The sequence below is a fragment of the Paraburkholderia sp. J94 genome (assembly GCF_905220285.1).
Taxonomy (GTDB): Bacteria; Pseudomonadota; Gammaproteobacteria; order Burkholderiales; family Burkholderiaceae; genus Paraburkholderia; species Paraburkholderia tropica_A.
In genome coordinates this window covers 57,672-173,014 of the sequence record NZ_CAJMZH010000012.1, presented here as the reverse complement: position 1 = coordinate 173,014, position 115,343 = coordinate 57,672, and the positions used below count along the sequence as shown (strand labels likewise).

99 protein-coding genes, 1 tRNA gene and 1 riboswitch (2 of these 101 cut by a window edge) are annotated in these 115,343 nt (G+C 64.7%); of the genes, 44 read left to right on the top strand and 56 right to left on the bottom strand.

Annotation, left to right across the window (positions count from 1 at the left end; genetic code table 11):
• The 4 genes from U4Y88_RS25355 to U4Y88_RS25340 all read left to right on the top strand — a co-directional run.
• Positions 1 to 122 carry the 3' portion of a response regulator transcription factor gene (locus tag U4Y88_RS25355; RefSeq protein WP_321787197.1) on the top strand. 649 nt of this gene lie to the left of the window's left edge, so 122 of the gene's 771 nt are visible here — the last part of the coding sequence; the start codon falls outside the window, past its left edge; its stop codon occupies positions 120 to 122.
• A gap of 12 nt (positions 123 to 134) precedes the next feature.
• Entirely contained in the window at positions 135 to 1,766 is a 1,632-nt protein-coding gene (locus U4Y88_RS25350) for a sensor histidine kinase (protein WP_321787195.1), read from the top strand.
• A 335-nt stretch (positions 1,767 to 2,101) separates the two neighbouring features.
• A complete protein-coding gene (locus U4Y88_RS25345; RefSeq protein WP_224016498.1) occupies positions 2,102 to 3,760 on the top strand; it encodes an MFS transporter in 1,659 nt (552 codons plus the stop codon).
• A gap of 115 nt (positions 3,761 to 3,875) precedes the next feature.
• Positions 3,876 to 3,952 (top strand) — tRNA-Met (locus tag U4Y88_RS25340).
• Positions 3,953 to 4,090: 138 nt separating this feature from the next.
• On the opposite strand, the gene U4Y88_RS25335 is transcribed toward U4Y88_RS25340, so the two are convergent.
• Entirely contained in the window at positions 4,091 to 5,101 is a 1,011-nt protein-coding gene (locus tag U4Y88_RS25335) for a sensor domain-containing diguanylate cyclase (RefSeq protein WP_224016501.1), read from the bottom strand.
• A 137-nt stretch (positions 5,102 to 5,238) separates the two neighbouring features.
• Positions 5,239 to 5,964, bottom strand: coding sequence for a FadR/GntR family transcriptional regulator (locus U4Y88_RS25330; protein WP_415774499.1), 726 nt, complete (start codon positions 5,962 to 5,964; stop codon positions 5,239 to 5,241).
• 131 nt (positions 5,965 to 6,095) lie between these two features.
• Between U4Y88_RS25330 and dgoD the strand changes: the two genes are divergently transcribed.
• Complete coding sequence (gene dgoD / locus U4Y88_RS25325; RefSeq protein ID WP_310629862.1) at positions 6,096 to 7,244, top strand: galactonate dehydratase; 1,149 nt, start codon at positions 6,096 to 6,098, stop codon at positions 7,242 to 7,244.
• A gap of 395 nt (positions 7,245 to 7,639) precedes the next feature.
• Positions 7,640 to 7,939 carry a hypothetical protein gene (locus U4Y88_RS25320; protein WP_224016655.1) on the top strand — a complete coding sequence of 100 codons (300 nt, stop codon included), beginning with the start codon at positions 7,640 to 7,642 and terminating at the stop codon, positions 7,937 to 7,939.
• 40 nt (positions 7,940 to 7,979) lie between these two features.
• Here the strand turns inward: U4Y88_RS25320 and U4Y88_RS25315 are convergent, their stop codons facing one another.
• Positions 7,980 to 8,906: a CopD family protein gene (locus U4Y88_RS25315; protein WP_224016503.1), complete on the bottom strand. Its 927-nt coding sequence runs from the start codon at positions 8,904 to 8,906 to the stop codon at positions 7,980 to 7,982.
• 243 nt (positions 8,907 to 9,149) lie between these two features.
• On the opposite strand from U4Y88_RS25315, the gene U4Y88_RS25310 reads away from it, so the two are divergent.
• From U4Y88_RS25310 to U4Y88_RS25290, 5 genes are all read left to right on the top strand, one after another.
• Positions 9,150 to 9,497: a hypothetical protein gene (locus U4Y88_RS25310; protein WP_310629861.1), complete on the top strand. Its 348-nt coding sequence runs from the start codon at positions 9,150 to 9,152 to the stop codon at positions 9,495 to 9,497.
• 145 nt (positions 9,498 to 9,642) lie between these two features.
• Complete coding sequence (locus tag U4Y88_RS25305; RefSeq protein WP_224016507.1) at positions 9,643 to 10,398, top strand: c-type cytochrome; 756 nt, start codon at positions 9,643 to 9,645, stop codon at positions 10,396 to 10,398.
• A 21-nt stretch (positions 10,399 to 10,419) separates the two neighbouring features.
• Complete coding sequence (locus U4Y88_RS25300) at positions 10,420 to 11,715, top strand: cytochrome c (RefSeq protein WP_321787193.1); 1,296 nt, start codon at positions 10,420 to 10,422, stop codon at positions 11,713 to 11,715.
• 203 nt (positions 11,716 to 11,918) lie between these two features.
• Complete coding sequence (gene trhA / locus U4Y88_RS25295; protein WP_224016510.1) at positions 11,919 to 12,539, top strand: PAQR family membrane homeostasis protein TrhA; 621 nt, start codon at positions 11,919 to 11,921, stop codon at positions 12,537 to 12,539.
• A 227-nt stretch (positions 12,540 to 12,766) separates the two neighbouring features.
• The gene (locus U4Y88_RS25290; RefSeq protein WP_321787191.1) at positions 12,767 to 14,386 is read left to right on the top strand and encodes a DEAD/DEAH box helicase; all 1,620 of its coding nucleotides are present in this window, start codon (positions 12,767 to 12,769) and stop codon (positions 14,384 to 14,386) included.
• Between the two features lie 113 nt (positions 14,387 to 14,499).
• Here the strand turns inward: U4Y88_RS25290 and U4Y88_RS25285 are convergent, their stop codons facing one another.
• Positions 14,500 to 15,333 carry a ferritin-like domain-containing protein gene (locus U4Y88_RS25285; protein WP_310629857.1) on the bottom strand — a complete coding sequence of 278 codons (834 nt, stop codon included), beginning with the start codon at positions 15,331 to 15,333 and terminating at the stop codon, positions 14,500 to 14,502.
• An 877-nt stretch (positions 15,334 to 16,210) separates the two neighbouring features.
• Here U4Y88_RS25285 and U4Y88_RS25280 point away from each other — a divergent pair.
• Entirely contained in the window at positions 16,211 to 16,408 is a 198-nt protein-coding gene (locus U4Y88_RS25280) for a hypothetical protein (protein WP_224016515.1), read from the top strand.
• Positions 16,409 to 16,726: 318 nt separating this feature from the next.
• Here the strand turns inward: U4Y88_RS25280 and U4Y88_RS25275 are convergent, their stop codons facing one another.
• A complete protein-coding gene (locus U4Y88_RS25275; RefSeq protein ID WP_224016517.1) occupies positions 16,727 to 17,104 on the bottom strand; it encodes a hypothetical protein in 378 nt (125 codons plus the stop codon).
• 287 nt (positions 17,105 to 17,391) lie between these two features.
• Between U4Y88_RS25275 and U4Y88_RS25270 the strand changes: the two genes are divergently transcribed.
• Entirely contained in the window at positions 17,392 to 18,078 is a 687-nt protein-coding gene (locus tag U4Y88_RS25270) for an HAD family hydrolase (protein ID WP_321787189.1), read from the top strand.
• Between the two features lie 142 nt (positions 18,079 to 18,220).
• Here the strand turns inward: U4Y88_RS25270 and ribB are convergent, their stop codons facing one another.
• From ribB to U4Y88_RS25250, 4 genes are all read right to left on the bottom strand, one after another.
• A complete protein-coding gene (ribB, locus tag U4Y88_RS25265; protein ID WP_224016521.1) occupies positions 18,221 to 18,946 on the bottom strand; it encodes a 3,4-dihydroxy-2-butanone-4-phosphate synthase in 726 nt (241 codons plus the stop codon).
• 174 nt (positions 18,947 to 19,120) lie between these two features.
• Positions 19,121 to 19,291: riboswitch (FMN riboswitch) on the bottom strand.
• Between the two features lie 148 nt (positions 19,292 to 19,439).
• Positions 19,440 to 20,264 (bottom strand): XRE family transcriptional regulator, encoded by an 825-nt coding sequence (locus tag U4Y88_RS25260; RefSeq protein WP_321787187.1) that lies wholly within the window; start codon positions 20,262 to 20,264, stop codon positions 19,440 to 19,442.
• Positions 20,265 to 20,496: 232 nt separating this feature from the next.
• A complete protein-coding gene (locus tag U4Y88_RS25255; protein ID WP_321787186.1) occupies positions 20,497 to 21,687 on the bottom strand; it encodes an MFS transporter in 1,191 nt (396 codons plus the stop codon).
• Between the two features lie 96 nt (positions 21,688 to 21,783).
• Positions 21,784 to 22,179, bottom strand: coding sequence for a VOC family protein (locus U4Y88_RS25250; RefSeq protein WP_321787184.1), 396 nt, complete (start codon positions 22,177 to 22,179; stop codon positions 21,784 to 21,786).
• A gap of 181 nt (positions 22,180 to 22,360) precedes the next feature.
• Between U4Y88_RS25250 and U4Y88_RS25245 the strand changes: the two genes are divergently transcribed.
• The 12 genes from U4Y88_RS25245 (at position 22,361) to U4Y88_RS25190 (ending at position 36,544) form a co-directional block, all read left to right on the top strand.
• Entirely contained in the window at positions 22,361 to 23,398 is a 1,038-nt protein-coding gene (locus U4Y88_RS25245; RefSeq protein ID WP_321787182.1) for a LysR family transcriptional regulator, read from the top strand.
• Between the two features lie 249 nt (positions 23,399 to 23,647).
• Positions 23,648 to 25,021 (top strand): tRNA (N6-isopentenyl adenosine(37)-C2)-methylthiotransferase MiaB, encoded by a 1,374-nt coding sequence (gene miaB, locus U4Y88_RS25240; RefSeq protein WP_310629850.1) that lies wholly within the window; start codon positions 23,648 to 23,650, stop codon positions 25,019 to 25,021.
• A gap of 80 nt (positions 25,022 to 25,101) precedes the next feature.
• Positions 25,102 to 26,193, top strand: a complete 1,092-nt coding sequence (locus U4Y88_RS25235) for a PhoH family protein (RefSeq protein WP_224016536.1) — start codon at positions 25,102 to 25,104, stop codon at positions 26,191 to 26,193.
• A 29-nt stretch (positions 26,194 to 26,222) separates the two neighbouring features.
• Positions 26,223 to 26,684 carry an rRNA maturation RNase YbeY gene (gene ybeY / locus U4Y88_RS25230; protein ID WP_224016545.1) on the top strand — a complete coding sequence of 154 codons (462 nt, stop codon included), beginning with the start codon at positions 26,223 to 26,225 and terminating at the stop codon, positions 26,682 to 26,684.
• A 36-nt stretch (positions 26,685 to 26,720) separates the two neighbouring features.
• On the top strand, positions 26,721 to 27,443 hold the full coding sequence (locus tag U4Y88_RS25225) for a gamma-glutamylcyclotransferase (RefSeq protein ID WP_321787180.1): 723 nt from the start codon (positions 26,721 to 26,723) through the stop codon (positions 27,441 to 27,443).
• 178 nt (positions 27,444 to 27,621) lie between these two features.
• On the top strand, positions 27,622 to 28,512 hold the full coding sequence (locus tag U4Y88_RS25220; protein WP_224016566.1) for an HlyC/CorC family transporter: 891 nt from the start codon (positions 27,622 to 27,624) through the stop codon (positions 28,510 to 28,512).
• 267 nt (positions 28,513 to 28,779) lie between these two features.
• Positions 28,780 to 30,486, top strand: coding sequence for an apolipoprotein N-acyltransferase (gene lnt, locus U4Y88_RS25215; RefSeq protein ID WP_321787178.1), 1,707 nt, complete (start codon positions 28,780 to 28,782; stop codon positions 30,484 to 30,486).
• Positions 30,487 to 30,799: 313 nt separating this feature from the next.
• A complete protein-coding gene (gene glyQ, locus U4Y88_RS25210) occupies positions 30,800 to 31,807 on the top strand; it encodes a glycine--tRNA ligase subunit alpha (RefSeq protein ID WP_224016570.1) in 1,008 nt (335 codons plus the stop codon).
• Positions 31,808 to 31,823: 16 nt separating this feature from the next.
• Entirely contained in the window at positions 31,824 to 33,923 is a 2,100-nt protein-coding gene (gene glyS / locus U4Y88_RS25205; RefSeq protein WP_321787176.1) for a glycine--tRNA ligase subunit beta, read from the top strand.
• 43 nt (positions 33,924 to 33,966) lie between these two features.
• A complete protein-coding gene (gmhB, locus tag U4Y88_RS25200; protein WP_310631014.1) occupies positions 33,967 to 34,530 on the top strand; it encodes a D-glycero-beta-D-manno-heptose 1,7-bisphosphate 7-phosphatase in 564 nt (187 codons plus the stop codon).
• A gap of 147 nt (positions 34,531 to 34,677) precedes the next feature.
• Positions 34,678 to 35,439, top strand: a complete 762-nt coding sequence (locus U4Y88_RS25195; RefSeq protein WP_224016575.1) for a lysophospholipid acyltransferase family protein — start codon at positions 34,678 to 34,680, stop codon at positions 35,437 to 35,439.
• Positions 35,440 to 35,647: 208 nt separating this feature from the next.
• Complete coding sequence (locus U4Y88_RS25190) at positions 35,648 to 36,544, top strand: SprT family zinc-dependent metalloprotease (protein ID WP_321787174.1); 897 nt, start codon at positions 35,648 to 35,650, stop codon at positions 36,542 to 36,544.
• Between the two features lie 3 nt (positions 36,545 to 36,547).
• Here U4Y88_RS25190 and U4Y88_RS25185 read toward each other — a convergent pair whose 3' ends face one another.
• The 13 genes from U4Y88_RS25185 to gloA all read right to left on the bottom strand — a co-directional run bounded on the left by U4Y88_RS25185 (position 36,548) and on the right by gloA (position 51,975).
• Positions 36,548 to 37,303: a heparin lyase I family protein gene (locus U4Y88_RS25185; protein WP_321787172.1), complete on the bottom strand. Its 756-nt coding sequence runs from the start codon at positions 37,301 to 37,303 to the stop codon at positions 36,548 to 36,550.
• A 43-nt stretch (positions 37,304 to 37,346) separates the two neighbouring features.
• A complete protein-coding gene (locus U4Y88_RS25180) occupies positions 37,347 to 38,108 on the bottom strand; it encodes a WecB/TagA/CpsF family glycosyltransferase (RefSeq protein WP_321787170.1) in 762 nt (253 codons plus the stop codon).
• 40 nt (positions 38,109 to 38,148) lie between these two features.
• The gene (locus U4Y88_RS25175) at positions 38,149 to 39,171 is read right to left on the bottom strand and encodes a glycosyltransferase (protein WP_321787168.1); all 1,023 of its coding nucleotides are present in this window, start codon (positions 39,169 to 39,171) and stop codon (positions 38,149 to 38,151) included.
• Between the two features lie 94 nt (positions 39,172 to 39,265).
• Positions 39,266 to 40,492, bottom strand: a complete 1,227-nt coding sequence (locus U4Y88_RS25170) for a VpsF family polysaccharide biosynthesis protein (RefSeq protein WP_321787166.1) — start codon at positions 40,490 to 40,492, stop codon at positions 39,266 to 39,268.
• Positions 40,489 to 41,610 (bottom strand): glycosyltransferase, encoded by a 1,122-nt coding sequence (locus tag U4Y88_RS25165; RefSeq protein ID WP_321787164.1) that lies wholly within the window; start codon positions 41,608 to 41,610, stop codon positions 40,489 to 40,491. The genes U4Y88_RS25170 and U4Y88_RS25165 overlap by 4 nt, the downstream gene beginning before the upstream one ends.
• On the bottom strand, positions 41,607 to 43,031 hold the full coding sequence (locus tag U4Y88_RS25160) for a hypothetical protein (protein WP_321787162.1): 1,425 nt from the start codon (positions 43,029 to 43,031) through the stop codon (positions 41,607 to 41,609). Before U4Y88_RS25160 ends, U4Y88_RS25165 begins: the two co-directional genes overlap by 4 nt.
• Positions 43,024 to 44,268 carry a UDP-N-acetyl-D-mannosamine dehydrogenase gene (gene wecC / locus U4Y88_RS25155; RefSeq protein ID WP_321787160.1) on the bottom strand — a complete coding sequence of 415 codons (1,245 nt, stop codon included), beginning with the start codon at positions 44,266 to 44,268 and terminating at the stop codon, positions 43,024 to 43,026. The genes U4Y88_RS25160 and wecC overlap by 8 nt, the downstream gene beginning before the upstream one ends.
• A 29-nt stretch (positions 44,269 to 44,297) precedes the next feature.
• Positions 44,298 to 45,446 carry a non-hydrolyzing UDP-N-acetylglucosamine 2-epimerase gene (wecB, locus tag U4Y88_RS25150; protein ID WP_321787158.1) on the bottom strand — a complete coding sequence of 383 codons (1,149 nt, stop codon included), beginning with the start codon at positions 45,444 to 45,446 and terminating at the stop codon, positions 44,298 to 44,300.
• Positions 45,447 to 45,491: 45 nt separating this feature from the next.
• The gene (locus U4Y88_RS25145; protein ID WP_321787156.1) at positions 45,492 to 47,708 is read right to left on the bottom strand and encodes a polysaccharide biosynthesis tyrosine autokinase; all 2,217 of its coding nucleotides are present in this window, start codon (positions 47,706 to 47,708) and stop codon (positions 45,492 to 45,494) included.
• 3 nt (positions 47,709 to 47,711) lie between these two features.
• A complete protein-coding gene (locus U4Y88_RS25140) occupies positions 47,712 to 48,152 on the bottom strand; it encodes a low molecular weight protein-tyrosine-phosphatase (protein ID WP_321787154.1) in 441 nt (146 codons plus the stop codon).
• Positions 48,149 to 49,429, bottom strand: coding sequence for a polysaccharide biosynthesis/export family protein (locus U4Y88_RS25135; RefSeq protein ID WP_415774497.1), 1,281 nt, complete (start codon positions 49,427 to 49,429; stop codon positions 48,149 to 48,151). The genes U4Y88_RS25140 and U4Y88_RS25135 overlap by 4 nt, the downstream gene beginning before the upstream one ends.
• Positions 49,430 to 49,458: 29 nt before the next feature.
• The gene (locus U4Y88_RS25130) at positions 49,459 to 50,868 is read right to left on the bottom strand and encodes an undecaprenyl-phosphate glucose phosphotransferase (RefSeq protein ID WP_321787152.1); all 1,410 of its coding nucleotides are present in this window, start codon (positions 50,866 to 50,868) and stop codon (positions 49,459 to 49,461) included.
• 723 nt (positions 50,869 to 51,591) lie between these two features.
• Complete coding sequence (gene gloA, locus U4Y88_RS25125) at positions 51,592 to 51,975, bottom strand: lactoylglutathione lyase (RefSeq protein ID WP_027817916.1); 384 nt, start codon at positions 51,973 to 51,975, stop codon at positions 51,592 to 51,594.
• Between the two features lie 220 nt (positions 51,976 to 52,195).
• Between gloA and panE the strand changes: the two genes are divergently transcribed.
• Positions 52,196 to 53,146, top strand: a complete 951-nt coding sequence (gene panE, locus U4Y88_RS25120) for a 2-dehydropantoate 2-reductase (RefSeq protein ID WP_224016582.1) — start codon at positions 52,196 to 52,198, stop codon at positions 53,144 to 53,146.
• Positions 53,147 to 53,295: 149 nt separating this feature from the next.
• Here panE and rsmA read toward each other — a convergent pair whose 3' ends face one another.
• The 4 genes from rsmA to U4Y88_RS25100 form a co-directional block, all read right to left on the bottom strand.
• Positions 53,296 to 54,120 (bottom strand): 16S rRNA (adenine(1518)-N(6)/adenine(1519)-N(6))-dimethyltransferase RsmA, encoded by an 825-nt coding sequence (rsmA, locus tag U4Y88_RS25115; protein WP_310631017.1) that lies wholly within the window; start codon positions 54,118 to 54,120, stop codon positions 53,296 to 53,298.
• A gap of 23 nt (positions 54,121 to 54,143) precedes the next feature.
• Positions 54,144 to 55,166, bottom strand: a complete 1,023-nt coding sequence (pdxA, locus tag U4Y88_RS25110) for a 4-hydroxythreonine-4-phosphate dehydrogenase PdxA (RefSeq protein ID WP_321787150.1) — start codon at positions 55,164 to 55,166, stop codon at positions 54,144 to 54,146.
• Between the two features lie 22 nt (positions 55,167 to 55,188).
• Positions 55,189 to 56,559 carry a peptidylprolyl isomerase gene (locus tag U4Y88_RS25105; protein ID WP_310631019.1) on the bottom strand — a complete coding sequence of 457 codons (1,371 nt, stop codon included), beginning with the start codon at positions 56,557 to 56,559 and terminating at the stop codon, positions 55,189 to 55,191.
• Between the two features lie 85 nt (positions 56,560 to 56,644).
• Complete coding sequence (locus U4Y88_RS25100) at positions 56,645 to 59,032, bottom strand: LPS-assembly protein LptD (RefSeq protein WP_321787148.1); 2,388 nt, start codon at positions 59,030 to 59,032, stop codon at positions 56,645 to 56,647.
• 273 nt (positions 59,033 to 59,305) lie between these two features.
• Here U4Y88_RS25100 and U4Y88_RS25095 point away from each other — a divergent pair, with 273 nt between their 5' ends.
• Complete coding sequence (locus U4Y88_RS25095; RefSeq protein ID WP_224016592.1) at positions 59,306 to 60,367, top strand: aminoglycoside phosphotransferase family protein; 1,062 nt, start codon at positions 59,306 to 59,308, stop codon at positions 60,365 to 60,367.
• Positions 60,368 to 60,448: 81 nt separating this feature from the next.
• On the top strand, positions 60,449 to 61,150 hold the full coding sequence (gene murU / locus U4Y88_RS25090) for an N-acetylmuramate alpha-1-phosphate uridylyltransferase MurU (protein ID WP_224016659.1): 702 nt from the start codon (positions 60,449 to 60,451) through the stop codon (positions 61,148 to 61,150).
• 116 nt (positions 61,151 to 61,266) lie between these two features.
• Here murU and U4Y88_RS25085 read toward each other — a convergent pair whose 3' ends face one another.
• Entirely contained in the window at positions 61,267 to 63,192 is a 1,926-nt protein-coding gene (locus tag U4Y88_RS25085) for an ABC transporter ATP-binding protein/permease (RefSeq protein ID WP_321787146.1), read from the bottom strand.
• Positions 63,193 to 63,522: 330 nt separating this feature from the next.
• On the opposite strand from U4Y88_RS25085, the gene U4Y88_RS25080 reads away from it, so the two are divergent.
• A complete protein-coding gene (locus U4Y88_RS25080) occupies positions 63,523 to 63,927 on the top strand; it encodes an acyl-CoA thioesterase (protein WP_224016595.1) in 405 nt (134 codons plus the stop codon).
• Between the two features lie 81 nt (positions 63,928 to 64,008).
• Here U4Y88_RS25080 and U4Y88_RS25075 read toward each other — a convergent pair whose 3' ends face one another.
• Both U4Y88_RS25075 and U4Y88_RS25070 read right to left on the bottom strand, forming a co-directional pair.
• Positions 64,009 to 67,890: an EAL domain-containing protein gene (locus U4Y88_RS25075; RefSeq protein WP_321787144.1), complete on the bottom strand. Its 3,882-nt coding sequence runs from the start codon at positions 67,888 to 67,890 to the stop codon at positions 64,009 to 64,011.
• Positions 67,891 to 68,177: 287 nt separating this feature from the next.
• A complete protein-coding gene (locus tag U4Y88_RS25070) occupies positions 68,178 to 68,672 on the bottom strand; it encodes a nitrate reductase associated protein (protein WP_224016661.1) in 495 nt (164 codons plus the stop codon).
• A 244-nt stretch (positions 68,673 to 68,916) separates the two neighbouring features.
• On the opposite strand from U4Y88_RS25070, the gene fdhD reads away from it, so the two are divergent.
• A complete protein-coding gene (gene fdhD, locus U4Y88_RS25065; protein WP_415774496.1) occupies positions 68,917 to 69,807 on the top strand; it encodes a formate dehydrogenase accessory sulfurtransferase FdhD in 891 nt (296 codons plus the stop codon).
• Between the two features lie 21 nt (positions 69,808 to 69,828).
• On the opposite strand, the gene U4Y88_RS25060 is transcribed toward fdhD, so the two are convergent.
• The 18 genes from U4Y88_RS25060 to U4Y88_RS24975 all read right to left on the bottom strand — a co-directional run bounded on the left by U4Y88_RS25060 (position 69,829) and on the right by U4Y88_RS24975 (position 92,660).
• The gene (locus tag U4Y88_RS25060; protein ID WP_321787143.1) at positions 69,829 to 70,599 is read right to left on the bottom strand and encodes an enoyl-CoA hydratase; all 771 of its coding nucleotides are present in this window, start codon (positions 70,597 to 70,599) and stop codon (positions 69,829 to 69,831) included.
• Between the two features lie 95 nt (positions 70,600 to 70,694).
• Positions 70,695 to 71,894, bottom strand: coding sequence for an acetyl-CoA C-acyltransferase (locus tag U4Y88_RS25055; protein ID WP_321787141.1), 1,200 nt, complete (start codon positions 71,892 to 71,894; stop codon positions 70,695 to 70,697).
• A gap of 38 nt (positions 71,895 to 71,932) precedes the next feature.
• A complete protein-coding gene (locus U4Y88_RS25050; protein WP_224016606.1) occupies positions 71,933 to 74,374 on the bottom strand; it encodes a 3-hydroxyacyl-CoA dehydrogenase/enoyl-CoA hydratase family protein in 2,442 nt (813 codons plus the stop codon).
• Positions 74,375 to 74,571: 197 nt separating this feature from the next.
• Entirely contained in the window at positions 74,572 to 76,359 is a 1,788-nt protein-coding gene (locus tag U4Y88_RS25045; RefSeq protein ID WP_224016608.1) for an acyl-CoA dehydrogenase C-terminal domain-containing protein, read from the bottom strand.
• 72 nt (positions 76,360 to 76,431) lie between these two features.
• Complete coding sequence (locus U4Y88_RS25040) at positions 76,432 to 77,031, bottom strand: TetR/AcrR family transcriptional regulator (RefSeq protein ID WP_205996971.1); 600 nt, start codon at positions 77,029 to 77,031, stop codon at positions 76,432 to 76,434.
• Between the two features lie 271 nt (positions 77,032 to 77,302).
• On the bottom strand, positions 77,303 to 78,670 hold the full coding sequence (locus tag U4Y88_RS25035; protein ID WP_224016664.1) for a phospholipase D-like domain-containing protein: 1,368 nt from the start codon (positions 78,668 to 78,670) through the stop codon (positions 77,303 to 77,305).
• An 89-nt stretch (positions 78,671 to 78,759) separates the two neighbouring features.
• Positions 78,760 to 79,236 (bottom strand): dihydroneopterin triphosphate diphosphatase, encoded by a 477-nt coding sequence (nudB, locus tag U4Y88_RS25030; RefSeq protein ID WP_224016610.1) that lies wholly within the window; start codon positions 79,234 to 79,236, stop codon positions 78,760 to 78,762.
• Between the two features lie 198 nt (positions 79,237 to 79,434).
• On the bottom strand, positions 79,435 to 81,240 hold the full coding sequence (gene aspS, locus U4Y88_RS25025) for an aspartate--tRNA ligase (RefSeq protein ID WP_224016612.1): 1,806 nt from the start codon (positions 81,238 to 81,240) through the stop codon (positions 79,435 to 79,437).
• Positions 81,241 to 81,306: 66 nt separating this feature from the next.
• Positions 81,307 to 81,948 carry a DUF502 domain-containing protein gene (locus U4Y88_RS25020; protein ID WP_224016614.1) on the bottom strand — a complete coding sequence of 214 codons (642 nt, stop codon included), beginning with the start codon at positions 81,946 to 81,948 and terminating at the stop codon, positions 81,307 to 81,309.
• An 82-nt stretch (positions 81,949 to 82,030) separates the two neighbouring features.
• Positions 82,031 to 82,393, bottom strand: a complete 363-nt coding sequence (locus U4Y88_RS25015) for an FmdB family zinc ribbon protein (RefSeq protein ID WP_321787139.1) — start codon at positions 82,391 to 82,393, stop codon at positions 82,031 to 82,033.
• Positions 82,394 to 82,591: 198 nt separating this feature from the next.
• On the bottom strand, positions 82,592 to 83,296 hold the full coding sequence (locus U4Y88_RS25010) for a methyltransferase domain-containing protein (protein ID WP_224016618.1): 705 nt from the start codon (positions 83,294 to 83,296) through the stop codon (positions 82,592 to 82,594).
• A gap of 52 nt (positions 83,297 to 83,348) precedes the next feature.
• Positions 83,349 to 84,926, bottom strand: a complete 1,578-nt coding sequence (ubiB, locus tag U4Y88_RS25005) for a ubiquinone biosynthesis regulatory protein kinase UbiB (protein ID WP_321787137.1) — start codon at positions 84,924 to 84,926, stop codon at positions 83,349 to 83,351.
• 3 nt (positions 84,927 to 84,929) lie between these two features.
• Entirely contained in the window at positions 84,930 to 85,601 is a 672-nt protein-coding gene (locus U4Y88_RS25000) for an SCP2 domain-containing protein (protein ID WP_310634168.1), read from the bottom strand.
• 158 nt (positions 85,602 to 85,759) lie between these two features.
• The gene (locus U4Y88_RS24995) at positions 85,760 to 86,722 is read right to left on the bottom strand and encodes a Tim44 domain-containing protein (protein ID WP_415774495.1); all 963 of its coding nucleotides are present in this window, start codon (positions 86,720 to 86,722) and stop codon (positions 85,760 to 85,762) included.
• Positions 86,723 to 86,797: 75 nt separating this feature from the next.
• Positions 86,798 to 87,529: a bifunctional demethylmenaquinone methyltransferase/2-methoxy-6-polyprenyl-1,4-benzoquinol methylase UbiE gene (ubiE, locus tag U4Y88_RS24990; RefSeq protein ID WP_065059370.1), complete on the bottom strand. Its 732-nt coding sequence runs from the start codon at positions 87,527 to 87,529 to the stop codon at positions 86,798 to 86,800.
• A 98-nt stretch (positions 87,530 to 87,627) separates the two neighbouring features.
• Positions 87,628 to 88,041, bottom strand: a complete 414-nt coding sequence (locus U4Y88_RS24985) for a gamma-butyrobetaine hydroxylase-like domain-containing protein (RefSeq protein ID WP_065059371.1) — start codon at positions 88,039 to 88,041, stop codon at positions 87,628 to 87,630.
• Between the two features lie 99 nt (positions 88,042 to 88,140).
• Positions 88,141 to 88,572 (bottom strand): HIT family protein, encoded by a 432-nt coding sequence (locus U4Y88_RS24980; RefSeq protein WP_224016627.1) that lies wholly within the window; start codon positions 88,570 to 88,572, stop codon positions 88,141 to 88,143.
• 41 nt (positions 88,573 to 88,613) lie between these two features.
• Positions 88,614 to 92,660: an FAD/FMN-binding oxidoreductase gene (locus U4Y88_RS24975; protein ID WP_321787133.1), complete on the bottom strand. Its 4,047-nt coding sequence runs from the start codon at positions 92,658 to 92,660 to the stop codon at positions 88,614 to 88,616.
• A 575-nt stretch (positions 92,661 to 93,235) separates the two neighbouring features.
• Between U4Y88_RS24975 and ilvA the strand changes: the two genes are divergently transcribed.
• The 3 genes from ilvA to queF are packed head-to-tail and all read left to right on the top strand — an operon-like array spanning position 93,236 to position 96,564.
• Positions 93,236 to 94,762 carry a threonine ammonia-lyase, biosynthetic gene (gene ilvA, locus U4Y88_RS24970; RefSeq protein WP_321787131.1) on the top strand — a complete coding sequence of 509 codons (1,527 nt, stop codon included), beginning with the start codon at positions 93,236 to 93,238 and terminating at the stop codon, positions 94,760 to 94,762.
• 12 nt (positions 94,763 to 94,774) lie between these two features.
• Positions 94,775 to 95,743, top strand: a complete 969-nt coding sequence (locus U4Y88_RS24965) for a 5'-nucleotidase (protein WP_224018227.1) — start codon at positions 94,775 to 94,777, stop codon at positions 95,741 to 95,743.
• On the top strand, positions 95,740 to 96,564 hold the full coding sequence (queF, locus tag U4Y88_RS24960) for an NADPH-dependent 7-cyano-7-deazaguanine reductase QueF (RefSeq protein WP_321787129.1): 825 nt from the start codon (positions 95,740 to 95,742) through the stop codon (positions 96,562 to 96,564). Before U4Y88_RS24965 ends, queF begins: the two co-directional genes overlap by 4 nt.
• 139 nt (positions 96,565 to 96,703) lie before the next feature.
• On the opposite strand, the gene mtgA is transcribed toward queF, so the two are convergent.
• From mtgA to mpl, 5 genes are all read right to left on the bottom strand, one after another.
• On the bottom strand, positions 96,704 to 97,465 hold the full coding sequence (gene mtgA, locus U4Y88_RS24955; protein WP_224018223.1) for a monofunctional biosynthetic peptidoglycan transglycosylase: 762 nt from the start codon (positions 97,463 to 97,465) through the stop codon (positions 96,704 to 96,706).
• A 30-nt stretch (positions 97,466 to 97,495) separates the two neighbouring features.
• Complete coding sequence (gene aroE / locus U4Y88_RS24950; protein ID WP_321787127.1) at positions 97,496 to 98,380, bottom strand: shikimate dehydrogenase; 885 nt, start codon at positions 98,378 to 98,380, stop codon at positions 97,496 to 97,498.
• Positions 98,377 to 100,512 (bottom strand): ribonuclease catalytic domain-containing protein, encoded by a 2,136-nt coding sequence (locus U4Y88_RS24945; RefSeq protein WP_310631954.1) that lies wholly within the window; start codon positions 100,510 to 100,512, stop codon positions 98,377 to 98,379. The genes aroE and U4Y88_RS24945 overlap by 4 nt, the downstream gene beginning before the upstream one ends.
• 103 nt (positions 100,513 to 100,615) lie before the next feature.
• Positions 100,616 to 101,191: a YqiA/YcfP family alpha/beta fold hydrolase gene (locus U4Y88_RS24940; RefSeq protein ID WP_224018217.1), complete on the bottom strand. Its 576-nt coding sequence runs from the start codon at positions 101,189 to 101,191 to the stop codon at positions 100,616 to 100,618.
• On the bottom strand, positions 101,188 to 102,588 hold the full coding sequence (gene mpl, locus U4Y88_RS24935) for a UDP-N-acetylmuramate:L-alanyl-gamma-D-glutamyl-meso-diaminopimelate ligase (protein WP_224018214.1): 1,401 nt from the start codon (positions 102,586 to 102,588) through the stop codon (positions 101,188 to 101,190). Before mpl ends, U4Y88_RS24940 begins: the two co-directional genes overlap by 4 nt.
• Before the next feature lie 272 nt (positions 102,589 to 102,860).
• On the opposite strand from mpl, the gene U4Y88_RS24930 reads away from it, so the two are divergent.
• The 10 genes from U4Y88_RS24930 (at position 102,861) to U4Y88_RS24885 (ending at position 111,530) form a co-directional block, all read left to right on the top strand.
• Entirely contained in the window at positions 102,861 to 103,502 is a 642-nt protein-coding gene (locus U4Y88_RS24930) for a UDP-N-acetylmuramate--alanine ligase (protein ID WP_224018212.1), read from the top strand.
• A gap of 24 nt (positions 103,503 to 103,526) precedes the next feature.
• Positions 103,527 to 104,078, top strand: a complete 552-nt coding sequence (locus U4Y88_RS24925; RefSeq protein ID WP_224018210.1) for a TlpA family protein disulfide reductase — start codon at positions 103,527 to 103,529, stop codon at positions 104,076 to 104,078.
• 194 nt (positions 104,079 to 104,272) lie between these two features.
• Complete coding sequence (aroQ, locus tag U4Y88_RS24920) at positions 104,273 to 104,725, top strand: type II 3-dehydroquinate dehydratase (protein WP_224018208.1); 453 nt, start codon at positions 104,273 to 104,275, stop codon at positions 104,723 to 104,725.
• A gap of 103 nt (positions 104,726 to 104,828) precedes the next feature.
• The gene (gene accB, locus U4Y88_RS24915; protein ID WP_224018206.1) at positions 104,829 to 105,293 is read left to right on the top strand and encodes an acetyl-CoA carboxylase biotin carboxyl carrier protein; all 465 of its coding nucleotides are present in this window, start codon (positions 104,829 to 104,831) and stop codon (positions 105,291 to 105,293) included.
• A gap of 227 nt (positions 105,294 to 105,520) precedes the next feature.
• A complete protein-coding gene (gene accC, locus U4Y88_RS24910; RefSeq protein WP_224018204.1) occupies positions 105,521 to 106,888 on the top strand; it encodes an acetyl-CoA carboxylase biotin carboxylase subunit in 1,368 nt (455 codons plus the stop codon).
• Between the two features lie 3 nt (positions 106,889 to 106,891).
• Positions 106,892 to 107,788, top strand: coding sequence for a 50S ribosomal protein L11 methyltransferase (gene prmA / locus U4Y88_RS24905; RefSeq protein WP_224018202.1), 897 nt, complete (start codon positions 106,892 to 106,894; stop codon positions 107,786 to 107,788).
• Between the two features lie 151 nt (positions 107,789 to 107,939).
• Positions 107,940 to 109,310 (top strand): zinc-ribbon and DUF3426 domain-containing protein, encoded by a 1,371-nt coding sequence (locus U4Y88_RS24900; RefSeq protein ID WP_321787125.1) that lies wholly within the window; start codon positions 107,940 to 107,942, stop codon positions 109,308 to 109,310.
• A gap of 102 nt (positions 109,311 to 109,412) precedes the next feature.
• Positions 109,413 to 109,913, top strand: coding sequence for a thiol peroxidase (gene tpx / locus U4Y88_RS24895; protein WP_224010245.1), 501 nt, complete (start codon positions 109,413 to 109,415; stop codon positions 109,911 to 109,913).
• A 157-nt stretch (positions 109,914 to 110,070) separates the two neighbouring features.
• Positions 110,071 to 111,012 carry a carbohydrate kinase family protein gene (locus U4Y88_RS24890; RefSeq protein ID WP_224010243.1) on the top strand — a complete coding sequence of 314 codons (942 nt, stop codon included), beginning with the start codon at positions 110,071 to 110,073 and terminating at the stop codon, positions 111,010 to 111,012.
• Positions 111,013 to 111,053: 41 nt separating this feature from the next.
• Positions 111,054 to 111,530, top strand: a complete 477-nt coding sequence (locus U4Y88_RS24885; protein WP_224010241.1) for a glycine zipper 2TM domain-containing protein — start codon at positions 111,054 to 111,056, stop codon at positions 111,528 to 111,530.
• A gap of 427 nt (positions 111,531 to 111,957) precedes the next feature.
• Here U4Y88_RS24885 and U4Y88_RS24880 read toward each other — a convergent pair whose 3' ends face one another.
• From U4Y88_RS24880 to U4Y88_RS24870, 3 genes are all read right to left on the bottom strand, one after another.
• The gene (locus U4Y88_RS24880) at positions 111,958 to 112,521 is read right to left on the bottom strand and encodes a histone H1-like DNA-binding protein (RefSeq protein ID WP_321787124.1); all 564 of its coding nucleotides are present in this window, start codon (positions 112,519 to 112,521) and stop codon (positions 111,958 to 111,960) included.
• Between the two features lie 28 nt (positions 112,522 to 112,549).
• A complete protein-coding gene (locus U4Y88_RS24875; RefSeq protein WP_224010230.1) occupies positions 112,550 to 112,867 on the bottom strand; it encodes a hypothetical protein in 318 nt (105 codons plus the stop codon).
• 92 nt (positions 112,868 to 112,959) lie between these two features.
• Positions 112,960 to 114,183 carry a ribonucleotide-diphosphate reductase subunit beta gene (locus U4Y88_RS24870; protein WP_224010228.1) on the bottom strand — a complete coding sequence of 408 codons (1,224 nt, stop codon included), beginning with the start codon at positions 114,181 to 114,183 and terminating at the stop codon, positions 112,960 to 112,962.
• Between the two features lie 228 nt (positions 114,184 to 114,411).
• Here U4Y88_RS24870 and U4Y88_RS24865 point away from each other — a divergent pair, with 228 nt between their 5' ends.
• Positions 114,412 to 114,675, top strand: coding sequence for a hypothetical protein (locus U4Y88_RS24865; protein WP_224010226.1), 264 nt, complete (start codon positions 114,412 to 114,414; stop codon positions 114,673 to 114,675).
• Positions 114,676 to 114,860: 185 nt separating this feature from the next.
• Here U4Y88_RS24865 and U4Y88_RS24860 read toward each other — a convergent pair whose 3' ends face one another.
• Positions 114,861 to 115,343, bottom strand: partial view of a ribonucleoside-diphosphate reductase subunit alpha gene (locus tag U4Y88_RS24860; RefSeq protein WP_321787123.1) — the end only. The gene runs 2,511 nt beyond the window's last position; the window shows 483 of its 2,994 coding nt (coding positions 2,512–2,994); its start codon lies off the right edge, out of view; its stop codon occupies positions 114,861 to 114,863.

The window sequence follows — 115,343 nt, the reverse complement described above, 5'->3', positions numbered from 1 at the left end:
GCCTCGAAAAGGAAGCGAACGGCGCGAAGGACGCCGGGACCGCCAGCACGACGGGCCAGAGCGGCGCAACGGGCACAGGCAGCGCCGCGCCCGCGATGCCCGCCAGCCACTACTACAAGTAAGCGGGCACGATCATGGCCGGGCCCGCGCGCTCCGCGTCCGCCGACGGCACGCCGCCGGGCGTCCCGCCACGCGCCGCGGCCGCCGCCAACGACGACACACTCGACGACGACGACGCGCGCGACGCCCGCTACGCCAATCCGTTCGCCCCGCCCGACGAGGCCGAAGCCGCCGACAAGCGCCCGCGCTCGCTGTTCGGCGAGATACTCGACTGGATGCTCGCGCCGCTGCTGCTGCTCTGGCCGATGAGCATCGCGGTGACCTATCTGGTCGCGAAGTCGATCGCCAACGGGCCGTTCGACCGCGCGCTCGAAACCGACGCCTACGTGCTCGCGCGCCAGATCCATCCGGTCAACGGCGTGGCCGAACTCTCGCTGCCCGACTCCACGCGCGACTTCCTGCGCGCCGATAACGTCGACAGCGTCTATTACCAGGTACTCGGCACGCGCGGCGAACTGGTGGGCGGCGACCGCGACATGCCGCTGCCGCACGACGACGACCGCCCGCCGCCCGGCGTGGTCGAATTCCGCGACGACACGCTGCACGGCATCGACATCCGCGTGGCCTATACGACGGTCGAGCCCGCGCATCTGGGCGGCGCGCAGCCCGTGCTCGTGCAGGTGGCCGAAACGCTCGACAAGCGCCGCGCGCTCGCCAACGACATCATCAAGGGCGTGATCCTGCCGCAGTTCGTGATCCTGCCGCTCGCGATCCTGCTGGTCTGGTTCGGGCTCTCGCGCGGCCTCGCGCCGCTGCACGCGCTGCAGTCGAACATGCGCATGCGCCGCCCCGACGATCTCTCGCCGCTCGAAGCGCGCCGCGCGCCGCCCGAGATCGAGCCGCTCGTGACCTCGTTCAACGACCTGCTCACGCGCCTCGAACAGAACATGCAGCTGCAAAAGCGCTTTATCGCCGACGCCGCGCATCAGATGAAAACGCCGCTCGCGGGCCTGCGCACGCAAGCCGAACTCGCGCTGCGCCACGACGCGCCCGCCGAGGTGCACCGCTCGCTCGAACAGATCGCGACGAGTTCGGAGCACGCCGCGCGGCTCGTCACGCAATTGCTCGCGCTCGCGCGCGCCGAAAACCGCATGACGGGGCAGATCTTCCAGCCCGTCGATATCGCCGAGGTGGCGCGGCTCGCGGTGCGCGACTGGGTGCAGCCGGCGCTCGCCAAGCGCATGGATCTGGGCTACGAAGGCCCCGACAATCCCGGCGCGGACGACGGCGAAACCGACGTCGCGCCGAATCTCGTGCCGGATAACACGCCCGTGCTCGTCGACGGCAATCCGGTGATGCTGCGCGAAATGCTCTCGAACCTGATCGACAACGCGATCCGCTACACGCCCGCGGGCGGGCGCATCACCGTGCGCGTGCGGCCCGAGCCCACGGCGCGCGCCGTGCATCTGGAGGTGGAGGACACGGGCATCGGCATTCCGGCGGCCGAGCGCGAGCGCGTGCTCGAACGCTTCTACCGCATCCTCGGGCGCGACGGCGACGGTAGCGGCCTCGGCCTCGCGATCGTGCGCGAGATCGTGACGATGCACGGCGGCGCGCTCGCCATCGACGACAACGTCTATCAGGACGCGCCTCGCCTCGCGGGGACGCTGGTGCGCGTGACGCTCGCGATGCGCGGCGCGGGTTGAGCGACGGGTTTTAGCGGCAACTTCACGGCGATTACGTCGCTGAAACTGACGGCATCAGGTGAAATCCTGGGCGTCAGGCGGGATGGGACTTTCCCTTATCGGCACGTCGCCAGCCAACTCAAGCTAAACCGAATTAACAAACTTAAACCGACGTTGCGCGTAAATTAATCAATTTTACGAGACGTTAATGCACCGACACCCGCACATCGCCACGCTGCGACAGCCCGCCTACTCGTCAGAACCCCGTAAGTTTCCGTTCGAATAATGCATCGCAGGACTGCCGCAACCGGTTTGCCGGAGCGGCCCCCACACGCATATCAAAACTGGAGACATCTATGGCAACCGTTGGCGGACAAGTCTCGCACGCGCCGATGACCAAGGACGAAAAACGCGTGATCTTCGCGTCGTCCCTCGGCACCGTGTTCGAGTGGTACGACTTCTATCTGGCCGGCTCGCTCGCGGCCTTCATCAGCAAGAGCTTTTTCTCCGGCGTGAATCCCACGGCGGGCTTCATCTTCACGCTACTCGGCTTCGCGGCAGGCTTCGCGGTGCGGCCGTTCGGCGCGATCGTGTTCGGCCGTCTGGGCGACCTCGTCGGCCGCAAGCACACGTTCCTCGTCACCATCGTCATCATGGGTCTGTCGACCTTCGTGGTCGGCTTCCTGCCCGGCTATGCGTCGATCGGCATTGCGGCACCGGTGATCTTCATCCTCATGCGTCTGCTGCAGGGCCTCGCGCTCGGCGGCGAATACGGCGGCGCGGCGACCTACGTCGCCGAACACGCACCGCCCGGACGCCGCGGCTTCTACACCGCATGGATCCAGACGACCGCCACGCTCGGCCTGTTCCTCTCGCTGCTCGTGATCCTCGGCGTGCGCACGACCGTCGGCGAAGAAGCATTCGGCGCCTGGGCCTGGCGCGTGCCGTTCGTCGCGTCGATCCTGCTGCTCGCGGTCTCGGTCTGGATCCGTCTGCAACTCGACGAATCGCCGGCGTTCAAGCGCATCAAGGCCGAAGGCAAGATCTCGAAGGCGCCGCTCTCGGAAGCGTTCGGCCAGTGGAAGAACCTCAAGGTCGTGATCCTCGCGCTGATCGGCGTGACGGCGGGCCAGGCCGTGGTCTGGTACACGGGCCAGTTCTACGCGCTGTTCTTCCTCACGCAGACGCTCAAGGTCGACGGCGCGAGCGCCAACATCCTGATCGCGCTGGCGCTGCTGATCGGCACGCCGTTCTTCCTGTTCTTCGGCTCGCTGTCGGACAAGATCGGCCGCAAGCCGATCATCATGGCCGGCTGCCTGATCGCCGCGCTGACCTACTTCCCGCTGTTCAAGGCGCTCACGCACTACGCGAACCCGGCGCTCGAAGCGGCCACGGCGCGCGCGCCGATCGTCGTGATCGCGAACCCGGACGAGTGCTCGTTCCAGTTCAATCCGGTGGGCACCTCGAAGTTCACGAGCTCGTGTGACATCGCCAAGAGCGCGCTCTCGAAGGCCGGCCTGAACTACTCGAACGTGGCCGCCCCGGCGGGTACGCTCGCGCAGATCAAGGTGGGCGACACGACCATCGACACCTTCGACGGCAAGGCGGCAGGCGCGAAGGAGGCAGGCGCGGCGTTCGACAAGACGCTCTCGGGCGCGCTCAAGAGCGCGGGCTACCCGCTCAAGGCCGATCCAGCGCAGCTGAACTGGCCAATGACCGTGGTGATCCTGACCATCCTCGTGATCTTCGTGACGATGGTGTACGGGCCGATCGCGGCGATGCTGGTGGAGATGTTCCCGACGCGGATCCGCTATACGTCGATGTCGCTGCCCTATCACATCGGCAACGGCTGGTTCGGCGGCTTCCTGCCCGCGACAGCGTTCGCGATCGTGGCGGCGCGCGGCGATATCTACTCGGGGCTCTGGTATCCGATCATCATCGCGCTGGCGACCTTCGTGATCGGCATGCTGTTCGTGAAGGAGACGAAGGACTCGGATATCTACGCGCAGGATTGAGTGACTGGCCGGGCGGTTCAAGCCCGGCCGATCCCCCCCCGGCCCGGCGGTCTCGAAAAAAGTTGGAGATAGTGCTTGACAGACCCCGGGACTATCCGCATAATCTTTCTTCTGCGGCGAATTAGCTCAGCCGGTTAGAGCGACGGAATCATAATCCGCAGGTCCGGGGTTCGAATCCCTGATTCGCCACCAAATGCGAAAGCCGCTGTCCCACAAGGACAGCGGCTTTTTCTATTGTGCTTCCGGTTTCGGTGCACTTCAGCGCAGCACATTCTGCACAGTGTGGCGCGGGCAACGCAAAGCATCGCCCGCCGCCCGTTCATCAAAGACTCACCCCGCGCCCTTCCCCCGCTTCGCCACATACATCGCCTGATCCGCGAGATCGAGCAGCCGCGTCATTTCCACGCCGTCTTCGGGCAGCACCGCCACACCCACGCTCACGCCCAGTTCGATCGACTGGCCTTCGAACTCGAACGGCTCGCCGACCTTCTCGCGAATCCTGCGCGAATACACCTCCGCGTCGCCGCGCCCATCGATGCCGGGCAGGATCATCGCGAACTCGTCGCCGCCCACGCGCGCGGCCGTATCCACGCGACGGCTGTTGCTCGCGATGCGCGCCGCCGTTTCGCGGATCGCCGCGTCGCCCGCACGGTGGCCGTAGCGGTCGTTGATCGGCTTCAGGCCATCCATGTCGAGATTGAGCACGCCCAGCCCGCCCGCCGAGCGCACCGCCAGATCGACCGACTGACGCAGGCGGTCGTAGAACAGCGCGCGGTTCGGCAGGCCGGTGAGCGCGTCGTGCGTCGCGCGCAGATAAAGCTCGCTCGTTTCGTGGCGCGCCGCGTGGAACATCGCGGCGGCGATCAGGCCGGACATCAGCGAGAGCGTTTCGATGTCGTCGTCGTCGAAGGCGCCGACTTCGGGGGCCACCACCTTCAGCACGCCCACGGTCGCGTCCAGATGCTTGAGCGGCGTGACGATCATCGAGCGCAGGCCGACGCGGCGGCACGCTTCGCGGTCCACGCGCGGATCGGCTTCGGAGTCGTCGCAACGCAGGATTTCGCCCGTGCTCACGCATAAACCGGAAAGGCTCGATTCGCGCGCGAGGCGCAGGCCGAGCATGCCGGCCACGCTGCCCGAGGCCGCGCGATAGACCATCTCACCGCCTTCGGCGAGTTCGACGGCGGCGCCCTGCGCGCCGGTCAGATGTTCGGTGCGTTCCGCGACGAAGGCCATCACGCCGCCGAGATCGAGGCCGAGTCTCGCGATGTCGGATTGCGCGCGGATGATTTCGAGGAGCGTGGCGTTGTCGAGCCGAGGGCCGCCGAGGTCGTTTTTCATGGCGTCAAACGTTTGCGTAAAGGCCCTTTCGGCGCAGCAAGGCGCACCACGGGCGGGACGCGCAAGCATAACAAACTCGTGTCCCTGCTTTCAGCGTTGTCTTTTTACGCGGCGTTTCGCGCTGGACTCAACCTGCCTCAGCCCTCGATACGCTCGCGCGTCAGGCGCAGCAGCGCAGCCATCGCCTCGCGCGCCGTGAGCGCGTCGCGCCGCGCGATCGCGTCGAACACCTTCGTGTGGTCCGGCAGCGCCGCATTGAACACATCGGCGCGCTTGGCGTTCACGCGCAACTGCCCTTCGAGCGTGCGCTCGATCAGCGTGCCGAGCGGCACCAGCAGTTCGTTGCGGCAGGCGGCGAGCACCGCGAGGTGAAAGCGCAGATCGGCGCGCACCCATTCGTCGACGTTGCGCGCATCGGTCATCGCCGTGTGGGCCTCGGCGAGGTCGGCGAACGACGCTTCGTCGTGCGCGCCGGCCGCAAGCTGCGCGGCGTACGGCTCGATCATCTCGCGCATTTCCTGCAACTTGAGCGCGAACGCGAGCGGCGGCGCGACGCGCGCGTACCAGTCGAGCACGTCGGCGTCGAGCAGGTTCCACGCATCGCGCGAGCGCACACGCGTGCCGACTTTCGGCCGCGATTCCACGAGCCCTTTCGAGGTGAGCGTGCGCAGCGCCTCGCGCAGCACCGTGCGGCTCACGTCGAAGCGCTCCATCAGGTCCGCTTCGCGCGGCAGCGTCGCGCCGGGCGCGTAGTCGCCGCGCAGGATCGCGCTGCCGAGTTCGAAGGCGACGGTGCCGTGCAGATCGCGCTGAATGACGTTCTCCTTGTGTGCGAGGTGCGGGTACGTGGTGCGATCGCCCAGATAATGGGAATCGATGCAAAATAATACTATTAATAGCACTTAAACGCGAGTTTTGCAGTAGCATGTGCTCCGAGACGCGCCGGGCACGCCGCTCGCGCCGAGCGCCCATCGAACCGTTCTGGAGACACCGCATGAAAATCACCAAGCTCGAAACCTTCGTCGTGCCGCCCCGCTGGCTCTTTCTCAAGATCGAAACGGACGAAGGCATCATCGGCTGGGGCGAGCCCGTCGTCGAAGGCCGCGCGCACACGGTCGCCGCCGCCGTCGAAGAACTCGCCGACTACCTGATCGGCAAGGATCCGCTGCTGATCGAGGATCACTGGCAGGTGATGTATCGCGCGGGCTTCTATCGCGGCGGCCCGATCACGATGAGCGCGATCGCGGGCGTCGATCAGGCGCTCTGGGACATCAAGGGCAAGCATCACGGCGTGCCGGTGCACGCGCTGCTCGGCGGTCAGGTGCGCGACAAGATCAAGGTCTATTCGTGGATCGGCGGCGACCGTCCGAGCGACGTCGCGAACAACGCGCGCGCCGTGGTCGATCGCGGCTTCAAGGCCGTGAAGATGAACGGCTCGGAAGAACTGCAGATCATCGACACCTTCGACAAGGTGCAGGGCGTGATCAACAACGTCGCGGCCGTGCGCGAGGCCGTGGGCCCGAACGTCGGCATCGGCGTGGACTTCCATGGCCGCGTGCACAAGCCGATGGCGAAGGTGCTCGCGAAGGAACTTGATCCGTTCAAGCTGATGTTCATCGAGGAGCCGGTGCTCTCGGAGAACGTCGAGGCGCTGCGCGACATCGTCAATCAGACGAGCACGCCGATCGCGCTCGGCGAGCGTCTCTATTCGCGCTGGGATTTCAAGCACATTCTCGCGGGCGGTTACGTCGACATCATTCAGCCCGATGCCTCGCACGCGGGCGGTATCACCGAGTGCCGCAAGATCGCGTCGATGGCCGAGGCCTACGACGTCGCGCTCGCGCTGCACTGCCCGCTCGGCCCGATCGCGCTCGCGACCTGTCTGCAGATCGACGCGGTGAGCTACAACGCGTTCATCCAGGAACAGAGCCTCGGCATTCACTACAACCAGGGCAACGACCTGCTCGACTACATCAAGAACCCGGAAGTCTTCAAGTACGAAGACGGCTTCGTGTCGATTCCGCAAGGTCCGGGTCTGGGCATCGAGGTGAACGAGGAGAAGGTGCGCGAGATGGCGAAGGTCGGTCATCGCTGGCGCAATCCGGTCTGGCGTCACGAGGATGGCAGCGTCGCCGAATGGTGATGTGTGCTAGCGCACAGATCGGCGCGTGATGGTGTGTATGCACGCTTGAGCGCACTTGATCTCACGTTTCGCGAAAGCTTCATCCGCGAACCACGCAGCGCGTCTCGCACGCGTTACGTGACGCGTTGCGTGCGCCACGTTTCAGCGCCGTAACGTTTCAGGCCGGTTTGAGACCACAACGCCGCGTCTCGCCTTCGGGCGGGCGCGGCGTTCGTCGTTTTCGCACATAGCGAGCGTGTTCGCGCGTGACGCTAAAGCCTTGCCGCGCAAGGCGAAATGCTGCGGCATCGCCATCACGCACGCGTCGCGCGGCGCGTGCGCTTCAGCGGCGCGCTGCTTTGGCCTGCTCCTTGCTGAATCCCCTGTACGACAAATCGAACGATACGGGGATTCACATGGACGCGATGCTGCCCGACTACCTGATCCGCGAACAGGCTACCGTGGGTGCGCTCGTCACCTTCGGCCTGATGCGCGTGATCGCCGCCGCCGTCGCCTGTACGCGCGGCTGGCGCATTCTCGCCGTCGAACAGAGTTTCATCGGGCTCGCGGTGCTCTGGTGTGCGCCGCAACTCGTCGAGCTGATCGCGCATCCGTCGTCGGTGCTCGCGCTCGCCGAACTCGAAGGCAAGGCGATCGGTTGCGCGATCGCCCTGTTCTTCTCGCCGATACTCAGTCACAAGCTCGGTTACGAATAAGCGCGAGTCGGCGCAAGTCAGCGCGCGAGGGGCGCGTGTTTCAGCCCTGCAACACGTAGCCCGGCACGCTATGGCCGAGCACGGCCGCGATCACGAGCACGGCCATCATCACCAGCGCTTCGAGATGCAGCACGTTGACGAAGCGGCGCGCCGCGCCCGTCGAGGCCGAGCGACGCAATTCCGGCATCGCCATCATGCGGTTGAAGCCGCCCAGCGCGAGCGCGAGCGCGACCAGCGCGAGCTTGGCGAGCAGCACGCGGCCCCACTCGCTGCCCGTGAGCGCGTCGAGCGAGCCGCCCGTGCCGCGCAGCGTGTTGAACACGCCGGTCGCGAGCACGAGTCCGACCGCGAACAATGCGACGTTCGAGAGCTGGCCCGCCGTGCGGATCAGCACGCCGCGCGCCGTCGACGCGCCCAGCGCCGGCAACACCGCCAGCCCGCCCGCCATCACGATGCCGCTCCATGCGCTCGCGCTCAGCACGTGCAGCGTGTTCAGGCCGAGCGCGGCCGAGGCGAAGCCGGCGTCGGCGGCATGGCCGAGTCCCGCGCGGCCCGCGGCCACGGCGATCAGCGCGAGCCACAGCACGCCGTCGCGCAGCGGGCTCGCGCCCGCGAACGCGGCGAACAGCACGACGAGCGCGCCGCCGAACGCCACCGACCAGGCGTGGCCCACGTGCGTCTGCGAGAGCACCGTCGGCACCACGCCGAACGACGCGGGCAAGCTCTGGCCGCTGATCGACGCGCTCTCGTAGAGCAGCCACATGACGAGCGCGATCACGAGCACGAGCGAGGCCGTGCGCAGCGAGCGTTGCGCGCGCAGCCAGGCGGGCCGCGCGGGCGCGACGGCGCTGCGAGCGTCCTTTTCGAGCCACGCGCCGTAGAGCGTCGAGCCGAGCGCGAAGGCGTAGGCGAGATTCACGAGGGCGGCCATCGCGACCTGCCCGATCCAGAGCCAGTCAGCTTTCATCGGCGCGCGCCCTCCCGGCATTCGGGGGTTCCGGCGAAGGTTCCGGCAAGTTGAGACGGGGACGGCAGCTGCATCGGCGGGGAAAGTGCAATGGGAGTCATCGATACGAGTGGCAAGGAAACAACAAGAAAGCAAACGAGGATCGCAGCGAGAACCGGGCGAGGCCAGAGGCGATCGTGACGCGGCGCAGGGCACATAGCCCCGCAACGACCCGTGCAACGACCCAGGCGACGGTGCGTAACGATGCGCGACTTTCCGGCAAGCGCCTGCTTCGATAGCCGCCGCGCCGTTCGGTTCCGCCGTTCGGCTCAATACGGGATCGAATCATGCGACGAGGCGAAACGTCAGCGCAACGCCGAAGACGCGCGGCAAAAGCGAAACGCCTTCGCCGCCATCCCGTCGCGCGCGCTTTCACTGCGCTTCATCAACCGCCATGCGGATGGCATCGAAGCGAGGTCAAGCAGGGTCAATCCCGAGTCACGAATCGGCCAACGGGTGCAGAATCATAACCGGCGACGTCGCGACCCTTGGCCGCAATCCTGGAGATCGGATCCGGGCCGGGTCACCGCGCGTTCGGGCAAGCCCGCGTAGGCGGCCCGGAGCGCATGTGGCAAATAGTCACTATGAGGCGATGCTAGAATCGGCTGCGTCGCCGCAGCGCGCACGGGTCGTCTGCTTTTATCGCGCGCAACCTGGAAGCCGGGTCGCTCGAAGCCTGGCAGGTCCACGATAAAGAATGGAGTCACGCGTGTCCCCAAGACGTCTCGTCCGACCGCTCATTCCGCTCGCCGCGCCGCTCCTGGCCGCCTTGCTGTTCGGCACGTGTGGAATCTTCAGCGCTGCTTGCGCCCAGACCCCGCAACCCAAAGCCCCCGACACGATCGAATCGCGCGTGCAGGGCTGCACGGCGTGCCACGGCACGCACGGTCAGGGCACCGACAACGACTACTTCCCGCGTCTGGCCGGCAAACCGGCCGAGTATCTCTACAACCAGCTGATGAATTTCCGCGAGGGTCGCCGCAAGTACCCTCCGATGAATTATCTGGTCACCTATCTCTCCGACGATTACCTGCACGAGATCGCCACGTACTTCTCGCAGCAGCGGCCGCCCTACCCGCCGCCCGCGAAAGCCACGGTGAGCGAGAGCACGCTCGCGCGCGGCCAGGCCATCGTCCTGCGCGGCGACGCGGCGCGCCAGGTGCCCGCCTGCGCGGCCTGCCACGGCGCGAAGCTGACCGGCATGGAGCCGGCCATTCCGGGCCTCGTCGGGCTGCACGCGGACTACATCAGCGCACAGATCGGCGCCTGGCGTTCGGGCTCACGTCACGCCAAGGCGCCCGACTGCATGCATGAGATCGCCACGCGTCTCACCGACGACGACGTGAACGCCGTCGCGGCCTGGCTCGCCACGCAGAACGCGCCGCAAAATCCCGTGCCGGCCCCGGCTGGCTCGTTGAAGACGCCGCTCGCATGCGGCAGCGAACCGCAATAAGGCGCCGGGGGAGACAGCCATATGAACCGCAAGTCCCTGTTCGCTCTGTCCGCAGTCGTGCTCGCCGCCGCGGCGGCGCTCGTGCCCGTGCTGTGGACCGGCAACACTTATCTGCACAGCGCCTCGGCGCAGGCGGCCACGCCCGCCGACCAGGCCGAGCTCATCAAGAAGGGCGAATATCTGGCCCGCGCCGGCGACTGCGTCGCCTGCCACACCGTGCGAGGCGGCAAGACCTTCGCGGGCGGCCTGCCGATGGCGACGCCCTTCGGCACGCTCTACACGCCGAACATCACGCCCGACGACCAGTTCGGCATCGGCAAATGGAGCAGCGACGACTTCTACCGCGCCATGCACACGGGCCGCTCGAAGGACGGCAGCCTGCTCTACCCGGCCTTCCCGTTCACGAGCTACACGAAGGTCACGCGCGCCGATTCAGACGCGATCTACGCCTATCTGCGCTCGGTGCCGCCGGTGCACGTGGCGAGCCGCCCGCACGAGCTCAAGTTCCCGTTCAACAACCGCAACCTGCTGATCGGCTGGCGCACGCTGTTCTTCCGCGAGGGCGAGTACAAGCCCGATCCGACCAAATCGGTCGAGTGGAACCGCGGCGCCTATCTGGTCGAAGGGCTCGGCCACTGCGGCATGTGCCATACGTCGATCAACATGATGGGCGCGCCGGTCAACTCGTCGGCGTTCGCGGGCGGGCTGATTCCGCTGCAGAACTGGTACGCGCCCTCGCTCACGTCGAGCGAAGGCGGCCTCGGCGACTGGGATATCAAGGACATCTCCAATCTGCTGAAAACCGGCGTTTCGGAGCGCGGCGCCGTGTTCGGGCCGATGGCGGACGTGATCCACAACAGTCTGCAATACGTCTCCGACGACGACATCGAGGCGATGGCGACCTATCTGAAGACCATCCCGCAGCGCAAGGAAGCGCCCGAGACGATGCAGATGGAAACCTCCGAAGCGTTCGGCGGCGAACTCTTACAGCAAGGTCAGAAGATCTACCATGACCAGTGTGCAAAGTGCCACGCGGAGAACGGCCTCGGCATGCCGCCGAATTTCCCGCCGCTCGCGAACAACCAGTCGATCCAGATGAAATCGGCGGTGAATCCGATCCGTATGGTGCTCAACGGCGGCTATCCGCCCAGCACGCAGGGCAATCCGCGCCCGTACGGCATGCCGCCGTTCGCGCAGTCGTTGTCCAATCAGGAAGTGGCAGCGGTCGTGACCTTTATCCGCATGTCGTGGGGGAACAAGGGCACGCCGGTCTCGCCGCAACAGGTGTCAGATCTGCGTTCCGCGCCGCTCGACTGAGCCACGTTTGTTATAGTGGCGTCTGCCTGACAAGGGCGCAGCCGGCAAAACGCCGCCGGCTGCGCCCTTCGCTATTTGGCCGCGCGCCGCGCGTTGATTGCGGCACGAGGCCGCGCGGCGCGAGCCGCACGCTGTCGAATTCGCTCTCGAACTGATGGTTTTGAAGCAGAAACGCAGGGCAAGAAGAACAAGGAGTGGTCGTCATGCACGCTGGTGAGCGTCTGAACAGCATTACTCACCTGGTGGGCGCGATGTTGTCGGTTGCGGGGCTGGTTTCGCTCGTGACGCTCGGGGCGCTCGATCACGACGCATACAAGGTCGTGAGTTTCGCTGTGTACGGCGCGATGTTGTGCGCGCTCTACACGATCTCCACGCTGTATCACGGCGTGCGCGGACCGCGCCTGAAAGCCGTGCTGCAGAAGTGCGACCATGCCGCGATCTATCTGCTGATCGCGGGCAGCTATACTCCGTTCACGCTTGTCACGCTGCGCGGGCCTTGGGGCTGGTCGCTCTTTGGCGTGAGCTGGGGGCTCGCCGCGTTCGGCATCGTGCAGGAGCTCACACTCGGGCGCCGCACGCGCATGCTGTCGATGGTGCTGTACGTGGTGATGGGCTGGCTCGCGCTGGTCGCGGTCAAGCCGCTCATCGGCGCGCTGCCCGCAGCGGGCACCGCGTGGCTGCTGGCCGGCGGCATCATTTACAGCGTCGGCATCTATTTTTTCATCAACGACGAGCGCATCCGGCACGGACATGGAATCTGGCATCTGTTCGTGCTCGCCGGGAGCGTCTGTCAATTCGTGAGCGTCGCGGGCTACGTCGCCTGACGCATCCCACCGGGAATCTCCACGAAGATTGTCGCGCGGCGGCCGCAGTGTCCGCGGCCGCGCGATGCAACTTTATGCCAGCCGACGGGTCTGCATGAACCGTCGACAAGCGGCGCGCGCACTGGCGCGCCGTCCGAATACACGCGAGCGCCCGCGTTCAGCTTTACGCGGCGCGCCGTCACCGGCAGCGCCCAGCCGCTCGCGATACTGCAATACAACAGGTCTTTATGTCTTTCGATTCTCTCGGCTTGTCCGAACCGCTGGTCCGCGCTGTCAACGAACTCGGCTACACCACGCCCACGCCCATCCAGTTGCAAGCCATCCCCGCCGTGCTCGGCGGCGGCGACCTGCTCGCGGGCGCGCAGACGGGCACCGGCAAGACCGCCGGCTTCACGCTGCCGATCCTGCAACGCCTGACCGACATGCCGGCCGCCGCGGGCGGCAAGCGCGTCGTGCGCGCGCTGATCCTCACGCCCACGCGCGAACTCGCGGCGCAGGTCGAGGAAAGCGTGCGCGCCTACGGCAAGTATCTGAAGCTCAAGTCGACCGTGATGTTCGGCGGCGTCGGCATCAATCCGCAGATCGACGCGCTCAAGCGCGGCGTCGACATCGTGGTCGCCACGCCGGGCCGTCTGCTCGATCACATGCAGCAGAAGACCATCGACCTCTCGCAGCTCGAAATTCTCGTGCTCGACGAAGCCGACCGCATGCTCGACATGGGCTTCATCCACGACATCAAGCGCGTGCTCGCGAAGCTGCCGCCGAAGCGCCAGAACCTGCTGTTCTCGGCCACCTTCGCCGACGAAATCAAGGCGCTCGCCGACAGCCTGCTCGATTCGCCCGCGCTGATCGAAGTCGCGCGCCGCAACACCACCGCGGAAACGGTCGCGCAGAAGGTTTATCCGGTCGACCGCGATCGCAAACGCGACCTGCTCACGCACCTGATCCGCCAGCACAACTGGTTCCAGGTGCTCGTGTTCACGCGCACCAAGCACGGCGCGAACCGCCTCGCGGAACAACTGACGAAGGACGACATCAGCGCGCTCGCGATCCACGGCAACAAGAGCCAGTCGGCACGCACGCGCGCGCTCTCCGAGTTCAAGGACGGCACGCTGCAGGTGCTCGTGGCCACCGACATCGCGGCGCGCGGCATCGACATCGACCAACTGCCGCACGTGGTCAACTACGACCTGCCGAACGTGCCCGAGGATTACGTGCACCGTATCGGCCGCACGGGCCGCGCGGGCGCGACGGGCGAAGCGGTGTCGCTTGTCTGTGTCGACGAACACCAGTTGCTCAAGGACATCGAGAAGCTCATCAAGCGCGCGGTGCCGCAGGAAGTCATTCCGGGCTTCGAGCCGGACCCGAACGCCAAGCCCGAGCCGATCCAGCGCCGTGGCCAGCAGCAAGGCCGTGGTCAGCGTCAGGGGCAAGGTCAGAGCCAGCAAGGCCAGGGACGCGGTGCGTCGAACGGCGGCGCGCCGCGCGGCGGCCAGCGTGAAGGCGGCCAGCGGGGCGAAAGCCGTGGCGAAGGCCGCGGTGAAGGCCGCGCCAACGCCGGTGGCAACAACGGTGGTAACCGCGATGCAAACCGCGGCGAACAACGCCAGGCCAAGCCCGCGCAGAACGGCATCCGCACGGCCAAGCCGGTGAAGCAGCAAACGGCGTCGAATCACGGCGCGCAAGGCGCGCGCGGCGAACATACGCGCCGCGAAAGCCAGCGCGGCGTCTCGCACGAAAGCGCGCTCGGCCGTCAGCAGCGCAAGCCGCAATCGAATCCGGGCGCCCTGCTCGGCGGCCGTCCGGGCGGCAACTCGCGCCGCGACGGTCAGCGCGGCGATCGCTAAGCCAACGCGCGGCCCCACGCCGCGCGGCAAGCAGCCATGAAAAAGGCCCGCTTCCCAGCGGGCCCTTTTGCATCCTGCGCGAACGTGTACGAACCGCCGCGCTCAGCGGAAGTTCAGCGGAAAAACACGTGCTGCGTGATCTTCGCGAGCGGATACAACACGCTCGGCTGGATCTTCGCGGGAATATCGAGCGGCTTGAGCAGCATCTTCAAGCACATGTCGGCAGACAGATTGTGGCGCACGAGCTTGTTCACGCGCGTCGTGAGCTCGCGGTTATAGGCCGAATCCTTCGCGCGGTCGGGATAGCGGATCGCGAACACGTGACGCAGCGCGATCTCCGAATCCTCGTTCTTGATCTCCATCACGCGGCGCATGAGCGCACCGAGCACCGCGAGGCGGCCATGCCCCTCGACCTGGTTGTACTTCTTGAAGTAGCGGAAAAAGTGCTTGTAGTGGCGCACTTCGTCCGAGCGGATGTTGTCGGTGATTTCCTTGAGCACGGGCTCGCTCGAGCATTCGCCGATCGCGCGATACAAGGTGGCCGTCCCCGTTTCGACGACGCAGCGCGCGACCATTTCGAGCGCGCGGGTCTTCTCGAATTCCTCGAACGAACAGGTCTTCGAGTATTCCTCGAAGAAGCTGTTGAACGCCGTGTCCCAGTCGAACTCGGGCCAGACGTAGTTGATGTAGGTCTTCAGCGCGCGGCCGTGCTGAAGCTCCTCGTGCTCCCACTCGTTGTTGAGCCAGGCGGAAACTTCCGGGTCGCCGTTGAAAAACACGCTCAGATTGCTCGTGTAGAGGTCCGAGCCGCTTTCGATGAACGATGCCGCGCACAGCAGCAGCAGCAGGTCTTCGTTGGCGGCCGCGAGCTTGCGGTCGATCCGCGTGAGATCGATGTCTTCGATGCGCCAGGGCATCACGTGGCCAGGCTCAATGTCGTTACGCATTGTGTCGTACTCCGAAAGCGGTATCTGCTCGCGCGGCGCCTCGCGCCCGGAACCGGCTCGACTCGCCGCCGGTGCCCTGGATTTGCTCTCTCGCCGCGTAGTGAAAGGTACCGGCCATATTTAATTCATATTAGCCGTTGTTTCTTGAAGCTGCAGTCTGAGAGCACAGACCAGTCCCGCAAGCGCCAGTTCCGGGAAGAGTCGACTTGTAAGGCAGTCGTAGCGTTGATTTTGTTACGCAGCAATACCGAGTGCCGCGAGCACGACGCTACGTCATACCGCGCACCGATAGCCTGAAAGCCGCAAGCCACGGGCCTGGCGGCGATACGCGACCGGACCGCGAAGCGCCGCAGGCATGTTGAAGTGAAGGCTCACATTAAACGCGCGACGCGAACCGAAGAAAACTTCCAAACCGCCCGGTTGACGGAGCGCAATTTGAGCGTCGTCGCTGCGTCCGTGCGCGATGCGTGGCGAATCGGTGCCCGAGCGCGGACGTGAACCCGTCCGCATTGCGCGCTGCGCCACGAACTTCAAGTGAATTCGCGGATTCGTGGGCGCGCCGCGACCGCCGCCGCAGGCAGCGAATGTCAAAGGGAATATTTTCGGGGTGTGGTTTGTACAACGCAAAGGCGTTGACTACACTCCAGTTCCCCGGCGCCGCGTCCGGGCTGGATGCTGTTTGAGTTGCCAGGGCAAGGTCGACGGATGATCGCGAACGACACGCCCGGACAGCCTCGAACGGACCGCCAACCATCCAGCCGATTCCCGACCGCGCGCCGTTGCTGGCTTTCGCTCACGCCCACCGCATGACTGTCGCCGCGCCGCCCAACGACGGGCCGCGAACGTCGACCTCTGATGCGGCAACATGGAGAGAACGATGCTGAGTCCGCATGAATTCGCCACTCTGCTGCTAGTGAAGGACGCCCCCAACCAGCTCGATATGGAACGTGAAGAACTGGACGCCCTGCTCGAACGACAGCTCGTCCAGCTGGAACGCCTGGCCTCCGGCCTCCAGCGGTGGCGACTCACCGAAATCGGCGACTCCGCGTTACGCGCCATCAAACGATGTTCGTGAGACGGGCGCTGCGCGGCCATTGCGCGGCGACGGCCTGACGGACCAGCACGCGGCCACGACGCCGCCGGCCCTTCCAGTCTCAACCGCCGCTCGATCACCGCTCAACCCAACCAACGCCCGACCTTTTCTCGACCTGCGCGGACGCCGGGATCGTCCGCCAGAACGTTGTATCGAGCCCATCCCCGATGCAGGCGCACGGCTGTAGACGTTCGCGCCTGCAGTGCATGGTCACGCGGACCCGCGCGCTTCATGCCCGCGTGACCATTTTTTTCGCGCCGCGCCCACGCTCCGCCCTGCTCGCGGACGGCCCGCTTGTGCTCAGCCGCCGCGCAAGGTCGGATCGACGGTCGCACGCCAGTTCAGCGCCTGCGCGCGCTGGTCGTTCAGATACGCCACCCACTGATCGCGCGACTGCGCGTCGCCGCTTGCGCCATGCGCCGCGTACTGCTGCGCGAGACCCGCCTGGAAGCTGCAAAAGCGCTCCTGCGGCAGCTTGCCGTGACGGTTCGCGACATAGGCGTCGTAGACCGCCGAATAGACCGCCTGGGTGTCCGCGCCATAGTCGCGCGCCTCGCCGCCACACATCTGCTGGAGCGTGGCGAAAGGCGGCGGACTGCTCCACGCGCCCACCAGGCCCGACGAATTGGCGCATCCCGCGACGAGCATCGCCGCACCGATCATCGCAAGTCCACGCATTGCGTTCTCCCCGAAATCGACTGATTGTTCCAGCGCTCATTGTCGCATCGCGCGGCGCGTGCCACACCCTGGCCGTACGGCTAACGTCGCCCTGGCGCCGACGGGCAGCCGTCGCCGGGAATCGGAAAACATCCACGCAATAGCCGAGCCGCGCGTGCAAAAGCACGTATCATGAGGCTTTCAGCGTCCCGCCTTGCCGGTCCGCGCGGCACGCCTCGCGCGTCCGAGCGCCGCCACGTGTTTTCGTCCGCCCCTAAGGCCTCTACGGCTGCTTTTTCGTCTTACGCATGATCGACCATCTCATCTGCGACTGCGACGGCGTGCTCGTCGACAGCGAAGTCATCGCCGACCACGTACTCTTCGATACGCTCAGCCGCACCTTTCCCGGCGTGGATTTCCGCGCCGCCGTGGCCTCCGCGTTCGGCCAGCAGACCTCGCGCTTTCTGGCCGACGTCGCCGAGCGCTTCAATCTCACGATGCCCGAGGATTTTCTCGAGACGATCGATCACAACTGCGAAGTCGCGATCGCCGAATCGGTGAGCCCGATCAACGGTGTGCGCGACGCGCTGCGCAAGGTCGCGCTGCCCGCCGCCGTGGTCTCGAACAGCCGCCTCACGCGCGTGCACGCGTCGGTGCGCCGCGCCGGGCTCGACACCCTCTTCGGCGAGCGCATCTTCAGCGCCGAAATGGTCGCGCGCCCCAAGCCTTATCCCGATGTCTATCTGCATGCGGCCAAAACGCTCGGCGTGGAGCCGGCGCGCTGCCTCGTCGTCGAGGACAGCCTCTCGGGCCTGAACGCCGCGCGCGCGGCGGGCATGAAGACCATCGCGTTCGTCGGCGCGAGCCATATCCCGTCGGGCTATGCCGACGTGCTGCGCGAGATGGGCATCACGCGCATCATGGAACACATGGACGAGTTGCCCGCGCTCGTCGAAGCGGGCGTGCACGGCGAGTTCGGCGACGTGCAGTCGTAACGCGATCCGTCGACAAAAGCCGATAAAAAAACGGCGCGTGAACCGCAAGGCTCACGCGCCGTTTGCATTCCGGGGCCGGTCACGCAGGACCGGCCGCCTGGTCACGAATCGCGAGAATCATGCGAAACGCGAAAAACGCGCCTTACACCAGCTCGGCGCTGCGCTCGCGCGCCACGGCGAGCGAGGCGCGGAATGCCGCCAGCTCGGCGATCGTCAGCATCGGCAAGTTGTGCAGCTTCGCGAAGTCGTCGACTTGCTGGCCGCGCGCCATCGTGCCGTCCGGGTTCATCAGCTCGCACAGCACGCCCGCGGGCTCCAGACCGGCGAGCGCGGCCAGGTCGACGGTGCCTTCGGTGTGGCCGCGGCGCGCGAGCACGCCGCCCGGCTGCGCGCGCAGCGGGAACACGTGGCCGGGACTCACGATATCGGCGGGCTTCGCGTTGGCGGCGATCGCCGCGCGGATCGTCGTCACGCGGTCGGCGGCCGACACGCCCGTGCTCACGCCCTCGCGCGCCTCGATCGAGACGGTGAAGGCGGTGCGGTTGCGGCTCTCGTTGCGCGCGACCATCGGCGGCAACTCGAGCGCGCGCACTTTCTCGTCGGAGAGGCACAGGCAGACGATGCCGCTGCATTCGCGGATGAACAGCGCCATCGTTTCGTTGGTCAGGTTTTCGGCGGCGCAGACGAGATCGGCTTCGTCCTCGCGGTCGTGATCGTCCTGAAGGACGACGGGACGGCCTTCGCGCATGGCCTGCAGCGCGGCGGCGATGCGCGGCGGCACCGGCTCGGTGTCGAGCAAGGGAAGATCGGCGATGGCGTCGAGCGGCTGCTCGACCGGGGTGTTGCGGCTGAAAGACGTAAAGGACATGTGAAACGCTCCTCGCAAGAGTTGGGCGAAAAACGTTTCAGGGCATTGCAAACAGACAGGAATCCCCGGCACGCGGAGGCTCGCGAGCGCGACGCGGCGCACCCGGCACGACGCCGGACGACGCCACGCGCACGCAGGCTGGACGCCGCGGCGGATGGGCAAACATGACCATCTGCACATCTTCTCTCATCCGGACTATGACCGTCGGCTCTGGCTTCGCACCAGATCTGCTGACCCTGCGCGCGGGAAAAAACAACGCGCAGGCGCTCGCGGGCTCGCTGGCTGGCCTTGCGGCGCGGCCGGCATACCGCCGGTGGGGAATTGCACCCCGCCCTGAAGACGCACTGATTACCGGTTGAACCGGAGAACGGAGCATACCGCGTCGCGCCTGATCGTGCAGCGCGGTAAAGATCCACTAGACAAGGCGGACAAACGGCGGCGCACGCGTCGTGTGCGCCGCCTCATCGCGGGAATTCCGAAGGAATTCGCGAGCTCAGAGCGGCTGCGGCGCGGCTTGCGGCACGTCCCAGCGCGGCGGCGTTTCGGCGTTGCGCGTCACGCGGAACACGCGCGCCTCGGTGTCGCCGGGATTGCGCAGGCTGTGCGGCTGGTCGGCGTCGAACACGATGGCGTCGCCGGTCGCGAGCAACTGGCGGCGGTCGTGCACGCTCACTTCGAGCGTGCCTTCGCTGACCACGAGGTTCACCGTCGTGCCCGGCGCGCGGCGCGTGCCCGGCTCGGTGTGCAGCGGCGCGATGCGCAGTTCGTGAAACTCGGCGGCGGCGGGCTCGTCCTCGGGATAGAGGGCGCGCGCCGAATAGCGGCCGTCGGCGCTCACGCGGCGCGGCGCACGGTCGGCGGGCAGATGCTCGAAACCGTTGACCGCATGCCGCCGCAGAAACGCCGACACCGACACCTTGAGCGCCGCCGCGACCTTGCAGAGCACCTTGATCGACGGCACGCTGCGCGCCGACTCCACTTGGGCGAGCATCGCGCGCGACACGCCCGAGGCGCGCGCCAGCGCATCGAGCGAAAGCTGACGCTCGGCGCGCAGACGCGCGAGGTTCACGCCGACCAGATGTTCGAGCGCGTCGAACGCGTTGGCGGCGCTGTCGTGCGCCTCGGTTTGCGCCGATGTTTGCGCGACCTGCGCGGCGTTGAACGCCGAACGTTCGTCGATGCCGCGAACGATTCCTTCGTGATCCGAAACAGTGTCGATGTCGACGGCGAGATCGTCGTCGCGGCGATGCGCCGTACCGCGATGTGCGGCCGGACGATCGGCCTGCGCGTGGCTCACGAGCGCGAGCGGTGAATGCATGGCAGCCTCCCAGACGCGCCGCGAACCGGCGCAAGTGCTTGAATGGAGGCAAGACTAGCATCGCGCCCCGCCGCGCCCAACGAAGTTATCTTCACACTGATATCAGCATTGCAGAGCGCGTTTTCGGGAATGCTTGTGCGCGGGAGCGATATGTCCAGACTGTGCGCTCAGGCCGCGATACGGGCGACCTGAGCGACGTAAGCGAACCAAGCGCGACGTCAGCGATACGCGATCAGCAAGCGTCCTGCCCAACCGCCACGCGCGCCGCCGACACACCGGTCTCGCGCGCATCGAGCCGCGCCGCCAGCCAGGTCAGCACAAGCGCCGCGATCGAAACAGCGGCGGCCACCCACGGCAGCGCGTCGAGCGCGAGGCCGCGCGTGATGACGAGGCCGCCGAGCCACGCGCCCATCGCATTGCCCACGTTGAAGGCGCCGATGTTCAGCGTCGAGGCCAGGTTGGGCGCGGCGGCGGCCTTCGCCACGACGCGCATCTGCAGCGGCGGCACGGTCGCGAACGCCGCGATGCCCCAGACGAACACCGTGATCGCCGCCGGAATCGCCGCGTGGCTCGTCTTCGTGAAGATCGCCATGACCACGGCGAGCGCGACCAGAATGCCCATCAGCGAGGGCATCAGCGCGCGGTCCGCCAGCTTGCCGCCGAGCATGTTGCCGAGCGTGAGGCCCACGCCGAACAGCACGAGCATCAGCGTCACGCCGTGCGGCGAGAAACCGCTCACCTGCTCCAGAATCGGCGCGATATAGGTGAACACGACGAACACGCCGCCGAAGCCCAGCACCGTCATGCCGAGCGCGATCCACACCTGCGGGTCGCGCAGCACGCGCACTTCGTGGCCGAGTCCGGCGGGCGCGTGATCGTGCAGATTGGGCACGAGCGCGGTCACGCCGATCAGCGAAATCACGCCGAAGCCGCTGACGATCCAGAACGCCACGCGCCAGCCGAACTGCTGGCCGATCGCGGTGCCGAACGGCACGCCGAGCACGGTCGCGAGCGTAAGTCCCGTGAACATCATCGCGATGGCGCTGGCGCGCTTTTCCTGCGGCACGAGCGAGGCCGCGACCACGGCGCCGATGCCGAAGAACGAGCCGTGCGCAAACGAAGCGACGACGCGCGCGACCATCAGCAGCGAATAGTTGTCGGCGACCGCGCACATCACGTTGCCGACGATGAACACACCCATCAGCAATTGCAGCGCGAGCTTGCGCGGCATGCGGCTGGTGAGCACGGCGAGCAGCGGCGCACCCACGGCGACGCCGAGCGCATAACCGGTGACGAGCAGGCCCGCGGCGGGAATCGTCACGCCGAGATCGCGCGCGACGTCGGGCAGCAAGCCCATGATCAGGAACTCGGTGGTGCCGATGGCGAAGGCGCTGATCGCCAGCGCGAGCAAGGGAATAGGCATCGAAATCTCCAAATGACAGCCTGGGTACTGCGTTGTGTGTGCTGGTGCGTTTGCGTGTGTGCGTTTGCGTGTCTGCGTTTGCGCGCGTTGTGCGATTCAGGCCGCGCCTTCCGACGCGGTCACGAACTCCACGACCACGCCCGGCGCGAGCGCGACGAACGCCTGGCGCTCGCCGCTCAGTGGCACGTCGGCGAGCTGGTACGGCACGCCGTGCGACCGAAGCCGCGCAAGCAGCGCGTGCCATTCGTCGCCGGGCGCGACGCGCAGCGCGAAATGATCGAGACGCGGCGCCGTGCGCATGGCCGCCGAGGCGCGTTGCGCAGGCACGGTCGCCTCGACCAGATGGATCACCGCGCGGCCCTGCGCGTAGAGCCAGTGCCCATCGACGGAAAACGGCGGGCGCGGCCCGTCCTCCAGCCCCGCGATCTCGCAGAAGAAGCGGCGCGCGCCGTCCAGATCGGGCGTGACGAGCGTGACGTGATCGAGTTGCATGGCGGCGTCCTTGCGTTCGTGAAGCGCGGCGCGAACTCTCAAGCGCAGCGCGAAACTCTGAAAACAGGCGCATTGTCCGGCTTCTGCGCAGACTTGATAATTGGCGTAGCATTTGAAGGATTTTCAAACGCGGTCTAATAATCGTCGCGGCAATCCGCCCGGCAATCCTCCTGGTATCGACATGGACAATCTCGGCGACGTGCGCCTCTTCGTGGAAGCCGCGCGGCTCGGCAGCCTGTCGGCGGCGGGCCGCAAGCTCGGTCTCACGCCGGCAGCCGCGAGCGCCCGCCTCGCGCGGCTCGAAGCGGAGCTGCACGCGCGCCTGTTCGACCGCACCACGCGCCAGTTGCGTCTGACCGACGAAGGCCGCGCCTATCTCACCTGTAGCGAACACGCGCTGCGCTCGCTCGACGACGCCAAGGCCGCGCTCCAGGAGGGCCAGAACGCGGTGCGCGGCAAGGTGCGCATTTCGGCGACCTCGGATTTCGGGCGCAATCTGCTGATGAAGTGGCTCGACGAATTCCGCGCGCGCTATCCCGACGTGCGTTTCGCGCTCACGCTGACCGACTCGATCTCGAATCTCGTGCTCGAGGACATCGATCTGGCGATCCGTTTCGGCACACCGCAGGACAGTTCGCTGGTCGCGCGGCGGCTCGCCCCGAACCCGCGCGTGCTGTGCGCCGCGCCCAAGTACCTCGCCCAGCACGGCGAGCCGCGCGAGCCCGCCGATCTGGCCCGCTTCGATTGCATCGTGATCGGCTCGCCGGCGGGCCCCGTCAACGAGTGGCGATTCACGCGAGGCAACGAGTCGCAGACCTACGTCGTGCCGCTGGAGAACGCGCTGGAAAGCTCCGACGGCGAGGCCGTGCGCCAATGGACGCTGTGCGGCTACGGTTTATCGGTGAAATCGATCTGGGACGTGGCCGACGACCTGCGCGCCGGACGGCTTCAGATCGTCATGCCGGAGTGGCGTTACGCCGAGCAGCCCGTGCACGCGCTCTACCACCGCAACCGCTATCTGGCGCCGCGCGTGCGCGCGCTGCTGGAGTTCCTGACCGAGCGTTTCGCGCAGGCCGCGCACGAGCTGAACGCGCTCGCGCCGTGCACCGATCCCGAGCCGCCGCGCCCCGCGCGACGCGCCCGGAACGGCGCGAACGCCTTGAAGCAAAAGGCTATAATGTCGGATTACGCTGAAAGCGATCCGCGGCCGCCGGGCTGACGCGCATCGTCATCGTTCATGGCGGTGTCGATGTGCTTTCCTCTCCGGCGAAGACCAGAAAAGCAGCACTGAAGCAACACGGCAGCAGCACCATGCGCGCGGAGCGCCCCACCGGACAGCCAGGCAGACGCGGCCAACGCGGCCCGGCCACCCGTTTCAGCCCTCATTATTTTCACCGTAGTCCTGAAGTGCACGCGTGCATCAAGCGGACAACGCCCCCAGGTGAACCACTGCGAACGGCGAACCCCGATGACCAAGAAAGTTTATGTAAAGACCTATGGCTGCCAGATGAACGAGTACGACTCCGACAAGATGGTCGACGTACTCGGCGCCGCTGAAGGACTCGTGAAGACCGACACGCCCGAAGACGCGGACGTGATTCTGTTCAACACCTGCTCGGTGCGCGAAAAGGCGCAGGAAAAAGTCTTCTCCGAGCTCGGCCGCGTGCGCGAACTGAAGGAAGCGAACCCGAACCTGCTGATCGGCGTGGGCGGCTGCGTGGCGAGCCAGGAAGGCGCGGCCATCGTGCAGCGCGCGCCGTATGTGGATCTGGTGTTCGGTCCGCAGACGCTGCACCGCCTGCCGCAGATGATCGACGCGCGCCGCGCCTCGGGCCGCGCGCAGGTCGACATCACCTTCCCCGAAATCGAGAAGTTCGACCATCTGCCGCCCGCGCGCGTGGAAGGCCCGAGCGCGTTCGTCTCGATCATGGAAGGCTGCTCGAAATATTGCAGCTACTGCGTCGTGCCCTACACGCGCGGCGACGAAGTCTCGCGCCCGCTCGACGACGTGCTCACCGAAGTCGCCGGTCTCGCCGACCAGGGCGTGCGTGAAGTCACGCTGCTCGGCCAGAACGTCAACGCGTATCGCGGCCAGCTCACGCAAGGCGCGACCGAAATCGCCGACTTCGCCACGCTGATCGAATACGTCGCCGACATTCCGGGCATCGAGCGCATCCGCTACACGACCTCGCATCCGAAGGAATTCACGCAGCGCCTGATCGACACCTACGCGAAGGTGCCGAAGCTCGTGAGCCACCTGCACCTGCCCGTGCAGCACGGCTCCGACCGCGTGCTGATGGCGATGAAGCGCGGCTACACCGTGCTCGAATACAAGTCGGTGATCCGCAAGCTGCGCGCGATCCGCCCCGACCTCTCGCTCTCGACCGACATCATCGTCGGCTTCCCGGGCGAGACCGAGGAAGATTTCGAGAAGACCATGAAGCTCGTCGAAGAGATGAGCTACGACACGAGCTTCTCGTTCATCTACAGCCCGCGTCCGGGCACGCCCGCCGCGAACCTCGAAGACGACACGCCGCGCGAAGTGAAGCTCAAGCGTCTGCAACATCTGCAGGCGACAATCGAAGAGAACGTCCAGCGCATCAGCCAGTCGATGGTCGGCCGGGTCGAGCGCATTCTGGTCGAAGGTCCGTCGCGCAAGGACCCGAGCGAACTGTCGGGCCGCACGGAAAACAACCGCGTGGTGAATTTCCCGGCGCCGCTCGCCTCGCACGCGCGCCTGACCGGCCAGATGATCGACGTGAAGATCAACCACGCGTACCCGCATTCGCTGCGCGGCGAGCTCGTGCTCGCGCACGAGGGCAATTCGTCGCTGTCGCACTAGGTTGCACCAAGTCGCTGCGGGCGGCCATCACCCGGCACCTGCAGCGCGCCATTCACGGAACACGGGAGTTCAGAGACACCTTGAAGCCGAATCAGCAGCATCTGGAATTCACCGCGCCGCACGACGACAACGCGCGGCTCGCCAACCTCTGCGGCCCGCTCGACGAAAATCTGCGGCAGATCGAGCAGGCGCTCGACGTGACGCTCGCCCGACGCGGCCATCGCATCACGATTCGCGGACGCGGCGCGAGGCTCGCGCTCACCGCGCTCGAAAACTTCTACAACCAGGCCCGCGATCCGCTTTCCGTCGACGACATCCAGCTCGCGCTGGTCGAGGCACGCCATCAGGCGAGCCGCGCGAATGCGCGCGCGAACGGTAACGGCAACGGCAAGTCCGACGACGGCGCGGAAATCGATCCGCGTTTTCGCGGCGATCCCGACCATCCGTTCGACGAACCGGCGGGCAACGACATCGACGTCGAAGAACAAGGTCCGAAGCTCTACACGCGCCGCGCCGACCTGCGCGGCCGCACGCCCGCACAGCGCGAGTATCTGAAGCAGATCATCTCGCATGACGTGACCTTCGGCATCGGTCCGGCGGGCACGGGCAAGACCTATCTCGCGGTGGCCTGCGCGGTCGACGCGCTCGAACGCGATCAGGTCAAGCGCATCGTGCTGACGCGCCCGGCCGTGGAAGCGGGCGAACGTCTGGGCTTTTTGCCCGGCGATCTCGCGCAGAAGGTCGATCCGTATCTGCGTCCGCTTTACGACGCACTTTACGATCTGCTCGGCTTCGACAAGACGGCGAAGATGTTCGAGCGCCAGATGATCGAAATCGCGCCGCTCGCGTACATGCGCGGCCGCACGCTCAATCACGCGTTCATCATCCTCGACGAGGCGCAGAACACCACGCCCGAGCAGATGAAGATGTTCCTCACGCGGATCGGCTTCGGCTCGAAGGCGGTCGTGACCGGCGACACCACCCAGGTGGATTTGCCGCGCGGCCACAAGAGCGGCCTGATCGAAGCGCAGCATGTGCTCGCGAACGTGCGCGGCATCGCCCTCACGCACTTCACGAGCGCGGACGTGGTGCGTCATCCGCTCGTCGCGCGCATCGTCGAGGCTTACGACGCGCACGCGAAGAAGGACGACAGCGGCGCCGACGCGCGCTGATGCTGGCTGAACCGGATCGACAGTTCATCATGGCCCGCGCACCGAAACTCAAACTGAACCTTCAGTTCCCCGCCGCGAAGGCGTTTCCCGAGCACAAGGCCGCGCTACCGCGCGCGACCGTGGCGGCCTGGGTGAAGGCGGCGCTGTTCGCCGACGCGGAACTGACCGTGCGCTTCGTCGACGCCGAAGAAGGCCGCACGCTCAACCGCAGCTATCGCGGCAAGGACTACGCGACCAACGTCCTCACCTTCGCCTACGCGGAGAGCGAGGACGATCCGGTCACGGGCGACCTGATCCTCTGCTGCCCGGTGGTGGAGAAGGAAGCCGCCGAGCAGAACAAGCCGCTCGCCGCGCACTACGCGCATCTGCTGGTGCACGGCGCGCTGCACGCGCAAGGCTACGATCACGAGGACGACGCCGAAGCCGAAGAGATGGAAGGCATCGAAACCGACGTCCTCAACTCGCTCGGCTTTCCCGACCCGTACAAATAAGGACCTCACCGCGCCACGCATCGCGCGCCTTCCGCCATGAACGACAAGAGCACGCCCGCCTTCGACGATCCCTCCGCGCAACCGCAGACGGAGGGTGCCGCCGGCGCGCGTGACGGCAACGCTTCAGGCAAGGCCGTGCGCGCGCCGTGCCCCGGCTATCCGCCCGCGCTCGGCGATCCGCGCCTGCTCACCGAAGACGATCTGCGCGCCTCGCTCGACTGCACGCTGCGCGACTGGGACCGCGAAAGCGATCTCTGGCTGTTCGGCTATGGCTCGCTGATCTGGAATCCGGGCCTGCCGACTGTCGAGAACGTGCGTTCGCGCGTGCACGGCTACCATCGCGGCCTGTATCTGTGGTCGCGCGTGAATCGCGGCACGCCCGAGCAGCCGGGCCTCGTGCTCGCGCTCGACCGCGGCGGCTCGTGCGCGGGCGTGGCGTTCCGCCTGGCCGCCGAAGGCGTGATGCCGCATCTGGAAGCGCTCTGGCGCCGCGAAATGCCGATGGGCTCGTACCGGCCCGCGTGGCTGCCGTGCCTGCTCGAAGACGGCCGGCGCGTCGCCGCGCTGGCGTTCGTGATGCGCCGCGACGTGCCCACGTACACCGGCAAGCTCGACGAAAACACCGTGCGCACCGTGTTCGGCTGCGCCACGGGCCGCTACGGCACGACGCTCGACTACGTGCGCCGCACCGTCGACGCGCTGCGCGAGAGCGGCATGCCCGACCGCGCGCTGGAGCGCCTGCTCGCGCGCTGCGCCTGACGCCCGCCGTGCTCCGATCGCGCCCCAGGCCGAATTTCGTCCGGCGCGCGATTACGCCGCATCTGCGTTAGGATTGATGCGAAGGCGCGTCGCTTACACGGTCGCGCCACGAGCATGTTGTATCCTTTCCCTTCCGCAACAGCGCGCCCGCCCTTCGAGGGCAGACGGGCGCACCACCATGAACGACTCTTATCCCAGTCGAAGACAAGCCGACAAACCGCAGGAAAAGCGCTCGCTGCTCGAGCGTCTGACCGACTTCATCTCGCCCGAGCCCGACTCGCGCAGCGAACTTCTCGAAATTCTCCAGGACGCGCACGCCCGCAATCTGATCGACGCCGATTCGCTGTCGATGATCGAAGGCGTGTTCCAGGTGTCCGACCTGAGCGCGCGCGACATCATGGTGCCGCGCGCCCAGATGGACGCGATCAACATCGCCGAAAGCCCTGACGAATTCATCCCCTTCGTGCTCGACAAGGCGCACTCGCGCTATCCCGTCTACGAAGGCAATCGCGACAACGTGATCGGCGTGCTGCTCGCGAAGGATCTGCTGCGCTACTACGCCGAGGAGGAATTCGACGTGCGCGGCATGCTGCGCCCGGCCGTGTTCATCCCCGAGTCGAAGCGCCTGAACGTGCTGCTGCACGACTTCCGCCAGAACCGCAATCACATCGCCATCGTCGTCGACGAATACGGCGGCGTGGCCGGCCTCATCACGATCGAGGACGTGCTGGAGCAGATCGTCGGCGACATCGAGGACGAATACGACTTCGACGAGGAAAGCGGCAACATCATCGCTTCGCCCGACGGCCGCTTCCGCGTGCGCGCGCTCACCGAAATCGAGCAGTTCAACGAGGCGTTCGGCACCCATTTCCCCGATGAGGAAGTGGACACGATCGGCGGCTTCGTGACGAATCATTTCGGCCACGTGCCGCATCGCGGCGAGAAAGTGCGCATCGACGACCTGATCTTCGAAGTGCTGCGCGCCGACGCCCGCCAGGTGCACATGCTGCTGGTGCGCCGCGACCCGCTCGCGGGCCAGCGCGAAGCCGCGCTGCAGCCGCCGGCCTGAGCCCGCGGCGCCGCGCCACACGCGTGACGCGGCACGCCCGACGAGAACGCCGGCCTTCGCGCCGGCGTTTTGCTTGATCGTCGCCCAAACACGCAGACTCGATCGCGCCCCGAAATTCGCCGAAAGCCGGCGAAACCTGCGCGCCCCGAAACCGACGCGCGAAAATGCTATCGTTGCGCTCGCCGCTGCACGCACGCCGTGCCAGCAACGTTACGGACCCCGCGCCTCGCGCGCCCCCGCAGCCGCACGGCTGATTCCCGCACATTCATGGCTGAACCGATCGACTCCCGCTCGCGCAACGGCGCACGCGCCGCCGCCAGCAACGACACCGCCGCGCGCCGCGCGCTGCCCGCCTGGCACTATCTCGCCGCCGCCGCGCTGGGCGCGCTCAACACGCTTTCGTTCGCGCCGACACCGCACGGCGGCTGGCTCGAAATCGCGATCTTCGCGGGCTTCTACTTCTGGCTCACGCGCACCACCGGCTGGAAAAGCGCGCTGTTCACGGGCTGGGCGTTCGGCTTCGGCAATTTCGTGACGGGCGTCTGGTGGCTCTACGTGAGCATGCACTTCTACGGCGGCATGCCCGCCGTGCTCGCGGGCGCGGCGCTCGTGCTGTTCTCGCTCTATCTGGGGCTGTATCCGGCGCTCGCGTCGCTCGTCTGGTCGTTCTGCGCCGGTCATGCGCGCAACGGACGCAGCAGCGAGTTGCCGTTCTCGCCGACGTGGCACGGCGCGTTCGCGTTCGCCAGCGCGTGGGCGCTCGGCGAATGGGCGCGCGGCTATATCTTCACGGGCTTCCCGTGGCTGTCCAGCGGCTACGCGCAGGTCGACGGCCCGCTCGCGGGCTTCGCGCCGATCGTCGGCGTGTATGGCGTGGGCTGGGTGCTCGCGCTCGTCGCGGCGCTGGTCGTGCAGGCGCTCGTGCGCGCGTTCGGTCGTCGGCAGGCTCCGAAGAATGAAGTCGCGGACAAAACCGCCAACACGCGTGCGGCGTCGCCGTTCGCCACGTTCGCCACGCCTGCCGTGGCCGCCGTCGCGGTGATCGTCGCCGGTCTGCTGCTGCCGCTCGTGCCGTGGACGCATCCGGCCAACGCGCCGCTCAACGTGCGCCTGCTGCAAGGCAACGTGAAGCAGGAGATGAAGTTCTCCGAGTCCGGCATGATCGACGCGCTCAACGAGTTCCAGAAGCTCATCACCGAAAAGCCCGCCGATCTCGTCGTCACGCCTGAAACCGCGGTGCCGCTGCTCGTGCAGCAGGTGCCCGAGAAGTTCGGCCGCGACATCCGCGCGTTCGCCGACACCACCGGCACGGCGATCCTGTTCGGCGCCGTGGGCGCGACCATCACGCCCGACGGCCGCGCGACCGACTACACCAACAGCCTGTTCGGCATCACGCCGGGCCAGAACGGCCTGTACCGCTACGACAAGCACCACCTCGTGCCGTTCGGCGAGTTCGTGCCCTGGGGCTTCCGCTGGTTCGTCGATCTGATGAACATTCCGCTCGGCGACTTCGCGCGCGGCGCGCCCGTGCAGCCGCCGTTCCTCGTGCACAACCAGCCGGTCGCCGTCGATATCTGCTACGAGGATATTTTCGGCGAGGAGATCGCGCGCACCGTGCGCGAGAACCCGGTTTCGCCGGGCATTCTCATCAACTCGACGAATCTTGCGTGGTTCGGCGACACCATTGCGCTCGACCAGCATCTGCAGATCGCGCGCATGCGCTCGCTCGAAACCGGCCGCCCGATGCTGCGCGCGACCAACACCGGCGCGACCGCCGCCATCGACGCGCACGGCAAGGTGATCGCGCGCCTGCCCACCTTCACGGCGGGCTCGCTCGACGTGCGCGTGGAAGGCACGGCCGGTTTCACGCCCTACGTGACGAGCGGCAACAACACGGTGATCGCTATTTCGCTGCTGTTGCTGGCGTTCGGTTTCGCGTTCGGGCCAGGCCGTCCGGGCCGCAAAAAGGCGTGATGCACGCATCAAACCAGCGTCACGCCGACCTCAAGCCGACCGCAAGCCGACCTCAAATCGACCTCAAACCGACCTCACGCACGCGTGACGTCGCCACGCTGAATCGATCCAATCGCCGCGCCGAGGCCCGTCCAGGTCTCAACGCCCCGGCAATCCGGTAAAATTCAGCGTTTTAGCACCAGGCCGCCTCCAGGCCGGGGCCGCAACCCGCGCAGGGCGAGCGGCGGCAAAGCCGCCGTGCCCCAAGCGGGCTCGCCAGGCCGCCAACCGCCGGAGCCCGCGCCTCCCGCCCTAAAAGACACTGCAGGCACACATGCTCACGTTTCAGCAAATCATCCTGACGCTCCAGTCTTACTGGGACAAGCAGGGCTGCGCGCTGCTCCAGCCGATCGACATGGAAGTCGGCGCCGGCACCTCGCACGTCCACACCTTCCTGCGCGCGATCGGCCCCGAGCCGTGGCGCGCGGCCTACGTGCAGCCGTCGCGCCGCCCGAAGGACGGCCGCTATGGCGAGAACCCGAACCGCCTGCAGCACTACTACCAGTACCAGGTGGTGCTCAAGCCCGCGCCGGAAAACATCCTCGACCTGTACCTCGGCTCGCTCGAAGCGCTCGGCTTCGACCTGAAGCAGAACGACGTGCGCTTCGTCGAAGACGACTGGGAAAACCCCACGCTCGGCGCCTGGGGCCTCGGCTGGGAAGTCTGGCTCAACGGCATGGAAGTCACGCAGTTCACCTACTTCCAGCAGGTGGGCGGCATCGACTGCAAGCCGGTGCTCGGCGAAATCACCTACGGTCTCGAACGCCTCGCGATGTATCTGCAGAAGGTCGAGAACGTCTACGACCTCGTCTGGACCGAGTGGGAAGAACAAGGCCCGAACGGCCCCGAGATCCGCCGCCTCACGTATGGCGACGTCTATCACCAGAACGAAGTCGAGCAATCGACCTACAACTTCGAGCACGCGAACGTCGACCTGCTGTTCACGTTCTTCAACGCGTACGAAAGCGAAGCGAAGCGCATGATGGAGCACCAGCTCGCGCTGCCCGCCTACGAACTCGTGCTCAAGGCCGGTCACACCTTCAACCTGCTCGACGCGCGCGGCGCGATCTCCGTGACGGAGCGCGCGGCGTACATCGGCCGCATTCGCACGCTGTCGCGCAGCGTGGCGCAGTCGTACTACGAATCGCGCGAGAAGCTCGGCTTCCCGATGCTCGGCAATCCGGTGCACGGCGTGCCCGGCCTGACCACCGACGAACAGGACGCCGCGATGCCCGCCTGGGCGCCGCCGCTGAAGGTCGAACGCAAGTTCGCCGAGGAATGACCGGATCTCCAGAACAATGACCCAAGCTCATCACGCCACTCTCCTCGTCGAACTGCTGACCGAGGAACTGCCGCCGAAGGCCCTCGCGCGTCTCGGCGACGCATTCGCCGAAGGCATCGCGCAGCGCCTCGCCGCGCGCGACCTGATCGAAGGCGATCTGTCGTTCGAACGCTTCGCCACGCCGCGCCGTCTCGCCGTGACGATCAAGAACGTGCGCAGCGTCGCGCCCGAAAAACAGGTGCGCGAAAAAGTGCTGCCCGTCTCGGTCGCGCTCGACGCCAACGGCCAGCCCACCGCGCCGCTCGCGAAGAAGCTCGCCGCGCTCGGCTTCCCCGACTTCCCGGTTGGCGACCTCGAACGCGCGAGCGACGGCAAGAACGAAGCGTTCTTCCTGCGCTACTCCGCGCCGGGCGCCACGCTCGCCGACGGCCTGCAAGCCGTGCTCGACGAAGCGCTCGCCAAGCTGCCGATCCCGAAGGTCATGAAGTACCAGCGCCCGGACGGCAGCGACGTGCAGTTCGTGCGCCCCGTGCATCGCCTGACCGTGCTGCACGCCGACCAGATCGTGCCGGTGAGCGCGTTCGGCATCGACGCCGGCGACACCACGCGCGGCCATCGCTTCCTCTCGGAAGGCCTGATCGCCATCACCCAGGCCGACGACTACGCGCACACGCTCCAGCACAAGGGCCGCGTGATCGCGAGCTACAGCGAGCGCCGCGAATCGATCCGCGCGCAGCTGATCGAAACCGCCGGCGACGACAAGGTGGTCATGCCCGACTCGCTGCTCGACGAAGTGAATTCGCTCGTCGAATGGCCGGTCGTGTACGCGTGCCAGTTCGAGGAAGAGTTCCTGCAGGTGCCGCAGGAATGCCTGATCCTCACGATGCAGACGAACCAGAAATACTTCGCGCTGACCGACGACGAAGGCCGCCTGCGCTCGCGCTTCCTGATCGTCTCGAACATCGAAACGGCCACGCCGGTCGAGATCGTCGAAGGCAACGAGCGCGTCGTGCGCCCGCGTCTGGCCGACGCCAAGTTCTTCTTCGAGCAGGACAAGAAGAAGCCGCTGGCCGACCGCGTGCCGCTGCTCGCGAATGTGGTCTATCACAACAAGCTCGGCTCGACGCTGCAGCGCGTGGAGCGCCTCGAAGCACTCGCGGGCGCGATCGCCCTGATGTGCGGCGCGAACATCGCGCTCGCCGAACGCGGCGCGCGCCTGGCCAAGGCCGACCTGATCACCGACATGGTCGGCGAATTCCCCGAGCTGCAAGGCACGATGGGCACCTACTACGCGCGCCACGACGGCGAAGCGGAAGAAGTCGCCATCGCCTGCTCCGAGCACTATCAGCCGCGCTTCTCCGGCGACGACCTGCCGACGACGGCCACGGGCACGATCGTCGCGCTCGCGGACAAGCTCGAAACGCTGGTCGGCATCTGGGGCATCGGCCTCGCGCCCACCGGCGAGAAGGACCCGTTCGCGCTGCGCCGCCACGCGCTGGGCGTGCTGCGCATTCTGGTCGAGAAGCAACTGCCGCTCGACCTCGTCGAACTGCTGCGCACGACGTATTCGCAGTTCGCGGGCGTCGAAGCCGTCGCGGAATCGACTCAGGCGATCTACGAGTTCTGCATGGACCGTCTGCGCGGCCAGCTGCGCGAACGCGGCTACGCGGCGCAGGAAGTGGACGCAGTGCTCGCGCTGAACCCCACGCGTTTCGACGACGTGATCGCGCGTCTGGACGCCGTGCGCGAATTCGCGGCGCTCAACGAAGCGGCCTCGCTCGCGGCGGCCAACAAGCGCATCTCGAACATCCTCAAGAAGTCCGAGGGCGCCGAAGATGCGGGCGTGCAGATCGCGCTGTTCACGGAGAACGCCGAAAAGGCGCTCTACGCGCAGCTCGAACAGGTCGCGCCGCGCGTGGAATCGCAACTGGCCGCGCGCGAGTACACGGGCGCGCTCACGGCGCTCGCGGCGCTGCGCGAAACCGTCGACACGTTCTTCAACGACGTGATGGTCAATGCCGAAGATCCGGCGCTGCGGGCCAACCGCCTCGCGCTGCTCAAGGCGCTGCATCGCCAGATGAACAGCGTGGCCGACATCTCGCGCCTCGCGGCGTGATGACCGGCACGGACATCCGCCAGCCCCAACCAGACGCGACGCCATGCCGACCAGCAACAGCCGCAAGATTGTGATCCTCGACCGCGACGGCGTGATCAACGTCGATTCCGACGCCTTCATCAAGTCGCCGGACGAATGGATCGCGCTGCCCGGCAGCCTCGAAGCGATCGCTCGCCTGAATCAGGCGGGCTATCGCGTCGCCGTCGCGACGAACCAGTCCGGTATCGGACGCGGTTTGTTCGACACGACGGCGCTCAACGCCATGCACGCGAAGATGCACCGCCAGGCCGCGGCCGTGGGCGCGCGCATCGACGCCGTGTTCTTCTGCCCGCACACCTCGCAGGACCACTGCGAGTGCCGCAAGCCCAAGCCCGGCATGCTGAAGATGATCGCCGACCGCTTCGAGATCGAGCCCGCCGCTACGCCCGTCGTGGGCGATTCGCTGCGCGACCTCGAAGCCGGCGCGGCGCTCGGCTGTCCGCCACATCTCGTGCTCACGGGCAAGGGCAAGAAGACGCTCGCCGCGGGCGGCCTGCCCGAAGGCACGAAGGTTCACGACGACCTGCGCGCGTTCGCGCTCGACTTCCTCGCGAACGACAACGCATGACCCCGGCGAGTGCGCGCATGACCTGCCCGCACTCGACCGAAACCGCATCGTCCGGCGCAGGCCGGCGCCGATGCCTGTTCCCCACCGCGCGGCGGCGCGTCTGACGACGCCCGCCCTGCCGCGCACGCTTCACGAACGGTCCAACCGATGCGCTTCATCCGCTCCCTGCTGCTGTTCATCTACCTGATCGTCTACACGATGCCGTATGCGACGGCGTGCTTCATCGCGTTTCCGTTCCTCAACGCCACGCGGCGCTACTGGATGGCCGTGGGCTGGTGCCGCTCGACGCTGTTCGTCGCGCGCTGGCTCAACGGCATCCGCTACCGCATCGAAGGCATGGAGAACCTGCCCAACGGTCCCGCCGTGCTGCTCTCGAAGCATCAATCCGCCTGGGAAACGCTCGCGTTTCCCGCGCTGATGCCGCGCCCGCTGTGCTACGTCTTCAAGCGCGAACTGCTGTTCGTGCCGTTCTTCGGCTGGGCGCTCGGCATGCTGAAGATGGTTCACATCAACCGCAAGGAAGGCAAGAACGCGTTCACCTCGGTGATCCGCCAGGGCAAGGAGCGCATGGCCGAAGGCGCGTGGGTGATCATGTTCCCCGAAGGCACGCGCATTCCTGTCGGCAAGACGGGCAAGTACAAGACCGGCGGCCCGCGCTTCGCCATCGAAACGGGCGCGCCCGTGGTGCCCATCGCGCACAATGCGGGCCACGTCTGGCCCCGAAACTCGTTCACGAAATATCCGGGTATAGTCACGGTGTCGATCGGCAAGCCGATCGACACGACCGGGCTCTCGCCCGACGCAGTGAATACCCGCGTGGAAAACTGGATCGAAGCCGAAATGCGCCGTATCGATCCCGACGCGTATCGCGACACGGATGGCACCAAGGCAAACGCGGCGAAAGCCTGACGCGCGGCGCACGCCGCGCACGCGTCGCGTCGGGCGGACAGCCTTCGCGGTTGTGCTGCGCGCGTTGTCTGTCTTTTTCGCGGTGCTGCGAGCCGTGACGCGTGCGGTGTTTGTGCCGCACGATCCGCCTCCGCGCGGTCCGGCACGCGGTTCGCCGACACGCCCACGCGCTCCACGCCGCACACGCAATCCCGCTCCAGGCCCGACGATGCAGAAGCCCCCTACGCAGCGCCCTTCCGCGGCGCTCGACAACCGGCAACTCGATCTGCCGCTATTCGCGGAGCCAGCGCCTGTCGCCACACCGACGGGGGATGCGTCATCGCCGGTTGTTCCCGTTACACCCTCTCCTCCTTCCACACCGCCAAAGGCGCCGCTCGCGCCGGACGGCACCAGATTGCGCACGCTCGTGCTCGGCTCGCGGACGCTGTATTACCAGCTCAAGCGCTCGTCGCGGAAATCGATCGGGTTTGCGATCGATGGGTCGGGGCTGACGATCACCGCACCGCGCTGGGTCACGATCGCCGATATCGAGAATGCCATCGCCGAGAAGCAGCGCTGGATTTTCGCCAAGCTCACGGAATGGCAGACGCGCGTCGAACAGCGCGCGCTGCCGCGCGTGGAATGGCGCGATGGCGCGGAGCTTCCGTATCTCGGGAAGCCGATGCGTGTGGCGCTCGGGGCTTCGGTGCTTTTCTTCGATGAGGAAACGCGCGTGCTCGCGTTGCCGCTGCCGATGAGCGCGGATGGGCAACAGATCAAGGATCGTGTGACTGGGTGGCTGCAGAGTGAGGCGACGCGGATTTTTGGCGAGCGGCTCGCTGTGTATGCTGAAAAGCTCGGCGTGAGCTTTCGCTCGTATGCGCTTTCTTCGGCTATGACGCGCTGGGGAAGCTGTTCAAGCGAAGGACGGATTCGACTCAACTGGCGGTTGATCCATTTTCCGCTTTCGATCGTGGATTATGTGGTCGCACATGAACTCGCGCATCTGCGCGAGATGAATCATAGTCCCAGGTTCTGGCAGACGGTCGAGTCGATCTTTCCGGAGTTTCGCGAGGCCAGGAAGCAGCTTAAGCAGCATCCGCCGGAGATGGTGCCGGGGATTTGAGGATCAATCGTATTTGGGATTCGCAGATCGCTCCCGAACTCTCACCGGGCCGAAAAAGACCGTACGCTCCGTGACATCACTTGGAGCATCCGTCCATCGCCACTTATAGATACCCAACTTAAGGTAGGCGTTATCGTCATCCAGATACGCATTAGCACACGGCCTTAAACATCGAGCCACAAGTTCTCCGTCCTTATAGAGATCGGTAAGCGCACGATCTCCTGCATGGTCAGCGCGATAACGCAACTCCCAATGCACTCTGCTACCCAAATCATTTGAAGCGTTACCGAGATCAAATCGTTGCGCGACCGCCTTGTCCGAATCACGTAACTCCATCACATAGCGCTGGCCATCGAGAAGAATTGCGATGGGTGGAGATCCGGAATTGGAACCTTGATGAATTTGCATGAAAATCTCAGGTTGATCGCGATCAAATTTGAAATTTCCCGGGAAAAAAATCGACCAAGAAATTTGGTAATCTTTATTGCGCTCGATAGAAAAAATCCTTTTAAAACTTATTTCTGCGCGTGGACTTCCATTCGCAACCCTGCTGAAATCATCTGTACGTCGTAAGTAAAAACGCAACATTGAATTCGAAGACGGATACGAGCCCTCAATTTCAATGGATTTTTCATTTGGCGCCTGAATTGACAATCTTGGATCGATCCCGGAACGCCAATCCGAAACAAATATCGTTTTCCAGTCATCTACTTGCGAAGATCTGCCGTCAAGGGAAATAGCAATGATAAGAAAAGCCATCACTACATTTCGTATAAGGCACATAAATTGCCCCCAATATCATTCATCTACCCAGAAAACGCCCAATTTTCTCTGCCAGGAGCATCAACGCAAATTTGCTGTTAGTTACAAGGTAACGTCTCATCATTCGACGCGGCTCCTGCATCACCCGGTAGGCCCACTCCAATCCACTCAGTTGCATCCACAATGGAGCGCGGCGCACTTTGCCAGCGACAACATCAAAGGTCCCACCAACGCCCATCACAAAATCCGCACCAAGAGACTCTTTCCATCTATTTATAAAATTTTCTTTATAGGGAGATGAAATCGCAACAAATAATATTTTTGCCCCAGAAATACGAATATCTTCGACCACCGAATTTTCCTCATCACGGGAAAAATAGCCATTCCTAAATCCGGCAATTTTGATATTTTTATATTGAGCCACACATTTCTCAACCGCCAACTTTACGACATCCGAAGTTGCACCCAAAAAATAGATTGAAATTCCACGCTCACAAGCCAGCTCCATGATTTTGTGAAATAGATCTATTCCCGAAACACGCTCCGATACCGTATACCCCAAAGCACGTGCAGCCCAAACGACGCCCATCCCGTCGATATTAACAATATGGCAAGACGCCACGGAATTCGCCAATTTTTTATCAGTTTGCATATTGACGATTTTTGCCACATTCACTACAGAATGCTGCGTAAACTCACCCCGACTCATTCTTCCATCAATGAGATCCACAGTTTCCCGCATAGTCAGGACATTCATTTCACACCCAAATAAAAATATCGTTTTATTCAACAAGTCACTCACATCACCACCTTAAAATATAAATCATAAATTACACAGAAAATTAACCAACATTCAAAACGTCGAAGTATATTAAGCTCACTTCACGTATCATTTTATGAACAGAAAAATTATTCAAATATCGATGTCTTGCAGCATTCCCGAATCTCGCCCGCAAACTACTATTCCTCGTCAGTTTTCGAATGGCGTGCGCTAGGGCGCTCGCGTTATCGGCAGGCACAAGAAGTCCGTCAACGCCATTGCGGATCGCGTCTACAACGCCCGGAATCGATGTTGAGACGATCGGCAAGCCATATGCCATAGCCTCAAGTAACGCAACAGAAAATCCTTCGCTTCGGGACGGCAACACGAAGATATCCGCGTGCTCAAACGCAAACTGTTTATCATCACCGCCTATCCAACCACCGAAAGTGACGGATTTGCCTAAATTACGACTCGCAACCTCCCCCTCAAGGTCGAGATCTTTCTCGCCATATAGGCAGACATCTAAAATTTCCCCCTGATTCGTTAAAAATTCAACTGCATCCAAAAGAACAGGTATGCCTTTTTCTACGGAAATAAGTCCCATGAAAACGAGCTTTGTCGTATCGTTTAAAGTGCGAATTCGAGGCGGGCTTTCTGACAATGGATCAGCTATCCCATTAAACACCAAGGCACACTGATCGGAACGGACAGTCCCACTGTCGATTGCAATATTGCGCATATGCTGAGACAGCACTACGACCCGCTTCGCACCGGACAAGGCCCGTCGAATAAAAAATCTCCTCACGCTATTTTCGCTTAAATATCTCTCGAAAAACCTACCATTATGAACGTGAAATATATAAGGAATTCTAAGTATCAAACAAATAAATGAAAAAACTATCTTTCTGGATAGCGACCCCTTAAGGGCGCTATGTATATGCACAACATCAACATTTGACTTAAAAAATTCCCTCAAAAGTAAAAATATTGCCCTGAGAAAATAAAAAATCTTCCGGACAATATGATCCTCACCATTTGATGCCGAACCAATGAAATTAACATTAACCCCACCATCTTTATATAAGTTGACATTCTCTGACATAACCCTAAGCATTGAGGATATGCCACCTCTAGCATTTTGGTTCGGCCCAATATGGAGAACATTAATATTGATTCGTCGCACCTTACCCATAATTTTAAATCACTTTATGATTCACTTTTAATTTTCTCACTTTCTTTACACGTCCAGCGACCCAAGCAAAAACTATACACAGATAGAGTGCCGGAGTTTTTGTCGCGAGCGAATTATTTGTTATCGCAACCAAGAAAAACACGAGAAATATTGCGTAAACAGTTTCTTTTGACTCTACCTCACCAACTCTGGCCAAACATTGCACAATCACCCAGAAGCAATAAAATATTATTATTGTGCAAACGACACCAAACAAAAAAACATAGGCAATCAAAAAATTTTCAACAACACCAACATTCGCGTTTTTCATGATTTCGATAACTCTGTCTGGATCGACTCCAATCAACAAGTTACCCCAATTCAAATCTTCCATCATCTTAATGGAATGCAAACGAACATCCGAGCTGTCATCGTAAGCGCCGACATTTGCGATCCGATCGCCCAAGGCACCAGACAGCAACAACCAGCCCAAAACAATCAAAATTATCGGCGAACTAAAGAGAACGACAGATAATCTCCCTGAGGAACGCAATCCAAATCTCACAAACATCAGGCAGTTTGTAGTCAAATAAACTGCCAACGCCCCTCTTGCTCCAAACGCCGTTAACGCGATCGTGGAAATTAAAAATAGAAAAACGGATATGCGCCTGCTTGCACTCAACTGAAGAGAAAATACGACGCTCAAAAGTACTAACGCATTATTGAGCGGATGACCGTGAAGCGCAGTCGCTCGGAAATAGCTTCCATACCATGTATCGATTGGAATGAATTGATATTTCGCGACCACTTCGGCGGCAGCAATTGCGCACTCAATCACTACAAATACAAAACCCATACGCCATATACGAGTAGCAAATTTTTCGGACAAGAATGGCACGACTGCTGCAGCCCATAGCGCAGAGACGAGCGTATCTACCGCGAATCCCAACGATTGACGAGCTCCTGATTGGAACTTTATTATAAGTATAAAAATAATAATAATTGAAAAAACAATTGATCTGCGGGACATCCGATTCGAGAGCATCACATTTCTCGACGAATTAGACCAAAACAAAACAAATAGGGAGGCGGCCGTTAAAATAACATAAGGATGAATTTTCACTCCTGACGCGGCGTCGTCACCTGAGTAGTTAAGCCCGATATAATTGAGCGAGGCCCCGCTAACGAATAGCGATAAAAATATCGCCATCGAAAATAAATGCGAAACACATCTTGCGCGGGAGAATATCATTCTGCATATCCCTTCTGCGCTCGATATCTACAGCTAAAGGCGGCAAGCCCAACTTTCTCCAAATAGAGATTGCCGATTACATCCAAAGAATACTCCCTTGCGCGCGCGATTTGCGATTCGGAGCTAACGGGAGAATGTAATGCCTCTACAATCGCGTTAGCGAGCGCCACATCGTCATTGACGGGAACAAGCACGCCGAAGCGCCCATTGGCGAGAATCTCTTGCGGCCCGTGGGGGCATTGCGTCGACACAATCTTCAATCCAAACGACAAGGCTTCGACGATAACGTTGCCAAATCCCTCTCGACGCGATGAACAGATAAACAGATCCGCGCCTCGATAGAGAGTGCGAACGTCGCGTGTGAATCCCGGCATTCTGACGCATTCCGTCAAACTATAATCTGCGATCAGCTTCTCCAATTCTGGCCGACAAGGCCCTTCCCCAGCGATGATGAGTTGAAAATTGCCAATCCTCGATCGTGCGTTGGCAACTGCTCGAATCAGTACATCAAAGCCTTTATCGTCAACGAGCCGGCCTACCGCTAATAGTGAAATTTCAGTTTTTTCAGGCCTGAATATAAAATCTTCTGCATCCGGTATAAAACACGGGTTGTTAATAACTGAAATTTTATCGCGAGCGCCCCCCATTAATGTACCACGCAGATCGTTCGCTACGCCCTCAGAAACCGCAACAATAGAATCACTATATTGATAAAAACAACGCACCAATATCCATTTTAAAAAATGCATCAATCCAATCTTTTTTTCGCCTATACACGTCAGGTGCTCACTTACGACAATCCGGGGCGTTCGACGCAGGCCTATGATTGCAGAAATGGAAATCAGGTTTGCATACGGCAAAAAAGACAAAATTGCTACCGGAACTCTCCGCTTAATTAGTCTTCTTAATTCCAACACACGGGAGATATGCCCAGACTTCGATGAAACGATTAGCTCGACACCATCCGGCAATGCATAAGAATTATTCTTCGTGTGTACAAAAAATATTGGCCTCACTCCCGTCGACAAGAAATATCTGGAAATTTCTACGGCGACTCGCTCCGCTCCACCACCAAGCAAGCTCGGTATATGAAAAATCACTTCGCTCGCTCCATTCATAGCCGCCTCGACAGTCCATAACGAATTAGTCCAAAATTTCCGATGAGGTACGTCCCAACGAATAAAATCACGCCAATCGCGGTAGAAATAATTGTCGCGAGAGTCGAAGATTGCAACTCGATTTGAATTGCTTTTCGCAACACCTCACCAAACCAAATTGAAAAACAAAAAATCGCTAGAAGATATCCACCATTTTTCAGCACCCTTCTCATATCTACCAACTTTCTTGCAAAAAATCCGCTGATAATCAACGATAAAAAATTCACAAAAATCATGGAACCTATAAGACCGTGCAGTCCAAATAAATACGCGCCCGCGTAAATTCCACACACAGCCATTATCAATGTCGATATATTAATTACCATCAACGCCTTTGTTCTGGCGTGCAGGTGATACGCCTGGTCGAAGAAGTGTGTCCGAAACGCCCCGATTACAGCGATCGTCAGCAGCGGTTCTACGATTGGCTGCGCAGCAATTCCAATCGTGCGGCCTAACAATATTGGTATTGCAAGGTCACGCGCGAGAACGATCACAATCGACAATGCGAGCACGCCCGTCAGCATGAGTAGGCCAATTTTTGCGTGGAGCGCCCGGTGCTCCAGTTCCGAACGCAGCTGCTTTTCCCTCAATAGCCATGGATACGACGGCGTAACTACAAGCAAGCAAGCCGCAGCAATCGCATTCGCGACTAAACCGGTCGTTGCTGCATAGATACCGACGACAGACGAATCTTCGAATCCAGCAAGAATTGGCCTATCGATTCTTGTAAGTGCAGTAGTTGCTAGGAACACGGGTACGAGAGGCAAACCATAGGCCAGCATCGTCCGCAGTTGCGCCTTGTCGAAACAGGCCCGCCAAATCACTCCAGCGTGGTCGTAACCGCACAGAACTGTCTGCAAGATAAAAGTAGCTGCCGTGGCGAGCAATGTCAGCGTCATAGAATGGCTTGCTAACCAGGCGAAGATGCCTATGCAAGTTGCGCCCACGGTGAGAAGCAGCGAGGCTAACGCGTATCGGATCACTGAACCCGACGCGCGCGCGATCTCCTGCGTGTAAAGCGCAGCACTCTTCCCTAAAGCAACAAAGGCGACAACGGCCCATTCACCTCGATGCCCACCGGAAAAGATGACGACAACGAGCCAAACGAAGGTGCCGACTATTGCGATAAAGATCCATGTTAGGTGACTAGTCTTAAGGTATGCGTCGGCTTCCGCGTGACCCAAGCCGCCCCAAAACCTTACAAGGGCCAAACGATGCCACTGAAAGCATATCCCTTGAAATGCTTCGACCAAGGCTAAATAGACCGCCAACCTACCGTAGGTTTCAGGCCCTAGCATCCGTGCATAGATCGTAAGCGAAAGTAGGCCTCCGATTAGCGACATACCATATCCGACAGTCAAGCCAATGCCGGTCTTACCCACGCGCCAACACCCCCCGCGTATCAATCACCACCTTCGCCTGCAAGCGAATCGGATCGACGTCCTTGAACTGCGCGTGATCGACGAGAATGACGATCACATCCGCTTCCGCCAGCACCGTGCGCAGGTCACAAAGCCTCACCACACCCTCAAGCTCGCGCGGCAGTTCACGCACATTCGGCTCGACCGCCACCACTTGCCCCGGGAATCGCTGACCAAGCTCCTTAGCGATTTCCACCGCCGGGCTTTCGCGCAAATCGTCGATATTGGCCTTGAAAGCGAGCCCAAGGCACGCGATCACTGGCTCGCGGAAACGCTTGGCCGCGCTCTCGGCACGCTCGACCACCCAATGCGGCTTGTCATCGTTGACCGTGCGCGCAGCACGAATGAGGCGCGCCTGCTCCGGCGCGGAATCCACGATGAACCACGGATCCACCGCGATACAGTGGCCGCCCACGCCCGGTCCCGGTTGAAGAATATCCACGCGCGGATGACGATTCGCGAGTCTGATCAACTCCCACACGTTGATATCGAGCCGATCGCAGATCACCGAAAGTTCGTTTGCAAAAGCGATATTCACGTCGCGGAACGAGTTCTCGGTCAGCTTGCACATTTCCGCCGTGCGCGCATCGGTGAGAATGCATTCGCCGCGCACAAAGATCTGATACAGGTCGCGCGAAGCCTCACTGCAACGGCGCGTCATACCACCGATCACGCGATCGTTCTCGACGAGTTCGCGAATCACGTGGCCCGGCAACACGCGCTCCGGGCAATGCGCGATGCGCACATCAGACGCCTCGCCCGCCTGCTGTGGAAAAGTCAGGTCCGGCCGCATCTCGGCCATCCACTCGGCCATCTTCTGCGTCGCGCCAACCGGCGACGTAGATTCCAGCACCACCAGATCGCCCTTTTTCAGCACGGGCGCGACCGCGCGGCTCGCAGCCTCGATGTAGCTCAGGTCAGGTTTGTGTCCGTCCGAGAACGGCGTGGGGACGGCGATGAGGAAGGCGTCGGCAGGCTCCGGCGTCGTCGTCGCGCGCAGATGGCCCTGCGTGACCGCTGCGTGCACAAGCATGTCGAGTTCCGGCTCGACGATGTGAATGGCGCCGCGATTGATCGTGTCGACGGCATGCTGGTTCACGTCTACGCCAATCACTTTTTTGCGGCGCGCCGCGAAAGCCGCTGCCGTAGGCAATCCAATGTAGCCGAGTCCAACAACCGAAATCGTTTCGAAGTTCATGGTAGTTATGCTTTGATTGGTCAACGTCTTCACGCCGCGCGCGCGCAGGCACGCCAACGGGACTTCAGTGCTTCCGCGATGCGCTCGCACGCCTGTCCATCGCCATATGGGTTGTCTCCGCGGCTCATGGCCGTGTACGCCGCGTGGTCGTCGAGCAGACGCGCGACACCGCCGACAATCGCCTGCACGTCGGTGCCCACGAGTTGCACCACGCCCGCGTCGATGGCTTCCTGACGTTCCGTGGTGTCGCGCATGACGAGCACCGGTTTGCACAGCGAAGGCGCCTCCTCCTGAATCCCGCCCGAGTCGGTCAGGATCAAATGCGAACGGTCCATCAGGCTCACGAACGGCAAATAGTCGAGCGGCTCGATCAGGAGAACGTTGGCAATGCCGGTCAGCAGACGGTTAACCGGTTCGCGCACGCTCGGGTTCAAATGCACGGGATAAACAATGTCGACGTCGGGATAGGCGTGTGCGAGTTGCGCGAGCGCCGTGCAGATACGCTCGAATCCATCGCCGAAGCTCTCGCGGCGATGGCCGGTGACGAGGATCAGTCGCCGGTCGGCTCGCAGCGGAGGCAGGACGCTTTGCGCCTCGCTGCGCAAACGCGCGTCGGTTGCCAGGCGCTCGCGCACGTGCAGCAGCGCGTCGATCACCGTATTGCCGGTGACGACGATCGAATCGTCGCGCGTGCCTTCGTTCAGCAGGTTTTGACGCGCGCGCGAAGTCGGTGCGAAATGCACGCTCGCCAGCGCGCCGGTCAGCGTGCGATTCGCCTCCTCCGGCCACGGCGAAAGCAGATTGCCCGTGCGCAGGCCCGCCTCGACGTGTCCCACAGGAATGCGCTTGTAGAACGCCGCCAGTGTTGCGGCCATGGTCGTGGTGGTGTCGCCGTGCACGAGAACCATGTCAGGCTGCGCGCGTTCCAGCACGCCGCGCATGCCGGAAAGAATCGAGGTCGTGACGTCGTAGAGGTCCTGCCCGCGTTTCATCACGTTCAGGTCGAAATCTCGCGTGATGGCGAACAGATCCAGTACCTGGTCGAGCATTTCGCGATGCTGCCCGGTCACACAGACATGGCATTCGAAGTCCGGGTCGCGCTGAAGGCGTTGGACGAGCGGCGCCATCTTGATCGCTTCAGGACGCGTTCCAAATGTAAGGAGTACTTTTTGTTTCATCGATGTGATCCCGCGCAATGCTTCCCATCCATCAGGTTGCGTGCGTTAGTCGCCCTTCTTCCGGTAATCCGAATACGCGCCGTAGCTCTGCCCGCGCAGCGGAACGTCCGTCAGCAGCAGGCCGTCGACCGTCACGCCCGCGCTAGCCATCTGACGCGTCGTCTCGCGCAGCTCGGCAGCCGAATGCCGGCCGTGGCGGACCACCATCAGCGTCGCGCCCGCTTCCTTGCCAATCAGCCCCGGGTCGGTCACCGCCAGCACGGGCGGCGAGTCCACGATCACCATGTCGTAAGTCGACGCAAGCGACTTGAGCACGGCGCCAAAACGCTCGCGCAGCAACAACTCGGACGGACGGTCCGGGATCGTGCCCGCCATCATGACGTCGAGATTCGGCAAGGCCTGGCGGTGAATGACCTCTGCGGGCTCGCGTCCCGTCAGTACTTCGGAAAGGCCCGGCTTGTTGCTGATCGAGAAGTAGGAATGCACGTCGCCGCGGCGCATGTCGGCGTCAATCAGCAGAATCCGCTTGCCGGTTGCCGCCAGCACGGTCGCAAGATTGACGGAGATAAACGATTTGCCGACGCCCGGGCGCGGCCCGGTAATCATCACGATGTTGTTCTCAGGCTTGAGCACGCCGAACTGAAGCGCGGTGCGCAGACTACGCAAGCCTTCGACCGCAACATCGTCAGGAAAGACCGCCGCCAGCACGTTCGGCCGGCTCGGTCCGCGCCGCGCCGACTGCGCGAGCGCAAGCTGTTTATCGCTGTGCGAAATGATCGCGTACACCGGCACTTCCACGGCCTGCTCGATTTCCGCCGGACTTTCGAGCCCGCGATTGAGCATGCGGCGGCCAAGCGCGATGGCGCAGCCGAGCAGCAGCCCCAACGCCGCGGCAAGCGGAATCACGAGAATCTTCTTCGGGCGCACGGGCCTTTCCGGCACCACGGCAAAATCGACCGTGCGCACATTACCCTGCTGACCCGCCTTCAACACGCGCAGTTGTTGCGTGCTGTCGAGCAGCTTCATGTAGAGGTCGGTGTTGACCTTCACATCGCGCATGAGGCGAAGTGCGTCCTGCTGCGTTTGCGGCAGACCGGTCACCTGGCGCTCAAACTGATCCTGCTGATGCTCCATCTCGGCGATGCGCGCATCGATTGCGGCAACGGACGGATGCGAAGCCGTAAAGCGCTGGACGAGATCGGCGCGCTGCTGCTGCAACTCAAGCAGGCGCGACTTTGCATCGACGACGGATTGCAGCAACAGCTTGCCCTGCGCATCCAGGTCGATTGCGCCATTCTTTGCGCGAAATTCGTTGAAGCGCGCCTCTGATTGATCGAGGCCCGCACGCAACTGGGGCAACTGGTCGCCGAGAAAATCGAGCATCTGTTGCGCCTGCGCCGACTTGCGGTCGACGTTGCGCTGCACGTAGAGGCTCGAAATCGTATTGAGCGTCGCGGTAATGCGCTGCGCGTCATCGCCGTCGAGCTTGACGCCGATAATGCCGGACTGTTTGGTTTTCTCCGCAATATCCAGCTTCTTCTGAAGATCCTCGACGGTTCGCTGCGTGGAATAACGCTTGAGGTCAAAGCGCGTGCCGGGTCGCGCCAGTAGAGACACGACCTCCAACGTCACAGGACCTTCAGCAGTCTTGCCGCTCGCGGCTTCGCCCACTTTCGCGCGCAGCACGACATCGCCATCGGGGTCGATCAGTTCGTAGTTCGTGGCGCTGAGCGCGCGTACCTTGAACGACTTTTCGTACAGCGCGGCGGGCACTTCGAACTGCGTCACGCCGATCCGCTCGCCGCCCCAGGCAAAACTGCTCAGCCCGAACACGGGCGCTTCCAGTTCGCCGTTGTCCGCGGCTTCCTTGCCTCGCGCCATCGCCGCCCCGATCAGCGGGAAATAGTGCGGCGTCGCGCTCACGTCCAGGCGCAGTCGATTCACCGTTTCGCCCACGACCATGCGCGAGCGGATCAGCTCGATTTCGGCGTCGGCGGTTGCCTTGCTCTGGAACAGCGACGCCAGGTCGCCGAGCTTGTCGTTGATCGAGCCCATGCCCGAGTCGTCGTCGACCTGGATCACGGCGTCCGCGCGATAGACGGGCGTGCCGAGAAGCGCGTAAAGCGCCCCCAGCAACAGCACGCCGACCGCCACGGTCACGATCAGGCGCCAGCTTTCACGCAGCGCGTTGAAGAGTTCCGAGAGATCGATTTCATCGTCGTCCGGCTGGTTGGCCGAACGGTTTTGTTTAAGGAGAGTCATGATTCAATGAGCCAGTCCAGCCAATACACCGCGCCAATGCGCCACGCCATGCTCGATTTGTGCGAACGCCAGTTCGAATGTCGTGCGATGGCGCCGGTAAGGGTCGACCACGTCGACGCCGTCATCCTCAGCGAGGCGGTACACCTTCCCGCGCGCATACGGCCACGCCAGCTCGATCTGTTCGCGCTGCACCTTGGTCATCGTGAGAATGAGATCGGCGGCACGCACGCGCTCGTCGGTGAGCGGCGTCGCGACGTGCTCGTCGAGCGGCACACCGCGCTCGCGCGCCATTTCGAGCACGAGCGGATCGGCGCCTTCGCCCACCCGCGCATGCGTGCCGGCCGAACTGAAGCCGATCTCGGGCAGCGCCTGCGCGAGCATGGCGCAGGCCAACGGACTGCGGCAGATGTTGCCTTCGCAAACCACCAGAACGCGATCGATCATTTCGTCACGATCCCCGCAGTAAGACCGGCGTTGATCGCCGGAATCAGCAGCGTCAGCACACGGTTAAAGCGAACGAGCGCATTGCCGTCGACGTACACGACGTCCTTGGGTTGCAGGTCGAACTCCTTCGCGACCAGCATCGCCACCGGCGAACGTCCGTCGAGATGGAAGACCTGCGGCGTGCCGTTGAGCGCGCCCCGGATCACGAACATCTGCGCGGCGTCGGCCGTCGATGCGTTGACACTGCCTGCCTGCGCGAGCGCGTCGGCCAGCGTGATGCGGCCTGTTCGACGTGGGATCGCCGAGATGGGCTTGTTCACTTCACCCATCACGTACACGTCGTTTTCGTCGCGCGCGACCACGCGCAGCAGGTCGCCAGGCTGCAGATACAGCCGCGACGGACTGACGCCGCTCGCCAGCATCTGCGTGAGATTGATGCGATGCGTGGCGCCGCCGCGCACCAGCGCGAGATCGCTCTGGTCGGCGGAATCGGCAAAGCCTCCAGCACGCGAGATCGCTTCGTAGAGCGACATCGGCACGTCGTTCACGGCCACCACGCCGGGGCTGCGTACTTCGCCATCCACATAGACTTCGTGCGCGCGATAGGACGCCATGCGCACCGTCACCTGAGGCTTGACGAAGTACCGTGCGAGCGCGGCGCTCAAGCGGCGCTGTACCTCTTCCGTGCGCAACCCCGCGACATGCAGCGTTCCCGCATAAGGGAACGTCAGTTCGCCCGACTGATCGACAACGAAGCCGGAAGACGGGTCGCCCGGACGCGTCGACGCCTGAGATTGCGTCGAGCCCACCGCCGCCGCGATTTCCGGGTGGTCCCAGACCACGATTTGCAGCACGTCGCCCGCGCCAATCGTGTACGCCTGCGGCGCCGTCGAGAGCATGTTCACCTGCTGCCGTTGCTGCGCCTGGCGCGCGTCCTGAAGCTGCTTGACGAGCGCGACGTCGAGTTCCGTGATGGGAATTTCCGGCACAGCACCGCTGGCCTCGGTCGTGCGTGCCGAAGGTGCTGCGTTCGCGGTGGATTCCGCGCCCGCGGCTTGCGGCGCGTCGTCGGCCGTGGCCGACGTTCCCGCTGCGGCGTGGCCGTTCGGCTCAGCGTTCGCGGGCGCCTGTATCGACGACGTCGTCATGCGCATGCCCGGCGCAATCGCGCAGGCGCCGAGCATCGAGCACAGCACGACGACTGCGCTCGCACAGGAAATCCGGCGCACACCAAGGGAGGCAGTCTGGCGCGCCGCTGAAGCTGACGGCGGTTTCATTCGTTTGAGCACTTCTGCGTTCCAGCTAGTCAATAAGCGTTGCGATGGACGAGTCCCTTGAAGGCCGTCATGAAAACGATGCGCATGTCGAGGCCGAAGGACCAGTTGCTGAGGTAATAGAGATCGTGTTCGACGCGGCCCTGCATCTTTTCGATGCGGTCGGTTTCGCCGCGAAAGCCGTTCACCTGCGCCCAGCCCGTGATGCCGGGTTTGATGCGATAGCGGTGGATGTAGCCGTCGACGATGTTCTGGTAGAGCGTGTCGTGCTCGATCGCGTGTGGACGCGGCCCGACCACCGACATCTCCCCGCGCAGCACGTTGAAAAACTGCGGCAGTTCGTCGAGGCTCGTGCGACGCAAGAACGCGCCGACGCGCGTAATGCGCGGATCGTTGCGTGTGGCCTGCTTCACGATGCCGGCAGTCGGCGTGTGCACGCGCATGCTGCGGAATTTGTAGATGTCGAAGACCTTGCCGTTAGCGCCCTTGCGCCGCTGCGTGAAAAGCACGGGGCCGCGCGACGTCAGCTTGATGGCGAGCGCCACGGCAATCAAAACCGGCGAAATGCCCACCAGCGCGAAAAGCGCGAAGACACGGTCGAAGACGTCCTTTTTCGCGAGTGCGTCCGAGGAAAGCGGCGAGCCCACGAGATTGATCGCGGACGTGCCGTCCAGATCGACCATTTCGCCGTCGAATAGCGCAAGGCCGCTCACGTCCGGGATGAAGCGGATGTTGATCAGGTCATTGCGAAACAGTTCGGTGAAGCCAAGAATCGTCTCGACTTCGGCAAGCGGCAGCGCGAGCCACAGTTCCTCGACGCCATAACGACGCACGAATGCCGCGAAGCCCTCGCGATCGCGAAAGGCTGGCACGTTGCCCGCAGCGGCACCGACCTCAGGCCCCGTGTCGAAGATGGTTGCGACGCGGTAAAGCGAATCGGGCGTTGATTCGACCTTGCGCAGCAACTGCCGACAGTGCGCGCCGCTCCCCACAATGGCGACCGCGCGCGAGTGCACGCCCTGCTCCGCACGCCGCAAACCCAACGCGGATTCGGTCAGCCGGAGCGCGATCAGACCCGCGCCCGATACCAGCGCCCATTCGGCGATCCATACGACATCGGGCCTGTAAGGGCGATGCATCGCCGACACGAGCACCACCGCGCCCGCGAGCGCGAGCAACCAGCCCAGTGCAGGTACGCAGGCGCATCGCCAGAACAGATGACGTCTCGCGCCACGGTGTGTGTCGAACGCGGGAAAGAGCACCACGGAGAAAAGCAAGGTGAACGCAACCAGTGCGCTGTCGTAACCGGCGCGCACCGGTTCGCTATACGTGCGCGCTGCAATTGCAGCGCCTGCGACGATCACCAGCACATCGAGCAGACGCAACAACGCTCGCGCCGGACGGCTCGATTTGCCAACCTCGGTTTGTGTAGACAGGTCCATACCGTAATCGCCGAAAATACGAGTGGCCGCGCAAGATGCTGCGCGGATCTGCGCGAGGAAGCTGGCCAACTGGCGCTCCCGTGCAGAAGACTCATTCGATAAATTTCCAGCCACGAACACTGCCCATAGAGACAATAGAAGGACTACTTACCAGAAGTACAACCTGCATATCCGCCCCTCTCTCAGCAAGCTCGAAAGCGCACGCGTGCGCGAACGACGTAACGGCAAGCACTTTCGGGGCTGGCGCGTACGCTGCTCCGAATCCTTCCTTGCGCAAGGCGTTCGTCAGATGTTTTTAGTTAAAGAGCGAGAGCGAAAGTCTCTGCTGGACGGCAATTTCCGTATATAGGAACAATCCGAATTGGCTTTCAGTGCCAGGCCATCGAACATCGCAGCGATGTCTGGAAATCCAATGCGCCGCACAGGCGCCAGGCGCATACCGCGATCGTGAATTTTACAAACGCAGACAAGCACTTGAATTCAATGCGAATCTTTGTTTGACGATTGGAAATTCAGATAGGAAATATCCGTGACTCGCGTGCGCCGCTATCGGATAAACGGGAGTGCCGCCTATTGACAGGTCTAAATCAGGTGGGGTGTTTTAAATTCATATAAATCGCGCTGTATTTTTTCTAATTTCTCGGCGATTTACATATATCAACGATCGCAATGTCAGGATCGTCAAACAGGACCGGAATAGTCCGATCCTGTCTCGGCTCATTCTTACTTCTTCTGAATAAACTCGATCTTATACCCATCCGGGTCGGTAACAAACGCGATGACCGTCGTGCCGTGCTTCATCGGGCCGGCTTCGCGCACGACCGTACCGCCCTGCTCCTTGATCTTCGCGCACGCGGCGTACGCGTCTTCGACCTCAACAGCCAGATGGCCGAAGCCCGTGCCGAGGTCATACGACGGCGTGTCCCAGTTGTGCGTCAGTTCGATGACGGTGCCGTCGCGCTCATCGGTGTAGCCGACGAATGCGAGCGTGAACTTGCCATCGGGATAGTCTTCGCGGCGCAGCAGTTTCATGCCGAGCAATTCGGTGTAGAACTTGATCGAGCGATCGAGGTCGCCGACGCGGATCATCGTGTGCAGCAGGCGCATTGTGGTGGACTCCGTTTTTTTGCCAACGTCAAAACCCGGACTGTACCAAAATCCCGCCGGCCCTGCCGACGCCACCCCAACCGATCACCCACCGCTCCGCCGCGCCAGGCAAGCCCGCGCGATTTGCTCTAGCATGTTCGCCATCCCGATTTCGCCGGGCGCCGCTTCGGTGGCGGTCCGGTCTGGCTTGCGTTCAACGAAAGGATAGAAAGGAGTCGATATGCGGATTCTGGTGGTAGGTGCGGGGGCGACAGGGGGCTATTTCGGCGGGCGGCTCGCCGCGGCCGGGCGCGATGTGACGTTTCTCGTGCGCGAAGCGCGCGCGGCGCAGATGCGCGAGCACGGTCTCGTGATCCGCAGCCCGCACGCGGGCGATCTGACGCTGCGCGAGCCGAAGACGGTCACGCGCGAGGCGCTCGAAGCGCCCGGCACGCAGCCGTTCGATGTCGTGCTGCTCAGCTGCAAGGCCTACGATCTCGACAACGCGATCGACTCGTTCGCGGCGGCCGTCGGTCCCGATACCGTCATCCTGCCGCTGCTCAACGGCATGCGTCATCTCGAGGTGCTGCAAGCGCGCTTCGGCACCCAGGCCGTGCTCGGCGGCATCTGCCTGATCGCGTCGACGCTCAACGAGCAGCGCGAAATCGTCCATCTGAACGACTCGCAGGCCATCACGTTCGGCGAACTGGGCGGCGGCATCTCGGCGCGCGCGCAAGCCATCGCCGATACGTTCGGCAACGCCGGTTTCATCATCAAGGCGAGCGAGCGCATCCTGCAGGAAATGTGGGAAAAATGGGTGTTTCTGGCGTCGCTCGCGGGCAGCACGTGTCTGTTTCGCGCGCCCATCGGCGCGATCGTGGCGACGCCCGACGGCGCGGCCACCATCGAGCGCATCTTCACGGAATGCCGCGCGATCGCGGCGGAACACGGTCATGCGGTGCGCGACAGTTTCCTCGAGCGCTCGCGCAGCATGCTGTTCGCCACCGGCTCGTCGCTGACGGCGTCGATGCTGCGCGACGTGCAGAACGGCTCGCGCATCGAAGCCGATCACATCCTCGGCGATCTGATCCGCCGTGGCGGCGCCGCACAGCGTGCGTCGAGCGAGCTGTCAGTGCTGCGCATCGTCTATAGCCAGCTCAAGGCCTACGAGGCGTTGCGCGACGCGGCCTGAGCGGCGGGCGCGATGGATCGCACGTAAGCGGCACACATACGCGCCACGCAAAATCGGCACGCGCAAGCATCGCGCAAACGCGTCGCACAAAGAAGAAGGGCGCGGTGGCCAACGCCACCGCGCCCTTTCCTTTTGCTAGCGCCGATGCGTCAGGCCGACGCGCCGCCGAGCGCCTGCGCGACGCGCACGTATTCGTCCACCGGCACGTCTTCGGCGCGGCGTTGCAGGTCGAAACCGAGCGCCTCGAAATCCACGCGATCGCGATAATCGGACAGCGTGTTGCGCAGCATCTTGCGACGCTGCGAAAACGCGGCCGTCACCATCTCGCCGAGCAGCGCGGCGTCGACCTTCGGCAGTTCGTGCGGCGCGAACGGAATCATGCGCACGATCGCCGAATCCACCTTCGGCGGCGGCTGGAACGACTCGGGCGGCACGTCGAGCATCTTGTCCATCACGTAGCGGTACTGGAGCATCACCGTGAGGCGGCTGAACGCCTTGGTGCCCGGCTCCGCGACCATGCGGTCGACCACTTCGTTCTGCAGCATGAAATGCTGGTCGATCACGCGATCGGCGAAAGTGGCGAGGTGAAACAGCAGCGGGCTCGAAATGTTGTACGGCAGATTGCCGACGATGCGCAGCGTGGGTTTGTCGCCCGGCGCGGCGAGCGAGCCGAAGTCGAAGGCGAGCGCGTCGCCCGCGTGCAGTTCGAGCAGCGGCCCGAACTTCTTCGTCAGGCGGCCGATCAGGTCGCGGTCGAGTTCGACCGCGTGCAGCGGCGCTTCGGGCGTGGCGAGGCGCTCGATGAGCGGCCCGGTGAGCGCGCCGAGGCCCGGCCCGATCTCGACCATGCGTTCGCCTCGCTGCGGGCGAATGACGTCGACGATCGAGTCGATCACGCCCGTGTCGACGAGGAAGTTCTGGCCGAAGCGCTTGCGCGCGGTGTGGCCCTGGTGCTTGCTGCTGCTATTGGACATCTTCGTGAAATCAGTGACGGCGGTCAGACGGTGCGCCGGTGGCGCGCCATCGAAACCGCCGTGTCAATGGCGGCGATCAGGCTGCCCGCGTCCGCGCGGCCGGTGCCGGCGAGGTCGAGCGCGGTGCCATGATCGACCGAGGTGCGCACGATCGGCAGGCCCAGCGTCACGTTGATGCCCTCCCCGAACGTCGCGTATTTCAGGACCGGCAGGCCCTGGTCGTGGAACATCGCCAGCACGCAGTCGGCGTCTTTCAGATAGCGCGGCTGGAACAGCGTGTCGGCCGGATACGGGCCGCGCGCGTCGATGCCTTCGGCGGCCGCTTTGGCGAGCGCCGGCGAGATGGTGTCGATTTCCTCGCGGCCCAGATAGCCGTTCTCGCCCGCGTGCGGATTCAGCCCGGTGACGAGAATGCGCGGCGTGGGCACGCCGAAATGGTGGCGCAGGTCGTGATCGATGATGCGCAGCGTGTCGACGAGGCCGTCGATCGTCAGCGCCGCCGAGACGTCCTTGAGCGGCAGGTGCGTGGTCGCGAGCGCCACGCGCAGCGGGCGCGTGCCGGTGCCCGCGAGCATCATCACCACGCGCGGCGTGCGGGTGCGTTCGGCAAGGTATTCGGTGTGGCCGGTGAACGGCACGCCAGCGTCGTTGATCGTGCTCTTTTGCAGCGGCGCGGTGACGATGGCGTCGTATTCCTGCGCCACGGCGCCGTCGATGGCGCGGTCGAGCAGCGCGAGCACATAGGGACCGTTGGCGGCGTCGAGCTTGCCAGCCTGCGCGGGCGCGGCGAGCGCCACGTGTTCCACGCTGACCTGGCGGCCCGCCAGCACGGCGGACCAGTCGACGCCGACGGCGGCGGCGCGCGCCGCGATAAGGGCTTGATCGCCCAGCACCACGAATTCGGCGCCGGGCCAGTGCGCCGAGGCGCCCGCGAGCGCGGCGGCAGTCAGTTCGGGACCGACGCCCGCCGGTTCACCCGTGGTGATGGCGATGCGGAGCGGCCGCGGCCCCCGCGGAGCTGAAGTCGAAGAAGCGGGGGCGTTCACGGCATGCGTCCTTTCAGATCGATCAGCGTTGTTGCGGCGGCGTCATGCCGCTGATCTTGTAGTCGACGTAGGCGCTGTCGCGCAGCTGGCGCAGCCAGTCGGCGTAGGCCTGTTCCGCCTTGCGCTGGCCGATGGCCTGACGCGCGAGATCCATCTGCTGAGCGACCGAGCCTTCGGCTTCGCGGCGGCCCAGCACCTGGATCAGGTGGTAACCGTATTCGGTACGCACCGGCTCGCTGAGCTGGCCGTCCTGCAGCGTGTTCATGGCGCGCTCGAATTCCGGCACGGTTTCGCCCGGGCTGATCCAGCCGAGGTCACCGCCCTGCGAAGCCGAGCCGTCCTGCGAGTAAGTACGCGCGAACTTGGCGAAGTCGCCGCCCGCGGCCACTTCACGGCGGATTTCCAGCAGCTTCTGACGCGCTTCCGGTTCCGACATGCCGTCACCCACGCGCAGCAGGATGTGGCGCACGTGCGTCTGCACCAGTTGCGGCGCCGATGCGCTCGTGCCCTGGCCCTGGCGGCGCTCGACGAGGCGAACGATTTCAAAGCCGTCGTTGGTGCGGATCACCGAGGGATTCACCTCGCCCGGACGCAGCGTGGACGCCGCGGTCACGAATTCCTGCGGCAGCTTCGACGGCGCGAGGAAGCCCATGTCGCCGCCCTTGCTGGCGTCGGGCGCCTGCGAGTTCGACTTGGCGAGGCTCGAGAACTTGCTGCCCGACTGTGCTTCCTTGAGCAGCGCGTCGGCCTTCTTCTGCGCGGCTTCGATGTCGGTTTCCGACGCGTTCAGCGGCGCCTTGATGAAGATGTGCTCGAAGTGCAGGTCGCTCTTCTGGCCCGCGTTCGGTCCGCGCTGGCTCGCGATGTAGTTCGCGACTTCGGCGTCCGACACCGAGATCTTGCTGTCGACTTCCTTCTCACGCAGCTTCGAGAGCGTGAGTTCGGTGCGCGCGTCCTTCGTGAAGGTCGTCCACGGCACGCCGGCGGCTTCGATGCGCGCGCGATACGTGGCGAGATCCATGCCGTTGGCCTGGGCGAGGCGCTCGAGCGTGCGGTTCACGGCGGCGTCGTCGATCGAGATGCCGTCTTCCTTCGCCTTTTGCAGCTGGATGCGTTCGAGCACCATCTGGTTGAGCACCTGCGCGCGCAGCTGGTCGGTGGGCGGCACCGGCGCGTTCTGCTGGTTCAGGCGGCGCGTGATGAGCGCGGCGCGCTCGTCGAGTTCGCGCTGCGTGATCACGCCATCGTTGACGACCGCGGCAATCGTGTCGACTGTCTGGCCCCCCGGGGCCGACAGTTGCTGTGCTTGCGCCGGCGCGGCCGGCAACAGTCCTGCGACGGCGAAGAGGCTCGCAGCGTACGCTGCCAGGCGAAGCTTTTTCATGATTCCCACAGATACTCCAAAGTTGGCGGGCAGCTTCGCCCGTCTCTAAGCAACCCACTGCGCGCCGAGCCGGTCCAGCGGACCGGATGGCGCGTCATTGATAGTCCGTGAAGCGCGACGGCAGCGGCGCCTGGCCGGGCAGCGACGTGTAACCCGGCACAGCGGCCTTGAATGCCGCGACCAGCCCGTTGTCGACGTTCGACAGCCCCTTGAGCGTGAGCTGCGCGAGAAAACGCGTGGACGAGTTGTTGCCGCCCGTCGTGGTGACCCCGTTCGCGTAGCGCTGGATACCCACGCCCAGCGCCCAGCAATCCGCGTCGTACTGCATGCCCACCAGCCCGTCGACGATCTTGTGACCGTTCAGATCGTAGTTGAAGCGGCCCACAGCGTACACCCGGTGCGAAAACGGCCATTGGGCCGAGATCAGGATCTGGTTGATCGGCTGATTGTCGAGCGTGGTGTTGTTCTCGCGCGTGTAGCGGTACGCGACATTGAGCACGCGGCTCGGGCCCGGGCTGTAACCGAAGCCGACGCTCGCCTTCTCCAGACGATTGTCGTCGGCATTATATTGGAACGCAGTTTCCGACGCGAAACCGCCCCCGATCTTCAGCGACATGCCCGCGATCAGGTCCGAATGGGCCGAGCCCGTGCTCGTCTGATCCTGCGTGAGCGTGACGCGCTGGTCCTGGAAGTAGTACTGCTGCGCGAGCACGAAACGCGCGCGCTCGTCGCCGGTGGCCGGGTCGAGGAAGCGCGTGGTGATCGCGGCCGTCAGGCGGTTCGCGTCGGCGATACGGTCGTTACCGACGAAGGTGTTCGGCGTGAAGATCTCCGCGAGCCCGAAGTCGGCCTCGGCGGTGTCGAAAAGGGGCGCGAAGTCCTGATTGCGGTAAGGCGTGTACACATAGTACAGGCGCGGTTCCAGGGTCTGGATGTAGTCCTGGCCGAACAGATGCACCGAGCGGTCGAACACGAGACCCGTGTCGAAGCTGAGGGTGGGGATCGATTCGGTGAAGCTCTTGGGCGTGCCGACCGGCGAGCCGAACGTCGTGCCCGGCGTGCCGATATTGCTCAGGTTGTACGACGCGACGTGCCACTGCACCTTCGGCGTGACGAAGTAACCCGGCCCCATCAGCGAATACGACAGGTACGGATTGAAGACGACGCGGTCGCCTTGGGTCGCGTCATCTTCGGTGATGCGGAAGCGCGAGTAGTCGGCTTCCATGCCGTAGTCGAAGCCGCCGACGTTGTACTTCGAGTACTTCACGTTCAGCTCGGGCTCGCGGCCGTACGGCGCGACCGACGGCGAGAGCGTCTGCCAGTGCTGGTAGCGGCCGAGCACGGACCACGGTCCGTTGTTGTAGGTGACGCCGGCTTCCTGCTGGTACAGCAGCTGGGTGCCGTTCAGGAACTGGTTGGCCGGCGACGCCAGGTCTTCGGGATAGGTGTTGTCCGAGACCTTGTTGTAGTAGATATACCCGCCGAACCCGTTGCCGAAGTTCTGGTTGTGCTGGATGAACAGCGCGTAGCGGTTGGTCTTCGTGAGCGCGTCGTCGGGCAGGAACGTGCCGGTGATCGAGCCGGAGTAATTGGCCGACAGATACCGGTAGTTGCCCTGCAGGAACACGCCGCGCTTGGTGATCAGCTCGGGCGTGAACGTGAGGTCGCGATTCGGCGCGATGTTGAAGTAGTACGGCAGCGCGATTTCATAGCCGTTCGTCGAGCTCAGCGAGAACGTCGGCGGCAGCAGGCCGCTGCGGCGGTCGCCCGAGAGCGGGAACGAGAACCACGGGCTCGCGAAGATCGGCACGTCCTGGAAGAACAGCACGCTGTTGTGCGCGACGCCTTCGTCGGCGCCCGTGTCGAAGTCGAACTCCGTGCCCTTGATGTACCACGCCGGATTCGTCGAGCACTGGCAGGCCGTGTAGGTGCCGCTCGTGAGCACCGAGCGCTCGTTGTCGAGCATGTCGGCGCGCTCCGCGCTGCCCGAGCCGCCCGTCGCCGAAAAATGGTACTTCGGCGCCGGCATGAAGCCTTCGCTCGCCTCGATCCGCAGGTGCGCCTCGGGGCCGGTGAAGCTGGTGCCGTTCTGCACGACCGTGACATTGCCGTATGCGTCGGCCATGTCGGTGTCCTGGTCGTAGTGCAGCGCGTCGCCCTTGACGATGTTGTTGCCCTGGCGAAGCTCGGCTGCGCCCTTGACGGCGGCGTCGGTGCCCGAAGTGCCGGTGGTCGATTCGCCGAGCACGAACGTGGCCGGACGACGGCCGGGAGCGGACGGGATGTCTTCGAGCTGCGGCGCGATGCGCAGGCTCCACGCGCCGTCCAGCGGCACGGCCTGCGCGGCGTCGCCCGTCAGCTGCGCGTGCGCGAGCACGGGCACGAGACCCGGCATGGCCACGAGCGCCGCGATGAGCCGCCGCTTGCCCGGCACGCCGTCGTCACTGTTAGAGATCGTCTGGAAAAACTGTCTGGGCGGCATGTATGGTTTTGGCGTATCGGCCCGGCCGCCTGCCCGCTGTCCCGGTCGCCGCCCCTCGCGCCCCGGCGCCGTGCCGGGCGAGAACCGGACCGGCGGCGAACCAGGCGTATCAAGGCAACTGCACGCACCAATCTTCACAATTCATCGGACGATGGACTGGATATCAGTGCGGCGGGGGCGAACCGTCATGCGGGCTTTGGCGCGAGTCGCGTCAAAAAAGTCGTGGGGTATTATATGGCAAGACGTTGCCCCACTGATTTTGCTTCCGGTTACATGACCTTCCCTGCCCCGACCAACACCGCGCCGTCGTCCTCCGACGGCCGCCGCGACCTGCTCGCCGCCTGGCTGTCCGGCCATGCGCAAAAATACGCCCTCGACCTGTCCACGCTCGCGCCCGCCTCCGCCGACGCGAGCTTTCGCCGCTATTTCCGCCTCGCGAGCGCAGGCGAGCATGGCGCGACGCTGATCGCCGTCGACGCCCCGCCGCCCGAAAAATGCCGCGAATTCGTCCAGGTCGCGCAGCTGCTCGAGCAGGCCGGCGTGCATGTGCCGCGCGTGCTGGAGGTCGATTACGACGCCGGGCTGATGCTCGTAACCGATCTCGGCACCGCGTCCTATCTGGCCGAGCTGACCGAGGCCGGTCCCGGCCCGCGCTCGCGCGCGCTGATGCACGACGCGCTCGACGCCCTGATCCGCTTCCAGCTCGAAACGAAACCGGGCGTGCTGCCCGCCTTCGACGAAGCCTTCCTGCGCCGCGAGATGGAGCTGCTGCCCGAGTGGTTTCTGGAGCGCCATCTGGGCCGCAAGGTCGACGACGCCACGCGCGCCATGCTCGACCGCACCTTCGCGCTGCTGATCGCGAGCGCGCGCGCCCAGCCGCAGGTGTTCATGCTGCGCGATTTCATGCCGCGCAACCTGATGATCGCGACGCCGAACCCCGGCGTGCTCGACTTCCAGGACGCCGTGGAAGGCCCGATCACCTACGACGTCGCCTCGCTGCTGCGCGACGCCTTCCTGAGCTGGGACGAGGAGTTCGAGCTCGACTGCTTCGTGCGCTACTGGGAACGCGCGAAAAAGGCCGGTCTGCCCGTCGATCCCGACTTCGGCGAGTTCTACCGCCAGCTCGAATGGATGGGCCTGCAACGCCACATCAAGGTGCTGGGCCTCTTTTGCCGCATCAATTATCGTGACGGCAAGCCGCATTACATGGCCGACCTGCCGCGTTTCCTCGATTACGCGAGCAAGGTCGCGCACCGCTATCGCCCGCTCGTGCCGTTCGCGCGCTTCATCGACGAGCTGCGCGGCACGGCGGTCGAAACCGGCTATACCTTCTGATCCCGCCCCTCTCACCGCAACCTCGTGCAACTTCATGACAAGGCCGATTCCATGACGCGCGCCCGTTTCGAGCGCACGGCGATGATCTTCGCCGCCGGACGCGGCGAGCGCATGCGCCCGCTCACCGATACCTGCCCGAAACCGCTGCTCGAAGCCGGCGGCAAGCCGCTGATCGTGTGGCAGATCGAGCGGCTCGCGGCGGCGGGCTATACGCGCATCGTCATCAATCACGCGTGGCTCGGCGCGACGCTCGAAGCGGCGCTCGGCGACGGCGCGCGCTTCGGCGTGCGTCTGCTCTATTCGCCCGAGCACGAGGCGCTCGAAACCGCGGGCGGCATCGCCCAGGCGCTGCCGCTGCTCGAAAACGGCGATGAGCCGTGCGTGTTTCTGGGCGTGGCCGGCGATATCTACAGCGATTTCGATTTCGCGCGTCTCGATGCGCCTGCGCAGACGCTCGCGGCCGCCGCGCAGCCCGGCATGCATCTCGTGATGGTGCCGAACCCGCCTTTCCACGCGAACGGCGACTTCGCGCTGGGCGCCGACGGCGTGCTCGCGCTGGATGGCGCGCCGCGCTGCACGTTCGGCAGCATCGGGCTCTACGACACGCGCATGTTCCGCGATCTGCCGCGCGGCACGAAGCGCGCGCTCACGCCGTATTACCGCGAGACCATCGCGGCGCGGCGCGCGAGCGGCGAACTGTTCGAAGGACGTTGGGAGAATGTCGGCACGCCCGCGCAACTCGCGGCGCTCGACGAGGAATTGCGCGCCCAGGCGGCGCGCTGATGCGGTAACTGCACGCATACGCGCGCGCCGGACGGCCTGAGGCACACACGGCGCGCGCGGCGCATTCACCGCGCATTCACCACGCGCTCATCGCGCGCTCACAACTACACACCGCTTCAATGCGCCCCGTTCGCGGGCGCTGCCACGGGCTGACCGGCTTGTTCCGCCTGATCTTGCTGCGCAGGCTCGCTGGCCTTCTGCTGCTGCAACGCCCACATCTGCGCGTAATGCCCTTGCGTGCGCAGCAGTTCGTCGTGCGTGCCGCGCTCGACGATGCGTCCGTGATCCATCACGATGATCTGCTCGGCGTTCACGACCGTCGAAAGCCGGTGCGCGATCACGAGCGTCGTGCGCTCGCGCGCGATCGAATCGAGTTCGTGCTGGATCGCGCGCTCCGAACGCGAATCGAGCGCCGAGGTCGCCTCGTCGAACAGCAGGATCGGCGGATTCTTGAGCAGCGTGCGCGCGATCGCCACGCGCTGCTTCTCGCCGCCCGAGAGCTTCAGCCCGCGCTCGCCGACGGGCGTCTCATAACCCTTCGGCAGACTCTCGATGAACGCATGAATATGCGCCGCGCGCGCCGCCGCGATCACTTCCTCGCGGCTCGCCGTCGGCCGGCCATAGGCGATGTTGTAGTAGATCGAATCGTTGAAGAGCACGGTGTCCTGCGGCACGATGCCGATCGACGCGCGCAGCGAATCCTGCGTGACGTCGCGGATATCCTGACCGTCGATCGTGATCGCCCCGCCGTTTTTGCCCGGATCGGTGCGGTCGAGATCGTAGAAGCGGAACAGCAGGCGCGCGAGCGTCGACTTGCCTGAGCCGCTGTGGCCCACCACCGCCGTCGTCGTGCCCGCGGCGATCGTGAAGCTCACGTCGTGCAGGATCTGCCGCGACGGCTCATAGGCGAAGTCCACGTGCGTGAATCGCACCTCGCCGCCGCGCACCGCGAGCGCGGGCGCGTTCGGCACATCGGGCACTTCGCGCGCGACCGTGAGCAGCGTGAACATGCGGTCCATGTCGGTGAGGCTCTGCTTCAGTTCGCGATACACCACGCCGAGAAAATTCAGCGGAATGTAGAGCTGCAACATGAAGGTGTTGATGAGCACGAGGTCGCCGAGCGTGAGCTTGCCCGCCATCACGCCTTGCGTCGCGCGCCACAGAATGAACACCAGTCCCGTGCCGATGATCGCCTGCTGCCCGAAGTTCAGCGCCGACAGCGAATGCTGCGACTTGATCGCCGCCGCGCGATAACGGTGCAGGTTTTCGTCGTAACGCTTCGTTTCCCACTCTTCGTTGCCGAAGTACTTCACCGTCTCGTAGTTGATGAGCGAATCGATCGCACGCGAGTTGGCGCGCGAATCGAGTTCGTTCATCGTGCGGCGAAAATGCGTGCGCCACTCGGTCACTTTCACCGTGAAGACGATGTACGCGGCCAGCGCGCACAGCGTGACGATCGCGTAATACGCCTCGTATTTCACGGTGAAAAAGATCAGCACGAGGCCGACTTCGACGAGCGTCGGCAAGATGCTGTAGAGCGAATACGAAATGAGCTGCGTGATGCCGCGCGTGCCGCGTTCGATGTCGCGCGACATGCCGCCCGTCTGCCGCTCCAGATGAAAGCGCAGCGAGAGCGCGTGCAGATGGCGGAACACCTTGAGCGCGAGCTGGCGCACGGCGCTCTCGGTCACCTTCGAGAAGAGAATTTCGCGCAGTTCGGTGAACAGCGAAGTCGAGAGCCGCACCGCCGCATACGCGACCACCAGCAGCCCGACGCCGCCCATCAGCACGATGCCCGGCGCGTGTTCGGCCCGGCCGAGCGCGGTCAGATGCTGCACGGGCGCGAGGCCGTCGACGATGTGCTTCATCACCACGGGCACGCCCAGGTTAGCCACCTTCGCGCCGATCAGGCAGGTGAGCGCGAACGCCACACGCCATTTGTAGGCTGTGAGATAAGGCAGCAGCGAGACGATGGTCTGCCAGTCGTTGCGCGGCCCGGTGGCGAGCGGCGCGGGTTCGTTGGAAGCGGAAAAACGGCGCATGGGTGAACGGCGATGAGCGTGCGGCGCGACGCGATAACTTCGCATCGACGCGCGGCGCACGGCGAGATTGGGGGACGCCTGAAAAAGCGCGGACGACGGGTTCGGCAAAGGCCTCTAGTTCGGCCGGCGAGCCTGTCTGGCCGCCCGCCCCGCCTGCTGCTTTCCCGTACAATTCCTGATCACCGTATTGTCGCAGAAGGCGGCACGCGCCGCTGAGGGCACCTGGCCTGCACGGTTCACCGCGCAACCGCGCGACGCGTCCGGGGCCGTGGCCATCGACCCATCGGCCACGCCGTTCCTTCCCCGCTTTCCTTTTTTGACGGACTCCCGATGACCGATGCCTTCCCGCTCCCCCAGAAGTCGCCCGCGCTGCGCGTCGTGCCGCAGCCCTCGGACGCCAACGTGCATGGCGACGTGTTCGGCGGCTGGATCATGTCGCAGGTCGACATCGCCGGCTCGATTCCGGCCAGCCGCCGCGCCAATGGCCGCGTGGCGACCGTCGCCGTGAATTCGTTCGTGTTCAAGCAGCCGGTGTTCGTCGGCGACCTGCTGAGTTTTTACGCGGATATCGTCAAGACCGGCACGACGTCGGTGACCGTCGAAGTCGAGGTGTACGCCCAGCGCATGCGGCTCGCCGAGGAAGTCGTCAAGGTGACCGAAGCGACGCTCACCTACGTGGCGACCGGCACCGACCGCCGTCCGCGCGCCCTGCCGCCCGTCGAACCCGCCGTCTGACGTCAAGCACGCAAGCCCGCTCGCCGACGGGCTTGCGCTGTACTTCGTCAACTTCACTGCGTCACGTTCGCTGCATCGCCGTCACTGCGCCCACGCGAGCGCCGCGCCTTCCTCATACGACGCGCTCGCGCCCAGCAGCGCGGCCACTTCGGGCCCCGGCAGCGGCGGCGCGAAGAAATACCCCTGCAACTCGTCGCACGCGCGTTCGCGCAGGAACGCGAACTGTTGCGACGTCTCCACGCCTTCCGCGATCACCTGCAGGCGCAACTCGTGCGCGAGCGCGATGATGGCCGCCGTGATCGTCTCGTCGTCGCCGCTGGTGCCGATATCGGACACGAACGAGCGGTCGATCTTGAGCCGGTCCACCGGCAGCCGCTTCAGATAGCTCAAGCTCGAATAGCCGGTGCCGAAGTCGTCGATGGCGATGCCCACGCCCTGCTCGTGCAGCGCGTTGAGCATCGACACCGCCTCTTCCGCGTTGCGCATCAGCGTGCTTTCCGTGAGTTCGAGTTCGAGCCAGCACGGTTCGAGCCCCGTCTCGTCGAGCACGCCCTTCACCAGCTCGGCGATGTCGCGCTGATGGAAGGTCTTCGCCGACAGATTCACCGACACGCGCACATGCGGCAGCCCGGCGTCCTGCCATGCGCGGTTCTGGCGGCACGCCTCGCGCAGCACCCAGTCGGACAGCGGGCCGATCAGGCCGCTTTCCTCGGCGATCGGGATGAACTTGGCCGGCGAGATCAGCCCGGCTTCCGGGTCGAGCCAGCGCACCAGCGCCTCCATGCCGACGATGCGCCCGCTGCCGATCTCCACCTGCGGCTGATAGTGCAGCAGGAATTCGCCGTCACGCAGCGCGCGGCGCAGACGCCGTTCGAGATCCATGCGCGCGCCCGCGGCCGCGTTCATCTCCGGCTGATAAAACTGGAAGGTGTTGCGGCCCAGTTCCTTCGCGCGATACATCGCCACGTCGGCCTTCTTGAGCAGCGCCTCGGCGTCGGTGCCGTCCTGCGGGTACACGCTCGCGCCCATGCTGCAGCCCACGTACAGTTCGGTGCCGTCGATCAGCACCGGCTCCGAGATCATCGCGCGCGCGCGCTCCATCCAGTTGATCAGCGATTTTTCGTCGATGGTGTCGGTGAGCACGATCACGAACTCGTCGCCGCCGTGGCGCGCGACCGTGTCGCTCGTGCGCGTGCAGCGCGTCAGACGCTCCGCCACCACGCCGAGCAGACGGTCGCCGACGCTATGGCCGAGACTGTCGTTGACGTTCTTGAAGCCGTCGAGGTCGATGAACACCACCGCCACGCCGCGCTGGTGCCGCTGCGCGGAAACCAGCGCCTGTTGCAGGCGGTCGCGCAGCAGATTGCGGTTGGGCAGCAGCGTGAGGCTGTCGTAATTCGCCTGATATTCGAGCTGTTCCTGATAGCGGATCAGCTCGGTCACGTCGTTGATGATGCCGATGTGATGCGTGATGCGCCCGTCGAGATCGGGCACCGGCGCAATCAGCAGCTGATTCCAGAACAGCGCGCCGTCCTTGCGGTAATTGCGCAGCACGGCGCTCACCTCGCGGTTCGAGAGCAGCGCCTGGCGGATCGCCACGAGGCCGTCCTGATCGCGGTCGTCGCGTTGCAGCAGTCGGCTGTCCTGACCGACCACCTCGGCGGGATCGTAGCCCGTGATGCGGCGGAACGCCGGGTTCGCGTACTCGATCAGATTGCTGCCGCCCGGCCCCGGTCCGGTGATCAGAATCGCGTTCACGCAGGCGTCGAGCGCGCGGCTTTGCAGACGCAGCGCGAGGTCGGCGCGCTTGCTTTCGGTCGTGTCCGAATAGGTGCCGAGCACGCCCATCACGCGGCCGTCGCCGTCGAGCAGCGGCAGCTTGCTCGTGATCGTCGTGCGATGCAGGCCGTCGATCGTGAGATCTTCTTCGAAGTTCAGGCGCGGCAAACCGGCGACGATCACCTCGCGGTCCTGCGCGCGCATCGACTCGGCGTAGGGGCGCCAGGGCAGATCGTCGTCGGTCTTGCCGATGATCTGCTCGGGATACGCGAGCCCCGCGTCGCGCGCGAAGGTCATGTTGCAGCCGAGATAGCGCGACTCGGCGTCCTTCCAGAAAATGCGCTGCGGAATGTTGTCGATCACCGCCTCGAGCATCTGGTTCGAGCGCTGCGCCTCGACTTCGGCCTTGATCTGCTCGGTCACGTCGTCGGCGAGCACGAACACGGCCGCGCGGCCCTGGAAGCTCAGCGAGTGATGCGAGATGTCGGCGCTGATGAGCGTGCCGTCGCGGCGCACGTGATGCCAGATGCCCGCCATCGTGCGGACGTTCTGCGTGAGCGTGTCCGAGCGCGCGAGATGCTGTTCGAGCCGCGTGACGTCGTCTTGCGGACGGATGTCGCGGATCGTCATCGCGAGGAATTCCTCCTCGCTGTAGCCGTATTGCTGGATCGCCGCCGCGTTGACGGCGAGAAAGCGCAGCGTCTCGCGATCGAACACGTACATCGGCACCGGATGCGCGTCGAACAGCCCCTGGAAGCGCTCGTTGCGCTGACGCAGACCGGCGAGCGCGCGCAGCTTTTCGCGCGCCGCGTTCTCGCGCACGCCGAACATGTAGATCAGGAGCGTCGCGCCCGCGAGCATCGTCACGATCAGCAGGATCGACGCGCGGCTGCCCGCGCGCGCCGATTCCGCCAGCACGCCCGCCAGCGCGAGATCCTGCTCGCCCTGCAGCGCGGAAAGCAACGCGTCGATGCGATCGACGCGGCGATCGAGCCGGATGTATTCGCCCGCGATCCACGTGGCCGTGGACGCGAAGGCCGGCGTGGCGGCCAGCGGTGTCGGGACGCTCGAAGCGGAGTTCGGGACGGCGGCGAGTTGGGTGGGCGCGTTCGGGGTGGCGGTCGGGGTTAGGGTCGAGACGGCGCCTGCTGTGGTCGTCGCGCCGTTTGACGCTCCATTCGGCGCACCATTCGTCGCGGCTGCATAAGGCTGCGCAAGACTCGACGCACGCCCCGACGACGCCGCCGCCGCATACGGTTCGCCAAGCCGCCCGGCGCTGCCGGACGGCGCGCCCACCGCCGCATACGGCGACGTGAGCGCGTGCGCGGAACCATTCGAACCATTCGAGCCATTCGAGCCCGCCGCCGAATACGGCGCGGCGAGATTCGCGGCGCCCGCGACCGCGCCCGAAACGTAGGGCGAGGCAAGATTCGGCGCGCTCACGGCTGGCGCGGCGACGCGCATGATCGACACGCCGGGCGCGCGCGCATACGGCGACGAGAGATCGCCCTCCTGCACCGTCGCGGCAATCGGCCGGATGCGCCCGGTGTGCGGCGCGTGGGAGTGCGGCTTGTTCGCATTCGTTGCGCGTCGATGCGCTGGGGCCGAAGTCGCGGCATGCGGCGCGTGAGTCGCCGCCGGAGCCGAAGCCGCAAGCGGCGCGCTTGCGGCGCTGACGGCACTCGCAGCGCCCGGAGCACTCGCGGCACTCACCGCACTCGCGCCATTCGCTTCCTCGCTCTGCGGCTCCAGCGCCGCCGCGCTCGCCTGCACGCGAACGTCGGCGAGACGCTGCTCGGCGCGCGCGAGGGTGCTGTCGATTTCGCGGGCGAGCGTCGCCGCGTCGGTCGAGAGCGCATCGAAACGGCGCGCGAGCGGCGCATTGTCGGCCAGCTCAACGCGCAGCGCGCGGGCGGTATCGTCGAGTTCGTCGATGCGCGCGTCGCGGGCCGCGGGCGATTCGGCGATGCCGTCGGCCTGCAGGCGGCCTAGCGCCACGAGGCCGCCGTTGAGCGCGCTCCGATAGCGGTCCAGATCGTGCCGCACACGCCCGGCCTGAGCGGCCCGCTGCTCGATTTCACGCTGTGCGCCGATCTGCGTCCAGGCCACGAAAGCGTTTGCGCCCACGGCTGCCGCTACGACCGCCAGATTGATGAGGTGCCGCTTCGAAAAATGAAGAGTCATTGAAAGCCGAACGTCGTTCGTCCCCGCGCGAAGGCACGGGCGGTCCGATCACGACCTGCGCGCAACAGGCTGGCGCGCCATGCGCCATTCCCGGATAACGGCAGTCGTCGGCAAGGCTTGAGGGGAAATCGGCGGCGAATTCACTCGAATCCGCACAAACCGAGGAGAACCTCGAAAACGCCCGCGCAGCCTGGCTTGCGCGCAAACGTTTCACTGGGGAAACCGCGCGGAGAACGCGGAAAAAACGCCCGAAAAAGCGTAAAAGCGCGGCGCGAAAAAACTTGCGCTCAGCGCGCCGCGTTGCGCGGCACCGCGAGGCCGAACTCGCGCATCGCCGGCACGAAATCGTGATTCGCCTCCGGCTTGCGCGCGAGCTTGGCGAGCACGTAGCGCTGGAACGGCGCGAGCTGCGCCCAGTCCTCGACATCGGGCGTGCGCAGTTCGGCGAGCGCCGCCTGGTTGGCGATGCCGCCCGGCACCGTGCTGACGTTGCGCCAGGCGGGCGCCTCGTCGGGCGCGAACCATTCGGGTTCGACGTTCGCGTGCGTGCGCAGCATTTCGAATAGCGCGTGATCGAAATTCGGCTCGATCTCGGTGTCCTCGTCGACGGGGAAGCGCGCGAGCAGGCGGCGGTCCTCGTAAGGCAGCAACTGCCACTGCGCGAGCGAAATGCGCAGCCCGAAACGATCCAGATTGAAACGCACGCACATGGGGATGAAGGTGAGGTCCTCCGACGATACGACCTCGAATTCAAACAGCAGCGGAGCTTCAGTCAATGCCATGGCGTTTATCCTCGCGAAACGGACAGCGGCAAACGGCGCCCGCTTGAGGTATTTTAGAACCTTATGTGCGCGGCGCAGCGTCATGCTGTCGGCGGCGTCTGCACCGATACTGAATATCGGCGCACGGCGCGAGCCGCCTGGCGCGAGCGAGCGCGGATAATGGCCGTCGCGCGGCTGCGCCCGACCAGGCCGTTCCGCCCCCGAAACCGCGCGCGCACCTGCCTCGTTGATGGAGCACCTTCGCTTGAATTCCGCGTCCCCCTTGAATCCCTCTGCTTCCAACGCCTGCGCCTCGCCTGCCGCCGCGTCCGACTCCGGCGAGCAGCCCGGCGCCGTCGAACTGCGCGTGCGCCGGCATCGCGGCGAAGACGTCGAAACGCGCGCCGATCACGTCGGCCAGGAATGGCCCGTCGCGCTCGTCTTCAACGGCATCTCGCACGCGGTCATGATGTGCACGCCGCGCGACCTCGAAGCGTTCGCGGTGGGCTTTGCGATTTCGGAAGGCATCGTCGGGCGCAACGCCGACATTCAGGACTTCGAGGTCTACTGGCACGCCGAAGCCGAGACGCCGCACGCCGAAGTGCATCTCACGGTCGTGCAGCAGGCGTTCGTCGAATTGAAGGAAAAGCGCCGCGCGCTCGCGGGCCGCAGCGGCTGCGGCGTGTGCGGCATCGAGAGCATCGATCTGCTCGATCTCGAACCGGAAATCGTGCCCGACACGGGCTTTCTCGCGCGCCTCGCGCCCGACGCAATCGCACGCGCCGCGCGCGAACTGCCGCGTCATCAGGCGCTCACAAAGCTCACGGGCGGCCTGCACGCGGCCGCGTGGTGCGACGCCGACGGCCAGATCCTGCGCGCCTTCGAGGACGTGGGCCGCCACAACGCGCTCGACAAGCTGATCGGCCAGCTGGTGCTCGACCGCGCCGACTCGCAGCAAGGCTTCGTGTTCCTCTCCAGCCGCGCGAGCTACGAGCTGGTGCGCAAGGCCGCGCGCGTGGGCATGCCGATGGTCGCGACGATCTCGGCGCCCTCCTCGCTCGCGATCAACATCGCGAAGCGCGCCGGACTGCGGCTCGTGAGCTTCTGCCGCGAGACCGGCTACGTCGATTACGACACGGCGGCGAGCGCCGCCTGATCGGCTGATCGCCGCAATCGCTCAGTCGAACTGCCGGAAATCCGGCTTGCGCTTTTGCAGGAAGGCCGTGAACGCCTCGCGCGCTTCGGGCGCGAGCAGCATCTTGCCGAAGTGCACCGACTCCTCGCTCATCTGCGTCTTGATCTCATGCTCGCTCGCGCGCTTCATCAGCGTCTTGGTCGCGCGCAGCGACGACGCGGGCAGCGCGACCAGTTTCGCGAGCTGCGCGCTCACGAACGCGTCGAGTTCGGCGGCGGGCAGCACGCGATTCACGAAGCCCATGCGATGCGCTTCGGCGGCGTCGAACGTATCGCCGAGCAGCAGCTTTTCGGCCGCGCCCTGATAACCGGCCACGCGCGGCAGCAGCAGCGACGAAGCGGCCTCCGGGCACAGACCGAGCTGCGAGAACGGCATCGCGAAACGCGCCGTATCGGCGGCGTAGACCATGTCGCAATGCAGCAGCATCGTCGTGCCGACGCCGATCGCCGCGCCCCGCACCGCCGCCACGAGCGGCTTCTCGAAGGTGGCGATGGTGGCGAGAAAGCGCATCACGGGCGAGTCGCCGCCGGTCGGCGGATTCTTCAGGAAGTCTTCGATGTCGTTGCCCGCCGTGAAGATCTCAGCGTGGCCGCGCAGCAGCACGGCGCGCACGTCCCTGTCTTCCTGCGCCGCGACGAGCGCGTCGCTCATCGCCTGGTACATCGCGGGCGTCAGCGCGTTCTTGCGCTCCGGGCGATTGATGGTGATCGTCAGCACGCCGTTCTCGCGTGCGGTCAGGATTTCGTTGCTCACTGCGATGTCTCCTCGGTTCCACCTGCCGAATATGAAAAACGGTTCGCAGACCGCGAAGTCTGCGAACCGTGTCGATAAGCGATAGCGTCTAGCGCTTACAGCCGCTCGATGATGGCCGCCGCGCCCATGCCGGTGCCGACGCACATCGTCACCATGCCGTACTTCAGGTTGCGGCGGCGCAGGCCGTGCACGACCGTCGAAGCGCGGATCGCGCCCGTCGCGCCGAGCGGGTGGCCCAGCGCGATCGCGCCGCCGAGCGGGTTGATCTTCGACTGATCGAGACCGAGGTCCTGGATCACCGCCAGCGACTGCGCGGCGAACGCCTCGTTCAGTTCGATCCAGTCGAGATCGTCCTGCTTCAGGCCCGCGGCCTTGAGCGCGGCCGGAATCGCTTCCTTCGGGCCGATGCCCATGATTTCCGGCGGCACGCCGCGCACCGCGAAGCTCACGAAGCGCGCGAGCGGCGTGAGGTTGAACTGCTTGAGCATCTTCTCGGAAACGACGATCAGCGCGCCCGCGCCGTCCGAAGTCTGCGAGCTGTTGCCCGCCGTCACCGAACCCTTGTTCGCGAACACCGCGCGCAGCTTCGCGAGGCCTTCGAGCGTGGTGTCGGCGCGCGGGCCTTCGTCCAGCTCGATCAGGCGCTCCTTGACCTTCACTTCGCCGCTGGCGAGATCCGGGAAACGCTCGACGAGCGTGTACGGCGCGATTTCGTCCTTGAACTCGCCCGCCTGTTGCGCGGCCAGCGCGCGGCGATGCGACTCGACCGAGAACGCGTCCTGCGCTTCGCGGCTCACCTTCCAGCGCTCCGCGACCTTCTCCGCCGTCAGGCCCATGCCGTAGGCAATGCCGATGTCTTCATTGCGATCGAAGATGTGCGGCGAGAGCGACGGCTTGTTGCCCATCATCGGCACCATGCTCATCGATTCGCAGCCGCCCGCGATCATCGCATCGGCTTCGCCGACGCGGATGCGGTCCGCCGCCATCGCCAGCGCCGTGATGCCCGAGGCGCAGAAACGGTTGACGGTCACGCCGCCCACGCTCTGCGGCAGACCCGCGAGCAGCGCGCCGATACGCGCCACGTTCAGGCCTTGCTCGGCTTCGGGAATCGCGCAGCCGATGATGGCGTCTTCGATCACGCTCGTGTCGAGACCCGGCACCTGCGCCACGGCCGACTTGATCGCGTGAACCAGCAGCTCGTCGGGGCGGGTGTTCTTGAACATGCCGCGCGGCGCCTTGCCGATGGGCGTGCGGCTCGCGGCGACGATGTATGCGTCCTGCAACTGTTTGCTCATCTGTAACTCCAGTCCGTTATGTGCGTACGTCGTGCCGCTTAGTTGCGCACCGGCTTGCCGGTTTGCAGCATGCCCATGATGCGTTCCTGCGTCTTCTGCGTGCCGAGCAGATCGACGAACGCGCGGCGCTCGAGCGTGAGCAGCCATTCTTCGTCGACCAGGCTGCCCGCTTCGACGTCGCCGCCGCACACGGCTTCAGCAATCCGTCCCGCGATCAGGTAATCGTGGTCGCTGATAAAGCGGCCGTCGCGCATGTTGACGAGCGAGGCCTTGATGGTCGAGATCGCCGAGCGGCCCGCGACCGGAATCTGCTTCGCGCGCAGCGGCGCACGATAACCGGACGCGCTCAGTGCGCGCGCTTCCTTCTTCGCCGTGTCGAGCAGCTCGAACACGTTGAAGACGATCGTGTCCGACGGCTTCAGATAGCCCATCGTGCGCGCTTCGAGCGCCGAGCCCGAGACCTTCGCCATCGCCGCGTTCTCGAACGACTTCTGCAGGAAACGCAGCAGATCGCTCGGCACGGCGCCGATCGACGCCGCGCCTTCGGCTGCGCGAATCGCCGCTTCCTTCAGGCCGCCGCCCGCGGGCACGAGGCCCACGCCCACTTCGACGAGACCGACATAGCTCTCGATGTGCGCGACGCGCTTCGCGCTGTGCAGCATGATTTCGCAGCCGCCGCCGAGCGCGATGCCCGACACTGCCGCCACGACCGGCACGTTCGCGTACTTCACGCGCAGCATCGTGTCCTGGAACTTCTTCACGAACGGCTCGATGCCCTTCGCGCCGCCCATCATGAAGGCGGGCATGGCTTCTTCGAGGTTCGCGCCCGCCGAGAACGGACCGCCCGGCGCGCCGAGCTTCAGCGACGTCGGTTGCCAGATCACGACGCCCTTGTAGCCGTCTTCGGCAATCTCGATGGCCTTGACGAGCGAGTCGAGCACGCCCGGACCCATCGTGTTCATCTTGCTCTTGTACGAGACGATCACGACGTCGTCTTCGCCCGCGCGGTCGTCGACCCACGCGCGCAGATGCTCGTTCTCGAACAGCGTCTTGCCGAAACTCTTCGGGTCGCGCGCGTTCGACTCGCCGAACAGCGCCGCGCGGAACACCTGACGCTCGTAGACCGGCAGATCCGAGCGCGGCACGAAGCGCGCTTCAGCCGGCGACCACGAACCGTCGGCGCCATGCACGCCGCCGTTGTTCGCGACCGCGCCTTCGAACACCCAGGCGGGCAGCGGCGCGCTCGACAGCGTCTTGCCCGCGTCGATGTCTTCCTTCACCCATTCGGCGACCTGCTTCCAGCCCGCGGCCTGCCAGCCTTCGAACGGACCTTCGTTCCAGCCGAAGCCCCAGCGGATCGCGAGATCGACATCGCGCGCGTTATCGGCGATCGATTGCAGATGCACGCCGATGTAATGGAACACGTCGCGGAAGATCGACCACAGGAACTGCGCCTGCGGATGCTCCGATTCGCGCAGCAGCTTCAGACGCTCCGCGGGCGGACGCTTGAGGATGCGGCCCACGAGTTCGTCGGCCTTCGCGCCGCCGTCCACGTACTCGCCGGTCTTGCCGTCGAGCACCTTGATCGCCTTGCCTTCCTTGCGATAGAAACCGCCACCCGTCTTCTGGCCGAGCGCGCCCTTCGCGACCAGACCCGCCAGCACGGCCGGCGTCTCGTAGACCGGGAAGAACGGATCGTCCTTGAGGTTGTCCTGCATCGTCTTGATGACGTGCGCCATCGTGTCGAGGCCCACAACGTCAGCCGTGCGGAAGGTCGCCGACTTCGCGCGGCCCAGACGGCTGCCCGTGAGGTCGTCGACTTCGTCGAAACGCAGACCGAACTTCTGCGCTTCCGCGATCACCGCGAGAATCGAGAAGATGCCGACGCGGTTCGCGATGAAGTTCGGCGTGTCCTTCGCGCGCACCACGCCCTTGCCCACGACGCTCGTGAGGAACGATTCGAGCTGGTCGAGAATCTCCGGCTGCGTCTGCGCGGTCGGGATCAGCTCGACCAGATGCATGTAGCGCGGCGGATTGAAGAAGTGCACGCCGCAGAAGCGCGCCTTGAGGTTGTCGTCGAAACCTTGCGACAGTTCCGTGATCGACAGACCCGAGGTATTCGTGGCGAAAATCGCCTTCGGGCCGATGTGCGGCGCGACCTTCTTGTAGAGGTCGTGCTTCCAGTCCATGCGCTCGGCGATCGCCTCGATCACCACGTCGCATTCCGCGAGCTTCGCGATGTCGTCTTCGTAGTTCGCGGGCGTGATGTACTGCGCGTCGTCCTTCACGCCGAACGGCGCGGGCGAGAGCTTCTTCAGCGTCTCGATGGCTTTGAGCGCGATGGCGTTCTTCGGGCCTTCCTTCGCGGGCAGATCGAACAGCAGCACGGGCACGCGGGCGTTGATCAGGTGCGCGGCGATCTGCGCGCCCATCACGCCGGCGCCGAGCACGGCCACCTTGCGAATATTAAGATTGCTCACGTTGTTCCTCCAGCGGATATGCAATGTCGAGCGGATAGGAGATGTTTCGCGGCGCGAACCGGTGTGTCGTTATTCTGGCCGGTGCGCCGCTTGAGAGATTCGGTGATGCGATTGGGTGATTCGATTCGGTGATTCGATCAGGCGATTCGAAGTCGCGTGATGCGCCCGCGTGAAGACGCGGCGCATCACGCAAGCGCTTAGAACAGCGCTTCGTCGACTTCCATCAGCGTCTTCGAACCCGCGCGCGCCTGGCGGATCGAGGTCGCCGTTTCGGGCAGCAGCTTCGCGAAGTAGAAGCGCGCCGTGGCCAGCTTCGACTTGTAGAACGGATCGCCCGAGCTTTCCTTGTCGAGCGCGATGCGCGCCATGCGCGCCCAGAAGTACGCGAACACCAGATGGCCCGCCGTGCGCAAATACGGCACGGCGGCCGCGCCCACTTCGTCCGGGTTCTGCATGGCCTTCATGCCGATTTCCATCGTGAGCTTCTGCATCTTGTCGCCGATGTCGGCGAGCGGATTCACGAACTCCTGCATCTCCGTCTTGATGCCTTCGGCTTCGACGAATTCCGTCACGAGCTTGCCGAACTTCTTGAGCTTCGCGCCCATGTCGCCGAGCACCTTGCGGCCCAGCAGGTCGAGCGACTGGATCGTGTTGGTGCCTTCGTAGATCTGGTTGATCCGCGCGTCGCGCACGTACTGCTCCATGCCCCACTCGGAGATGAAGCCGTGGCCGCCGTACACCTGCATGCCGAGGTTGGTGCTCTCGAACGCGTTGTCGGTGAGGAAAGCCTTGATGATCGGCGTGAGCAGCGCGACGAGATCGCCGGCTTCCTTGCGCTCGGCTTCGTCGGCGTGCGACAGCTCCTTGTCGATGTGCAGCGCCGCCCAGTACGTGAAGGCGCGCGCGCCTTCGGCCCAGGCCTTCTGCGTGAGCAGCATGCGGCGCACGTCGGGATGCACGATGATCGGATCGGCGGCCTTTTCTGGCGCCTTCGGGCCCGTGAGCGAGCGCATCTGGAGGCGCTCCTTCGCGTACACGAGCGAGTTCTGATACGCGACTTCCGTGAGGCCCAGACCTTGCATGCCGACGCCCAGACGCGCGGCGTTCATCATCACGAACATGGCGTTCAAGCCCTTGTTCGGTTCGCCGACGAGCCAGCCCGTCGCGCCGTCCAGGTTCATCACGCAGGTGGAGTTGCCGTGAATGCCCATCTTGTGTTCGATCGAGCCGCACTTGATGCCGTTGCGCTCGCCCACGTCGCCCGAGGCCGTGGGGATGAACTTCGGCACGACGAAGAGCGAGATGCCCTTGGTGCCTTGCGGGGCGTCCGGCAGGCGCGCGAGCACGAGGTGGATGATGTTCTCCGCCATGTCGTGCTCACCGCTCGAGATGAAGATCTTCGTGCCGGTGATTGCGTAGGAGCCGTCGCTGTTCGGTTCGGCCCGGGTGCGCAGGATGCCGAGGTCGGTGCCGCAGTGCGGCTCGGTCAGACACATCGTGCCGGTCCACACGCCTTCGACGAGCTTCGGCAGATAGGCCTTCTGCAGTTCGGGCGTGCCGTGCGCGTGCAGACATTCGTAGGCGCCGTGCGAGAGACCCGGATACATGGTCCACGCCTGGTTCGCCGAGTTGAGCATTTCGTAGAGCGCGTTGTTCACGAACGCGGGCAGGCCCTGGCCGCCGTAATCGGGATCGCAGCCCAGCGCGGGCCAGCCGGCCTCGACGTATTGCTTGTACGCTTCCTTGAAACCAGTGGGCGTGGTGACGACGCCGTCGCCGGCGTACGTGCAGCCTTCGCGGTCGCCGACCTGGTTCAGCGGAAACAGCACCTCCGAGCAGAACTTGCCCGCTTCTTCGAGCACCTGGTTGATGGTGTCGGCATCGAGGTCGGCGTGCTTCGGCATCTGCTTGACTTCGCCTTCCACGTTCAGCAGTTCGTGCAACACGAATTGCATGTCACGCAGCGGCGCGGTGTACTGTCCCATGTTTTTCTCCCTTGATAGAGCCTTAGAGTGTCGGGCTTTCGCGTACCGCCGCGGCGCTGTGCGCGGGGTGGGCTACTGGCTGACGCTCTGATACGAAACAATCAGTTTTTCGAACGCGGCCCACGTATGGTCGACTGCGTCCGGCAAGTGCAGGAAACGGCCGTCATGATGCAGACCCAGCGTTACGCTATACAGTTCGAACAACATCAGCGCGGGATCGGTGTCCCGTCGCAGATGCCCCTCCTCGATCGCCTGCGAAATGGCGCGCAGCAATGCCGCCCGCCACATCGTCACGCTCGCCACCAGCTGCTCGCGCACCTGGCTGTCCGCGCGGTCGTCGTACTCCACCGCGCCGCTGATGTAGATGCAGCCGGTCGTGACTTCGTGGATGCGCTTCTCGAACCATCGCGACAGCATCGCACGCAGACGGGGCAAACCACGCGGTTCGCGCAAACTCGGAAAGAAGACTTCTTCCTCGAATCTGCGGTGGTACTCGCGCACGACTTCGACCTGGAGATCTTCGCGCGAACCGAAGTGCGCGAAAACGCCGCTCTTGCTCATCTGCATGCGCTCGGCCAGCAAGCCGATCGTCAGGCCTTCCAGGCCGTCGCGGCTCGCGAGGTCGAGTGCTGCATCCAGAATGGCGGCGCGGGTCTGTTCGCCTTTTCGCATAGCTTTATTTACCGTAACGATGTGGCCGCGATGTGGGCTTTAACTGCTCGCATCTGGGCCGGAATTAAATCGAACGGCCGTACTATTGTTGAGGACAGCCGTCCGTGAAACAAGGACTTTATTAGAAACCGATTTCTAACCGGTACTCTAATTTTCGGGCTTCGCGCGCCGCGCACAAGGGAACATTTCTCGATTGCAAGCGGGGCGATTCATGTGGCAGGCAAGCGGCTTGCGCTGCGGCGCCGGCGCTGCCCGCAGCGGGTCGCGCGGCCTAGTCATAGCCGCCCACGGTGAGCATCTTCATGACCACGCGATACGAGTTCCAGGCGAGCCAGTTCACCGCGCGCACGTGCCAGGGCCGCGCCTCGTAGCGCGCGCGGTCGATGCGCGGGGATTCGTCGAAGGCGCTCAGGATCTCGCCGCGCAACTGCTCGATCTGCGGATGCAGCACGAGCAGCACGTTGGCCTCGTTGTTGAGCACGAGGCTCAGCGCGTCGAGATTCGACGACCCCACCGTGCCCCAGTTCGAATCGACCACGGCCACCTTGCCGTGCAGCATGGTCTTTTCGTATTCGGCGATCTGCACGCCCGCGCTCAGCAACTGGTGATAGAGAAACGGCGTGCCGTAGTCGAGCACCTTGAACTCTTTTCGTCCGATCAACAGCTTGACCGTGACACCGCGCGTGGCCGCTTCCACGAGCGCGCGGCGCAGCCGCCGCCCGGGCATGAAGTAGGGATTGGCAAGCAGCACTTCCTTGCGCGCCTCGCCGATGGCGTCGAGATAGGCCTTCTCGATCGCGCGCCGGTTCACCACGTTGTCGCGCGCGACGAAGGCCACGCAGGGCACGCGCGCCGTGCGCGGATCGGGCACGCCCGCGCGCAGACGCTCGCGCAGCCGCGCGATGATGCGCTGTGCGCGGCTCGTGCGCACCACGGGCGCCAGTTCGCGCAGCACTTCGTTGACCGCCTTGGCGGGCTGCATGACCGTGTGGCCCGTGGGATGCGGCGCCATGTATCCGGCGCTCGCGGGCACGCCCGGCGACAGCGGCGGCTGACCGCCCGGCAGCACCGGCGCGCCAAGCGGCGGACGATGGCCGAGCCGGATGCGTCGCCACTGCAGCTCGATGGCCTCGCGCACGTCCACGACCACGGGACCGGCCAGCTCGAGCGCGAAATCCCAGCGCGCGAACGGCAGCGGCTTGCCGTCGTTTTCCATGTCGTCGACGATGTTGATGCCGCCGCAATACGCGTACTGATCGTCGATCACCGCGAGCTTGCGGTGCGTGCGCGAAAAGCCGAAGCGCCCGAAGATATGCGGGTTGTAGACGCGATGCTCGATGCCCGCCGCGGGCCACGCATCGAACAGCGCGAGGTGCGGCGAGCCGATGCCGTCGGTGATCACGCGCACGCGCACGCCGCGGCGCGCCGCGCGCATCAGCGCCTCGGACACGGCCTGGCCGATCGTGTCGCTGCAAAAGATATAGGTTTCGAGCGCGACATCACGCTGGGCCGCGTCGATGCGCTCGATCATCGCCCCGAACAGCCCCTCGCCCGAGTGGAACAGGCGCACGTCGTTGCCGCTCGTGAAGCGGTAGCGCGAGCGATAGCGCTTGCCGAGCAGCGCCTCGCGCAGCCGCATGACGCGGCGCGGTTCGATCCCCGAATCCAGATCGCCCGGATCGTCGCCGGGCTGGCCGGAACGGCCGGAATCGGCGCGGCGGGTATCGCTCACGGCTGCGCTCCGGCCAGCCGCGCGGGCAGCTGCAGAATGGCCTCGCGATTCGACGACGAAAAGCACTTCGCCGCCGCTTCCTCGTAAGGCAGCCACAGATACGCCGTGTGCTCGCGCGGCGCGAGCGTGACGGGCGTGCCGTCCGGCACCTGAAGGCTGAACCAGTGCTCGGTGTTGCGCGTCACGCCTTCGGCGTAGCGGTGGCGCCAGACCGGATAGATTTCGTAGTCGATCTGGTGGCGCCAGTCGAGCAGCGCGGCGGCGGACACGCCGTTTGCGCCCACCGCGATGCCGGTTTCCTCCCCCACTTCCCGCACGGCCGTCTCGGCGAGCGGCTCGTCGAGATGGTCCTTCGAGCCCGTGACCGACTGCCAGAAGCCGGCGCGATCGGCGCGCTCGATGATCAGCACGTCGAGCCGCGGCGTATGGATGACGACCAGGACGGATTCGGGAATCTTCGGCGGCTTCTGCATGATGGGGCAAACAAAGGGTGAGGCGAGGCACGTGGAGCACGGCGCGCGGAGCACACGCCGCGCGCGGGGCGCCGCTGCGCAGTGTGCGGCGCGCTTGTGAAAGAATTTAACGCAAAAAGCAAAAAAGGCGCACGATGCGCCTTTTTTGTTTGCTGGCAGGACGACGCGCCCAAGCGCGCCGCCTGCGGATCGCGCGGCTTACTGCGCCGGCTTCTGCTCAGGCTGACGCAGACGGATGTGCAGTTCCTTGAGCTGACGCTCGTCCACCGCGCTCGGCGCCTGCGTGAGCAGACACTGTGCGCGTTGCGTCTTCGGGAACGCGATCACGTCGCGGATCGAGTCGGCGCCGGCCATCATCGTGACGATACGGTCCAGACCGAACGCGATACCGCCGTGCGGCGGCGCGCCGTATTGCAGCGCGTCCAGCAGGAAGCCGAACTTCGCACGCGCTTCTTCCGCATTGATCTTGAGCGCGCGGAACACCTTGCTCTGCACGTCTTCCTGATAGATACGGACCGAACCGCCGCCGATTTCCCAGCCGTTCAGCACCATGTCGTACGCCTTCGCGAGGCAGCGGCCCGGATCCGTTTCGAGGTATTCCAGGTGCTCGTCCTTCGGGCTCGTGAACGGGTGGTGCGCGGCCACGTAGCGGTTTTCTTCCTCGTCGTACTCGAACATCGGGAAGTCGATCACCCACAGCGGCTTCCAGCCCTTCTCGACCAGACCGTTGGCCTTGCCGAATTCCGAATGGCCGACCTTCAGGCGCAGCGCACCGAGGCTGTCGTTCACGACCTTCGCGCGATCGGCCGCGAAGAAGATGATGTCGCCGTCTTGCGCGCCGGTGCGCTCGAGGATCGCGGCGATCGACGCGTCGTGCAGGTTCTTGACGATCGGGCTTTGCAGACCGTCACGGCCCTTCGCGACTTCGTTGACCTTGATCCAAGCGAGACCCTTCGCGCCGTAGATGCGCACGAATTCCGTGTAGCCGTCGATGTCGCCACGCGAGAGTTCGGCGCCCTTCGGCACGCGCAGTGCGGCCACGCGGCCGTCCTTGCTGTTGGCCGGCGTGCTGAACACCTTGAAGTCGACGTCCTTCATGGCGTCGGTCAGTTCGGTGAATTCGAGCTTCACGCGCAGGTCGGGCTTGTCCGAACCGAAGCGGCTCATGGCTTCCGAGTACGGCATGACCGGGAACTTCGCGTCGAGTTCGACGCCGATCGTTTCCTTGAACACGTGACGCGCCATGTCTTCGAACAGATCACGGATTTCCTGCTCGCCGAGGAACGACGTTTCGCAGTCGATCTGCGTGAATTCCGGCTGACGGTCGGCACGCAGGTCTTCGTCGCGGAAGCACTTGACGATCTGGTAGTAGCGATCGAAGTTCGCCACCATCAGCAGCTGCTTGAACAGCTGCGGCGACTGCGGCAGCGCGAAGAACTGGCCCGGGTTCGTGCGCGACGGCACGAGGTAGTCGCGCGCGCCTTCCGGCGTGCTCTTGGTGAGCATCGGCGTTTCGATGTCGATGAAGCCGAGCGCGTCGAGATACTTGCGCACGGCCATCGTCACGCGGTAACGCAGGCGCAGGTTGTGCTGCATCTGCGGACGGCGCAGGTCGAGCACGCGATGCGTGAGACGCGTGGTTTCCGAGAGGTTGTCGTCGTCGAGCTGGAACGGCGGCGTGACCGACGCGTTCAGCACCACGATTTCGTGGCACAGCACTTCGATCTTGCCGCTCGTGAGGTTGGCGTTGACCGTGCCCTCGGGACGATTGCGAACGAGACCCTTCACCTGGACGCAGAACTCGTTGCGCACGCCTTCGGCGATCTTGAACATCTCGGCGCGATCCGGGTCGCAGACGACCTGGACGAGGCCTTCACGGTCGCGCAGGTCGATGAAGATGACGCCGCCGTGGTCGCGGCGGCGCTGCACCCATCCGCACAGCGAAACAGTTTGGCCCAGCAGCTGTTCGGTCACCAGACCGCAGTATTCAGATCTCATCGACATGATGTTCGTCTTTCGTTATGCGTGAATTAAACGGGAAGCGCGCGCACGGTTGCGGGCGTCCGGTATTTAAAGCGGGGGATCGATGGGGCGGCGTGCATTCGCGGCCGGCGCGACGACGCCCATCGAAACAATATACTTGAGCGCGGCATCGACCGTCATGTCGAGTTCGATGACTTCGCTCTTCGGCACCATCAGGAAAAAGCCCGACGTGGGATTCGGCGTGGTCGGCACATACACGCTCACGTGATCTTCCTGAAGATGGTTGACCACGTCGCCGCCGGGGATGCCGGTCAGGAACGCGATCGTCCACGAGCCCTTGCGCGGATATTCGATCAGGAGTGCCTTGCGGAAGGCATTGCCGTTACTCGAAAGCAGTGTATCGGAAACCTGCTGGATGCTGCTGTACAGCGGCCCCACGATCGGAATGCGGCGCACCAGCGCGTTCCACCACTCCACCAGTTTCTGGCCGATGAAGTTGTGCGTGAGCACGCCCACGACGAAGATGAACGCCAGCGTGAGCACCGCGCCCAGACCCGGCAGGCGCATGTGGAACAGGCGCTCGGGCCGCCACGATTCGGGCAGCAGCAACAGCGTCTGATCCATCGTGCCGATGACGAGATTCAGCACCCACAGCGTGATGGCCAGCGGCACCAGCACCAGAAGGCCGGTCAGGAACACCGATTTGAAGGTCGCTTTCTTGATCGTCATGTACACGCCATCCAGGCCGCGCTCGGGCGCGGCGCTTGCGCGGCCCGGCTTCGCTCAGGAAGTCTGCCGGACCACAGGGTTGTCAGGTCGAGCCCGTCGCGCTGGGCGCCGCGGCGGCCGCGCCGGTCGATGCGGGGGCGGCCGCCGGTGCAGCCGGACTTGCGCTCTCGGACTTGCCGCCTTCCGACGACGACGAAGCCGCGGCTTCGCCGCCCTTCGCGCCCGTGGCCGCAGCGCTCGTGCCACCGTTGTTGCCACTATTGCCGCCACGGAAATCCGTGACGTACCAGCCCGAGCCTTTCAGCTGGAAGCCGGCCGCGGTGACCTGTTTGCGAAACGCGTCCGCGCCGCAGCTCGGGCACTGCGTCAGGGGCGCATCGCTGATCTTTTGCAGCGCGTCTTTGGCGAAGCCGCACGATTCGCAGCGATAAGCGTAGATCGGCATGATCTCTTTCCTGATGAAACGGATGAAATTCCGGTAAATGCTTGCAAAGCCTTGAATTATAGCCGCAAACGCTCCCCTGGCCTGGTAATTGCCAGGACGGGTCGTTTGAGCGGGGCTACGCAGCAGTTTGGGGCGGATGGCGCACGATCAAGGGCGTGATCGGCGATATAAGCCGCGATACACGCGCGGCGCGCGGTTTCAGGCGACGGCGGCGTCGTTACGGCGCCACGTGAGCCAGCGCTCGCGGCCCGCGAATACCGGCAGCGATGCGCTCACATCGTGCTCGTCGAGCAGCGTGAAAAATGGGGCGAGCAGCGCGTCGAGTTCGTCGCGCGCGATGCCGAACGGCGGCCCTTTGGGCGCGTCGTCGAAGAAGAAAAAGCCCGCCAGCAGCGCGCCCGGCGCGAGCAGTTCGGCCATGCGGCGCGCGTAGGCGCTGCGCTGCGCCTTGGGCAGCGCGCACAGGAAGGCGCGCTCGAAGATCCAGTCCGGCGCGAACGGCGGACGGTAGGCGTAAAAATCGGCTTCCTCGACGACATCGGCGTAATCGCCCAGCGCGTTGCGCGCATGCGCCACCGCCGAAGGCGCGAAGTCGATCGCGCGCACGGTGCGGCCGCGCTCGGCGAGCCAGCGCGCTTCCCATGCGTTGCCGCAGCCCGGAATCAGCACGCTCGCGTCGGCGTGTGCCGTGGCGAACGCCTCGAAGTCCGGCTGCACGCCCGCCTGATCCCACGGCGTGAAGCCGCGCTCGAAGCGCTCGTCCCAGAACGCGGGCGCGCCGGGGTCGCGCGTGGCGAAGTCGGGGGCCGTGCCGCCGGGTTGTGCCGCTTGCGCGGTTTGTTCCGCCTGCGCGGTTTGTTCCGTTTGCGCGGACTGCTTTGGCTGGTCCGGTTCGCTCGTCATCGTCTCGCTCCTTTCGTCTCGCTCCCTGCCTGCGCCCTGCTCACCAGCCGGCTTATCCGCCGTAGGCGTACGCCAGCCACATGTGCGCGGCGAGCATGCCCACGCCCACCGCTACGCCGAACACCACGAGCCCCTGCAACAGGCGATTGGTGCGGCGCTGCTCGGCGAGAATATGGCGCAGCGTGTCGTCGCTGCCGCCATGCGCGGGGTCCTGGCGATGCAGCAGCACCTGATGCACGAGGCGCGGCAATTGCGGCAGCGTCTTGCTCCACTGCGGCGCCTCGATCTTGAGGCGCTCGAACCAGCCGCGCAGGCCGATCTGCTCGGTCATCCAGCGTTCGAGATACGGCTTCGCGGTCTTCCACAGATCGAGTTCCGGGTCGAGCGAGCGGCCGAGCCCTTCGACGTTCAGCATGGTCTTCTGCAGCAGCACGAGCTGCGGCTGGATTTCCACGTTGAAGCGGCGCGACGTCTGGAACAGGCGCAGCAGCACCTGACCGAGCGAAATGTCCTTGAGCGCGCGGTCGAAATACGGTTCGCACACGGCGCGGATCGCGCTCTCCAGTTCCTCGACGCGCGTCGTCGGCGGCACCCAGCCCGACTCGATATGCAGCGTCGCCACGCGGTGATAGTCGCGCTTGAAGAACGCGAGGAAGTTCTGCGCGAGGTAATTCTTGTCGAAGTCCGACAGCGCGCCGACGATACCGAAATCGAGCGCGATATAGCGCCCGAAATGCGCCGGATCGAGGCTCACCTGAATGTTGCCGGGATGCATGTCGGCGTGGAAGAAACCGTCGCGGAACACCTGCGTGAAGAAGATTTCCACGCCTTCGCGCGCGAGCTTCGGAATGTCCACGCCCGCCGCGCGCAGCTTGTCGACCTGGCTGATCGGCACGCCGACCATGCGCTCCATCACCAGCACGTTGGGCGTGCTGAATTCCCAGTACATCTCGGGCACGAGCAGCAGGTCGAGGCCCGCGAAATTGCGGCGCAACTGGCTGCCGTTGGCGGCCTCGCGCATCAGATCGAGTTCGTCGTGCAGATACTTGTCGAATTCAGCGACGACTTCGCGCGGCTTCAGGCGCTTGCCGTCGGCCCACAGACGCTCGGCCCACACGGCGATGTCGCGCAGCAGCAGCAGGTCCGAATCGATCACGGGCCGCATGTTCGGGCGCAGCACCTTCACCGCCACCGCCTTGCCCGCGTGCTGCCCCGACCTCACCTTCGCGAAGTGCACCTGCGCGATCGAGGCGCTCGCCACCGGCACGCGCTCGAAGTCGTCGAACAGTTCGTCGACGGGCGCGCCCAGCGATTTTTCGATGATGTCGATCGCCACCTTCGAATCGAACGGCGGCACCTGGTCCTGCAGCTTGGCGAGTTCGTTGGCAATGTCGAGCGGCAGCAGATCGCGGCGCGTCGAGAGCACCTGGCCGAACTTCACGAAGATCGGCCCGAGGCTTTCGAGCGCGAGACGCAGCCGCACGCCGGGCGGTTGATCGAACTTGCGTCCGATCGTGGTGATGCGCAGCAACAGCCTGACGCGCCGGTCATTGATCCGGCTCAACATCATTTCGTCGAGACCGAAGCGGATGACCGTAAAGAAAATCTTCAGGAAACGCAGAAAACGCATGTCTTAGTTGCCTTGTAGCGGGCCGGTTGTCTGGCTCGGCGCGCGCGGCGCCGCGCTCGAAGGCGTCGATCCCGCGCTGCGCGCTTGTGATTTTTGTTCAAGGCGCTCAATGCGCTTTTCCACACGCGCGAGAGCATCGCGCGCGCGTGACAGCTCCGTGTTGAAGCCGTCCAGCTCGGCGCGCCGCACGAGTTGCGGATTTTCGTCGAGCAGATATTCGGTGACGGAGCCGAGCACATTGCGCCCGGTGCGAAGCGCCTGCTGATGCACGGTGCGCGCGAAGGCGGCGACGCGGAACGCGCTGGCGTCGCCGATCAGCTTCGCGAGATCTTCCTCGGGTTCCCAGCGCAGATGTTCGGCGAGCTTGCCGATGATCTGCGCGAATTCGGCGTCGCCCTCGATCTTCACGTGCTTCATGACGGCCGACTGGCCGCCCTGCACGTACGAGGAGAGCGCGCCTGCGGGCACGGAAAGCGCGACGTCGGCGTGTTGCGCCTCGTGCTCCTCGACGGCGGCGATATAGCCGTCGGGCTGCACGAGCAGCGTGAGCACGACGGGCGGACACGACAGACGGGCCGTCTTGCCGGCGTAGGGAGCGAGGCGGTCGCGGGCCCACGATTCGCGGGCGAGCAGGTGATTGACAGCGGCGGCGAAGGGCTTGGCGGCGAGAGTCATCGGCTTGAAATAAAAAAACCCGCGCGGGCATCGAGCTCGCGCGGGTTCCTATTGTAGCGTTCGCGCCGCCGGATCGCCCCGCGCGGCGGCTGGTCCGCCAGCCAGATTCGCCTGCGCGCGCGCAGCGTCAACCGCGCGCGACGCTTGCTCAGCGCGGTTCAGTGCGATTCGACCTGCTGGATACCGGCCAGCAGCCAGCCCTCGCCCGAGCTGCGCGACTTCGAGAGATTCCAGATCTCGGTGAACGGCCCGGCGGCCGCACCCACCTCTTCGCGGATCAGGCCGGAGAAGCGCACGCTCGCGAGGTACTCGTTGCCGCGTTCTTCCACGGCGAGCAGGTCGGCGTTGAGCTGCACGACGTCGGTCTGATTCGGCTGCGCGCCGCGGCCCGCGAGATCGACGCGAATCTCGGCGAACATCTCGGGCGTGGTGAACTCGCGGATATCGTCGATATTGCCCGCGTCCCAGGCGGCCTGCAGGCGCACGAAGTAGACCTTGGCGTTACGCAGGAACGCTTCGCTGTCGAAGTCCGCCGGAATCGCGGGCGGCGTGTCGATCTGCGGCGTGCTGAGCGGGTTGCCTTCCGGCGCGAGGTACTGGCCCGTGGGCGGCGCCGTGTAGCGCGGCTCCGGCGGGTTGTAGCCGCCCATCTGGTTCAGGCTCGCCCCGCCCGTCTGATACGCAGGCTGCGCAGCACGGCGGCGGTTCATGAACTTGCGGATCAGCCAGATGGCGACGAACGCGATCAGCGCGATCACGATCATGTTGGCCATGGCGCCCGCGAACGCTTCGCCGAGGCCGAAGTGCGACAGCAGCGCCGCGATGCCGAGACCGGCCGCGAGACCGGCGATGGGACCGAGCCAGCGGTTGCGCGCCGGTGCGGCGGCGGGCGTGGGCGCCGGCGTGCCGGGCGCGCGCTGCGCGCCGGCCTGCTGGGCGGGATTCGTGGGGCTGGGTTGCGCCGGCGGCGGCGTGGTGCTGCGCTGCGACGCCACCGAGGACTGCTTGCCGAAGCTGCGGCCGCCGCCCATGCGACGGGCTTCGGCGTCGAACGACGCGAAGCTGCCCGCCACCAGCGCGCCGATCACGGCGAAGGTGCCAATCCGCCTCGCCCAAGACATTGAAAGCTTACTGGAAGCATTGTTACAGGTCTCAGGCATGGCGGTATTTCCTTTAAAGACAGATAGTTAGGAACACTAGTACTTTGTTCCGACGTGTAAGGCTACCACGCCAGCTGACAAATTGTAATATTTGACGGCATCGAGGCCGATTTGTTCCATCATCGTCTTCAGCGTTTCCTGGTCCGGATGCATGCGGATCGACTCCGCCAGGTACTGGTAACTGTCCGCGTCCTGGGCGAAACGCTTGCCCAACCACGGCAGCACCTTGAAAGAATAGACGTCGTACGCCTTCTTGAGCGGCTCCCAGACCTTCGAGAATTCGAGCACCATCACGCGGCCGCCCGGCTTGATCACGCGGCGCATTTCCGCGAGCGCGGCGTCCTTGTGCGTCATGTTGCGCAGCCCGAACGCCACGGTCACCAGGTCGAAGTAATTGTCGGGAAAGGGGATTTTCTCGGCGTCGCAGAGCAGCGCCGGCGTGATCACGCCTTTATCGATCAGGCGGTCGCGGCCCACGCGCAGCATCGACTCGTTGATGTCGGTGTGCCAGACCTCGCCCGTCGGGCCCGCCTTCTTCGCGAACGCCATCGACAGGTCGCCGGTGCCGCCCGCGATGTCGAGCACCTTCGCGCCCGGACGGATATTGGCCTGCGCAATCGTGAACGCCTTCCACGCGCGGTGCAGCCCGCCCGACATCAGGTCGTTCATCAGGTCGTAGTTCGAGGCGACCGAGTGGAACACACCGGCCACCTTCTTCGCCTTGTCCTGTTCGTCGACTGTCTGATAGCCGAAGTGGGTTTTGCTCATCGCGCTCGTCCTTTCGCGGTCTTGTCCGGCTCGCAGCCGGACTTTTTGAATGAAATTCGCCGCGTCGTGGCGCGGCGGCAGGATCGTAACAGGAAGCGTCAGTGGCAGTGGCCGTGCGCGGCAGCGGGCGGCGCCATCGGCGCGTCGCGTTCGACGCCCGCGGCCTTGAGCTTCGCGAAATAGTCGGCCCAGAGCGTGTCCTGCTGCGTGGCCAGTTCGTAGAGCTGGTCCCACGAATAGATGCCGGTGTTGTGGCCGTCGGAGAAGGTCGGCTGCAGCGCGTAGTTGCCCACGCCTTCGAGCGCCGTGATGGTCACTTCGCGCTTGCCGGTCTGCAGCGTTTCCTGACCGGGCCCGTGGCCGCGCACTTCCGCCGAGGGCGAATAGACGCGCATCAGCTCGAACGGGATGCGATAGCTCTGGCCGTTCGCGTACTGCAGTTCGAGCACGCGCGACAGCGCATGCACCACGACGCCGGTCGGCACCGGCGTATCGGATTTGAGTCCGCTCATGTTGTTTCCTGTTCGCCTGTCAAACCCAAGCCGCCAATCCTGGCACCTGCGTTGTCACCCGCGTTGACACACCTGCGTTATCACCCACGCCGGCGCAGCTCACGCGAGCGCCTGCTCCATTTCCTGCCGCACGGCCTCGCGCAGCAGCGTGGCCTGGGCGCGGCGCTGACCGAGCATCGCCTCCGACACCGTGCGCTGACGCGGCGACCACACCGACATCGGGAAATGCGCGTCGTTGCTGAAGCGCGGGATCACGTGCCAGTGCACATGCGGCACCTGGTTGCCGAGGCTCGCGAGGTTCACCTTCGACGGCTGCATGACGCGGCGCTGCGCCCGCTCGACGGCGTACACGGCGCGCATCAGATGTTCCCGGTCGGCGTTCTCGAGATCCGAGAACTCGGCGACGTGCGTATTCCAGATCACCCGGCAAAAGCCCGGATAGTCGATTTCGGCGGTCGCGAGAACGACGCGCAGACGCTCGTCTTCCCACAGCACCTCGCCGCCTTCCTCACTGCAGAATACGCATGCCATCGTCGTCCTCGAACCGTATTACGGAAAAATTAGCCGTGCCATTAAACCAGCACGCGCTCGATTCCGCCATTGTTCGCCTTCTGCACGTAGTCCGCCATCCAGTTCTCGCCCAGAACATGACGGGCGATCTCCACCACGATGTAATCGGCTTCGATGTTGGCGTCCTCGTTGTAGCGCGACAGGCCCTGCAGGCACGACGGGCAGCTCGTCAGAATCTTGACGTCCTGCGCCTTGCCCTGCCCGCCCGCTTCCTGCGGCGTGGCCGGCTGCACGCCGTTCGCGCCGTTGCCGACGATCGGAATGTCGCGCAGCTTCGCCGCGCCCTTGCGGATTTCCTCTTCCTTGCGGAAGCGCACCTGCGTCGACACGTCCGGGCGCGTGACCGCGAGCGTGCCCGATTCGCCGCAGCAACGATCGTTCTTCTCGATCTTGTAGCCGTCCTTTTCCGAACCCATGAGTTCGTTGACGAGCTTGACCGGGTCCATCGTCTTGATCGGCGTGTGGCACGGGTCGTGGTACATGTAGCGCGTACCGCTCACGCCATCGAGCTTGATGCCCTTCTCGAGCAGGAACTCGTGAATGTCGATGATGCGGCAGCCCGGGAAGATCTTGTCGAATTCATAACCGGCGAGCTGGTCGTAACACGTGCCGCACGACACCACGACGGTCTTGATGTCGAGGTAGTTCAGCGTGTTGGCGACGCGGTGGAACAGCACGCGGTTGTCGGTGACGATCTGCTCGGCCTTGTCGAACTGGCCCGAGCCGCGCTGCGGATAGCCGCAGCACAGATAGCCCGGCGGCAGCACGGTCTGCACGCCCGCCTCCCACAACATCGCCTGGGTGGCCAGACCGACCTGCGAGAACAGGCGCTCGGAGCCACAGCCCGGGAAGTAGAACACCGCTTCCGAATCGACGCTTGTCGCCTTCGGATTGCGGATGATCGGCACGATCTTGTTGTCTTCGATGTCGAGCAGCGCGCGCGCCGTCTTCTTCGGCAGGTTGCCCGGCATCTTCTTGTTGACGAAGTGGATCACCTGCTCGACCACCGGCGACTTGCCCGTGGACGCCGGCGGATGCGCCGTCTGCTTCTTGACGAACTTCTTCAGCACGTCGTTGCCGAGGCGCTGCGCCTTGTAGCCCACGCCCATCATCGCGGTGCGCGCGAGGTTGATGGTCTGCGGATTCGTGGCGTTCAGGAAGAACATGCCCGCCGCGCTGCCCGCGTTGAACTTCTTCTTGCCCATCTTGCGCAGCAGGTTGCGCATGTTCATCGTCACGTCGCCGAAGTCGATCTTGACCGGGCACGGCGTCACGCACTTGTGGCAGACCGTGCAGTGGTCGGCCACGTCGTTGAACTCGTCCCAGTGCTTGATCGACACGCCGCGGCGCGTCTGTTCTTCGTACAGGAAGGCCTCGACCAGCAGCGAGGTCGCGAGGATCTTGTTACGCGGGCTGTACAGCAGGTTCGCGCGCGGCACGTGCGTCGCGCACACCGGCTTGCACTTGCCGCAGCGCAGGCAGTCCTTGACCGACTCGGCGATCGCGCCGATATCGGATTGCTGCATGATCAGCGACTCGTAGCCCATCAGGCCGAACGACGGCGTGTAGGCGTTGCGCAGGTCGGCGCCTTCGAGCAGCTTGCCCGCGTTGAAGCGGCCATGCGGATCGACGCGCTGCTTGTAGGCGCGGAATTCGGCGATCTCGTCGTCGGTGAGGAATTCGAGCTTCGTAATGCCGATGCCGTGCTCGCCCGAGATCACGCCGTCGAGCGAACGCGCGAGCTTCATGATGCGCGCGACCGCGACGTGCGCGTCCTGCAGCATCTCGTAGTTGTCCGAGTTCACCGGCAGGTTGGTGTGCACGTTGCCGTCGCCGGCGTGCATGTGCAGCGCCACGAACACGCGGCCGCGCAGCACCTTCTTGTGGATCGCCTGGGCTTCGTCGAGGATCGGCTTGAATTCGCCGCCGTTGAAGATCTTGCGCAGTTCCGCGCGGATCTCCTGCTTCCACGAGATGCGCACCGTGCGGTCCTGCGTCACGTGGAAAACGTTGACGTCGGCCTGCACGTCGCAGCGGTCGGCGAACTTCTCCGCCAGCGCTTCGTAGCCCAGTTGCACGAGATAGTGCTGCGCCTCGCGCAGCGGCATGTCGAGCTTGTCGCCCACGAAGGTCCAGCGCTCGCGCACGCGATTGAGCAGGTCGAGCGCCTGCTGCACGCGGTCTTCGAGCAGTTCCGCGCTGGGGATTTCATTGGCGTCGTCGCTCTTGCCGAGCGGCAGCTTGCCGCCCTTGAAGAACGCTTCGAGCGCGTCGACCAGTTGCAGCTTGTTCTTGATCGACAGTTCGATGTTGATGCGTTCGATGCCGTCCGTGTACTCGCCCATGCGGTTGAGCGGAATCACGACGTCTTCGTTGATCTTGAACGCGTTGGTGTGCTTGGCGATCGCGGCCGTGCGGCTGCGGTCGAGCCAGAAGCGCTTGCGGGCCTCGGCGGAGACGGCAACGAAGCCTTCGCCGCTCTTGCCGTTCGCCATGCGGATGACTTCCGAGGTGGCGGAGGCCACGGCATCGGCGTCGTCGCCGACGATGTCGCCGATCAGCACCATCTTCGGAAACGCATTGCGCTTGCTCTTGGTCGCGTAACCGACCGCGCGCAGATAGCGCTCGTCCAGATGCTCCAGACCCGCGAGAATCGCGCCGCCCTGCTTCGACGTTTCGAACAGGTAATCCTTGATTTCGACGATGCTCGGGATCGCCTCGCGCGCCTGGCCGAAGAACTCCAGACAGACCGTGCGCGTGTGCGCGGGCATCTTGTGCAGCACCCAGCGCGCCGACGTGATGAGACCGTCGCAGCCTTCCTTCTGGATACCCGGCAGGCCCGCGAGAAATTTATCGGTCACGTCCTTGCCGAGACCTTCCTTGCGGAACACGCGGCCCGCGATGTCGAGCGATTCCGTGCGCAGCAGCTTTTCGCCCGGCGCGTGCTCGCCGTCGAACCACTTCAGTTCGAAGCGCGCGACTTCGATGTCGTGGATCTTGCCCATGTTGTGGTCGAGGCGCGTGACTTCGAGCCAGTTGCCTTCCGGGTCGACCATGCGCCACCAGGCGAGGTTGTCGAGCGCCGTGCCCCACAGCACCGCCTTCTTGCCGCCCGCGTTCATGGCGACGTTGCCGCCGATGCACGAAGCGTCGAGCGAGGTCGGGTCGACCGCGAACACGAAGCCCGCCGCGTCGGCCGCTTCGGTCACGCGGCGCGTGACCACGCCCGCGCCCGAGAAAATCGTCGCGACCTTGCGGTCCACGCCCGGCAGTTCGGTCATTTCGACCGGACCGAGCTGTTCGAGCTTTTCGGTGTTGATGACGGCCGAGAACGGCGTGAGCGGCACCGCGCCGCCCGTGTAGCCCGTGCCGCCTCCGCGCGGGATCACCGTGAGACCGAGTTCGAAGCAGGCCTTGATGAGGCCCGCGATCTCGGCTTCGGTGTCCGGCGTGAGGACCACGAACGGATATTCGACGCGCCAGTCGGTTGCGTCGGTCACGTGCGAGACGCGCGCGATGCCGTCGAAGCGGATGTTGTCCTTCTGCGTACGCTTGCCGAGCACCTTGGTGGCGCGGCGGCGCAGATCGGCCATCTTGTCGAATTCGGCGGCGAATTCTTCGATCGCGCGGCGAGCGGCGCCGATCAGCGTTTCCACGCGCGCGGCGCGCACGACGCCGTCCTGGTCGCTGTGCTCGACGAGGTCGGCGCGGCGGCGCTTCTCGATTTCGCCGATGCGGTGATTCAGCGCCTCGATCAGCATGGCGCGGCGCTTCGGGTTGTCGAGCAGGTCGTCCTGCAGATACGGGTTGCGGCGCACGACCCAGATGTCGCCGAGCACTTCGTAGAGCATGCGCGCCGAGCGGCCCGTGCGGCGTTCGCTGCGCAGTTCGGCGAGCGCGTTCCACGCCTCTTCGCCGAGCAGGCGGATGACGATTTCGCGGTCCGAAAAGGACGTGTAGTTGTACGGAATCTCGCGCAGGCGCGGTTCGATGTCGGCGGCCACGGCTGCGGCGGCGCCGTGAGGATCGAAAACTTGAGGTGCGTTCATGGTTGGACGACTCTTTGAGCCAGATCCGCGCGCGGCTTACGGAGCCGATCGGACGGATGCTGACGGGGCGCGTGGGGCGCTATTCTGAAATCGTGTCCGCCAGAGGCTCGCTCGTGGCGCGGATGGCTGGGCGGACGAAGGGGTGGGGAAGCATGGCGGAAGCGCTCACGCCGATGGTTCCCCGGCGCTCGGACTTAGCGCCACGATCGTGCGTGGCGGGCGTGCCGCTGCGCCGCGGGGCGGGTTTCGCGCCGTGCGGGCATCAAATGGGCTGTCCGAGGTTGCCAGTGCATCTTCCGATCCTTGTTTCAAAAAGCGATTTTAACGCATGATCCGCGCGTGCGCTGACCCTCGGTGGGAAGCCCGCCGACCCGTAAGGTTGAATATCGCTTACGGGCCGGCATGCCCGTGTGACAGCGCGTCGCACGCGGATTAACCGTCCGGTGGGTCGGGAAACATCGCCATCCAGCCTGCCCGCGCCCGGGCTGCCCACCCTGCCCGGCCCGCCAGCGCCGCAGCCGTTGGCGCTATCATTTACGTTTTCCCGTCCCGACCCGCGCCTGGCGCGTCCCCGCATGGCTTCCCACGACGATTACCTGAAAAAAGTCCTCACCGCGCGCGTGTACGACGTCGCCCGCGAAACCGAGCTCGAACCCGCGCCGAATCTCTCCGCGCGCATCGGCAACACGGTGCTGCTCAAGCGCGAGGACAACCAGCCGGTCTTCTCGTTCAAGCTGCGCGGCGCGTACAACAAGATGGCGCATCTTTCGCCCGAGCAGCTCGAACGCGGCGTGATTACCGCCTCGGCGGGCAATCACGCGCAGGGCGTGGCGCTCTCGGCGGCGCGGCTCGGCGTGAAGGCGGTGATCTGCGTGCCGGTCACGACCCCGCAGGTGAAAGTCGATGCCGTGCGCGCGCACGGCGGCCCGACGGTTGAAGTCGTCCAGGCGGGCGAATCCTACAGCGATGCCTACGCCCACGCCGTCCGCCTGCAGGAAGAACGCGGCCTGACCTTCGTGCATCCATTCGACGATCCGCACGTGATCGCCGGCCAGGGCACCGTCGCGATGGAAGTGCTCAGCAAGCATCAGGCCCCGATTCACGCGATCTTCGTGCCGATCGGCGGCGGCGGTCTCGCGGCAGGCGTGGCCGCGTATGTGAAGGCCGTGCGCCCCGAGATCCGCGTGATCGGCGTGCAGACCGACGATTCGTGCGCGATGGCGCAGTCGCTGAAGGCGGGCAAGCGCGTCGAACTGAGCGAAGTCGGGCTGTTCTCGGACGGCACGGCCGTCAAACTCGTCGGCGAGGAAACTTTCCGGCTCTGTCAGCAGTATCTCGACGATGTCGTCACCGTCGATACCGACGCGCTCTGCGCCGCCATCAAGGACGTCTTCCAGGACACGCGCAGCGTGCTCGAACCGGCGGGCGCGCTGGCCGTGGCGGGCGCGAAGAAGTACGCGGAGCGCGAGGGCGTCGCGGGCCAGACGCTGATCGCGATCACGTCGGGCGCGAACATGAATTTCGACCGCATGCGCTTCGTGGCCGAGCGCGCGGAAGTCGGCGAGGCACGCGAAGCCGTGTTCGCCGTGACGATCCCCGAAGAACGCGGCAGCTTCAAGCGCTTTTGCGAACTGGTCGGAACGCGCAGCGTGACGGAGTTCAACTACCGCATCGACGACGCCGAACGCGCGCACATCTTCGTCGGCGTGCAGATCCGCAATCGCGGCGAGTCGCAGCAGATCGCACAGGCCTTCGTCGAACACGGTTTTCCGTGCGTCGATCTCACCGGCGACGAACTCTCGAAGCAGCACATCCGCTACATGGTGGGCGGGCGTTCGCCGCTCGCGCACGACGAGCGCCTGTTCCGCTTCGAGTTCCCGGAGCGTCCGGGCGCGCTGATGCGCTTCCTCTCGTCGATGGCGCCGAACTGGAACATCAGCCTGTTCCACTACCGCAATCAGGGCGCCGATTACAGCTCGATTCTGGTCGGTATTCAGGTGCCCGCCGCTGAAGACGCGGAGTTCCGCCGCTTCCTCGCGACGCTCGGTTATCCGCATTACGAAGAGACGCAGAATCCGGCGTATCGCCTCTTTCTCGCCTGAAGGCCGACGATCATGGCCGTTTCGCTCACCGACAAGCTGGTCGTCGCGATTTCGTCGCGCGCGCTGTTCGACTTCGAGGAAGAGAACGGCGTCTACGAAACCGGCGACCTGCACGCCTACGAGGCGCTGCAGCGCGAGCGCCTGCACGTGCCCGCGCGGCCCGGCGTCGCCTTTGCGCTGATCCGCAAGCTGCTCGCGCTGAACAACGGCGCGCATCACGTGGAAGTCGTGATCCTCTCGCGCAGCGATCCGATCAGCGGGCTGCGCACCTTCAATTCGTGCCGCGAGCACGGCCTCGACATTCAGCGCGGCGTGTTCACGCGCGGCCGCGAGCCCTGGCATTATCTGAAGCCGCTGAACGCGTCGCTGTTTCTCTCGGCGAATCCCGACGATGTGCGCGGCGCGCTCGACGCCGGATTTCCGGCCGCGCGCGTCTTCCCACCGACCGGCGCAAATTCGGCGACAATGGCGGAACGCAACGCGCAGGAAATACGCGTCGCGTTCGACGGCGATGCGGTGCTGTTTTCCGACGAAGCCGAGCAGATCTTCCAGCGCGACGGCCTGGGCGCGTTCGTGAGCCACGAACGCGACAACCGCGAGCTGCCGCTCGCGCAAGGTCCGCTCAAGCCGCTGCTCGAAGCGCTGCACCGTCTTCAGCATCTCGCCGATGCGAACGCGAAAATGCGCATCCGCACCGCGCTCGTCACGGCGCGATCGGCACCCGCGCACGAGCGCGCGATCCGCACGCTGATGGCCTGGAACATCGAAATCGACGAAGCGATGTTCCTCGGCGGACTCGACAAAGGCCCGTTCCTGCGCGAGTTCGAACCTGACTTTTTCTTCGACGACCAGATCCGCCATTGCGAGTCGGCCCGTTCGGTCACGGCGACCGGACATGTGGCCAGCGGCGTGGCGAATCCCGCCGGCGCGGCGTCCCTCACGGGCGCGCCCGGCGTCATTACCGAAACCAGCGCATCATGACTCCCGAACAATCGCCGCTCGGCAAGGCTTCCAGCTACACCGAGCAATACGACGCCAAGCTGCTGTTTCCGATCCCGCGCGCGCGCGCGCGCGAACAGATCGGCATCGGCGCGCAACTGCCCTTCTTCGGCACCGATATCTGGAACGCGTACGAGCTGTCGTGGCTCAATGCGCGCGGCAAGCCGCAGATCGCCATCGCCACGTTCTTCATTCCCGCCGATTCGCCGAATATCGTCGAATCGAAGTCGTTCAAGCTCTATCTGGGCTCGTTCGCGCAGACGGCGTTCGAATCGGCCGACGTGGTGCGCGACACCATCCGGCGCGACGTTTCCGCGGCTTGCGGCGCGACGGTGTCGGTGAAGCTCGATCAGCCGGGCGGGTTCGGCAAGCTGCCGTTCGAGGAATTCGACGGTCTCTCGATCGACCGCCTCGACCTCGACGCCGAGATCTATCACCCGGACCCGACGCTGCTGAAGGCCGCGCAGGACGAAGCGCCGGTGGAAGAAACGCTGGTCTCGAACCTGCTGAAGTCGAACTGTCCGGTGACCGGCCAGCCCGACTGGGGCAGCGTGCAGATTCACTACGTCGGGCCGCAGATCGATCAGGCGGGCCTGCTGCGCTACATCATCTCGTACCGCAATCACACGGGCTTCCACGAGCAGTGCGCCGAGCGCATCTTCATGGACATCCTGCGCGAGTGCAAACCGGAGCGCCTCGCGGTCTACGCGCGCTACACGCGGCGCGGCGGTCTCGACATCAATCCGTTCCGCACCAACTTCAACATGCCGATGCCGGATAACGCGCGGCTCGCGCGTCAATAAGCGCGGTTAGCGCGCAGTTCGCACGCGGTTAGCACGCGGTAGAAAGCACAAAGCGCCGGCTGGACCGGCGCTTTGCATTTGTACGCGATGAACGTTGAACGTTGAACGTTGAGCGATGACCGACGAACGCGCCGCTCGCCTACTGCTGCGATTGCTGCGACTGCGGCAGCTCGGCCGCGCCCATGCGGCGCGCGATCACGCCCGCGCGCTGCGAGAGATACGGCGAGTTGCGATGTTCGTCGAAATACTTGGGACGCGGCAGCATGACCGCGAGCCGCGCCGACTGCCATGGCGTGAGCTTCGCCGCCGTCGTGCGGTAGTAGTAACGCGCCGCCGCCTGCGCGCCGTACACGCCGTTGCCCCACTCCACCGAATTCAGATAGATCTCGAAGATGCGCTCCTTGTCGAGCAGCGTCTCCAGCATCCACGTGATGATCAGTTCCTGGCCCTTGCGGATATAGCTTTTCTCGCGCGATAGAAACAGATTGCGCGCCAGTTGCTGCGTGATCGTCGATCCGCCGCGCACGATATGGCCGCGCTTCTTGTTCCGCTCCCACGCCTGCAGGATGGCGTCGGTTTCGTAGCCGTTGTTATTGACGAAGTTGGCGTCCTCGGACGCGATGATCGCGCGCTTGAGATTGCGCGAAATCTGGTCGTACGGCACCCATTGATGCTGGATCGCGAGGTCCGGGCGATCGGCGGCGAGGCCCGCCGCGTCGGTGCGCATGAAGGCCGTCGATTGCGGATCGACGACATTCCACGCGGCGATCTGCGCGAAATAGTAGAACTGCAATGCGATCCACGCGACGCCGAACACCAGCGCCGCGTAGACGATCCAGCGCAGCGCGCCGACGCGCGCTGGCGTGCGCGGCACCTGCCGGTTCGTCGCCGCTGTGCGCATGGATCGCGTCTCCCGAGATCGCTGCGGGTGTCAGGCCTGCGCGGCTTGCGCCGCGATCTGCGCGCGCAGCGCAGCGAGCACCGGCGCACCCGTGGGACGCACGCCGCGCCACACGAAGAACGACTCGGCGGCCTGCTCGACCAGCATGCCCAGACCGTCCGATGCGCGTGCGCCGAGCGATTCGGCATGACGCATGAAGACCGTCGGCTGGGCGCCGTACATCATGTCGTAGGCGAGCGTGCCCGTGCCGAACGCGCGGTCGTCGCACTCGGGCAATGCGGCGTCGAGACTGCCCGCCGTCGCGTTCACGATCACGTCGTAGGGTTTCGGGTCCACGGCTTCGGGACCGCCGCCGTTGATCAGGCAGCCGAACGTCTGCGCCGGGCCCGCGAACTGCTCGATGAGCGCATGCGCCTTCTGCGCCGTGCGGTTCACGATGGTGATCTCGCGCGGATGGCATTCGAGCATCGGCAGCACGACGCCGCGCGCCGCACCGCCCGCGCCGAGCAGCAGCACGCGCGCGCCCTTGAGCGAGACGCCCAGATTCACTTCGATGTCGCGAACGAGACCGAAACCGTCGGTGTTGTCGCCGAAAATGCCGTCTTCGTCGAAACGCAGCGTGTTCACCGCGCCCGCCGCCGCCGCGCGCGGCGACAGACGATGCGCGAGCGCGTGGGCTTCGAGCTTGAACGGCACGGTCACGTTCAGACCGCGCCCGCCCGCCGCGCGAAACGCCTGCACGTGCTCGACGAAACCATCGAGCGGCGCGAGCAGGCGGTCGTAGTCGACGGCTTCGCCGGTCTCCTGCGCGAATTGCGCGTGGATCGCCGGCGATTTGCTGTGCGCAACCGGATTGCCGACCACGGCGTAGCGGTCGCGATGCGGGGTTGGCGTTGGCGTCTGATCGGCGCTCATGCGCGCGGCTCCGTCTCGTGTTGTTCGGACTGCTGTTCGCCCTGCCCCTCTTGCGCATCCGCCTCACCATCAGTGGCGGCGTCCGGCTGACCGGATTCGGCGAGCGCTTCCGCTTCGCTTTGCGCGGAATCGTCGGCGGCTTCGATCAATTCTTCGTCGTCGCCCGACTCTTCCTCGGCCTGCTCGCCGCTCGTCACGACCGGCGCGTCGAGCACGCGCAACATGCGCACGGACGCCTCGATGGTCAGCTCGTCGATCGACATCACTTCCATCATCAGGCGCGTGCCGCGCGCGTGCACGCCGAGCGCGGGCACATGCATCAGCAGCGGCACTTCCTCGAAGCGCACGAGATCGTCCTTGACGACCGAAGCCGGGAATTCACGGCGCGGCTCGACACCGCCGTCACCGCGCATTTCCTGCTGGAGCCAGCGCAGGCACCAGAAGTACTCCATGCGGCGCTGGTGATCGGCATAGGCCGTATAGGTTTCGTCGAAGCCCTGCACGACGGCGAACAGATCGGCGTCCTTGGGCTTGAACGGCGCGACCAGCTTGGCGGCCACGCCGTGCTCCACGCACGCGAGCAACTGCCACTGGTTCACGAGGTCGACGTAACGGCGCAGCGGCGAGGTGCTCCACGCGTACTGCGCGACGCCCAGGCCTTCGTGCGGCGCGGCGTTGGTCTGCATGCGCGTGCGCTTCGGGCCCGTGGGCGCGCCGAACGCGCGCTGCGTGCGGTAGATGCCCGGCACACCGTGATCGTTGAGGAACGCGCCCCACGTGGAGTTGGCGAGAATCGCCAGTTCCGCGACGATCAGGTCGAGCGGCGAGCCGCGGCGGCGCGGCGTGATGCTGACGTGCTCGCCTTCGACGTAGAAGTTGTAGTCGGTGTTGCGCTGCACTTCGCGGCGCAGACCGTAACCGGCGCGCGCGGCCTGGCGCTTCTCGAACAGCGCCTGCGCGAACGGCCACAGCACGGCGATGTCTTCCTTGTGCGGATACTCGCCCGTGCCGGCCGCGAGCGTCTCTTCCGTCACCACTTCGTCGAGCGTGTTGTGACGCAGATTGCTCTTCACGAACACGCGCTCGGCGCGCGTTTCGGTCGCCACGATTTCCTGCGTCTCGCGGTTCACGATGCTGTAGAGCGAGAGCGCCGGGCGCAGGCCGCCTTCCTTGAGCGTGAACGCGTCGACGAAATCGTCGGGCAGCATGGTGATCTTGTCGCCGGGCATGTAGACCGTCGACAGACGCGCGCGCGCCACCGTATCGGCCGTGTCGCCGCGCGCGATACCGAGCGCGGGCGCCGCGATGTGGATACCGATGCGCACGCGGCCGTCGGCCAGATGCTCGATCGAGAACGCGTCGTCGATTTCGGTCGTGGTGACGTCGTCGATCGAGAACGCCTGCACGTGTTCCGCGGCGTCCGGCAGATCGTCGGGCAGCGCGCCCACTTCGACCGGCGGGAAGCCCGTGCCGTGCGGGAAGAATTCAGCGAGGAAACGCGCTTCGTGCAGCGCGCGCGGCGACGCGATGCCGCCGCATTCGAGCATCAGGCGCGGCATGGAAATGCCACGCGCGGCCGCGGCCGCTTCGAGCGCCTTGTACTCGATGGTGTTCTTGTCGGGCTTCGTGAGCAGGCCGAGCGCCTTGTCCTTGAGCGCCTCGGGCAGACGGCCCGCCTTCAGTTCGTCTTCGTAGCCGGCCTGCACGAGCGCCTGCTGACGCTTGCGTTCGAGCGACGCGAGCGCCATCTTGAGCTGGTCTTCGGGCGCGCGCTGATACTGGCCGCGGCCCTTGCGGCGGAAGTACACGGGCGAGCCGTGCAGGCGCAGCACGAGCGCGGCGCGCTCGACCGGACCGTAGGTCTCGCCGAAGTACTCGCTCGCGAGCGCCGTGTAGGGGAATTCGTCGGGCGGCGCGCATTCCCACAGGAAATCGAGGTCGATTTCCTGCGCGGCGGCGTCCGCCTGCTCCAACAGATCGGCGGCGGCGGGCTTCTCGAACTCGATCAGCACGTCTTTCGCGCGCACCTTCGCGCGGCGTCCGCCCGGCAACTCGACCTGAAACGCATCGCCCTGCTTCGACAGCACGCTGCCGGCCTTGAAACTGCCCGATTCCTCAAAGAAAACGTTCACTCAACACTCTCGTCTGACTTGCTTCGACCGCGGGCGCGGCGCGCCCAGACGGTGCTGTATACATATAGGCGTTCGCGCGCGCGGCGCGAACGAAAGACGACGCTCAAGGCGCGTCGCAGAAACGGATCACTTCGTCGACGTAGTCGGCGAATTCGCTGATGCCGTGGTCGCTGCCTTCGATCAGATGCGTCTGCACACCCGGATAGTGCGCGAGCATCTCGCGGTAATCGAGCACTTCGTCGCCGGTCGCGGCGATCAGATAGTAACGCTCGGGCCGGGTGATGCGCGCGACGGCCAGGGCGCGCAGTTCCTGCAAATGGCGCGGCTCGACGACGATGCTGCCGCCGCCGTGCCAGAGCGGCTGTTCGCCGAGATATTTCGACAGATCGCGCTCCGGCACCACGGCCGGATTCAGCAGCACGGCACGCCAGCCGTGCTTTTCCGCGAGCTGCGTGGCGAAAAAACCGCCCAGCGAGCTGCCGAGCAGCGTGATGCGCTCGCCCGGCCGGGCTTTCTGCGCGATCTCACGCTCGACCAGTTCGACCGTTTCGTCGGGCGAGACCGGCAGCGTCGGGCACAGCCATTCGTCGGCGCGGCCCAGTTCGGCGAGACGCGCCGCCAGCAGGCGCGCCTTGAACGATTGCGGCGACGAGCGAAAGCCGTGCAGATAGACGATCACGCCGCGCTCCGGTCCGCTTTGGCCGACAGCGCGTCGAGCAGCTTCTGATGCACGCCGCCGAAGCCGCCGTTGCTCATCACGAGCACCTGGTCGCCGGGACGCGCCGCCGCCACGACCGCCTTCACCAGCGTGTCGAGGTCGTGGAACGCGCGCGCCTTCTCGCCGAGCGGCGCGAGCGCGCCCGCGAGATCCCAGCCGAGCGCGTCCTTGCCGGCGGGCGCGCCGTAGCCGAACACGAGGTCGGCGTCGGCGAGGCTGCCCGGCAATTGCGCCTTCATCACGCCGAGCTTCATGGTGTTCGAGCGCGGCTCGAGCACCGCGAGGATGCGCGTGTTGTCGCGGCCCACGCGCGTGCGCAGACCGGCGACGGTCGTTTCGATGGCCGTGGGATGGTGCGCGAAGTCGTCGTAGACGGTCACGCCGTCGACGCTGCCGCGCACTTCCATGCGGCGCTTGACGTTGCGGAACGACGAAAGCGACTGCGCGGCCTGCGCGGGCGGCACGCCGACGCTGCGCGCGGCGGCGATCGCCGCGAGTGCGTTCTGACGATTGTGCTCGCCCTGGATCTGCCAGTCGACCACGCCCACGCGCTCGCTGTTGTGATAGACGGCGAAGCGCTCGTCCACCGTCACGCCCTCTTCGGCCGGCAGCGCCTGCCAGCCGCCATCGACGCCGAATCGCTCCACGTCGCTCCAGACGCCGCGCGCGAGCACCCGGTCGAGCGCCTCGCTGCGGCCGTTCGAGACCACGCGGCCCACGCCCGGAATCGTGCGCACGAGATGGTGGAACTGCGTCTCGATGGCGGCGAGATCGGGGAAGATGTCGGCGTGATCGAATTCGAGATTGTTCAGCACCGCGGTGCGCGGACGGTAATGGACGAACTTCGAGCGCTTGTCGAAGAAGGCCGTGTCGTATTCGTCGGCTTCGATCACGAAGAAGCTCGAATCGGTCAGACGCGCCGAGATGCCGAAGTTCAGCGGCACGCCGCCGATCAGAAAACCGGGATTGAGACCCGAATCTTCGAGCAGCCACGCGAGCATCGAGCTCGTGGTGGTCTTGCCGTGCGTGCCCGCCACCGCGAGCACCCACTTGTCGCGCAGCACGTGCTCGCCGAGCCACTGCGGGCCCGAGGTGTACGGCAGGCCGCGATTGAGGATCTCCTCCATCAGCGGATTGCCGCGCGAGACCACGTTGCCGATCACGTACAGGTCGGGATTGAGCTCGGTCTGGCTCGCGTCATAACCCTCGATCAGGCGGATACCCTGCGCTTCGAGCTGCGTGCTCATCGGCGGGTACACGCCCGCGTCGCAGCCGGTGACCGTATGACCCGCGCTGCGCGCGAGCACGGCGAGACCGCCCATGAACGTGCCGCAGATGCCGAGGATATGGATGTGCATAAGCCTGTCGCGCCGCGCGGGCGTCGTGAAAGGGTTACAGGGATGGGGAAAGCAGAACGGCGGCGCCTGGCCGCCGGAGCAAAGAACGCTATTGTACCCGAGCCCCTGCGGCTTTTTCGCCGGGGCTGGCGTACCGGCGCGGGCGTACCGGCATGGGCGCGGCGGCGCGGATATCGCGGCGTGGATGTCACCCGCCACGGGCCCCGCTGCACCGCCGCCCCGCCGCGCGGTGGCCGCCGGGGGCGCTCAACGTTCTCTAGTATGATGGGCGCATGGTTCGCAGATCACATTTCGATCCCCAGCGCGTGCGCGAGGAAATCGCCATCGCGGCAGCACGGATGATCGCCGAAGATGGCCTCGATTACGCCACCGCCAAGCGCAAGGCCGCGCGGCAGGTGGCGGGGGACGCGCGCATCGAAGGCGCCTGGCTCCCCGACAACGATCAGATCGAGGAAGAAATCCGCGAATATCAGGCCCTTTTCATGGGCGAAAGCCAGCCGGCGGTGCTGCGGCGGCTGCGCGAGATCGCGCTCGACTGGATGTTGCAGCTCGCGAAGTTCAATCCCTTCCTCACGGGCGCGGTGCTCAACGGCACGGCGGGCGAGCATTCCGACATCCATCTGCAGATCTTTTGCGACAACGCCAAAGATGTCGCGATCTGGCTGCTGAACGCGAACGTGCAGTACGACGTCTCGGAAACGCGCCACTTCGCCGCACGCGGCTATGTGGAAACGTTGAGCTTCCTCTGGAAGCCGTCGCGCGACGAGGAACCGGTCGGCATCCACCTCGCGCTCTACAATACCGACGACCTGCGCGGCGCCGTGCGCGCCGATCCGCGCGGGCGTCTGCCGCGCGCGGACGCGCGGGCACTCCAGGCGCTGATCGACGAGAGCGGCGCGACCTCCACCACCTGACTCTTAGTGAGCTTGAGCGCAGCAATGAACACGAAACGGATTCTGGCCGGCGTCGCAGTGGCGGCGGTGGCAGCCGGGGGCGGCATTCTGGCGGGACATTATGCGAGCAGCGGCAGCGCCGGAGTCGCCGACGCGGCGTCGGTGACGGGCAAGCAGAACGCGGTCGACCAGCTCTGGTCGGCGGCCGTGACCACGCCCGACGGCAAGCCGCAGTCGCTCTCCATCTATAAGGGCCACCCGATCGTGGTCAACTTCTGGGCCTCGTGGTGCGGTCCCTGCGTCGAGGAGATGCCGGAGCTGTCGGCGCTGCATCGCGAATACGCGAAGAAGGGCATTCAGTTCGTCGGTCTCGGCGTCGATTCGGCGGCGAACATCAAGACTTTCCTCAAGAAAGTGCCGGTCGCCTACCCGATCTACATCGCCGGATTCGGCGGCGCGGACGTGGCGCGCGCGTTCGGAAACAACGCGGGCGGACTTCCTTACACGGTGGTAATCGACGCCAACGGCGCCGTTCGTGCGACAAAATTAGGCCAAATCAAACCGGACGAACTTCGCCGCACGCTCGACGCACTTTGACGCGGTGGAACAAATGGCCGGAGCTTAACGGCCGTACGGTGCAATTTGTCGTGAAAATTGGCGCATTTGGCTGAAGATCGCTGCTTGCGAAAGCAATTCGGCGAACAGAGGGCCTTATCTGCTGTTTGGAAAACTAGACAAATTTCTCTAATCGGCGCTAAAGTTCGCGCAATTCCACGGAAAAAGAAGCGACCATGACGCGACTGCTGGTTCTGCACGGCCCCAACCTCAATCTTCTCGGCACCCGGGAACCGGAGGTCTATGGGCGCGTGACGCTGCCGCAGATCGACCAGGCGCTCGCCGACCGTGCCGCCGACGCCGGCGTGGAGCTGGCGACGTTCCAGAGCAACCACGAAGGCGCGCTGGTGGACCGCATCCAGGCGGCCCGCACGGAACAAACGGATTTCATCCTGATCAACCCGGCTGCGTACACGCACACCAGCGTGGCTATCCGGGATGCGCTGGCAGGCGTGGGCATCCCGTTCGTCGAGATTCATCTGTCGAACGTGCATCGCCGCGAAGCCTTCCGGCATCACTCGTATTTTTCCGACCAGGCCGAAGGTGTGATCTGCGGCCTCGGCTGGAAGGGTTATCTCTACGCGCTCGAGTACGCGCTGGACCGGCTCGCTGCCCGTCCGGCGGCCTGATTCCTGCGCCGGATGACCGACGCACTCTGAAAGACAACACCAATCCCGTGCCGGGACGCTTGCGCCCCGGCACCTCACGTATGCAAAGCAAAGGGGCTGCACCATGGATCTACGTAAGCTGAAGACTCTGATCGACCTCGTCTCCGAATCGGGCATCTCGGAGCTCGAAGTGACCGAGGGCGAAGGCAAGGTGCGCATCGTCAAGAACGCGCCGCCGGTTTACGTGCAGCCGACCGCGCAATTCGCCGCACCGGCGATGGGCGCGCCGATCGCGCCGGCCCACGTTGGTGAAGCCGCAGCGCCGGCCGCAGCCGCCGCGCCCGCCGTGCCGCAAGGCCACGTGGTGACGTCGCCGATGGTCGGCACGTTCTACCGCGCGCCGTCGCCGGGCGCCGACCCGTTCGTCCAGGTTGGCGACACGGTCAAGGAAGGCCAGACGCTGTGCATCATCGAAGCGATGAAGCTGCTCAACGAGATCGAATCGGACGTCGCCGGCGTGGTCAAGGAAATCCTCGTCGAGAACGGCCAGGCAGTCGAATACGGCCAGCCGCTCTTCGTGGTCGCGTAAGCGCGCCACACGCAAGAACGGCCGGCGCGCCGCGCGGCATCGGGTCGACAGAGACCACATCCGCCGCACGAGCGCCCTTCCGCTAGCGCCGCCGCTGCGCGTTCGGTGCCAGGCAAGCAGATGCACTGGCCACCGCAACGCAGCAACGCGGCGCAAGCGCGACCGATACTCGAAGGCAGCTCGCTCGCTTCGTCCTGCGGCGCCCATTGATGAGTCGAATACCCACCATGTTTGAAAAAATCCTCATTGCCAATCGTGGCGAAATCGCGCTCCGCATCCAGCGCGCGTGCCGCGAACTCGGCGTCAAGACGGTCGTCGTCTATTCGGAAGCCGACAAGGAAGCCAAGTACGTGAAGCTCGCCGACGAGGCGGTCTGTATCGGCCCGGCGCCTTCGAACCTGAGCTACCTGAATATGCCGGCGCTCATCAGCGCGGCCGAAGTCACCGACGCCGAAGCGATCCACCCCGGCTACGGCTTCCTCTCGGAAAACGCCGACTTCGCCGAGCGCGTCGAACAGTCGGGCTTCACCTTCATCGGCCCGCGTCCGGAAACCATCCGCATGATGGGCGACAAGGTCACGGCGAAGCAGACGATGATCAAGACCGGCGTGCCCTGCGTGCCGGGCTCGGAAGGCGCGCTGCCGGACGATCCGAAAGAAATCGTGAAGATTGCGCGCACGATCGGCTACCCGGTCATCATCAAGGCTTCGGGCGGCGGCGGCGGTCGCGGCATGCGTGTCGTGCACACGGAAGCGGCGCTCGTGAACGCGGTCAACATGACCCGCGAAGAAGCGGGCCGCGCGTTCGGCAACCCGCAGGTCTACATGGAGAAGTACCTCGAGAATCCGCGTCACATCGAAATTCAGATTCTCGCGGACTCGCACAAGAACGCCGTGTGGCTCGGCGAGCGCGACTGCTCGATGCAGCGCCGCCACCAGAAGGTGATCGAGGAAGCGCCGGCGCCGGGCATCGCGCGCCGCCTGCTCGACCGCATCGGCGACCGTTGCGCCGACGCCTGCAAGAAGATGGGCTACCTCGGCGCGGGCACGTTCGAATTCCTGTACGAAAACGGCGAGTTCTACTTCATCGAAATGAACACGCGCGTGCAGGTCGAGCACCCGGTCACCGAGCAGATCACCGGCATCGATATCGTGCAGGAACAGATCCGCATCGCGGCGGGCGAGAAGCTCGCGTTCCGCCAGCGTGACATCCAGCTGAAGGGTCACTCGATCGAGTGCCGTATCAACGCGGAAGATCCGTTCAAGTTCACGCCGTCGCCGGGCCGTCTGACCTCGTGGCACATGCCGGGCGGTCCTGGCGTGCGCGTCGACTCGCATGCCTACAATGGCTATTTCGTGCCGCCGAACTATGATTCGATGATCGGCAAGCTGATCACCTACGGCGCGACGCGCGAGCAGGCGATCCAGCGCATGCGTATCGCGCTGTCGGAAATGGTCGTCGAAGGCATCTCGACCAACATTCCGCTGCACCGCGAGTTGATGCTCGATGCCAAGTTCGTCGAAGGCGGCACGAGCATTCACTACCTCGAAAGCCGTCTGGCCGAGCGCCAGGCAGTGAAGAAGGACGAAGCGTAATTCATGAGCTACCGGGAACTGATCGTCGAGCTTGAGCGCGACCGCGCGGAGGAACTCTCCGACGCGCTGCTCGAACTCGGCGCCCTCTCGGTGTCGGTCGAAGACGCCGACGCCGACACGCCCGACGAGCAGCCGCTTTTCGGCGAGCCGGGCCTCACGCCCGAGCGCACCGCGTGGCAGCATTCGCGCGTGATCGCGCTGATCGGCGACGATCAGGATCCCGCGGTGCTGCTCGCGGCCGCGTCGAACGAGCTCGGTCTCGCCGAGCTGCCGAAGTTCGCGCTGCGCGAAGTCGAGGAACAGGATTGGGTGCGGCTCACGCAGTCGCAGTTCGATCCGATTCAGATCGGCCAGCGCATCTGGGTCGTGCCCTCGTGGCACGATGCGCCCGATCCTGCGGCGCTCGTACTCGAACTCGATCCGGGCCTCGCGTTCGGCACCGGCAGCCACCCCACCACGCGTCTGTGCATGGAGTGGCTGGAGCAGCACGTGCAGCCGGGCAACTCGTTGCTCGACTACGGCTGCGGCTCGGGCATTCTCGCGATCCTCGCGCAGAAGTGCGGCGCGAATCCGGTGATCGGCATCGACATCGATCCGCAGGCGGTCGAGTCGGCGCGCCATAACAGCGAACGCAATCGCGCGAACGTCACTTATGGCCTGCCCGACGATCTCCAGGCGGGCGAGTTCGATATCGTCGTCGCCAATATTCTGTCGAATCCGCTCAAGCTGATGGCGTCGATGCTTTCGTCGCGCGTGAAGCCGGGCGGCCGCCTCGCGCTCTCGGGCATCCTCGCGCGTCAAGCCGAGGAAGTCGCGCAGGTCTACGAACGCTGGATCGACATCTCGGTCTGGCGCGAGCACGAAGGCTGGGTCTGCCTCGCCGGCACGCGCCGCGCGTAAGCGCTTCACATGCTTCATGCGTGTGTATCAAGCACGCATGAAGCACGCATCGCGTCTGATCGTGCCCCACGCGTCTGGCCTGGAGTCGTAGGGCGCCGTGGATTGCCAGTAGAATGACGGGTATCGCCAACCTTCCGGTTCCACGGCACTCATGCTCCTGGCAACGCGCTGTCCCTTCTGCGAAACCGTCTTCCGAATCCAGCCCGCACACCTCGCCGCGCGCCGCGGCCTCGTGCGCTGCGGCCATTGCCAGGAAGCGTTCGACGCATCGGGCAGCCTCTACGAGGTCCCCGAAAACGGCGACTTCTCGCAGGCCGTCCCCGTTGCCGCCGATATCGCCGCGAGCCTGGCCTCGCCGGGTTCGTCGCAGGCGTCCACGGCTGCGGCGGCGGTTTCCGCGCCTGCCTCAGCGCCCGTGAGCGAAGCGGCGCCGCCGGTTGCGCAAGACCAGCCGCACGCACAGGCATGGACGCAGCCGGATGCGCCCGCCGCAAACTTCGCCGCTCAGGAACCCAACGCGCAGCACGCGCCCGACTTCGCCAATCCCGGCTGGAATCCGTGGGCGCCGGTCCCCGACAGCCGCATCGATCCGCATCTTCAGTACAACGCGCAGAATCTGCCGCGTGCCGGCATTGCGCCAGGCGCGACGCCCGGCGTCACGCCCGGTGTCGAACTGAAAAACACGGACGAGGCTAGCGAGCCGTATCTGCCGCGCGAGTTTCCGCCTGAGCAAACTGCACCGGCAGCACAGGCCGCTGCGGCATCCGCACCCGAAGCCGCCGAACCGTTCCCGCCCGCCACGCGCTGGACGCGCGCCGAGCCCGGACTCGCCTCGTCCAACCCGGCCGCGAGCGCGCCCGTCGAGCCCTCGCTGGCATCGCACGCCGCCGCCGCGCCCTTCGCCGCCGATCCCGAACCGTCGCTGTCGCCGCGCGCCAAAGCAACCGCTGCCGCCACCGCGCCCGCCTTTTCCGCGCTCGAACCGCGCGAGGGCAGCGAGCCCTTCGCCGTGACGCGCGAAGCGCCCACGCAACCGCCGCGCCGCCTAGGCTGGCGCATCGTCGGCGCGCTGATCGCGCTCCTGCTGCTCGTGGTGCTCGCCGCGCAACTGCTCTGGTGGCAACGTGAAAGCGTGATGGTCTACGTCCCCGCTTCGCAGCCGCTCTATCAGCAGGCCTGCGCGCAGCTCGGCTGCCGCATCAGCCCGCCGCGCGATATCGACGGACTCGAAGTGCAGCAGTCCGATCTGCGTCAGGTGGACGACCCGCATCATCTCGAACTGAAGGTGCCGCTGCGCAACCGCTTCGACATCGCGCTCGCGTATCCGGCGCTCGAACTCACGCTGCTCGACCGCCAGAACAACGTCGTCGTGCGCCGCGTGCTGTGGCCGCAGGATTACGCCGCGCCCGGCACGCGCATCGAAGCCGGTCTGCCCGCGCACAGCACGCAGACGATGATCGTGCGCCTGGACACCGGCAATGTCGTCGCGTCGAATTTCCGCATCGAGATTTTCTACCCGTAAATCACGCGTCAGCGCCTGCCCTTCGCGCGGGCGCGCGCACCTTGCGTCCGGCCTCGCCGGACGCGTCACTCACCACTACAGTCAGAATCCGGAGAGCACATCATGAGTCAAGTCACGCTAGGCGGTAACCCGATCGACGTCGCCGGCACGTTCCCGGCACCGGGCCAGAAGGCCCCGGCGTTCTCGCTCGTCGGCAAGGATCTCAAGCCCGTCTCGCTCGGCGACTTCGCCGGCAAGCGCAAGGTGCTGAACATCGTGCCGAGCCTCGACACGCCGACCTGCGCCACCTCGACGCGCAAGTTCAACGAAGCCGCCGCCAAGCTCGACAACACGGCTGTGCTCGTGATCTCGGGCGACCTGCCGTTCGCCGCGACGCGCTTCTGCACGACCGAAGGCATCGAAAACGTCGTCACGGCGTCGACCTTCCGCGGCCATGAATTCGCGCAAGCCTACGGCGTGGACGTCACGAGCGGCCCGCTGACCGGCCTCACGGCGCGCGCCGTGGTCGTGCTCGACGCGAACGACAACGTCGTCTACGCCGAGCGCGTCAGCGAAATCAAGAACGAGCCGAACTACGACGCCGCGCTCGCCGCACTGAAGTAATCCCCGGCGGCGGCGCGCCCGCTACGGCCCGCTCGCGCGCAGCCAGATCCCGAGGGATCGACGCGCTGCGCGCGCGGGCCGGGACGGACCGACAAGCGAGACGCAACCACGCGCAAGCGCCGCCCCATCCACACCACGCACTACAGGAATTCCCGCCTTGGCTACGCTGATCTGCGGCTCGCTCGCCTACGACAACATCATGACCTTCGAAGGTCGCTTTCGGGAGCACATCCTGCCCGAGCAGGTGCACATCCTGAACGTGAGTTTCCTCGTGCCGACGATGCGTCGCGAATTCGGCGGCTGCGCGGGCAACATCGCTTACTCGCTGCACCTGCTGGGCGGCGACGCGCGCATCATGGCGACGCTCGGCGGCGCCGACGCGCAACCGTACATCGACCGCCTCGACACGCTCGGCCTGAACAAGGCGCACGTGCGCGTGCTGCCCGACACATGGTCGGCGCAGGCGATGATCACCACCGACCTCGAGAACAACCAGATCACCGCGTTCCACCCGGGCGCGATGATGCAATCGCATCTGAACCGCGCCGACGAGGCGCCGGGCGTCAAGCTCGGCATCGTCGCGCCGGACGGCTTCGACGGCATGGTCCAGCACGTCGAACAATTCGCGAAGGCAGGCATCCCGTTTGTCTTTGATCCGGGCCAGGGTCTGCCGCTGTTCGATGGTGCGTCGCTGCGTCGCGCGATTGAACTTGCCACCTATGTTGCGGTCAACGATTACGAAGCCAACCTTGTGAGCCATCGCACCGGCTGGTCGTTCGAGGAAATCGCCAGCAAGGTCGACGCGCTGATCGTCACGCGCGGCGAACACGGCTCGCAGATCTACCATGGCGGCGCCATCGAGGAAATTCCCCCGGTGCAGGCGCAGCAGGTACTCGATCCGACCGGTTGCGGCGACGCGTTCCGCGGCGGCCTCCTCTACGGCATCGAGAACAAGCTCGGCTGGGCCACCACCGGGCGTCTCGCGAGCCTGATGGGCGCGCTCAAGATCGAACATCAAGGGCCGCAGAACTACGCGCCCACTCGGGCGCAGATCAACGAACGTTTCAAGGCGGCATTCGGCTACGAACTGCCGCAATGAAGTCGGGCGCCGCCAGGCGGCGCTCATTGGAGCTACGGGAAATGAGAACAACAAGTCGTCTGATTGTGGCCGTCATGGTCGCGGGTACGCTCGCCATGACGGGTTGTGCGTATAACAGCAGTTCCGCCGACGTCTACACGGCTTCGCAAGCACAGCGCGAATCCACGGTGCGCATGGCCACGGTGGAAAGCGTGCGTGCGGTGAAGATCAGCTCGAACAACGGCCAGCCCAGCGGTCTGGGCGCAGTCGGCGGCGGCGCGCTGGGCGCCGTGGCGGGCAGCGCGATCGGCGGCGGCCGCGGCTCGATCGTCACGGGCATCATCGGCGGCATCGCGGGTGCGGTGGCCGGTAATGCGGTGGAGAACGGCGTAGCGATGCACAATGGCCTCGAGATCACCGTGCGTCTGGATAACGGCGACTATCGCGCCATCACGCAAGCGTCCACCGGCGAGGTGTTCCAGGCCGGCGAGCGCGTGCGCCTGCTTTCGAGCGGCGGCGTGACGCGGGTTACGCACTGACGATACGCACGGACGATACGCACTAACGCATCAGTCGCACTTTAGCTGCACACGAGTCGCACTTGAGTTGCACGAGACGGCGCGCCACGCGCGCCCGCTCGACGATGAATTGATTGACCGGTTTCCCCTGTACCGCACGGTGCCTTGTGCTCGTTGCGGAACCTCAGGCGCATGTGCTCCCCTGTGCATGCGCCTTTTTTCATGCGCGCGCGAAACGCAGCGGCGCACGACGTCGATACACCATCGATACATCACCACGACAGAACGCGCGGACGAAAAAAATCCCGTCGCGAATCATCCGTCGACGGGATTGGGATCGAGTCTTGCTCACCGCCGGCGGTCGTGCAAAACGCACAAGTCGCGCGGCGGCGCTCGATCAACGAAGCGCGCGTTCTTGCTGACCCGCGCGCGCTTCGACTCGTACAGCTTACGGGCGGCTGCCCGTCGGGAACGGCCATGCAGCAGCCGGGTTCAGCGCCGTCTTCACGGTTGCAGCGGGCGCAGCCGGTTGCGCAGCAGGCGCAGCAGCGGCAGCCTTCGCAGGCGCCTTCTTGGCAGCCTTCTTCGCGGCAGCCTTCTTGGCAGGCGCAGCCTTCTTCGCAGGCGCGGCCTTCTTGGCAGCAGCCTTCTTCGCAGGCGCAGCCTTCTTGGCAGCAGCGGCCTTCTTCGCCGGCGCCTTCTTGGCAACAGCCTTCTTCGCTGCGACCTTCTTCACCGCGACTTTCTTGGCGGCAACTTTCTTCGCTGCGGCCTTCTTCGCCGGTGCTGCCTTCTTCGCAGCAACCTTCTTCACGGCGACCTTCTTGGCTGCAACCTTCTTCGCTGCGGCCTTCTTCGCCGGTGCTGCCTTCTTCGCAGCAACCTTCTTCACGGCGACCTTCTTGACCGCGACCTTCTTCACTGCGGCCTTCTTCGCCGGTGCTGCCTTCTTGGCTGCAACCTTCTTCACTGCGGCTTTCTTGGCCGCCGGCTTCTTCTTGGCAGTTGCCATTTTTTTCTCCTTCAGGTTCAGATGAGAGTCAGTTCAAACTACACCCTTCGTCAAAACCCGCTTCCCGCGAACGCTTCTCAGGGCGCACGCTTCGAAGCGGGCTATTCATCGGCGTACGCTGATCCCGCGCGCTTACGCTAATGAATGCGGTAAGGCGCACCGTGCTGAAAAACACAGTGCGCCAAGTCTTTCCGGCGTCGGCTACCGACACCGGGCAACGTTCGTTGAAGGCGCCGGCCACATGGCCCACGCCGTTTTCCGGGGGGAAGTTTGCCCATCCCTCTGAAGGGTTCGCAAAGTGCCTTGCACCTGGTTGAGCCACAAGGGCTCCGGGCACGCTTTGCATCAGGCGTTCCTGCTCCTAATCATCATGCCGGTCGAGGCCTCGCACGAGGCCTCCGGCCACCCCAATAGACTGACTGCCGCAGTGCGCCCGGATTACTCCCAGGACAACGCACCGCCCGTCTGATATTCGATCACGCGCGTCTCGAAGAAGTTGCGTTCCTTCTTCAGGTCGATCATCTCGCTCATCCACGGGAACGGGTTTTCTTCGTTCGGGAAGAGTGCGTCGAGACCGATCTGCTGGCAACGGCGATTGCAGATGAAGCGCAGATAGCTCTTGAACATCGATGCGTTCAGGCCCAGCACGCCGCGCGGCATGGTGTCTTCCGCGTAGCGATACTCGAGGTCGACCGCCTGCTTGAACAGTTCGGTGATCTCCGCGCGGAACGCCGGGGTCCACAGCTGCGGATTCTCGAGCTTGATCTGGTTGATCAGGTCGATGCCGAAGTTACAGTGCATCGACTCGTCGCGCAGAATGTACTGATACTGCTCGGCGGCGCCGGTCATCTTGTTCTGGCGGCCGAGTGCGAGGATCTGCGTGAAGCCCACATAGAAGAACAGACCTTCCATGATGCAGGCGAACACGATCAGCGACTTCAGCAGCGTCTGGTCGGATTCGAGCGTACCGGTCGTGAACGCGGGATCCGTCAGCGTGGTGATGAACGGGATCAGGAACTCGTCCTTGTCGCGGATCGACTTGACCTCGTGGTACGCATTGAAGATCTCGCCTTCGTCCAGACCGAGCGATTCGACGATGTACTGGTACGCGTGCGTGTGGATCGCCTCTTCGAATGCCTGGCGCAGCAGGAACTGGCGGCATTCGGGCGCCGTGATGTGCCGGTAGGTACCGAGCACGATGTTGTTGGCGGCGAGGGAGTCGGCGGTCACGAAGAAGCCGAGGTTGCGCTTCACGATGCGGCGCTCGTCCTCGGTCAGACCATTCGGGTCTTTCCACAGGGCGATGTCGCGCGACATGTTCACTTCCTGCGGCATCCAGTGATTCGCACAACCGGCCAGGTACTTTTCCCAGGCCCACTTGTACTTGAACGGGACCAACTGATTCACGTCGGTCTGACCGTTGATGATGCGCTTGTCGGCGACATTCACGCGGGCTTCGGTCGAGACCGGCGCCTGCGGCGGCGGTGCGACTGCGAAGTCGGCGGAGAAGATGTTGGTCGCCGAAGAAGACTGAGGAGCGAAGTGCAGTGCGGACTGCGCTTCGGGAACAGAGACAGCCAGGCCAGCGGGGTTGCGCATTGCGTTCTGCTGCGCACCGCTCGACGGAGTTACGGCCGTGTTCTCGTCATCCCAGTTGAGCATAAATGTCACCATCAATTTAGAACGGTTTGTACCATCTTTTCATGCGCGATAAAAGGGTTCGCACACGAAAAATCCTGTTTTCGATTCGCGTTGCGACCTCGATACAACACTTTGTCATCGCATCGTGTCGATCGCGGCGTGTGAGCGGTGCGAATGCATCGCGTATTCGTCGCTCGAACATCGCATGTGCGATGAGCTTCGAGGGTCTTCGCGACATCGAGAGCGTGTGTGAAAACGTGGTTCGCCGCGCGCCTCATCGAATGCATCGCATCGCTTCGCGATGCATTCGACTGCGTGCTGCGAACGCACTTCACGACTCGCTCGCTGCTGCTTCGACAGACCTGCACTCCAACCTGCTATTGCGCTGCGGACATCGCTGCCTGCGTGGGTCTGTCGTTCGCTGCGCCGCGCGCTGCGTTCTGGCTCGCGCGACCTGTTTCGCGTTCAGGCAAAACCCCAGGGATTCCTGAAGCCTTTTTTTCCATCACCTGAACCTGGCGGCGCGCATTGCGCGGGCCGCGCTTGCATCTTTACTTGCTTCGACTTGCATCGACGACGGCATCGACTACTGTTTACTGTCTGTACTCGCTGCACGCCGTCGATTCACTGCGTCGATTCACTGCGTGTGACGCGTGTCGCGTGGCAGCACCGTTGCGCTGCCGCCACGCACATCACGATTACTGGCAAGCCTCGCACTCTTCGAAGCCCGCATCGCCCGGACGCATCATGCACACCGGACCTTCGGCTTCAGGCGACGCTTCGACTGCCGCTTCCGGCGCTGCCGCCTGCATCACCGAACCGCCGTTGCCGCCGGCCGCGCCGAAACCCGCACCGCCGTTCGCGCCACCTGCTGCACCGCCGCCGTTCGAACCGCCCGTCGGCACTGCGTTGAGCGCGCCGTGCGCCACCGTCGACTTCTCGACGTGCGTCGCCGCCATCGTGCGGAGGTAGTACGTCGTCTTCAGACCGCGCAGCCATGCGAGCTTGTAGATCTCGTCGAGCTTCTTGCCCGATGCGCCCGCCATGAAGATGTTCAGCGACTGCGCCTGGTCGATCCACTTCTGACGACGCGATGCCGCTTCGACGAGCCACGTCGGATCGACTTCGAACGCCGTCGCGTAGACCGCGCGCAGGTCGGCCGGCACGCGGTCGATGCGCGA

Excerpts from the sequence above, each read along its gene's own strand:
- tpx (WP_224010245.1), top strand. The coding sequence starts at position 109,413 with ATGAGTCAAGTCACGCTAGGCGGTAACCCGATCGACGTCGCCGGCACG.
- U4Y88_RS24965 (WP_224018227.1), top strand. The coding sequence starts at position 94,775 with ATGGCCGTTTCGCTCACCGACAAGCTGGTCGTCGCGATTTCGTCGCGC.
- aroQ (WP_224018208.1), top strand. The coding sequence starts at position 104,273 with ATGACGCGACTGCTGGTTCTGCACGGCCCCAACCTCAATCTTCTCGGC.
- nudB (WP_224016610.1), bottom strand. The coding sequence starts at position 79,236 with ATGCAGAAGCCGCCGAAGATTCCCGAATCCGTCCTGGTCGTCATCCAT.
- U4Y88_RS24980 (WP_224016627.1), bottom strand. The coding sequence starts at position 88,572 with ATGGCATGCGTATTCTGCAGTGAGGAAGGCGGCGAGGTGCTGTGGGAA.
- gloA (WP_027817916.1), bottom strand. The coding sequence starts at position 51,975 with ATGCGCCTGCTGCACACGATGATCCGCGTCGGCGACCTCGATCGCTCG.
- dgoD (WP_310629862.1), top strand. The coding sequence starts at position 6,096 with ATGAAAATCACCAAGCTCGAAACCTTCGTCGTGCCGCCCCGCTGGCTC.
- prmA (WP_224018202.1), top strand. The coding sequence starts at position 106,892 with ATGAGCTACCGGGAACTGATCGTCGAGCTTGAGCGCGACCGCGCGGAG.
- U4Y88_RS25260 (WP_321787187.1), bottom strand. The coding sequence starts at position 20,264 with ATGCATTCACCGCTCGCGCTCGTGAGCCACGCGCAGGCCGATCGTCCG.
- U4Y88_RS25185 (WP_321787172.1), bottom strand. The coding sequence starts at position 37,303 with ATGGCTTTTCTTATCATTGCTATTTCCCTTGACGGCAGATCTTCGCAA.
- U4Y88_RS25255 (WP_321787186.1), bottom strand. The coding sequence starts at position 21,687 with ATGCCTATTCCCTTGCTCGCGCTGGCGATCAGCGCCTTCGCCATCGGC.
- U4Y88_RS25245 (WP_321787182.1), top strand. The coding sequence starts at position 22,361 with ATGGACAATCTCGGCGACGTGCGCCTCTTCGTGGAAGCCGCGCGGCTC.
- U4Y88_RS25305 (WP_224016507.1), top strand. The coding sequence starts at position 9,643 with ATGGAGTCACGCGTGTCCCCAAGACGTCTCGTCCGACCGCTCATTCCG.
- queF (WP_321787129.1), top strand. The coding sequence starts at position 95,740 with ATGACTCCCGAACAATCGCCGCTCGGCAAGGCTTCCAGCTACACCGAG.
- glyQ (WP_224016570.1), top strand. The coding sequence starts at position 30,800 with ATGCTCACGTTTCAGCAAATCATCCTGACGCTCCAGTCTTACTGGGAC.
- U4Y88_RS24925 (WP_224018210.1), top strand. The coding sequence starts at position 103,527 with ATGAACACGAAACGGATTCTGGCCGGCGTCGCAGTGGCGGCGGTGGCA.
- U4Y88_RS24885 (WP_224010241.1), top strand. The coding sequence starts at position 111,054 with ATGAGAACAACAAGTCGTCTGATTGTGGCCGTCATGGTCGCGGGTACG.
- U4Y88_RS25075 (WP_321787144.1), bottom strand. The coding sequence starts at position 67,890 with ATGACTCTTCATTTTTCGAAGCGGCACCTCATCAATCTGGCGGTCGTA.
- U4Y88_RS25135 (WP_415774497.1), bottom strand. The coding sequence starts at position 49,429 with ATGAAACCGCCGTCAGCTTCAGCGGCGCGCCAGACTGCCTCCCTTGGT.
- U4Y88_RS25280 (WP_224016515.1), top strand. The coding sequence starts at position 16,211 with ATGCTGAGTCCGCATGAATTCGCCACTCTGCTGCTAGTGAAGGACGCC.
- U4Y88_RS24875 (WP_224010230.1), bottom strand. The coding sequence starts at position 112,867 with ATGCAAAGCGTGCCCGGAGCCCTTGTGGCTCAACCAGGTGCAAGGCAC.
- U4Y88_RS25175 (WP_321787168.1), bottom strand. The coding sequence starts at position 39,171 with ATGTCAGAGAATGTCAACTTATATAAAGATGGTGGGGTTAATGTTAAT.
- U4Y88_RS25310 (WP_310629861.1), top strand. The coding sequence starts at position 9,150 with ATGCGCGACTTTCCGGCAAGCGCCTGCTTCGATAGCCGCCGCGCCGTT.
- U4Y88_RS25095 (WP_224016592.1), top strand. The coding sequence starts at position 59,306 with ATGACCTTCCCTGCCCCGACCAACACCGCGCCGTCGTCCTCCGACGGC.
- U4Y88_RS25080 (WP_224016595.1), top strand. The coding sequence starts at position 63,523 with ATGACCGATGCCTTCCCGCTCCCCCAGAAGTCGCCCGCGCTGCGCGTC.
- aspS (WP_224016612.1), bottom strand. The coding sequence starts at position 81,240 with ATGTCGATGAGATCTGAATACTGCGGTCTGGTGACCGAACAGCTGCTG.
- mpl (WP_224018214.1), bottom strand. The coding sequence starts at position 102,588 with ATGCACATCCATATCCTCGGCATCTGCGGCACGTTCATGGGCGGTCTC.
- U4Y88_RS25170 (WP_321787166.1), bottom strand. The coding sequence starts at position 40,492 with ATGATATTCTCCCGCGCAAGATGTGTTTCGCATTTATTTTCGATGGCG.
- U4Y88_RS25045 (WP_224016608.1), bottom strand. The coding sequence starts at position 76,359 with ATGGGACAGTACACCGCGCCGCTGCGTGACATGCAATTCGTGTTGCAC.
- U4Y88_RS24975 (WP_321787133.1), bottom strand. The coding sequence starts at position 92,660 with ATGAACGCACCTCAAGTTTTCGATCCTCACGGCGCCGCCGCAGCCGTG.
- U4Y88_RS24870 (WP_224010228.1), bottom strand. The coding sequence starts at position 114,183 with ATGCTCAACTGGGATGACGAGAACACGGCCGTAACTCCGTCGAGCGGT.
- ribB (WP_224016521.1), bottom strand. The coding sequence starts at position 18,946 with ATGTCCTTTACGTCTTTCAGCCGCAACACCCCGGTCGAGCAGCCGCTC.
- U4Y88_RS24995 (WP_415774495.1), bottom strand. The coding sequence starts at position 86,722 with ATGTCTTGGGCGAGGCGGATTGGCACCTTCGCCGTGATCGGCGCGCTG.
- U4Y88_RS25015 (WP_321787139.1), bottom strand. The coding sequence starts at position 82,393 with ATGCCGATCTACGCTTATCGCTGCGAATCGTGCGGCTTCGCCAAAGAC.
- U4Y88_RS25350 (WP_321787195.1), top strand. The coding sequence starts at position 135 with ATGGCCGGGCCCGCGCGCTCCGCGTCCGCCGACGGCACGCCGCCGGGC.
- U4Y88_RS25000 (WP_310634168.1), bottom strand. The coding sequence starts at position 85,601 with ATGACTCTCGCCGCCAAGCCCTTCGCCGCCGCTGTCAATCACCTGCTC.
- mtgA (WP_224018223.1), bottom strand. The coding sequence starts at position 97,465 with ATGCGCACAGCGGCGACGAACCGGCAGGTGCCGCGCACGCCAGCGCGC.
- U4Y88_RS25130 (WP_321787152.1), bottom strand. The coding sequence starts at position 50,868 with ATGGACCTGTCTACACAAACCGAGGTTGGCAAATCGAGCCGTCCGGCG.
- aroE (WP_321787127.1), bottom strand. The coding sequence starts at position 98,380 with ATGAGCGCCGATCAGACGCCAACGCCAACCCCGCATCGCGACCGCTAC.
- U4Y88_RS25290 (WP_321787191.1), top strand. The coding sequence starts at position 12,767 with ATGTCTTTCGATTCTCTCGGCTTGTCCGAACCGCTGGTCCGCGCTGTC.
- U4Y88_RS25335 (WP_224016501.1), bottom strand. The coding sequence starts at position 5,101 with ATGAAAAACGACCTCGGCGGCCCTCGGCTCGACAACGCCACGCTCCTC.
- U4Y88_RS25250 (WP_321787184.1), bottom strand. The coding sequence starts at position 22,179 with ATGCAACTCGATCACGTCACGCTCGTCACGCCCGATCTGGACGGCGCG.
- U4Y88_RS25145 (WP_321787156.1), bottom strand. The coding sequence starts at position 47,708 with ATGACTCTCCTTAAACAAAACCGTTCGGCCAACCAGCCGGACGACGAT.
- U4Y88_RS25085 (WP_321787146.1), bottom strand. The coding sequence starts at position 63,192 with ATGCGCCGTTTTTCCGCTTCCAACGAACCCGCGCCGCTCGCCACCGGG.
- wecB (WP_321787158.1), bottom strand. The coding sequence starts at position 45,446 with ATGAAACAAAAAGTACTCCTTACATTTGGAACGCGTCCTGAAGCGATC.
- U4Y88_RS25165 (WP_321787164.1), bottom strand. The coding sequence starts at position 41,610 with ATGAATGGAGCGAGCGAAGTGATTTTTCATATACCGAGCTTGCTTGGT.
- gmhB (WP_310631014.1), top strand. The coding sequence starts at position 33,967 with ATGCCGACCAGCAACAGCCGCAAGATTGTGATCCTCGACCGCGACGGC.
- ilvA (WP_321787131.1), top strand. The coding sequence starts at position 93,236 with ATGGCTTCCCACGACGATTACCTGAAAAAAGTCCTCACCGCGCGCGTG.
- U4Y88_RS25315 (WP_224016503.1), bottom strand. The coding sequence starts at position 8,906 with ATGAAAGCTGACTGGCTCTGGATCGGGCAGGTCGCGATGGCCGCCCTC.
- U4Y88_RS25055 (WP_321787141.1), bottom strand. The coding sequence starts at position 71,894 with ATGAGCAAACAGTTGCAGGACGCATACATCGTCGCCGCGAGCCGCACG.
- U4Y88_RS24880 (WP_321787124.1), bottom strand. The coding sequence starts at position 112,521 with ATGGCAACTGCCAAGAAGAAGCCGGCGGCCAAGAAAGCCGCAGTGAAG.
- murU (WP_224016659.1), top strand. The coding sequence starts at position 60,449 with ATGATCTTCGCCGCCGGACGCGGCGAGCGCATGCGCCCGCTCACCGAT.
- accC (WP_224018204.1), top strand. The coding sequence starts at position 105,521 with ATGTTTGAAAAAATCCTCATTGCCAATCGTGGCGAAATCGCGCTCCGC.
- accB (WP_224018206.1), top strand. The coding sequence starts at position 104,829 with ATGGATCTACGTAAGCTGAAGACTCTGATCGACCTCGTCTCCGAATCG.
- U4Y88_RS25100 (WP_321787148.1), bottom strand. The coding sequence starts at position 59,032 with ATGCCGCCCAGACAGTTTTTCCAGACGATCTCTAACAGTGACGACGGC.
- U4Y88_RS25220 (WP_224016566.1), top strand. The coding sequence starts at position 27,622 with ATGAACGACTCTTATCCCAGTCGAAGACAAGCCGACAAACCGCAGGAA.
- U4Y88_RS25300 (WP_321787193.1), top strand. The coding sequence starts at position 10,420 with ATGAACCGCAAGTCCCTGTTCGCTCTGTCCGCAGTCGTGCTCGCCGCC.
- U4Y88_RS24900 (WP_321787125.1), top strand. The coding sequence starts at position 107,940 with ATGCTCCTGGCAACGCGCTGTCCCTTCTGCGAAACCGTCTTCCGAATC.
- U4Y88_RS25320 (WP_224016655.1), top strand. The coding sequence starts at position 7,640 with ATGGACGCGATGCTGCCCGACTACCTGATCCGCGAACAGGCTACCGTG.
- panE (WP_224016582.1), top strand. The coding sequence starts at position 52,196 with ATGCGGATTCTGGTGGTAGGTGCGGGGGCGACAGGGGGCTATTTCGGC.
- U4Y88_RS25140 (WP_321787154.1), bottom strand. The coding sequence starts at position 48,152 with ATGATCGATCGCGTTCTGGTGGTTTGCGAAGGCAACATCTGCCGCAGT.
- U4Y88_RS25035 (WP_224016664.1), bottom strand. The coding sequence starts at position 78,670 with ATGCGGCTGCGCGAGGCGCTGCTCGGCAAGCGCTATCGCTCGCGCTAC.
- wecC (WP_321787160.1), bottom strand. The coding sequence starts at position 44,268 with ATGAACTTCGAAACGATTTCGGTTGTTGGACTCGGCTACATTGGATTG.
- U4Y88_RS25225 (WP_321787180.1), top strand. The coding sequence starts at position 26,721 with ATGAACGACAAGAGCACGCCCGCCTTCGACGATCCCTCCGCGCAACCG.
- U4Y88_RS25275 (WP_224016517.1), bottom strand. The coding sequence starts at position 17,104 with ATGCGTGGACTTGCGATGATCGGTGCGGCGATGCTCGTCGCGGGATGC.
- U4Y88_RS25270 (WP_321787189.1), top strand. The coding sequence starts at position 17,392 with ATGATCGACCATCTCATCTGCGACTGCGACGGCGTGCTCGTCGACAGC.
- U4Y88_RS25190 (WP_321787174.1), top strand. The coding sequence starts at position 35,648 with ATGCAGAAGCCCCCTACGCAGCGCCCTTCCGCGGCGCTCGACAACCGG.
- U4Y88_RS25010 (WP_224016618.1), bottom strand. The coding sequence starts at position 83,296 with ATGACGAGCGAACCGGACCAGCCAAAGCAGTCCGCGCAAACGGAACAA.
- U4Y88_RS25285 (WP_310629857.1), bottom strand. The coding sequence starts at position 15,333 with ATGCGTAACGACATTGAGCCTGGCCACGTGATGCCCTGGCGCATCGAA.
- U4Y88_RS24930 (WP_224018212.1), top strand. The coding sequence starts at position 102,861 with ATGGTTCGCAGATCACATTTCGATCCCCAGCGCGTGCGCGAGGAAATC.
- U4Y88_RS25020 (WP_224016614.1), bottom strand. The coding sequence starts at position 81,948 with ATGACGATCAAGAAAGCGACCTTCAAATCGGTGTTCCTGACCGGCCTT.
- U4Y88_RS25345 (WP_224016498.1), top strand. The coding sequence starts at position 2,102 with ATGGCAACCGTTGGCGGACAAGTCTCGCACGCGCCGATGACCAAGGAC.
- trhA (WP_224016510.1), top strand. The coding sequence starts at position 11,919 with ATGCACGCTGGTGAGCGTCTGAACAGCATTACTCACCTGGTGGGCGCG.
- lnt (WP_321787178.1), top strand. The coding sequence starts at position 28,780 with ATGGCTGAACCGATCGACTCCCGCTCGCGCAACGGCGCACGCGCCGCC.
- U4Y88_RS25195 (WP_224016575.1), top strand. The coding sequence starts at position 34,678 with ATGCGCTTCATCCGCTCCCTGCTGCTGTTCATCTACCTGATCGTCTAC.
- ybeY (WP_224016545.1), top strand. The coding sequence starts at position 26,223 with ATGGCCCGCGCACCGAAACTCAAACTGAACCTTCAGTTCCCCGCCGCG.
- ubiE (WP_065059370.1), bottom strand. The coding sequence starts at position 87,529 with ATGAGCAAAACCCACTTCGGCTATCAGACAGTCGACGAACAGGACAAG.
- ubiB (WP_321787137.1), bottom strand. The coding sequence starts at position 84,926 with ATGCGTTTTCTGCGTTTCCTGAAGATTTTCTTTACGGTCATCCGCTTC.
- U4Y88_RS24985 (WP_065059371.1), bottom strand. The coding sequence starts at position 88,041 with ATGAGCGGACTCAAATCCGATACGCCGGTGCCGACCGGCGTCGTGGTG.
- U4Y88_RS25040 (WP_205996971.1), bottom strand. The coding sequence starts at position 77,031 with ATGCGAAAAGGCGAACAGACCCGCGCCGCCATTCTGGATGCAGCACTC.
- rsmA (WP_310631017.1), bottom strand. The coding sequence starts at position 54,120 with ATGTCCAATAGCAGCAGCAAGCACCAGGGCCACACCGCGCGCAAGCGC.
- U4Y88_RS25070 (WP_224016661.1), bottom strand. The coding sequence starts at position 68,672 with ATGGCATTGACTGAAGCTCCGCTGCTGTTTGAATTCGAGGTCGTATCG.
- glyS (WP_321787176.1), top strand. The coding sequence starts at position 31,824 with ATGACCCAAGCTCATCACGCCACTCTCCTCGTCGAACTGCTGACCGAG.
- miaB (WP_310629850.1), top strand. The coding sequence starts at position 23,648 with ATGACCAAGAAAGTTTATGTAAAGACCTATGGCTGCCAGATGAACGAG.